The organism is Streptomyces sp. NPDC025784, from assembly GCF_055558435.1.
Genome location: NZ_JBVHMN010000014.1, coordinates 180,849 through 271,977, shown reverse-complemented (window position 1 = coordinate 271,977; position 91,129 = coordinate 180,849). Strand labels below are relative to the sequence as shown.

At 71.8% G+C, this 91,129-nt stretch carries 82 protein-coding genes and 1 riboswitch (1 of these 83 running past the window's edge); of the genes, 48 read left to right on the top strand and 34 right to left on the bottom strand.

Annotated features, from left to right (window positions below):
• The first annotated feature begins 580 nt into the window (after positions 1–580).
• The 4 genes from ACZ4IF_RS29525 (at position 581) to ACZ4IF_RS29510 (ending at position 4,830) form a co-directional block, all read left to right on the top strand.
• Entirely contained in the window at positions 581–1,570 is a 990-nt protein-coding gene (locus ACZ4IF_RS29525) for a malate dehydrogenase (RefSeq protein ID WP_345656284.1), read from the top strand.
• 204 nt (positions 1,571–1,774) lie between these two features.
• Positions 1,775–3,451: a hypothetical protein gene (locus ACZ4IF_RS29520; protein WP_467568131.1), complete on the top strand. Its 1,677-nt coding sequence runs from the start codon at positions 1,775–1,777 to the stop codon at positions 3,449–3,451.
• Complete coding sequence (locus tag ACZ4IF_RS29515) at positions 3,451–3,813, top strand: hypothetical protein (RefSeq protein WP_467568129.1); 363 nt, start codon at positions 3,451–3,453, stop codon at positions 3,811–3,813. Before ACZ4IF_RS29520 ends, ACZ4IF_RS29515 begins: the two co-directional genes overlap by 1 nt.
• Positions 3,814–3,846: 33 nt before the next feature.
• Entirely contained in the window at positions 3,847–4,830 is a 984-nt protein-coding gene (locus ACZ4IF_RS29510) for a hypothetical protein (protein ID WP_467568127.1), read from the top strand.
• Here ACZ4IF_RS29510 and ACZ4IF_RS29505 read toward each other — a convergent pair.
• Positions 4,827–5,753, bottom strand: a complete 927-nt coding sequence (locus ACZ4IF_RS29505) for a bifunctional helix-turn-helix transcriptional regulator/GNAT family N-acetyltransferase (protein WP_467568125.1) — start codon at positions 5,751–5,753, stop codon at positions 4,827–4,829. The two genes, ACZ4IF_RS29510 and ACZ4IF_RS29505, sit on opposite strands and share 4 nt — an antisense overlap.
• A gap of 298 nt (positions 5,754–6,051) precedes the next feature.
• Between ACZ4IF_RS29505 and ACZ4IF_RS29500 the strand changes: the two genes are divergently transcribed.
• From ACZ4IF_RS29500 to ACZ4IF_RS29480, 5 genes are all read left to right on the top strand, one after another.
• Positions 6,052–7,563 carry an aldehyde dehydrogenase family protein gene (locus tag ACZ4IF_RS29500; protein WP_467568161.1) on the top strand — a complete coding sequence of 504 codons (1,512 nt, stop codon included), beginning with the start codon at positions 6,052–6,054 and terminating at the stop codon, positions 7,561–7,563.
• Between the two features lie 76 nt (positions 7,564–7,639).
• A complete protein-coding gene (locus tag ACZ4IF_RS29495) occupies positions 7,640–9,163 on the top strand; it encodes a GMC family oxidoreductase (RefSeq protein ID WP_467568123.1) in 1,524 nt (507 codons plus the stop codon).
• A complete protein-coding gene (locus tag ACZ4IF_RS29490; RefSeq protein ID WP_467568120.1) occupies positions 9,163–10,356 on the top strand; it encodes a quaternary amine ABC transporter ATP-binding protein in 1,194 nt (397 codons plus the stop codon). The genes ACZ4IF_RS29495 and ACZ4IF_RS29490 overlap by 1 nt, the downstream gene beginning before the upstream one ends.
• A complete protein-coding gene (locus ACZ4IF_RS29485) occupies positions 10,356–12,299 on the top strand; it encodes an ABC transporter permease (protein ID WP_467568118.1) in 1,944 nt (647 codons plus the stop codon). Before ACZ4IF_RS29490 ends, ACZ4IF_RS29485 begins: the two co-directional genes overlap by 1 nt.
• A gap of 1 nt (position 12,300) precedes the next feature.
• Positions 12,301–13,257, top strand: a complete 957-nt coding sequence (locus ACZ4IF_RS29480) for an ABC transporter substrate-binding protein (RefSeq protein ID WP_359494065.1) — start codon at positions 12,301–12,303, stop codon at positions 13,255–13,257.
• A gap of 90 nt (positions 13,258–13,347) precedes the next feature.
• Here the strand turns inward: ACZ4IF_RS29480 and ACZ4IF_RS29475 are convergent, their stop codons facing one another.
• The 3 genes from ACZ4IF_RS29475 to ACZ4IF_RS29465 are packed head-to-tail and all read right to left on the bottom strand — an operon-like array spanning position 13,348 to position 15,061.
• Positions 13,348–14,088, bottom strand: coding sequence for an isocitrate lyase/PEP mutase family protein (locus tag ACZ4IF_RS29475; RefSeq protein ID WP_467568115.1), 741 nt, complete (start codon positions 14,086–14,088; stop codon positions 13,348–13,350).
• The gene (locus ACZ4IF_RS29470) at positions 14,085–14,486 is read right to left on the bottom strand and encodes a carboxymuconolactone decarboxylase family protein (RefSeq protein ID WP_359494343.1); all 402 of its coding nucleotides are present in this window, start codon (positions 14,484–14,486) and stop codon (positions 14,085–14,087) included. Before ACZ4IF_RS29470 ends, ACZ4IF_RS29475 begins: the two co-directional genes overlap by 4 nt.
• Positions 14,487–14,542: 56 nt before the next feature.
• Positions 14,543–15,061 carry a carboxymuconolactone decarboxylase family protein gene (locus tag ACZ4IF_RS29465; protein WP_467568113.1) on the bottom strand — a complete coding sequence of 173 codons (519 nt, stop codon included), beginning with the start codon at positions 15,059–15,061 and terminating at the stop codon, positions 14,543–14,545.
• A 48-nt stretch (positions 15,062–15,109) separates the two neighbouring features.
• Here ACZ4IF_RS29465 and pdxR point away from each other — a divergent pair, with 48 nt between their 5' ends.
• Positions 15,110–16,510 carry a MocR-like pyridoxine biosynthesis transcription factor PdxR gene (gene pdxR / locus ACZ4IF_RS29460; protein WP_467568111.1) on the top strand — a complete coding sequence of 467 codons (1,401 nt, stop codon included), beginning with the start codon at positions 15,110–15,112 and terminating at the stop codon, positions 16,508–16,510.
• A 128-nt stretch (positions 16,511–16,638) separates the two neighbouring features.
• Here the strand turns inward: pdxR and ACZ4IF_RS29455 are convergent, their stop codons facing one another.
• Complete coding sequence (locus ACZ4IF_RS29455) at positions 16,639–17,466, bottom strand: DMT family protein (RefSeq protein WP_467568158.1); 828 nt, start codon at positions 17,464–17,466, stop codon at positions 16,639–16,641.
• Positions 17,467–17,618: 152 nt separating this feature from the next.
• On the opposite strand from ACZ4IF_RS29455, the gene ACZ4IF_RS29450 reads away from it, so the two are divergent.
• Positions 17,619–17,963, top strand: coding sequence for a hypothetical protein (locus ACZ4IF_RS29450; RefSeq protein ID WP_028802906.1), 345 nt, complete (start codon positions 17,619–17,621; stop codon positions 17,961–17,963).
• A gap of 16 nt (positions 17,964–17,979) precedes the next feature.
• Positions 17,980–19,167, top strand: coding sequence for a glutathionylspermidine synthase family protein (locus ACZ4IF_RS29445; protein ID WP_467568108.1), 1,188 nt, complete (start codon positions 17,980–17,982; stop codon positions 19,165–19,167).
• A 188-nt stretch (positions 19,168–19,355) separates the two neighbouring features.
• Here ACZ4IF_RS29445 and rocD read toward each other — a convergent pair whose 3' ends face one another.
• Positions 19,356–20,570, bottom strand: a complete 1,215-nt coding sequence (gene rocD / locus ACZ4IF_RS29440; protein WP_467568106.1) for an ornithine--oxo-acid transaminase — start codon at positions 20,568–20,570, stop codon at positions 19,356–19,358.
• A gap of 247 nt (positions 20,571–20,817) precedes the next feature.
• Positions 20,818–20,905: riboswitch (ZMP/ZTP riboswitch) on the top strand.
• Between the two features lie 31 nt (positions 20,906–20,936).
• Between rocD and ACZ4IF_RS29435 the strand changes: the two genes are divergently transcribed.
• Positions 20,937–22,382 carry a glycine hydroxymethyltransferase gene (locus ACZ4IF_RS29435; protein WP_359494050.1) on the top strand — a complete coding sequence of 482 codons (1,446 nt, stop codon included), beginning with the start codon at positions 20,937–20,939 and terminating at the stop codon, positions 22,380–22,382.
• 15 nt (positions 22,383–22,397) lie between these two features.
• Here the strand turns inward: ACZ4IF_RS29435 and ACZ4IF_RS29430 are convergent, their stop codons facing one another.
• The 4 genes from ACZ4IF_RS29430 to ACZ4IF_RS29415 all read right to left on the bottom strand — a co-directional run bounded on the left by ACZ4IF_RS29430 (position 22,398) and on the right by ACZ4IF_RS29415 (position 25,785).
• Positions 22,398–23,096, bottom strand: coding sequence for a hypothetical protein (locus ACZ4IF_RS29430; RefSeq protein ID WP_467568104.1), 699 nt, complete (start codon positions 23,094–23,096; stop codon positions 22,398–22,400).
• A 376-nt stretch (positions 23,097–23,472) separates the two neighbouring features.
• Entirely contained in the window at positions 23,473–24,177 is a 705-nt protein-coding gene (locus ACZ4IF_RS29425; RefSeq protein WP_467568102.1) for a hypothetical protein, read from the bottom strand.
• 140 nt (positions 24,178–24,317) lie between these two features.
• Positions 24,318–25,181 (bottom strand): hypothetical protein, encoded by an 864-nt coding sequence (locus tag ACZ4IF_RS29420; RefSeq protein ID WP_467568100.1) that lies wholly within the window; start codon positions 25,179–25,181, stop codon positions 24,318–24,320.
• The gene (locus ACZ4IF_RS29415; protein WP_467568098.1) at positions 25,174–25,785 is read right to left on the bottom strand and encodes an RNA polymerase sigma factor; all 612 of its coding nucleotides are present in this window, start codon (positions 25,783–25,785) and stop codon (positions 25,174–25,176) included. The genes ACZ4IF_RS29420 and ACZ4IF_RS29415 overlap by 8 nt, the downstream gene beginning before the upstream one ends.
• A 78-nt stretch (positions 25,786–25,863) precedes the next feature.
• On the opposite strand from ACZ4IF_RS29415, the gene trpS reads away from it, so the two are divergent.
• Positions 25,864–26,877 carry a tryptophan--tRNA ligase gene (gene trpS, locus ACZ4IF_RS29410; protein WP_028802914.1) on the top strand — a complete coding sequence of 338 codons (1,014 nt, stop codon included), beginning with the start codon at positions 25,864–25,866 and terminating at the stop codon, positions 26,875–26,877.
• A 197-nt stretch (positions 26,878–27,074) separates the two neighbouring features.
• Positions 27,075–27,656 carry a 2'-5' RNA ligase family protein gene (locus ACZ4IF_RS29405; RefSeq protein ID WP_467568095.1) on the top strand — a complete coding sequence of 194 codons (582 nt, stop codon included), beginning with the start codon at positions 27,075–27,077 and terminating at the stop codon, positions 27,654–27,656.
• 157 nt (positions 27,657–27,813) lie between these two features.
• Here ACZ4IF_RS29405 and ACZ4IF_RS29400 read toward each other — a convergent pair whose 3' ends face one another.
• Both ACZ4IF_RS29400 and ACZ4IF_RS29395 read right to left on the bottom strand, forming a co-directional pair.
• Positions 27,814–28,569 carry a decaprenylphospho-beta-D-erythro-pentofuranosid-2-ulose 2-reductase gene (locus ACZ4IF_RS29400; protein ID WP_467568093.1) on the bottom strand — a complete coding sequence of 252 codons (756 nt, stop codon included), beginning with the start codon at positions 28,567–28,569 and terminating at the stop codon, positions 27,814–27,816.
• 123 nt (positions 28,570–28,692) lie between these two features.
• The gene (locus ACZ4IF_RS29395; RefSeq protein WP_467568091.1) at positions 28,693–30,042 is read right to left on the bottom strand and encodes an FAD-binding oxidoreductase; all 1,350 of its coding nucleotides are present in this window, start codon (positions 30,040–30,042) and stop codon (positions 28,693–28,695) included.
• 196 nt (positions 30,043–30,238) lie between these two features.
• Here ACZ4IF_RS29395 and ACZ4IF_RS29390 point away from each other — a divergent pair, with 196 nt between their 5' ends.
• The 4 genes from ACZ4IF_RS29390 to ACZ4IF_RS29375 are packed head-to-tail and all read left to right on the top strand — an operon-like array spanning position 30,239 to position 33,114.
• Positions 30,239–30,772 (top strand): phosphatase PAP2 family protein, encoded by a 534-nt coding sequence (locus ACZ4IF_RS29390; RefSeq protein WP_467568156.1) that lies wholly within the window; start codon positions 30,239–30,241, stop codon positions 30,770–30,772.
• Positions 30,765–31,709: a decaprenyl-phosphate phosphoribosyltransferase gene (locus tag ACZ4IF_RS29385; protein ID WP_467568089.1), complete on the top strand. Its 945-nt coding sequence runs from the start codon at positions 30,765–30,767 to the stop codon at positions 31,707–31,709. Before ACZ4IF_RS29390 ends, ACZ4IF_RS29385 begins: the two co-directional genes overlap by 8 nt.
• Positions 31,706–32,143 carry a GtrA family protein gene (locus ACZ4IF_RS29380; RefSeq protein ID WP_467568087.1) on the top strand — a complete coding sequence of 146 codons (438 nt, stop codon included), beginning with the start codon at positions 31,706–31,708 and terminating at the stop codon, positions 32,141–32,143. Before ACZ4IF_RS29385 ends, ACZ4IF_RS29380 begins: the two co-directional genes overlap by 4 nt.
• Positions 32,131–33,114 carry a YihY/virulence factor BrkB family protein gene (locus ACZ4IF_RS29375; protein WP_467568085.1) on the top strand — a complete coding sequence of 328 codons (984 nt, stop codon included), beginning with the start codon at positions 32,131–32,133 and terminating at the stop codon, positions 33,112–33,114. The genes ACZ4IF_RS29380 and ACZ4IF_RS29375 overlap by 13 nt, the downstream gene beginning before the upstream one ends.
• On the opposite strand, the gene ACZ4IF_RS29370 is transcribed toward ACZ4IF_RS29375, so the two are convergent.
• Complete coding sequence (locus ACZ4IF_RS29370; protein WP_467568083.1) at positions 33,068–34,342, bottom strand: D-alanyl-D-alanine carboxypeptidase family protein; 1,275 nt, start codon at positions 34,340–34,342, stop codon at positions 33,068–33,070. The genes ACZ4IF_RS29375 and ACZ4IF_RS29370 overlap by 47 nt on opposite strands.
• A 91-nt stretch (positions 34,343–34,433) precedes the next feature.
• Here ACZ4IF_RS29370 and ACZ4IF_RS29365 point away from each other — a divergent pair, with 91 nt between their 5' ends.
• The 3 genes from ACZ4IF_RS29365 to ACZ4IF_RS29355 all read left to right on the top strand — a co-directional run bounded on the left by ACZ4IF_RS29365 (position 34,434) and on the right by ACZ4IF_RS29355 (position 37,877).
• Entirely contained in the window at positions 34,434–34,676 is a 243-nt protein-coding gene (locus tag ACZ4IF_RS29365; RefSeq protein ID WP_028802923.1) for an SCO4848 family membrane protein, read from the top strand.
• A gap of 16 nt (positions 34,677–34,692) precedes the next feature.
• Positions 34,693–36,105, top strand: a complete 1,413-nt coding sequence (locus ACZ4IF_RS29360; RefSeq protein ID WP_467568081.1) for a metallophosphoesterase — start codon at positions 34,693–34,695, stop codon at positions 36,103–36,105.
• A gap of 215 nt (positions 36,106–36,320) precedes the next feature.
• Positions 36,321–37,877, top strand: a complete 1,557-nt coding sequence (locus ACZ4IF_RS29355) for an ABC transporter substrate-binding protein (RefSeq protein WP_467568079.1) — start codon at positions 36,321–36,323, stop codon at positions 37,875–37,877.
• Positions 37,878–37,943: 66 nt separating this feature from the next.
• On the opposite strand, the gene ACZ4IF_RS29350 is transcribed toward ACZ4IF_RS29355, so the two are convergent.
• The 3 genes from ACZ4IF_RS29350 to ACZ4IF_RS29340 all read right to left on the bottom strand — a co-directional run bounded on the left by ACZ4IF_RS29350 (position 37,944) and on the right by ACZ4IF_RS29340 (position 42,376).
• Positions 37,944–40,058 (bottom strand): sulfatase-like hydrolase/transferase, encoded by a 2,115-nt coding sequence (locus ACZ4IF_RS29350; protein WP_467568077.1) that lies wholly within the window; start codon positions 40,056–40,058, stop codon positions 37,944–37,946.
• Positions 40,059–40,235: 177 nt separating this feature from the next.
• A complete protein-coding gene (locus ACZ4IF_RS29345; protein WP_467568075.1) occupies positions 40,236–41,687 on the bottom strand; it encodes a sensor histidine kinase in 1,452 nt (483 codons plus the stop codon).
• The gene (locus ACZ4IF_RS29340) at positions 41,687–42,376 is read right to left on the bottom strand and encodes a response regulator transcription factor (protein WP_467568073.1); all 690 of its coding nucleotides are present in this window, start codon (positions 42,374–42,376) and stop codon (positions 41,687–41,689) included. The genes ACZ4IF_RS29345 and ACZ4IF_RS29340 overlap by 1 nt, the downstream gene beginning before the upstream one ends.
• 175 nt (positions 42,377–42,551) lie before the next feature.
• Between ACZ4IF_RS29340 and ACZ4IF_RS29335 the strand changes: the two genes are divergently transcribed.
• Complete coding sequence (locus ACZ4IF_RS29335) at positions 42,552–44,963, top strand: MMPL family transporter (protein WP_467568154.1); 2,412 nt, start codon at positions 42,552–42,554, stop codon at positions 44,961–44,963.
• A 61-nt stretch (positions 44,964–45,024) separates the two neighbouring features.
• Here ACZ4IF_RS29335 and ACZ4IF_RS29330 read toward each other — a convergent pair whose 3' ends face one another.
• From ACZ4IF_RS29330 to ACZ4IF_RS29315, 4 genes are all read right to left on the bottom strand, one after another.
• A complete protein-coding gene (locus ACZ4IF_RS29330) occupies positions 45,025–45,786 on the bottom strand; it encodes a TetR/AcrR family transcriptional regulator (protein WP_359503355.1) in 762 nt (253 codons plus the stop codon).
• 10 nt (positions 45,787–45,796) lie between these two features.
• On the bottom strand, positions 45,797–46,363 hold the full coding sequence (locus tag ACZ4IF_RS29325; RefSeq protein WP_467568152.1) for a thiol-disulfide oxidoreductase DCC family protein: 567 nt from the start codon (positions 46,361–46,363) through the stop codon (positions 45,797–45,799).
• A 5-nt stretch (positions 46,364–46,368) separates the two neighbouring features.
• Complete coding sequence (locus tag ACZ4IF_RS29320) at positions 46,369–46,776, bottom strand: hypothetical protein (protein ID WP_359503357.1); 408 nt, start codon at positions 46,774–46,776, stop codon at positions 46,369–46,371.
• Positions 46,777–46,900: 124 nt separating this feature from the next.
• On the bottom strand, positions 46,901–47,317 hold the full coding sequence (locus ACZ4IF_RS29315; RefSeq protein WP_345656312.1) for a VOC family protein: 417 nt from the start codon (positions 47,315–47,317) through the stop codon (positions 46,901–46,903).
• 126 nt (positions 47,318–47,443) lie between these two features.
• Here ACZ4IF_RS29315 and ACZ4IF_RS29310 point away from each other — a divergent pair, with 126 nt between their 5' ends.
• The 3 genes from ACZ4IF_RS29310 to ACZ4IF_RS29300 all read left to right on the top strand — a co-directional run bounded on the left by ACZ4IF_RS29310 (position 47,444) and on the right by ACZ4IF_RS29300 (position 51,312).
• Entirely contained in the window at positions 47,444–47,836 is a 393-nt protein-coding gene (locus ACZ4IF_RS29310) for a hypothetical protein (protein WP_028802932.1), read from the top strand.
• 1 nt (position 47,837) lies between these two features.
• Positions 47,838–50,306: a DUF4132 domain-containing protein gene (locus ACZ4IF_RS29305; RefSeq protein WP_467568070.1), complete on the top strand. Its 2,469-nt coding sequence runs from the start codon at positions 47,838–47,840 to the stop codon at positions 50,304–50,306.
• 76 nt (positions 50,307–50,382) lie between these two features.
• Positions 50,383–51,312, top strand: a complete 930-nt coding sequence (locus tag ACZ4IF_RS29300; RefSeq protein ID WP_467568068.1) for a hypothetical protein — start codon at positions 50,383–50,385, stop codon at positions 51,310–51,312.
• A gap of 3 nt (positions 51,313–51,315) precedes the next feature.
• On the opposite strand, the gene ACZ4IF_RS29295 is transcribed toward ACZ4IF_RS29300, so the two are convergent.
• The 7 genes from ACZ4IF_RS29295 to ACZ4IF_RS29265 form a co-directional block, all read right to left on the bottom strand.
• The gene (locus ACZ4IF_RS29295; RefSeq protein ID WP_467568066.1) at positions 51,316–51,591 is read right to left on the bottom strand and encodes a hypothetical protein; all 276 of its coding nucleotides are present in this window, start codon (positions 51,589–51,591) and stop codon (positions 51,316–51,318) included.
• A gap of 134 nt (positions 51,592–51,725) precedes the next feature.
• Positions 51,726–52,265, bottom strand: coding sequence for a hypothetical protein (locus ACZ4IF_RS29290; RefSeq protein WP_467568064.1), 540 nt, complete (start codon positions 52,263–52,265; stop codon positions 51,726–51,728).
• Positions 52,266–52,433: 168 nt separating this feature from the next.
• Positions 52,434–53,195, bottom strand: a complete 762-nt coding sequence (locus ACZ4IF_RS29285) for a succinate dehydrogenase iron-sulfur subunit (protein ID WP_359503365.1) — start codon at positions 53,193–53,195, stop codon at positions 52,434–52,436.
• The gene (gene sdhA, locus ACZ4IF_RS29280) at positions 53,195–54,949 is read right to left on the bottom strand and encodes a succinate dehydrogenase flavoprotein subunit (RefSeq protein ID WP_467568062.1); all 1,755 of its coding nucleotides are present in this window, start codon (positions 54,947–54,949) and stop codon (positions 53,195–53,197) included. Before sdhA ends, ACZ4IF_RS29285 begins: the two co-directional genes overlap by 1 nt.
• A gap of 23 nt (positions 54,950–54,972) precedes the next feature.
• On the bottom strand, positions 54,973–55,464 hold the full coding sequence (locus tag ACZ4IF_RS29275) for a succinate dehydrogenase hydrophobic membrane anchor subunit (RefSeq protein ID WP_095936184.1): 492 nt from the start codon (positions 55,462–55,464) through the stop codon (positions 54,973–54,975).
• Between the two features lie 5 nt (positions 55,465–55,469).
• Positions 55,470–55,850: a succinate dehydrogenase, cytochrome b556 subunit gene (gene sdhC / locus ACZ4IF_RS29270; protein WP_078629246.1), complete on the bottom strand. Its 381-nt coding sequence runs from the start codon at positions 55,848–55,850 to the stop codon at positions 55,470–55,472.
• A gap of 148 nt (positions 55,851–55,998) precedes the next feature.
• Entirely contained in the window at positions 55,999–56,610 is a 612-nt protein-coding gene (locus ACZ4IF_RS29265) for a 2-oxo-4-hydroxy-4-carboxy-5-ureidoimidazoline decarboxylase (RefSeq protein WP_467568150.1), read from the bottom strand.
• A 445-nt stretch (positions 56,611–57,055) separates the two neighbouring features.
• On the opposite strand from ACZ4IF_RS29265, the gene ACZ4IF_RS29260 reads away from it, so the two are divergent.
• The 5 genes from ACZ4IF_RS29260 (at position 57,056) to ACZ4IF_RS29240 (ending at position 61,520) form a co-directional block, all read left to right on the top strand.
• Positions 57,056–58,684, top strand: a complete 1,629-nt coding sequence (locus tag ACZ4IF_RS29260) for a beta-N-acetylhexosaminidase (protein ID WP_467568060.1) — start codon at positions 57,056–57,058, stop codon at positions 58,682–58,684.
• A gap of 126 nt (positions 58,685–58,810) precedes the next feature.
• Positions 58,811–59,674: a DUF4328 domain-containing protein gene (locus ACZ4IF_RS29255; RefSeq protein ID WP_467568058.1), complete on the top strand. Its 864-nt coding sequence runs from the start codon at positions 58,811–58,813 to the stop codon at positions 59,672–59,674.
• Between the two features lie 67 nt (positions 59,675–59,741).
• Positions 59,742–60,245 carry a hypothetical protein gene (locus tag ACZ4IF_RS29250; RefSeq protein WP_467568056.1) on the top strand — a complete coding sequence of 168 codons (504 nt, stop codon included), beginning with the start codon at positions 59,742–59,744 and terminating at the stop codon, positions 60,243–60,245.
• An 86-nt stretch (positions 60,246–60,331) separates the two neighbouring features.
• On the top strand, positions 60,332–60,895 hold the full coding sequence (locus ACZ4IF_RS29245; protein WP_359503375.1) for a hypothetical protein: 564 nt from the start codon (positions 60,332–60,334) through the stop codon (positions 60,893–60,895).
• Positions 60,896–61,133: 238 nt separating this feature from the next.
• On the top strand, positions 61,134–61,520 hold the full coding sequence (locus ACZ4IF_RS29240; protein WP_078629248.1) for a hypothetical protein: 387 nt from the start codon (positions 61,134–61,136) through the stop codon (positions 61,518–61,520).
• Between the two features lie 120 nt (positions 61,521–61,640).
• Here the strand turns inward: ACZ4IF_RS29240 and ACZ4IF_RS29235 are convergent, their stop codons facing one another.
• Complete coding sequence (locus ACZ4IF_RS29235; protein WP_467568147.1) at positions 61,641–64,268, bottom strand: FG-GAP-like repeat-containing protein; 2,628 nt, start codon at positions 64,266–64,268, stop codon at positions 61,641–61,643.
• Between the two features lie 563 nt (positions 64,269–64,831).
• Here ACZ4IF_RS29235 and ACZ4IF_RS29230 point away from each other — a divergent pair.
• The 7 genes from ACZ4IF_RS29230 to ACZ4IF_RS29200 all read left to right on the top strand — a co-directional run bounded on the left by ACZ4IF_RS29230 (position 64,832) and on the right by ACZ4IF_RS29200 (position 71,797).
• A complete protein-coding gene (locus ACZ4IF_RS29230) occupies positions 64,832–65,779 on the top strand; it encodes a hypothetical protein (protein ID WP_467568054.1) in 948 nt (315 codons plus the stop codon).
• 94 nt (positions 65,780–65,873) lie between these two features.
• A complete protein-coding gene (locus ACZ4IF_RS29225) occupies positions 65,874–67,151 on the top strand; it encodes a DUF4241 domain-containing protein (RefSeq protein ID WP_467568052.1) in 1,278 nt (425 codons plus the stop codon).
• 213 nt (positions 67,152–67,364) lie between these two features.
• Positions 67,365–67,811, top strand: a complete 447-nt coding sequence (locus tag ACZ4IF_RS29220; protein WP_467568050.1) for a hypothetical protein — start codon at positions 67,365–67,367, stop codon at positions 67,809–67,811.
• 175 nt (positions 67,812–67,986) lie between these two features.
• Entirely contained in the window at positions 67,987–68,604 is a 618-nt protein-coding gene (locus tag ACZ4IF_RS29215) for an RNA polymerase sigma factor (protein ID WP_467568048.1), read from the top strand.
• Positions 68,605–68,649: 45 nt separating this feature from the next.
• Positions 68,650–69,405, top strand: coding sequence for a hypothetical protein (locus tag ACZ4IF_RS29210; RefSeq protein ID WP_467568046.1), 756 nt, complete (start codon positions 68,650–68,652; stop codon positions 69,403–69,405).
• Positions 69,406–70,061: 656 nt separating this feature from the next.
• Positions 70,062–70,724 carry an RNA polymerase sigma factor gene (locus ACZ4IF_RS29205; RefSeq protein WP_467568044.1) on the top strand — a complete coding sequence of 221 codons (663 nt, stop codon included), beginning with the start codon at positions 70,062–70,064 and terminating at the stop codon, positions 70,722–70,724.
• On the top strand, positions 70,724–71,797 hold the full coding sequence (locus ACZ4IF_RS29200; RefSeq protein WP_467568042.1) for a hypothetical protein: 1,074 nt from the start codon (positions 70,724–70,726) through the stop codon (positions 71,795–71,797). The genes ACZ4IF_RS29205 and ACZ4IF_RS29200 overlap by 1 nt, the downstream gene beginning before the upstream one ends.
• 286 nt (positions 71,798–72,083) lie before the next feature.
• Here the strand turns inward: ACZ4IF_RS29200 and ACZ4IF_RS29195 are convergent, their stop codons facing one another.
• On the bottom strand, positions 72,084–72,908 hold the full coding sequence (locus ACZ4IF_RS29195; protein ID WP_467568040.1) for a L,D-transpeptidase family protein: 825 nt from the start codon (positions 72,906–72,908) through the stop codon (positions 72,084–72,086).
• Positions 72,909–73,148: 240 nt separating this feature from the next.
• Here ACZ4IF_RS29195 and ACZ4IF_RS29190 point away from each other — a divergent pair, with 240 nt between their 5' ends.
• Positions 73,149–74,729, top strand: coding sequence for an acyl-CoA mutase large subunit family protein (locus ACZ4IF_RS29190; protein ID WP_467568038.1), 1,581 nt, complete (start codon positions 73,149–73,151; stop codon positions 74,727–74,729).
• A gap of 90 nt (positions 74,730–74,819) precedes the next feature.
• Positions 74,820–75,470: a leucine efflux protein LeuE gene (gene leuE / locus ACZ4IF_RS29185; RefSeq protein WP_345656338.1), complete on the top strand. Its 651-nt coding sequence runs from the start codon at positions 74,820–74,822 to the stop codon at positions 75,468–75,470.
• A gap of 31 nt (positions 75,471–75,501) precedes the next feature.
• On the opposite strand, the gene ACZ4IF_RS29180 is transcribed toward leuE, so the two are convergent.
• A complete protein-coding gene (locus ACZ4IF_RS29180) occupies positions 75,502–76,959 on the bottom strand; it encodes an FAD-dependent oxidoreductase (RefSeq protein ID WP_467568036.1) in 1,458 nt (485 codons plus the stop codon).
• A gap of 38 nt (positions 76,960–76,997) precedes the next feature.
• On the opposite strand from ACZ4IF_RS29180, the gene ACZ4IF_RS29175 reads away from it, so the two are divergent.
• A complete protein-coding gene (locus tag ACZ4IF_RS29175) occupies positions 76,998–77,660 on the top strand; it encodes a TetR/AcrR family transcriptional regulator (protein ID WP_467568034.1) in 663 nt (220 codons plus the stop codon).
• Here ACZ4IF_RS29175 and ACZ4IF_RS29170 read toward each other — a convergent pair.
• The 4 genes from ACZ4IF_RS29170 to ACZ4IF_RS29155 all read right to left on the bottom strand — a co-directional run bounded on the left by ACZ4IF_RS29170 (position 77,657) and on the right by ACZ4IF_RS29155 (position 82,227).
• Positions 77,657–78,565, bottom strand: a complete 909-nt coding sequence (locus tag ACZ4IF_RS29170; RefSeq protein WP_467568032.1) for a class I SAM-dependent methyltransferase — start codon at positions 78,563–78,565, stop codon at positions 77,657–77,659. The two genes, ACZ4IF_RS29175 and ACZ4IF_RS29170, sit on opposite strands and share 4 nt — an antisense overlap.
• 187 nt (positions 78,566–78,752) lie before the next feature.
• On the bottom strand, positions 78,753–79,919 hold the full coding sequence (locus tag ACZ4IF_RS29165) for an acyltransferase family protein (protein WP_467568030.1): 1,167 nt from the start codon (positions 79,917–79,919) through the stop codon (positions 78,753–78,755).
• The gene (locus tag ACZ4IF_RS29160; RefSeq protein ID WP_467568028.1) at positions 79,916–81,250 is read right to left on the bottom strand and encodes a polysialyltransferase family glycosyltransferase; all 1,335 of its coding nucleotides are present in this window, start codon (positions 81,248–81,250) and stop codon (positions 79,916–79,918) included. The genes ACZ4IF_RS29165 and ACZ4IF_RS29160 overlap by 4 nt, the downstream gene beginning before the upstream one ends.
• Positions 81,247–82,227, bottom strand: a complete 981-nt coding sequence (locus ACZ4IF_RS29155) for a glycosyltransferase family 2 protein (RefSeq protein WP_467568026.1) — start codon at positions 82,225–82,227, stop codon at positions 81,247–81,249. The genes ACZ4IF_RS29160 and ACZ4IF_RS29155 overlap by 4 nt, the downstream gene beginning before the upstream one ends.
• A gap of 198 nt (positions 82,228–82,425) precedes the next feature.
• On the opposite strand from ACZ4IF_RS29155, the gene ACZ4IF_RS29150 reads away from it, so the two are divergent.
• The 7 genes from ACZ4IF_RS29150 to ACZ4IF_RS29120 all read left to right on the top strand — a co-directional run.
• Entirely contained in the window at positions 82,426–83,751 is a 1,326-nt protein-coding gene (locus ACZ4IF_RS29150; protein WP_345656345.1) for a DUF6716 putative glycosyltransferase, read from the top strand.
• Positions 83,752–83,831: 80 nt separating this feature from the next.
• The gene (locus ACZ4IF_RS29145; protein ID WP_467568024.1) at positions 83,832–85,145 is read left to right on the top strand and encodes a cytidylyltransferase domain-containing protein; all 1,314 of its coding nucleotides are present in this window, start codon (positions 83,832–83,834) and stop codon (positions 85,143–85,145) included.
• Between the two features lie 14 nt (positions 85,146–85,159).
• Positions 85,160–86,098, top strand: a complete 939-nt coding sequence (locus tag ACZ4IF_RS29140; protein WP_359493691.1) for an N-acetylneuraminate synthase family protein — start codon at positions 85,160–85,162, stop codon at positions 86,096–86,098.
• A gap of 29 nt (positions 86,099–86,127) precedes the next feature.
• Complete coding sequence (locus tag ACZ4IF_RS29135) at positions 86,128–87,240, top strand: hypothetical protein (RefSeq protein WP_467568022.1); 1,113 nt, start codon at positions 86,128–86,130, stop codon at positions 87,238–87,240.
• A 349-nt stretch (positions 87,241–87,589) separates the two neighbouring features.
• The gene (locus ACZ4IF_RS29130) at positions 87,590–88,810 is read left to right on the top strand and encodes an amidohydrolase (protein ID WP_467568145.1); all 1,221 of its coding nucleotides are present in this window, start codon (positions 87,590–87,592) and stop codon (positions 88,808–88,810) included.
• 305 nt (positions 88,811–89,115) lie between these two features.
• Entirely contained in the window at positions 89,116–90,171 is a 1,056-nt protein-coding gene (locus ACZ4IF_RS29125) for a BMP family lipoprotein (RefSeq protein ID WP_467568020.1), read from the top strand.
• Positions 90,172–90,469: 298 nt separating this feature from the next.
• Positions 90,470–91,129: the 5' portion of a BMP family lipoprotein gene (locus ACZ4IF_RS29120; protein WP_467568017.1), read on the top strand. 390 nt of this gene lie beyond the right edge of the window; 660 of the gene's 1,050 nt are visible here — the first part of the coding sequence; the start codon lies at positions 90,470–90,472; the stop codon falls past the right edge of the window.

Below are 91,129 nucleotides of genomic sequence, written 5' to 3'. Positions count from 1 at the left end.
CGCCCGTTGCAGCCCTCGTGTGGTCCGGTGTGTCGGTGCGGTGGGTTGGTGGCGTCGTCCGCAACGGGCATGTGATGCACCGGCACGGCCCCTTCGGTGAGAGGGCGACTGCGGGTGCGTCCATCGCGGGTTCCCGCCGGCCTCTGGAGCCGGGGGCACCCTTCAGCCCGTCCGGCGTTCGCGGAAGCCGTTCAGGCCGATCGGGGCCGGGGACGTGTGGAGGGTGCGGGAACGCGGGGGCATGGTCCGAAGGGATGGGGGCAGGCGTCCCGTACCCCACGGGATCCGGCGTCGTCCGGGAGGGGCGACCCTCCCGGACACCGCCCCGGTGACCCCGATGGCGGCCGCCGCGCCCCCTCTCCCGGGCCGGCGGCCGCCACCGCTCGGGCGGTCTGTGGGGTGGGCCACACGAACCCGGACGTCCGGGGTGCTGGAGGCGCGATAGCCTGACGGGCGGATCTCTCTTGACGCCGAGAGATCGATCATCGGAACCTTTGATCGATCATTGCGGTGGTTGCCAGGGACGATCCTGCACCCGGGGCAGGGACGCCCCACCGCCAGCTGTCATACGGAGAACGCCATGACCCGCACTCCCGTGAACGTCACCGTCACCGGCGCGGCCGGCCAGATCGGTTACGCCCTGCTCTTCCGCATCGCCTCCGGCCAGCTGCTCGGCGCGGACGTGCCGGTCAAGCTGCGCCTCCTGGAGATCACGCCGGCGCTGAAGGCCGCCGAGGGCACCGCCATGGAGCTCGACGACTGCGCCTTCCCGCTCCTTCAGGGCATCGACATCACGGACGACCCGAACGTCGCCTTCGACGGCACCAACGTCGGTCTGCTCGTCGGCGCCCGCCCGCGTACCAAGGGCATGGAGCGCGGTGACCTCCTGGAGGCCAACGGCGGCATCTTCAAGCCGCAGGGCAAGGCCATCAACGACCACGCCGCGGACGACGTCAAGATCCTGGTCGTCGGCAACCCGGCGAACACCAACGCGCTCATCGCGCAGGCCGCCGCCCCGGACGTACCGGCCGAGCGCTTCACGGCCATGACCCGCCTGGACCACAACCGCGCGCTGACCCAGCTCGCGAAGAAGACGGGCAGCACGGTCGCCGACATCAAGCGTCTGACCATCTGGGGCAACCACTCCGCCACCCAGTACCCCGACATCTTCCACGCCACGGTCGCCGGCAAGAACGCCGCCGAGGTCGTGGGCGACGAGAAGTGGCTGGCCGAGGACTTCATCCCGACCGTCGCCAAGCGCGGTGCCGCGATCATCGAGGCCCGTGGCGCGTCCTCCGCCGCCTCGGCCGCCAACGCCGCCATCGACCACGTGTACACGTGGGTCAACGGCACCGCGGACGGCGACTGGACCTCCATGGGTATCCCGTCGGACGGTTCCTACGGTGTGCCGGAGGGTCTCATCTCCTCCTTCCCCGTCACCACCAAGGACGGCCAGTACGAGATCGTCCAGGGTCTGGACGTCAACGAGTTCTCCCGCGCCCGCATCGACGCGTCGGTGAAGGAGCTGGAGGAGGAGCGCGAGGCCGTGCGCGCCCTCGGCCTCATCTGAGCCACCCGCACCTGCGTCGGCCCCCGCCCGGGAAGCGATTCCGGGCGGGGGCCGACGCGTGCGTAGGGAAAGTACGTATCGAACATGCGTGCTTTGTCGCCATAAAGAAGGGTGCGACAGGGGCAGACCTCACTATCGTCGTGACGTGCGAGCCGCCCAGGGAACCGGGGGGCGGCCGGGGGAAACACGGCGGGGGTGGTCCCAGTGACGGGATCCGGGCGACGGTACGCGCACAGCGAGGCCACTCGGCTGCTGTGCGCCGGGGCCCATCTGGATTCGGCCTTCCGGGCCAGGGTGATCGACGAACTCGTCGGGCACGAGGAGCGTCCCGCGGCGCCGTCCCTCGGTGTGGACGTCGTCGCCGTGCTCGCCCACGCGTTACGGGCGCGCCGCCGGGAGGCGTCGACGGGGGTCGCGCTGCTCGTGATCTGGGCCTCGTTCCTCGCCGTGGAGACGTCGGTGGCGGATCCCGGGGGCATCGCGATGCTGTCCGGCTCCGTCGCGGTGCTGTACTACGCGTCGGTCTGCGTGCTCCTCTGGCTCGCGCGGGCCGCCTCCGGCTGGGGCACGACGATGTACGCCGTGAGCCGGGACGAGACCGCACGCCTCCACCTGCCGCGGCGGGCCACCGCCTGGGGACTCACCTTCGTGGCACGGTTCCTGGAGCTCGGCTACTGGACCTACGCGCTCGCCAGCCTTCCCGACGACCCCTTCGCGCTGCTCTTCCCGCTCCTGATGGCCTTCGTGGTCGGCGTGCACCGTGCCCGCGTGGCCGAGGTCATGGGCGTCGAACTCGCCCGTGACGCCTTCGCCCGCACCTCGGTCCCGCTGCCCAGGGGGAGCGAGCGCGAGACGCGCATCGCGCGTGCGGTCACCTGGGAGCAGCACGCCGGCGTCGCGCTCTACGACGCGTACCGCCCCTTCGTCGGGGTCGGAAAGCCGTACGAGCCCTGGTCGTTCGCCATGGAGATCACCCCCGCCCGCAAGCCGGGGGACGGTCTGGACGGACTTCTGCCGGATCAGCGCGTCGACGGGTCGGCGAACGGGCAGCGGACCGCGGTGCGGCTGACGAACCGGCAGATCCTCGACCTGGTCGTGCCGAAGCTGGAGGCGCTGCGTGATTCCGCCGCGCGGACCAGCCGGGACCGGCTCAAGGACCTGGAGGCGGAGGAATTCGTCTATCTGCCGTCGGGGGTGGGCCGGTACGAGGGCGTGTACGAGCCGTCCTCCGCCCGGGCGCACCTCGACGGGGCGGTGGACGAGGGCGGCGAGGCCCGCCGCCACTTCCTGCGCATCCGGATCGGCGCGTGGGACGAGCAGGTCGTGGTGTCGGTACTGGTCCGCGTGCACACCCAGGGCGGCATGCTCGTCCTGGAGGTCGTGCCGCACGTCCTCGGGCCGGTCGAGGAGGAGTACCGGCGGGTGGACGCCATCGCCGCCGCCCGGGACGGCGGAACCCGCCGTGAGGTGGTGCGGACCCTGCTGTCCGCCCCCGCGACGGGCGTGGTGGCCGGACTGTCCGGGCTGTTCACGCTCGTCCAGTGCCTGCGCATCTGGCTGTCGCGGCCCGAACAGGCCCCGCCGGACGCGCCGTTGGTGTCCGTGCGGGAGATGGGCAGCACCGATCGCCTGTCCCTCTTCCAGGAGATGGACGTCAGCCGCTACATCAAGACCGTCCAGGACCGCATCGCGAGCGGGGTCCGTGAGGCGCTGCGGCGCAGCGGCTGCGAGACGGGACTCTTCGAGCAGAACATCGTCAACGTCGCCGCGGGCGGCCAGTTCATCGGGCAGATGAGCGGCGGCAACGTGGTGGGCCGGATCAGCAGGAGCGCGGTCGCCATGGGCAGTGGCGGAGCGTCGTACACGGAGGGGGACCAGTGATGAGCGACGGTACGGACGGACGGGTCGGGCGGATCACCCGCAGCGCGGTGAACTTCGGTGACCACGGCAGGGCCGAGTACCACGAGGCGCCGCGCGCGAGCGCCGCCGACGGGACCACGGCGGAGCTCCTGGAGGCGGTGCGCACCCTGCGGGACCATCTGCGACTGCTCACCGCGACGGACGACACGACCGGACTCGACGGCGAACTCGCCGTGGTGCAGGGAGAGATCGAGCGGACGGGCCGGGCGGACCCGGCGCGGCTCGGGCGGCTGCGTATGCGGCTGGAGACCGCCGCGGCGGCGGTCGCGGGGCTGGCCTCGACGGCGGCCGTCGTGCAGGTGATCACACAGCTCGCGGGCTAGCGGCAGCGGTCCGGGAAGAACGGGGGTGACGAGATGACACAGCGGTGGGACGCGGACCGTCAGCGGTGGATCGACGACGACGGCACCGGCGTGCGCGACGGGAGCGGCGCCGCGGGCGGATCCGGTGCCGCGGGGGCGCCGCCGGACGCGCAGGCGCAGTGGTGGGCGTCCGCGCCGACCCAGGCGGGGACCCTGCGCCCGGACGGGTATCCGCCCGCGGTTCCTCCCCCGCCGCCGCAGCTCCCGCAGCAGCCGCCACAGCAGGTGCCGTACCCGTTTCCGCAGCCGCCCGTGCCCGGTCCGGCGCCCGGCGGAGGCCGCCCGCGCGCCGGCGGGACGGACTCGCGTCGGCTGCTCGTGGTGATCGTGGCGGTGGCCGTCCTCGCGGGCGGGGTGGGCGGCGGAGTGTGGGCGCTGACCAGGGACGACAAGGGCGGCCGTACGGACGCCGGGGCGTCGTCGCCGGCGGTGACCGTCACGGCCACGCAGCCGGCGCCCCCGCAGGAGACCGGGCAGGCCTCCGGCAGCGACGACACCTTCGCCGACTCGGCGCAGCCCACCGTCGCGGCACCCGCGCCCGGGTACAGCCGGGCGGTGGACCCGGTCGGCTACACGGTGGACGTGCCGGACGGGTGGGCGCGCAAGGAGGAGCGGGGGAAGCTGGCGCAGGTCGTCACGTACACGTCCCCCGGGGGCGACCGCAGGCTGATGCTGTTCGAGGTCAAGGAGAACTCCCTGGCCGAGTCGATGGACAAGGCCGAGACGATCTGGGGGAAACTGAACGGCTATCAGTTCCTGGGACGGCAGGCGGGCTCCGACTGGATCGAGGTCACCTACCGTTACGACAGCAAGGACCACGGACCCACGCACGTCATCGACCACCGCTTCCGGGCCGCGGACGGCACGTTGTACGCGATCAACGCGAGCGGTCCCGAGGGTGGTGACATGACCGGTGACCTGACGACGGCGGTGAACTCCTTCTGCCCCACCGGCGCCGACTGCGCGAACGGTGCCTAGGGCTTTGCCGTAGGGGACAGCCGCTTCTCGAACCAGTGGGCCGCGTACACGTTGTCGTCGTACCGCGGGATCTCCGTGTACCCGCACGCCCGGTACATGGCCTGCGCCTCGGTGAGCACCGCGTGCGTGTCGAGCCGGACGACGGTGCAGCCGAGTGCGGCGGCCTGCTCCTCGAGGCCGCGCAGGACGCGTCGCGCGAGGCCGAGGCGGCGGGCGTCGGGGTGCACCCACACGTGCCGGATCTCGCCCACCGTCGGTTCGAGGCGGCGCAGTGCCCCGCAGGCCACGGGCCGTCCCTCCTCGTAGGCGACGAGGAAGGCGCCCGAGTCGCCCGACACCTCCTGGGGCCGGACGAGGGCGGCGGGGTCGAATCCCTCGGGGAAGCGGGCGTCGATGTCGGCGGCGTAGGCGGCGAGGCAGTCGCGGGCGTCGCGCGAGGCGCCGTCGACGCGTACGACCGTGATCGAGGCGAGCCGCAGGAGTCGCTGGGCGGCACCGAGGGCGGCGGTCAGTTCGTCCCGCTGCCGTCCGCCGAGTCCGGCGAGCAGTCCTTCCGCCAGTTCGTCGGCCAGCCGGTTCTGCTCGCTCACCTCGGTCCGTCCGGCCGCGGTGAGTTCGGCGACCCGCAGCCGGTTGTCGTCCGGGTGGACCGTCACCCGGACGAGCCCCTGTGTCTCCAGGGCTCGCACCATGCGGCTCAAGTACCCGGCGTCCAGGCCGAGTCGGCTCCTCAGGTCACGCAGCGAGGCGCCCTCGGCGCCGATCTCGAACAGCAGCCGGGCCTCGCCGAGCGGGCGGTCCTGGCCGAGGTAGTGGTCGTCGAGCGCGCCGATGCGGCGGGTGAAGTAGCGGTTGAAGCGGCGCAGCGCACGCACCTGGTCGGTCGACGGGGGCGCTGACGGGTTCGCTGTCACGGGCTCCATATTTCTTTGACTTTAGTCAAGGAAAAGTCGGACGTCCAGGGTGTGGTGGGTCCGGGGGCCCGGTACCCGTGCACGGGGTGTCGGGCTCGCCCGGGGCCGAGCTCCTGACTTCCGGTCACTCTCGGTAGAGGATTTCGGCCGTTCTGGTCCGATTTGATGGGACTTTTCAGTGACCCGGGGCACTTTTGGTGACCGGTTGTGCATGCATCCGGGGCCGGGGGGCAGGTGCTCCCGGTCCCCAAGGGCGACATGCGTGTGACCCAGGGGCATGGAACAGGAACGGAAGGCAACACCGATCATGGCCGGACAGCAGGCAGAACAGACCATCCACGTGGGCGGCGAATGGCGCGACGCCGTCTCCCGCGCCACCCGCGAGATCCTCGATCCCGCCGATGCCAAGCCGTTCACCGTGATCGCGGAGGGTGACGAGCGGGACGCGGACGCGGCCGTCGAGGCGGCCCGCCGCGCCTTCGACGAGGGCCCCTGGCCCCGCACCCCCACCGCCGACCGGGCCGCCCTGCTCCGCCGCGTCGCCGACCTCCTGGTGCGCGACCGCGAGGAGCTCGGGCTGCTCGAGAGCCGTGACGCGGGCAAGACCGTCGAGGAGGGCCGCGTCGACATCGACTGCGTCGCCGACGCCTTCCGCTACTTCGCCGATCTCGTCGTGGGCGAGGGCGGCGGGCGGGTCGTGGACGCCGGAACCGACGAGGTCCACAGCGTCGTCGTGCACGAGCCGGTCGGCGTGTGCGCGATGATCACCCCCTGGAACTACCCGCTGCTCCAGGCCAGTTGGAAGATCGCCCCCGCGCTCGCCGCCGGGAACACCTTCGTCGTCAAGCCGAGCGAGATCACCCCGCTGACGACCGTCGCCCTGATCCGGCTGCTCGCCGAGGCCGGACTCCCGGCCGGCGTCGCCAACATCGTCACCGGGCCCGGCCAGAGCGTCGGCGCTCGCCTCGCCGAGCACCCCGGCGTCGACCTCGTCTCCTTCACCGGCGGGCTCGTCAGCGGGACCAAGGTCGGCCAGGCCGCCGCGGCGGGCGTCAAGAAGGTCGCCCTGGAGCTGGGCGGCAAGAACCCGAACGTCGTCTTCGCCGACGCCTGCGCGACCGAGGAGGGCTTCGACACCGCGGTCGACCAGGCCCTCAACGCCGCCTTCATCCACAGCGGCCAGGTCTGCTCGGCCGGTTCGCGGCTCATCGTCGAGGAATCGGTCCGTGAGCGGTTCGTCGCCGAACTCGCCCGCCGGGCCGCCCGGATCAGGCTCGGCCGCGGCACCGAGGACGGCGTCGAGTGCGGCCCGCTCGTCTCCGAGCAGCAGCGCGAGAAGACGGAGGCATACGTCGCCTCCGCGCTCGCCGAGGGAGCGGTGCTGCGCTCCGGCGGCAAGCGGCCCGAGCCGTCCGACGTGCGGCCCGCCACCGGCTACTTCTACGAGCCGACCGTCCTCGACCAGTGCCACCGCGACATGAAGGTCGTCCGCGAGGAGGTGTTCGGACCCGTCCTGACGGTGGAGACCTTCCGCACCGAGGACGAGGCCGTCGCTCTCGCCAACGACACCGAGTACGGGCTCGCCGGCGCCGTCTGGACCGCCGACGCGGGCCGCGCCCGGCGCGTCGCCGGACGGCTGCGGCACGGCACCGTCTGGATCAACGACTTCCACCCCTACCTCCCGCAGGCGGAGTGGGGCGGTTTCGGAAAGAGCGGTGTGGGGCGCGAACTCGGACCGGCCGGTCTCGCCGAGTACCGCGAGACCAAGCACGTGTACCAGAACCTGGCGCCCAAGCCGGTCCGCTGGTTCGCGGGCTGACACCGGTCCCGCCCGGACCGGCCGCGGTCCGGCCCTCGACGCACCCCCCACCACCCGCACCTTGGAGCACGACCACATGCACGAGAACACGTACGACTACGTCGTCATCGGCGGCGGCACGGCGGGCTCCGTGATCGCCTCCCGCCTCACCGAGAACCCCGACGTCACCGTCGCCGTCATCGAGGGCGGCCCCAGTGACGTGGACCGCGACGACGTCCTCACCCTGCGCCGCTGGATGGGCCTGCTCGGCGGGGAACTCGACTACGACTACCCGACGACCCCGCAGCCGCGCGGCAACTCGCACATCCGGCACAGCCGCGCCCGGGTGCTCGGCGGCTGCTCGTCCCACAACACGCTGATCGCGTTCAAGCCGCTGCCGTCCGACTGGGACGAGTGGGAGGCGTCGGGGGCCGAGGGCTGGGGCGCGGTGCCGATGGAGGCGTACTACGCGCGCCTGCTCAACAACATCGTCCCGGTCGACGAGAAGGACCGGAACGCCATCGCCCGCGACTTCGTCGACGCCGCGCAGACGGCGCTGGGCGTGCCGCGCGTCGAGGGCTTCAACAAGAAGCCGTTCACCGAGGGCGTCGGCTTCTTCGACCTCGCCTACCACCCCGAGAACAACAAGCGGTCCAGCGCGTCCGTGGCGTACCTGCACCCCGTCATGGACCAGCGGCCCAATCTGACGATCCTGCTGGAGACCTGGGCGTACCGGCTGGAGCTGGACGGGACCCGCGCGACCGGCGTGCACGTGCGCACCAAGGACGGCGAGGAGATCCTCGTGAGCGCGCGGAACGAGGTCGTGCTGTGCGCGGGCGCCGTGGACTCGCCGCGGCTGCTGATGCACTCCGGCATCGGGCCGAAGGAGGACCTGGAGCGGCTCGGCATACCCGTCGCCCACGACCTGCCCGGGGTCGGCGAGAACCTGCTCGACCACCCCGAGTCGGTCATCGTGTGGGAGACCGACGGCCCGATCCCCGAGAACTCCGCGATGGACTCCGACGCGGGCCTGTTCGTCCGCCGGGACCCGGAGCACCAGGGGCCCGACCTGATGTTCCACTTCTACCAGGTCCCCTTCACGGACAACCCGGAGCGACTGGGCTACGAACGCCCGGCCCACGGCGTCTCGATGACCCCGAACATCCCCAAGCCGCGCAGCCGCGGCCGGCTGTATCTCACCAGCGCCGACCCGTCCGTCAAGCCCGCCCTGGACTTCCGCTACTTCACGGACGAGGACGACTACGACGGGCGCACCCTCGTCGACGGCATCAAGATCGCCCGTGAGATCGCCAAGTCCGAGCCGCTGGCCGGCTGGCTCAAGCGGGAGGTGTGCCCCGGCCCAGGCATCACGGACGACGAGGAGCTCAGCGCCTACGCCCGCCAGGTCGCGCACACCGTCTACCACCCCGCGGGCACCTGCCGCATGGGTGACCCGGCCGACGAACTCGCCGTCGTGGACCCCGAGCTGCGCATCCGCGGCCTCGACGGGATCCGGATCGCCGACGCGTCCGTCTTCCCGACCATGCCCGCCGTGAACCCGATGATCGGGGTGCTCATGGTCGGGGAGAAGTGCGTCGATCTGATCGGTGGTGGTGAGTGATGAGTACGGCAACCCTCCAGGAGAACAAGGCCGTCGAGCCCGTCTTCTCCGTGCACAACCTGTGGAAGGTGTTCGGCCCGAAGGCCGAGCGCGTCCCCGCGGACCCCGAACTCGCCGCGCTCGCCCCCGCCGAGCTGCGCTCGCGCACCGGCTGCACGGCCGCCGTCCGCGACGTCGGCTTCGACGTCCGCAAGGGCGAGGTCTTCGTCGTCATGGGCCTGTCCGGCTCCGGCAAGTCCACCCTGGTCCGGTGTCTGACGCGGCTCATCGAACCGACGTCCGGCAGCCTCGCCATCGACGGCGAGGACGTCCTCGCCATGGACCGGACCCGGCTGCGCGAACTCCGCCGTCACCGTGCCGCGATGGTCTTCCAGCACTTCGGCCTGCTGCCGCACCGCACGGTCCTCGACAACGTCGCCTACGGCCTGGAGATCCAGGGCGTCGGCAAGGAGGAGCGCCGCACCAGGGCCGCGGAGATCGTCACCAAGGTCGGCCTGGAGGGCCTGGAGCAGCGCAGGCCGGGCCAGCTCTCCGGCGGTCAGCAGCAGCGCGTCGGCCTGGCCCGCGCCCTCGCGGTGGACCCGGAGGTCCTGCTGTTCGACGAGCCGTTCAGCGCGCTCGACCCGCTGATCCGGCGCGACATGCAGGAGGAGGTCGTCCGGCTGCACCGCGAGGAGGGCCGCACGATGGTCTTCATCACCCACGACCTGAACGAGGCCCTGCGCCTGGGCGACCGGATCGCCCTGATGCGCGACGGCAGGATCGTCCAGCTCGGCACCCCCGAGGAGATCGTCGGCTCGCCCGCCGACGACTACGTACGGGAGTTCGTCCGGGACGTCCCGCGCGAGCAGGTCGTGACCGTCCGTAGCGCGATGCGGGCGGCGTCCGCGCACGAGGCGGGCAGCGGTCCGGCCCTGACACCCGACGCGACCGTGTCCCAGGCGATCGAGGCGGTGGCCCGGACCGGCGCCCCCGCCCGGGTCATGGACGGCGGCCGCTGCCTCGGCGTCGTCGACCACGAGCGTCTGCTCGGCGTCGTCGCCGGGACGCGGTCCGGTGCGGGTGACGCGGCGCAGACCGAGTCCGGGCGTACTGACGCGGCCGGGAGCGGGTCCGCTCTCGGCGCGCCCACCGGAAGCGGGTCCGACCTCGGCGCCGCCGCCGGAACGGAGCAGGACGAGGAGGTGGTCTGATGGCCACCGTCACCGCGCCGCTCGCCCCCTCCCGGATCGGCGGACTGCTCAGACACCGGGCCGTCGGCAAGCTCCTGCTGCTCGCCGTCGCCGCGGCCGTCGTCGTACCCGTCCTCGACTCCCGCTGGGCCAGTGGCACCTGGCCGCACGCCCTCACCGTCGACCTCGGCGGGCCGCTCGGCCGTACCAGCGACTGGATCATCGACAACCGCGACAGCCACCCGCTGTTCCTGTACTTCTTCGGGTACGTCAGCAATGCCGTCGTCCTGGCCGTGCGCGCCGTCTACCTGGTACTGCTCGCCGCCGGCTGGGCCGGCGTGACGGCCGTGGCGGCACTCGTCGCCTGGCGGACCGCCGGCGTACGGCTGGCGCTCGGCACGGCCGCGGCGTTCCTCGCCTGCGGCGTGCTCGGCATGTGGGTGCCCACCATGCAGACACTGGCGCTCATGGTGGTCGCCGTCCTCGCGTCCGTCGTCCTGGGCGCACTGCTCGGCCTGGCCGCGGGCCTGTCCGACCGCACGTACCGCGCGCTGCGGCCCGTCCTGGACACCATGCAGGTCCTGCCCGCCTTCGCCTATCTGCTTCCCGTCGTGCTGGTCTTCGGCATCGGCGTCCCCGCGGCCGTGCTCGCCACCGTCGTCTACGCCGCCCCGCCCATGGCCCGCCTCACCGCGCTCGGCCTGCGCGACGCGGACACCGGCGTGATGGAGGCCGTCGCCTCGCTGGGTGCCACCGCCCGTCAGCGGCTGACCACCGCCCGGCTCCCGCTGGCCCGCAAGGAGCTCCTGCTCGGCCTCAACCAGACGATCATGATGGCGCTGTCCATGGCCGTCATCGCGTCCGTGATCGGTGCGGGCGGCCTCGGTGACCGCGTCTACCAGGCCCTCGCCTCCGTCGACGTGGGCGCCGCGCTCGCCGCCGGCATCCCCATCGTGCTGCTCGCCGTCGTCCTGGACCGGGTCACCGCCGCCGCGGGGGAGCGGCTCGGCGAGTCGGAACGCGCCCTCGCGCCCTGGGCGTACGCCGTGGCCGCCGCCGTGGCCGTCGCGGTCGTCGGACGCCTCGCCGGCCGTCTCGACTGGCCCGGATCGTGGGTGGTGGGCATCGCCGAGCCCGTGAACCGGGTCGTCGACTGGATGACGAACCACCTCTACTCCGGCGTCCCCGTCATCGGGGGCACCGCCGACTGGGCGGGCCACTTCACGACCTGGGTCCTCGACCCGCTCCGGGACGGCCTGCTGTGGCTGCCCTGGTGGTCGGTCCTGCTGATCGTCGCCGCTCTGGCCTGGCTGATCGGCACCTGGCGCACCGCGCTCACCGCCGTCCTCGCCATGGCCGCGATCGGCGTGCTGGGCGTGTGGAAGCCGTCCCTGGACACGCTGTCTCAGGTCCTCGCGGCGGTCGCCGTGACCCTGGTGCTGGGCTTCGCCACCGGTATCGCGGCGGCGCGCAGCGAGCGCGTCGAGCGACTGCTGCGGCCCGTGCTGGACGTCTTCCAGACCATGCCGCAGTTCGTCTACCTGATCCCGGTGGTGGCGCTGTTCGGCGTGGGCCGCGCGCCCGCCGTCGCCGCGGCCGTCGTCTACGCCCTGCCCGCCGTGGTCCGCATCACCACCCAGGGGCTGCGCGCGGTGGACCCCGCCGCGCTGGAGTCGGCCCGCTCGATGGGCGCGACCAGCGGGCAGCAGTTGCGCCAGGTCCAACTGCCGCTGGCTCGGCCGGCCCTGCTGCTCGCCGTCAACCAGGGCGTCGTGCTCGTCCTCGCCGTGGTCATCATCGGCGGTCTCGTCGGCGGCGGAGCGCTCGGCTACGACGTCGTCTTCGGTCTGGCGCAGGGCGACCTGGCGACCGGACTGGTCGCCGGCGCCGCGATCGTCTGCCTCGGCCTGATGCTCGACCGGGTGACCCAGCCCACCGAACGCCGCGCGAAGAAGGGAGCGTGACATGCGACTTCGTACCACCGCCGTGGTGGCGGGCGGATCGGCGCTCCTGCTGCTGACCGGCTGCGGCGCCGCCGACATGACCAAGCAGGCCTCGCCGTTCGCGAACGCCCAGGGCGCGAAGACGGTCACCCTGTCCGTGCAGTCCTGGGTGGGCGCGCAGGCCAACGTGGCCGTCGCCCAGTACCTGCTGGAGCACGAGATGGGCTACCGCGTCGACACCGTCCAGGTCGACGAGGTGCCCGCCTGGGACGCGCTCAGCCAGGGCCGCGTCGACGCGATCCTGGAGGACTGGGGCCACCCCGACCAGGAGAAGCGGTACGTCGACGACAAGAAGACGATCACGAAGGGCGGGCAGCTCGGGGTGACCGGGCACATCGGCTGGTACGTCCCGACGTACTTCGCCGAGCAGCACCCGGACGTGACCGACTGGAAGAACCTCGACAAGTACGCCGACCAGTTGCGTACGGCCGAGAGCGGCGGCAAGGGCCAGCTCCTGGACGGCTCCCCGTCCTACGTCACCAACGACAAGGCGCTGGTGAACAATCTGAAGCTGAACTACCAGGTGGTGTTCGCGGGTTCCGAGGCGGCGCAGATCACCCAGATCAAGCAGTTCGCCAAGGAGAAGAAGCCCTTCCTCACCTACTGGTACTCCCCGCAGTGGCTCTTCGAGAAGGTCCCGATGACGGAGGTGAAGCTCCCCGCCTACAAGGAGGGCTGCGACGCCGACGCCGCGAAGGTCGCCTGCGCCTACCCGCACACCCCGCTGCAGAAGTACCTCAACACGGACTTCGCGAAGAGCGGCGGCAAGGCGGCGGACTTCCTGAAGAAGTTCAAGTGGACGACCGAGGACCAGAACGAGGTCTCCTTGATGATCGCCAACGACAAGCTGACGCCCGAGGAGGCGGCGAAGAAGTGGGTGGGCAGCCACGCGTCGACGTGGCGGGCGTGGCTGCCCTGACCCTGCCTGCTTCCGCAGGCCGCCCCGCCGGAGTCCCGCCGGCGGGGGTGCAGCTCACCGCCGGAGTCCCGCCGGCGGTGAGGGTCCTGCCTATCGCCGGAGTTCCGCGGCGATGTCCCCCAGGGCCTGAGCGGCTCGGCGCTGCAGCCCCGGCCCGAACGTGACGCGGGTGGCGCCCCGTTCGCCGAGCTCCGTGAGCTGCTCGTCGAGCGGGGCGTCGCCGGTCCTGGCGAACACGTTGACCGGCCCCTCGATCCCGGCGCGCAGCTGGGGGAGTACGTCGACAGGAGCGCCGATCGGGTACACGCAGTCGGCGCCGGCGGCGACGTACAGCGCGGCCCGCTCGATCGCCCGCTCCGGGTCGGGGTCCCCGCACGCGAACGTGTCGATCCGGGCGTTCACGAACAGCCGGTCGCCGGCGGCGGCCCGTACCTCGGCCAGCCAGTCGGCGTGCCGGGCGGGGTCCTTGAGGACGCCTCCCGCCGAGTCCTCCAGATTGCAGCCGACCGCACCCGTCCCCAGGAGCCGCTCCACCAGCTCCTTGGGCGGGAGCCCGTAGCCGTCCTCGACGTCCGCGGACACGGGCACGTCGACCGCGCGGACGATCCGCGCGACCGCCGCGAACATCTCCTCGGCGGGCGTCGCCCCGTCCTCGTACCCGAGGGAGGCGGCGACCCCGGCGCTGGGCGTGGCGAGCGCCGGGAACCCGGCGTCCACGAACACCCGCGCGCTGGCCGCGTCCCAGGGGCCCGGCAGTACCAGCGGGTCACCCGGCGGGCGGCCCCGGTGCAGTGCCCGGAACGTCCCGGCCCTGTCCGTGCTCTGACTCACCACGCGGTGGCGCCCGGTGCGATGCGCCGGGTCACCATCAGCCGGTTCCAGCTGTTGATGACGGTGATCAGTCCGATGAGATGCGCGAGCCCCGCCTCGTCGAAGTGCGCGGCGGCGCGCTCGTGGACCTCGTCCGGCACGAACCCGTCCGTCAGGACCGTGACCGCGTCGGTCAGCGCGAACGCCGCCCGTTCACGTTCGCTGAACGCCTCCTCGGCCTCCTCCCAGGCGTTGAGGAGCTGGATGCGGTCGTCGTCGACCCCGTGCTTGCGGGCGAGCTTCACGTGCATGTCGAGACAGAACGCGCAGTGGTTGAGCTGCGAGGCGCGGATCATGACCATCTCCGCGAGCGCCGGGTCCCCGAGGCCCTTCTTCGCGGCGGCGCTGAACGCCTGCATCGCGGTCCGCACCTCGGCGTCGAGGTGGCTCGTACGGGTGCTCCCCCCCGCGGCTGTCACTTGTACTGTCCCGCCCGGTAGTGTCCGGCCACCAGCCGGCAGGTCACGCCGAACCGGTTCCAGGCGTTGATCACCGTGATCGCGGCGATCAGCTGGGCCAGTTCGGTCTCCTCGAAGTGCTTCGCGGCCTGCTCGTACACCTCGTCGGGCACGAATCCGTCCGTCAGGACCGTGACCGCCTCGGTCAGTTCGAGCGCCGCGACCTCCTTCTGCGTGTAGAAGTGCTTCGACTCCTCCCACGCGCCGAGCTGGATGATCCGCTCCACGCTCTCACCCGCGGCGATCGCGTCCTTGGTGTGCATGTCCAGGCAGAAGGCGCAGTGGTTGAGCTGCGAGGCGCGGATCTTCACCAGCTCCAGGATCACGGGGTCCAGACCCTTCCGGGCCGCCGCGTCGAGCTTGATCATCGCCTTGTACACGTCGGGGGCGAGCTTGGCCCAGTCCAGGCGCGGGGCGTGCTCGGGAACGTACTCGGTGGTGCGGCCGGTGGTCGTGGTGTCGTCATGCGTCGTCATGTGTCCCGACACTACGGGCGGAGTAGCCCAGGAGTATGGTCCATTTCCATGGCAGAGTCATGGGCCACTTTGGGTGGCGAGGGATTCGACCTCCATGTCGAACCGACCGGGTCCGGGGTGCGCAAAGGGCTGACGGACGCGTTGCGCGAGGCCGTCCGCAGCGGCCGGCTCGCACCCGGCACCCGGCTCCCCTCCTCCCGGTCGCTCGCCGTCGACCTGGGCATCGCCCGCAACACGGTCGCCGACGCGTACGGCGACCTCGTCGCCGAGGGCTGGCTCACCGCACGCCAGGGTTCGGGCACCAGGGTGGCCGAACGGACGGTCGTACCGCCCGCCCCGGAGGCCGCGCCGCGCCGCCGCGAGCAGGGGCGCCCCGTCTACGACCTCGTCCCCGGCAGCCCGGACCTCGCCTCCTTCCCGCGCACCGCATGGCTCAGGGCGGCCCGCCGCGCGCTGACCGCCGCACCGCACGAGGCCCTCGGCTACGGCGATCCGCGCGGCCGCCCCGAACTGCGCACCGCCCTGTCCGGCTATCTCTCCCGCGCCCGCGGAGTGCGGGCCGATCCGGAGCGCATCGTGATCTGCTCCGGCTTCGCCGACGGCCTGACGCTGCTCGGCGCGTTCCTGCGGCAGCGCGGCGTGCGCTCCGTCGCCGTCGAGGCCCATGGGCTCGACCTGCACTGGAACCTTCTGCACCGTTCGGGTCTGCGGACCGTCCCCCTGCCCCTGGACGGACTCGGTGCCCGCACCGACGACCTGGCCGAGGCCGGAGCCGTCCTGCTCACGCCCGCGCACCAGTTCCCCATGGGGGTGCCGCTCCATCCGGACCGCCGTGCCGCCGTCGTGGACTGGGCCCGCCGCACCGGCGGCCTGATCCTGGAGGACGACTACGACGGCGAGTTCCGCTACGACCGCCAGCCCGTCGGCGCGCTCCAGGGACTGGACCCCCAGCACGTCGTCCACATGGGCACCGCGAGCAAGTCCCTGGCCCCCGCGCTGCGTCTGGGCTGGCTGGTCCTGCCGCCGTCGCTCGCGCCCGAGGTCACCGCGTTCAAGGGCGGCGGGGGTTGGTCGACCGGGACGCTGGACCAGCTCACCCTCGCGGAGTTCCTCACCTCCGGCGCCTACGACCGGCACGTCCGGGCGGCCCGGCTGCGCTACCGGCGACGCCGCGACGCACTGGTCGCGGCCCTCGCCGATCGCGCCCCGTCGGTCCACGCCACCGGGATCGCGGCCGGCCTGCACGCCGTCCTCAGGCTTCCCGCGGGCACCGAACAGTCGGTGGTCCGGGCGGCGGCCTGGCAGGGGCTGGCCGTCCACGGCCTGACGCGCTACCGCCACCCCGACGCCGTCACGGAACCGCAGGACGCGCTGGTGGTGGGGTACGGGACACCGCCGGACCACGCGTGGTCGGGGGCGCTCGACGCGCTGTGCCGGGCGCTGCCCTGACCTGGATCCCGGCTCCGGCTCCCGTTTCCCTTTCCCCGGCTCGCGCCCCCGGCTTCCGGTCGCCGCGGAGCCCGAGTGGACTGTCGCGCTCTCTGCTGCGAGGCCTTGCCGACGGGAGCCCGGAGCGGCTACGGGGATTCCTGCACCGGGGCCTCGCCGAAGCGGGCCAGCGCCAGCGCGCCCGCGACCGCGACCGCGAAGCCGAGGACAGCCAGCCAGGCCAGCCCCTCCCGCGTGCGGTCGCCCAGCCACACCACGCCCACCAGGGCGGGCCCGATCGTCTCCCCGATCACCAGTCCGGCGGTCGCGGTCGTCACGGAGCCGCGCTGAAGGGCCGAGGTGAGCAGCAGGAACGCCGCGCCGCCGCCGATGAGCAGCGCGTACGTCGCCGGATCGGCCAGCAGCGCACCGGGGTCGAGGTCGTCGATGAGCCGCACCGACACCTCGACCACACCGAAGCCGAAGCCGGCGCCGAGGCCGAGGACGAGCGGGCGCCCCCGCTCGGGCAGCCGCCCGCTCACGAGGCCCAGCAGCAGCACCCCGACGGCCGTGCCCAGCATCGCGTACGGCAGGGCCGTCGGCCCCGGGCGGTCGCCCTCGGTGCCGGACGCCAGCCCCAGCATCGCGAGCCCCGCGCACACCAGTCCCACCGCGCCCCACTCGACCCGGCTCAGCCGCACCCGCAGCAGCTGTGAGGCCACGACCGCCGTCACGGCGAGGCTCGCGGCGAGTGCCGCCCCCACCGCGTAGATGGGAATCGACCGCAGAGCGGCGATCTGGAGCAGGAACCCGACCCCGTCGAGCGCGAGCCCGGCCAGATAGCGCCATTGCCGCAGCGCGCGCAGCAACAGCGCCGCGTCCCCGCCCGGCCCGGTGCCGGCCGCCGCGCGCGCCGCCATCGCCTGGAGCACCGTCGCGGTACCGAAGCAGACCGACGCACCAAGCGCGCACACCATTCCAAAGAGCACGAAGCGACTGTAGGGGAGCCCGCATCGCAGGGGGCCGTCGCACGCACGTCCTGTGGTGCTCTCTACTCTGATCGCCGAACGTCCAAGAAGAAGCACAAACGAAGCAAAGTCGAACCGAACGAAACAACGGGGGAACGGACATGGCGGACACACGTCGTCAACTGCGCTCGGGCACCGTCGTGCTCGGCGGCATGGGACTCCTCGCCGCCGCACTCACGGCCTGCTCCTCGGAGCCGGACAAGCGCTGCGTCGACCGCGACAGCTACAACCTCGCCAAGGGCTACCGGGTCGTCGCCGACAAGAACTGCAAGTCCACCAAGGTGTCCGTCAACGGCAGTTGGTACTACGGCGGCAAGAAGAAGAGCGGCTGGGTCGACGGCGGCTCCTTCGTCAAGCCCGGCAAGGGTTCCGGCGGCTCCGGCGGCAGCCACAGCGGCGTCGACCGCGGCGGCTTCGGCAGCGGCAAGGGCAGCTCCGGCGGCTGAGCCGGAGAGACGTCCCGTGGAACGCCGCACCATCGCACCCCGCCCCGACTGGCAGCGGACCGTCGAGGAACAGGGCTTGATCTATCCGCTCACCCGCCACCCCGACGAATCCCTGCGCCCCTACTGGGACGAGAGCGCGTACTACGTCTTCTCGCTCCCCGAGGTCGAGGCGCTGGAGGAGGTCGTGGACGAACTGCACCGCATGTGCCTGGCCGCGGCCGAGCACATCGTCCGCACGGACCGCTTCGCCGACCTCGGCATCACCGACCCGAACGTCGTGCGGGCCGTCGCCGAGGCCTGGCGGCGGCGCGCCGAACTCCCCTCCGTCTACGGCCGCTTCGATCTGCGCTACGACGGCACGGGCCCCGCCAAGCTGCTGGAGTACAACGCCGACACGCCGACCTCCCTCGTCGAGGCCGCGAGCCCGCAGTGGTTCTGGATGGAGGACCGCTTCCCCGGCGCCGACCAGTGGAACTCCCTGCACGAACGCCTCGTCGCCGCCTGGAAGAAGCAGGCCCCCCTCCTGCCGCCGGGCAGCCCGCTGCACTTCGCGCACTCCTCCGCCGACGAACTCGGCGAGGACCTGATGACGGTCGCCTACCTCAAGGAGACCGCCGAGCAGGCGGGCCTCGACACCGACTGGATCTCCATGGAGGAGATCGGCTGGGATCCCCTCTCCGGCCGCTTCGTCGACAACTCGCTCCGCTTCATCCGCAGCTGCTTCAAGCTCTATCCATGGGAGTGGCTCACCGCCGACCGCTTCGCCGGACACGTCCTGGACACCCTCGACAACGGCGGCGGCACGGGGACCACGCTGTGGATCGAGCCGGCCTGGAAGATGCTCCTCTCCAACAAGGCCCTCCTCGCGATCCTCTGGGAGCTCTACCCGGACCACCCGAACCTCCTCCCCTCCTACCTCGACGGCCCGCGTGAACTGGCCGCCGACCGCGGCTACGTGGCCAAGCCGCTGCTCGGCCGCGAGGGCGCCGGGGTCACCGTGCACGAACCGGGCGAGGCTCCGGCCGTACGGACCGACGAGCCCTGCGTCTACCAGGAGCTGGCCCCCCTCCCGTCCTTCGACGGCAACCGCGTCGTCCTGGGCGCCTGGGTCGTCGAGGACGAGTCGGCGGGCCTCGGCATCCGTGAGTCGTCCGGCCTGGTCACGGACGAGTACGCCCGCTTCCTGCCGCACGTGATCCTCTGACGGCCCGGCGCGCGCGGACCCCGGCCCCCGGGCGCCCGGCGACACGGGGGGCCGGGGGCCGGATCCCGTGACGCGTCGGGCACCCGCGCGCCCCGCACCCGGCACCGCGCCTCGGTGCCCCCCGGACGGCCCTGCCCCGGGACCCGGGGCATCCCGGAGACGGCGCCGGATGCCGCCGGCTCCCGCCCCTAGGCCCCCAGCACCTCGCGGAGCCGGCCGAGCCCCCAGTCGAGGTCCTCCTCGGAGATGACCAGCGGCGGGGCGATCCGGATCGTGACGCCGTGGGTGTCCTTCACCAGGACGCCGCGGTCCACCAGTTTCTCGGAGATCTCCCGGCCCGTGCCGTACGCCGGGGCGATGTCGACGCCCGCCCACAGCCCGCGCCCGCGGACCTGCGTGACATGACCGGACTCCTTCAACCGGCCCAGCTCCTGGTGCAGATGCGCACCCAGCTCGGCCGCCCGCCGCTGGTACTCGCCCGACCGCAGCATCGCGATCACCTCCAACGCCACCGCGCAGGCCAGCGGATTGCCCCCGAACGTCGAACCGTGCTCCCCGGGCCGGAACACCCCCAGCACGTCGGCGCCCGCCACCACCGCCGACACGGGGACGACCCCGCCCCCGAGCGCCTTGCCCAGCACGTACACGTCCGGCACGACCCCCTCGTGCTCGCACGCGAACGTCCTCCCCGTGCGGCCGAGACCCGACTGGATCTCGTCCGCGACGAACAGCACGTTCCGCTCGCGCGTCAGTTCCCGCACCCCCGGCAGATAGCCCGGGGGCGGCACCAGCACCCCCGCCTCGCCCTGGATCGGCTCCAGCAGCACGGCGACCGTGTTCTCCGTCAGCGCCGCCCGCATCGCGGTCAGGTCCCCGTACGGCACGATCTCGAAGCCCGGCGTGTACGGCCCGAAGTCCGCCCGCGCCTCAGGGTCCGTGGAGAAGCTGATCAGCGTGGTCGTACGGCCGTGGAAGTTGTTCCCCGCGACGACGATCTTCGCCCTCTCCGCGGGCACTCCCTTCACGCGGTACCCCCACTTCCGGGCCGTCTTCACCGCCGTCTCCACCGCCTCCGCGCCCGTGTTCATCGGCAGCACCATCTCCATGCCGCACAGCGCCGCCAGCTCCCGGCAGAAGTCCGCGAACCGGTCGTGGTGGAACGCCCGCGACGTCAGCGTCACCCGCTCCAGCTGCGCCTTCGCCGCCTCGATCAGCCGCCGGTTGCCGTGCCCGAAGTTCAGCGCCGAGTATCCGGCCAGCATGTCGAGGTAACGGCGCCCCTCGACGTCCGTCATCCAGGCCCCGTCCGCCGTCGCCACGACGACCGGCAGCGGGTGGTAGTTGTGCGCGCTGTGCGCGTCGGCCGAGGCGATGAACACCTTCGTCGTCTCCGTAGCGGTCACGCGATCTCCGTTTCTTGGCGTGCGGCACGGGGCGACGCGCGTGCCCGCGCACGGGGCGGCACGTGCCACCCGGACCGGGCGGCTCGCGCTCCCGGACCATGGGCGGATACGTGCTCCCGGGCGGGGGACGGCGTGTCCTCCCGGGCGGGGAGTGGCGCCCGCCGACGGTGGGCCCCGGCCCCCTTCCTACCGTCGCTCGCATGGTGGACCGGGGAACCCGCAGATCCGGCGCGCCCGGTAGGCTGACCGGCGGGGCCGTGACTGGCGCGCTGGGATGGGACCGACCATCGGGGAGCGGCCCCTCGAACTGTGTGCCGTGCGCCTGGGCCGACCCGTGAACGCTGAACACCACGTCCGGAGGCCGTCATGCCAGAGCCCCTTTCCACCGAGTCCACCGCGTTCCGCAGTGCCCTGGACGTGATCCGGGCCGTGGAGCCCCGTGTCGCCGACGCCATCGGCCAGGAGGTCGCCGACCAGCGCGACATGCTCAAGCTGATCGCGTCGGAGAACTACGCCTCCCCGGCCACGCTCCTCGCCATGGGCAACTGGTTCAGCGACAAGTACGCCGAGGGGACCGTCGGCCGTCGCTTCTACGCCGGCTGCCGCAACGTCGACACCGTCGAGGCCCTCGCCGCCGAGCACGCCCGCGAGCTCTTCGGCGCCGAGCACGCCTACGCCCAGCCGCACTCCGGCATCGACGCCAACCTCGTGGCCTTCTGGGCCGTCCTCGCCGCCCGTGTCGAGGCCCCTGCCCTGGAACGCGCCGGCGTCCGCAACGTCAACGACCTCACCGAGGCCGACTGGGCCGAACTGCGCCACGCCTTCGGTAACCAGCGCATGCTCGGCATGTCCCTCGACGCCGGCGGCCACCTCACCCACGGCTTCCGCCCGAACATCTCCGGCAAGATGTTCGACCAGCGCTCCTACGGCACCGACCCCGCCACCGGCCTCATCGACTACGAGGCCCTGCGCACCTCCGCCCGCGAGTTCAAGCCGCTCATCCTCGTCGCCGGCTACTCCGCCTACCCCCGCCTGGTGAACTTCCGGATCATGCGCGAGATCGCCGACGAGGTCGGCGCCACGCTCATGGTCGACATGGCCCACTTCGCGGGCCTCGTCGCCGGCAAGGTGCTCACCGGAGACTTCGACCCCGTCCCGCACGCCCAGATCGTGACCACCACCACGCACAAGTCGCTGCGCGGCCCGCGTGGCGGCATGGTGCTGTGCGACGAGACCCTCGCCGAGCAGGTCGACCGCGGCTGCCCGATGGTCCTCGGCGGCCCCCTCCCGCACGTCATGGCGGCCAAGGCCGTCGCGCTCGCCGAGGCCCGCCGCCCCGAGTTCCGCGACTACGCACAGGCCGTCGTCGACAACTCCCGTGCCCTCGCCGAAGGCCTGATGCGCCGCGGCGCAACGCTGGTCACCGGCGGCACCGACAACCATCTCAACCTGATCGACGTCGCCTCCTCCTACGGCCTCACCGGCCGTCAGGCCGAGTCCGCCCTGCTCGACTCGGGCATCGTCACCAACCGCAACGCCATTCCCGCCGACCCCAACGGCGCCTGGTACACCTCCGGCATCCGTATCGGCACGCCCGCGCTGACCACCCGTGGTCTGGGGACGGCCGAGATGGACGAGATCGCGGGCCTGATCGACCGCGTCCTGACGTCCGCCGAGCCCGGCACCACGGCCAAGGGCAGCCCGTCCAAGGCCCAGCACGTCCTGGACGCGAAGATCTCCGACGAGATCGCCCACCGCGCCACCGACCTGCTCGCCGGTTTCCCGCTCTACCCGGAGATCGACCTCGGCTGACGCGCCTCGCGCGGGCTACAGATCGATCAGCTCCTGTCGTGGTTCCCGCGGCGGTCCGGCAGTCTCACGCCGGGCCGCCGCGCGGCGTATCAGGACGGAGCCCCCCGCGCCGAGGACCAGCCCCGCCGCCAGCCCGGGTACCGCCCACCTCACGCTGTCCGCCGCGTCCGGCTCCGCCACGCGCCCCGAGGTGCTTCCCGAGCCGAACAGGTCCCCCTCCTCGTCCAGTTGGTCGAACACCGAGCGCGGCGCCCGGTGCCAGCGGATGTCGTCGTCCCGGACGTCGGGGGAAGGATCCGTCCGCACCCATGGAGTGCCGTCCGCGGCGACGAACACCTGGTCCTGACGCTCGATGGCGACATCGCCACCCGGTGCCCTGCCGGTCTGCGGCCAGCCCCCCACTCCTGTGAGCCCCCAGATCACGGTGGCCCGCACTGGGGGGAAACGGCCCTCCACCCATGCCTCGGGAACCCGCTCCGTCCCCGTGTACCGCGGGGAGAGCAGCCGCCACAGCCGTACGAAGTCCCGTTCCCCGGAGTGCAACGAGGTCGCCCGTCCCGTGTCACCGGCGACGACCAGCGCCAGGTCGGGAGAGTCGGCCTTCGCCCGCGCCGAGCCGCGCGCCGAATCGTGTGCCGCATCCCGTGCGGCGGCCCGAGCGCCCGGAGAGCCGAGCGCGGCCGACGCCACGACGACCAGCAACAGAAGCCACACCCGCCTCCCCCCGGTCCCCGCCCGCGTCCCACCGGACCAGAGCCTTGCGCCGGCCCTCGCTCGCGTCCCACCGGACCGCAGCCTCGTGCTTTCGGTCCCCGCCCGCGTCCCGCCGCTCCACGACGCAGCCCCGCCGGTCCACGGCCCGCTTCCGTCGACCAGCGACCCCGTCGCGCCGAGCCGCGGCGCCATCCCGCCGGCCGACGGCCTCGTCCGGGCCGGCCGGCGCTCCGACCGGGCGAGGCGCCGTCTCCTCGTGCCGGGTCGCCGCCCCCGCCGGGCGGCCCGGGACCCCTCCTGACCGATCCGGAATCTCATCCGTCCCCCTCTTCCCCATGCGTCCCCCTCACCGGTGTGCCCGCCTCCCCGCGGCTCCTCACATGTCCCGCAACTCCTGGTGAGGTTCACCCCTGCGAGGCCGCCACATCCGGGCCAGCAGCGCCCCGGCCGCCGCTCCGGGCAGAGCCCACCACCAGTCGGTGCCGTCGTCGGTGCCGTCGTCGGAGGCGGCCGCGGCCGGCCTCGTCGTCGTCCCCGCGCGGACCTCCCCGGCCGGGGTCGGCGTCGCCGCGCCGGCGGAGTCGTCCGCCGACTCCCACGCGCCCGGCGGGATTCCCGCCGCCCCCGCGGGCGACGGCTTGCCCAGGACGCCGAGCTTCTTGAACAGCGCCCGCACCTGGGCGGGGTGCGCGGCCCGGTGCCAATAGCCGTTCATGCTGCGGATGTCGGTGGCCGTGTGTATCCAGACCTCCTTGCCGCGCGACGAGTCCGGATAGACGCGGTCGACCCGCCACGGCGACACGTCGTGCGCCAGCCAGGTGACATTGAGCTGACGCCCGCTCGCCGCGCTCAGGCCGGGCGGCTCCTCACGGTCACCCGCGTCGGGCTCTCCCAGCAGGCGCATCAACTCCCCGTACTCCTCGTCCGAGTGGTACAGCGAGGCGGTCTGCGCGCTCTCCGGCGAGACCACCAGCACGCTCGTCGGCCCACCGGCCGTCGCCGAGGGCGCCGCGACCAGCACCACCGCGAGAGCCGCGGCCAACGCCCCCGTCACCGAAAGCAGTTCACGAAGCCTGCGCATCCGGACCCCCAACCAGCCGGTCGCCGCGCGTGCGGCCCGCCCGCACGCGATGTCTCACTCCTGGTACACCGCTCGACCCTCCGGGGTTCCCACTCGGCACCGACGGATTCGCGCGCTGCCTCACCAGTAGGAAACACGTGCTATTTCAGCGACTTGGCGATCGCCACCGCCCGCTCCTTCGACGCCACGCCCTCCAGACGCAGGGTCACCTCACCGCCGGAGTGCAGCCACAGCAGCGTGGGCCCCGCGGTCCGTACGGAGCGGGTGAAGCGCTCGCCGTCGTCGTCGACCAGCCAGAAACTCAGCAGATGCGGCTTCGCGAACCACAGGGCCTGGCGGCCGTAGTCCTCGGGGGCGCCGAGCGCCACCCATTCCGGGGGCTCACGCACCGTCTTGGAGAAGCCGATGTCCAGCTGTGCGGGGTACTCGTCCAGCCGCACCGTACGCCTGTGCTCCTGCCAGCACAGGCTCATCAGCAGGCGCCCCTTCGGCTCACGCGTCACCGTCACCGCGTCGGGCGCGCCGAGGGCACCGGGCACGAGCGGGGCGAAGCCGGCCCGCCGTCCGGCCTGTGCCAGGGTCAGCGAAGGCCCGCACCCCGGCACCCGCGCACCGGGCGAGGGCACCGCCGACGGGTCGTACCGCACCCCGACCCCGCCGAAGCCGAACCAGTCGACGACCGCGGCGCGCACCGGAGGCGTGAGCACAAGAACCGTGAGCAGTCCGCACAGACCCGCCGTCAGCCCGCGCCGGCGCGCCCGCGCCCAGCGCAGCACCGTCCGCATCCGGTCGCGGACGCCCGGCGGCTCGGCCACCGGGACCGGGATGTGCTCGGCGAGCATCTGCTCCAGCACCCGCTCGACCATCGACTCGCCGTCGGCCGCATCCGGCCGGTCCAGCGAACGCCCGAGCGCCCGGAGCTCCTCCGGCAGCCGCGAGACGTCCTCGCGGCCCCGCCGCCTCCGGTCGTCGCGGGACCCGCCCTCACCGCTCCGCTCACTCATGCCCTTCACCCCCTTCCCGGTCCAGGGCCCCGAAGTCCGGCAGCAGCCGGCTCAGCTTGCGCAGGGCGCGGTTGAGCCGTGACTTCACCGTGCCGCGCGGCCAGCCCAGCGCCTGCGCCGTCTCGGGCTCGTCCATCTCCAGCAGATAGCGGTAGGTGACGACGAGGCGGTGCTCCTCGCTCAGCTGCTCCAGGGCGGCCAGCAGCGCCGTCCGGCGCTCCGTCTCCAGCGCCGCGACCGCCGGGTCCGCCGCTTCCGCTATCAGCGGCTCCGCCTCCACGAACGCGGCCTCACGGCCCGCCAGAGTCCGCTGGCGCACCGCCGTCCGCACTGTGTTCCTCGTCTCATTGGCGACGATCGACAGCAGCCATGGCTTGAACGCCGCGCCGTCCCGAAAGCGCCCCAGCGAGCAGTACGCCTTGATGAAGGCCTGCTGCACCACGTCCTCCGCGTCCGCACCCGCCCCCAGCGCCCTGGCCGCCCTGATCGCGATGCCCGTGTGGGCACGCACCAGGTCCGCGTACGCCTCCGGCTCACCGGCGCGTACGCGTGCGATCACCGCGGCCTCGTCGACGACGATGCGGCCCCCCTCCCGCGTCCTCACACTCTTGTTACACCGCCGGAGGCGGATCGGTTCCCACCTGTTCCCGAGCAAGGAGAGTCACCTGAGAGAATGGGCCCCATGGCCTCAGATCGTCCTCGCGTCCTCTCCGGGATCCAGCCCACCGCGGGCTCGTTCCACCTCGGCAACTACCTGGGCGCGGTCCGCCAGTGGGTGGCCCTCCAGGAGTCCCACGACGCGTTCTACATGGTCGTCGACCTGCACGCGATCACCGTGCCGCAGGACCCCGCGGACCTGCGCGCCAACACCCGGCTCGCCGCCGCGCAGCTGCTCGCCGCCGGTCTCGACCCGGAGCGCTGCACGCTGTTCGTCCAGAGCCACGTCCCCGAGCACGCCCAGCTCGCCTGGATCATGAACTGCCTCACCGGCTTCGGCGAGGCGTCCCGCATGACCCAGTTCAAGGACAAGTCCGCCAAGCAGGGTGCCGACCGTGCCTCCGTCGGTCTGTTCACCTACCCGGTCCTCCAGGTCGCGGACATCCTGCTGTACCAGGCCAACGAGGTCCCGGTCGGCGAGGACCAGCGCCAGCACATCGAGCTCACCCGCGACCTCGCCGAGCGTTTCAACGGCCGTTTCGGCCAGACGTTCACGATCCCGAAGCCGTACATCCTCAAGGAGACGGCGAAGATCTTCGACCTCCAGGACCCGACGATCAAGATGAGCAAGTCGGCGTCGACGCCGAAGGGCCTCATCAACCTGCTCGACGACCCGAAGGCGACCGCCAAGAAGGTCAAGAGCGCGGTCACGGACACGGACACCGTCATCAGGTATGACGCGGACCTGAAGCCGGGTATCAGCAACCTGCTGACCATCTACTCGACCCTCACCGGCACCGGTATCGCGGAACTGGAGCAGAAGTACACCGGCAAGGGCTACGGTGCGCTCAAGACGGACCTCGCCGAGGTCATGGTCGACTTCGTGACGCCGTTCCGGGAGCGCACCCAGCAGTATCTGGACGACCCGGAGACGCTCGACTCGATCCTGGCCAAGGGCGCCGAGAAGGCGCGCGTCGTCGCCGCGGAGACGCTCTCCCAGGCGTACGACAGGGTCGGCTTCCTGCCCGCCAAACACTGACGGCCGACACCGCTGCCACGGCAGCGGTGCGACCGCCCCTACCACAGCCCGTTCTGCAGTGCGTACGAGACGAGCGCGACACTCGTACGGCCGCCGCCGACGGGCCGTACCGCCGTACAGTCGACAGCCGGACCGGTCGAGCAGCCACCCCTGCCCGCGCCGGGGCGGCGGACCTCGAAACAACGACAGGAGACGACGTGGGGACCGTAACGATCGGCGTGTCGATCGCGGTCCCGGAGCCTCACGGCAGCCTGCTCCAGGAGCGGCGCCTGAGCTTCGGCGACGCCGCGGCTTCCGGCATCCCCACGCACGTCACCCTGCTGCCGCCGACGGAGGTCGACGACTCGGCGCTGCCCGCGGTCGAGGCGCACCTCACCGGGGTCGCCACCGCCGGGCGCCCCTTCCCGATGCGGCTGTACGGCACGGGCACCTTCCGCCCCCTGTCGCCCGTCGTCTTCGTGCGGGTCGTCGAGGGGGCAGAGGCCTGCACCCGGCTCCAGATGCAGGTCCGGGACGCGTCCGGTCCCGTCGCCCGTGAGCTGCACTTCCCGTATCACCCGCACGTCACCGTGGCGCACGGCATCGACGACGCCGCGATGGACCGGGCCTTCGAGGAGCTGTCCGGGTACGAGGCCCAGTGGCCGTGCGCCGGATTCGCGCTCTACGAGCAGGGCGCCGACGGCATCTGGCGCAAGCTGCGGGAGTTCCCCTTCGGCGGCACGCTGGTGCCGCCGCAGGCGGGGGCACCCGAGGTCGACAGCACGCTGCCGGCGCGGTGAGCGTCGCGGCCCGCTGAGCGTCCCTCGGGACCTTGCCCGGGGTGACCCCATGGGTGCGTCACCGGACGCCCGGCCGCCGCGCGCACCCGGCACCCACGCCCCGCCGGGCCCGTGGCCCGGCGCCTGTCAGGAGCCCGGCCCGGCGCCCGAGCGGGTGTCAGATCGGCAGTCGCCGGAACAGCGGGCGCGGGAGGTGCCGCAGGGCCGCCATCACGAACCGCAGCGCCCCCGGTACCCACACCGTTTCCGAGCGCCGCCGCAGACCCGTCTCGACGGCCGCCGCGACCGCCTCGGGGGTGGTGGCCATCGGTGCCTGCGGCAGCCCCGCCGTCATCTTCGTCCGCACGAATCCGGGCCGTACGACCATCACGTGCACGCCCGTGCCGTACAGCGCGTCGCCCAGGCCCTGCGAGAAGGCGTCGAGGCCCGCCTTGCTGGAGCCGTAGATGAAGTTGGAGCGGCGGGCGCGCTCACCGGCGACCGAGGAGAGCACCACGAGGGAGCCGTGCCCCTGGGACTGGAGCGCCCGCGCCGCGATCAGGCCCGCGGACACCGCGCCCGTGTAGTTGGTCTGCGCGACCCGCGCCGCGGCCAATGGCTCCTTCTCGTCCCGTGCCTGGTCGCCGAGGACGCCGAAGGCGAGCAGCACCAGGTCGATGTCGCCCTCCGCGAAGACCTTGCCGAGCACGGTCTCGTGGGAGGCGCTGTCGAGGGCGTCGAAGGCGACGGTACGGACGTCCGCGCCCATCCCGCGCAGTTGCGCGGCGGCCTGCTCCAGCTCCGGCGACGGGCGTCCGGCCAGCCACACGGTGCGGGTGCGCCGGACGATCAGACGCCGCGCGGTGGCCAGCGCGATCTCGGACGTACCGCCGAGGATCAGCAGGGACTGGGGGATGCCGAAGGCGTCCTTCATGGCAGCTCCTAAGGGCGAGAGAGGGCGGGCGACGGGGGGCGCGGACGACGGGGACGGAGACGGGCCGCGAGGGGCGTGCGGGAGTGGCGGCCGGCGCGCGGGATGCGAGGCCGGAGCGCGGGACTAGAGGTCGAGGCGTCGGGACAGGTCGGAGGTGAAGACCCGCGCGGGGTCCAGTTCCTGCCGCAGGGCGCGGAACGCGGCGATCCGCGGATACATCCCGGCCAGCAGCTCGGGGCGCAGCCGCGCGTCCTTGGCCAGGTACACCCGGCCGCCCGCCGCGGCCACCTCCTCGTCCAGTTCGTCGAGGAAGGCGCCGAGCCCCGTCAGGTTCGCGGGGACGTCCAGGGCGAGGGTCCAGCCGGGCACGGGGAAGGACAGCCAGCCGGGGTCGGCCTCCCCGAAGCGCTTGAGGACGGCGAGGAAGGACGGGCACCGGTGCTCGGAGATACGCCGCACGATCCGGTGCAGGGCCTCCTCCTGCCCGTGTCCGACGACGAACTGGTACTGGACGAAGCCGCCGCGCCCGTACACCCGGTTCCAGTGCGGAACGCCGTCGAGGGGGTGGAAGAAGGTCGAGATCTTCTGCAGTTCACCGGCACGCGCGCGTGGCGCCTTGCGGTACCAGAGCTCGTTGAACAGCCCCACCGTCGTACGCCCCAAAAGGCCCTCCGGCACGAACGACGGGGCGGAGGGGAACTGTGCGGGCCGGAACGCCAGCGGGTGCCGGCGCGCGCGGGGCGGCAGCGCGTCCAGCGGCGCGTGCTCGCCCCGGGTCAGTACCGAGCGTCCCAGGGAGGTGCCTCGGGCGAGCAGGTCGATCCAGGCGACCGAATACCGGTAGCGGTGGTCGGTGGCGGTGAGGCGGGCCATCAAGTCGTCCAGGTCCGCGGCGCGTTCGGTGTCGACGGACATCAGCGCGGTCTCGACGGGCTGGAGCCGGACGGTCGCCGTGAGGATCACACCGGTCAGGCCCATGCCGCCGGCCGTCGCGTCGAAGAGGGGGGTGCCGCGGCCGACCGTACGGATCCGGCCGTCGGCGGTGAGGAGTTCGAAGGAGAGGACATGGCGGGCGAACGAGCCCGACACGTGGTGGTTCTTGCCGTGGATGTCCGCGCCGATCGCGCCGCCGACCGTCACGTAGCGGGTTCCGGGGGTGACCGGCACGAACCAGCCGAGGGGCAGCAGGACTTCCATCAGCCGGTGCAGGGACACCCCCGCGTCGCACAGGACGGTGCCGCCGTCCGCGTCGATCGCGTGGATCCGGTCGAGGCCCGTCATGTCGAGCACGGCTCCGCCCGCGTTCTGCGCGGCGTCCCCGTACGCCCGTCCGAGGCCCCGGGCGATGCTGCCGCGTGCCCCGCACGCCCGGACCGCGGCCGCCGCCTCCTCGTACGTGCGCGGGCGGACCAGACGGGCGGCGGTCGGGGCGGTGCGGCCCCAACCCGTGACGGAGACGGTGTCGGCAGGCATGACCGTGACCGTAGCGCCGACAAGGGTGCATAACATCGGAATCATCCCTTACCTCACGGCTCCTCACCGAAATGGGTGATTAATGGGATGTCGTCCAAGATTGCCGTAATTCTGCGGCCACTCCCTAGAAGAGTGAGATCGCATGGACGACCTTGACGACCGGGACGACCGGGACGACATGGACCGACGGCTCGACATGGACCGTCGGCGTGACGACGCGCACGGGCTCGGCGAGGGCGTGGACCGTCGACTGCTGACCGCGCTCCACGAGTGCGGTACGGAACATCCGCGCGTGGCGGCCGTCGCGCGTGCCCTGTCCTGGAGCGGGGAGCACGGCGCGCTGTGGCTCGCGGCGGGGCTCACCGGGGCCGCCGTCGACCGTGAGCGGCGGGCCGCGTGGCTGCGCGCGACGGCGCTCACCACGATCGCGCACCTCGCCAGCATGGGGGTGAAGCGGATCGTGCGCCGCCCGCGCCCGGCCCACCTGGTGCCGCTGGCGCGCACGGCCGGGCGCCACTCCTTCCCGAGCTCGCACGCCTCCTCGTCGGTGGCCGCGGCGGTCGCCTTCGGCGCACTCGGCGCGCATGTGGCCACGCCGGTCGCCGCCGCGATGTGCCTCTCCCGGCTCGTCGTCGGCGTCCACTACCCCTCGGACGTCGCCGCGGGCGCCGCCCTCGGGGCCCTGACGGCCCGGCTGGGCGCCCGTTGGATCGGGGGCGGCCATGGCTGAGCGCACGGCGCTCCTGGAGCGCACACCGGCCGCCGCGGCACCGGAGCGGGGGCTGGGCGGTCTGGCCCGCGGCCTGCTCAGGACCGCCCGCCCCCGCCAGTGGGTGAAGAACGTGCTCGTCGTGGCCGCCCCGGCCGCCGCGGGACGGCTCTTCTCCGAGCACGCGGTCGTCCAACTCGGTCTCGTCTTCGCGCTGTTCACCGCCTGTGCCGCCGCCGTGTACCTGATCAACGACGCCCGGGACGCCGACGCCGACCGGGCCCACCCGGTCAAGCGGCACCGCCCGGTCGCCGCGGGCCAGGTCCCCGTCCCGGTCGCGTACGCCGTCGGAGGCGCCCTCGCGGTCCTCGCGCCGGCCGCCGCGGCCGTGCTCTGCTCACCGGCCGTCGCCGCGTTGCTGACCGCGTACATCGGCATGCAACTGGCGTACTGCGTCAGCCTGAAGCACGTCCTCGTGGTCGACCTCGTCGTCGTCACGACCGGGTTCCTGATGCGCGCGATGGTCGGCGGGCTCGCCCTGGGCATCCCGCTCTCGCGCTGGTTCCTGATCACCACCGGCTTCGGGGCGCTGTTCATGGTCTCGGCGAAGCGTTACTCCGAGGCCGTGCAGATGGCCGGGAAGGCGGGCGCCACCCGCGCGTTGCTCACCGAGTACACCACCGGCTACCTGCGCTTCGTGTGGCAGCTGGCCGCCGGGGTCTCCGTCCTCGGCTACTGCCTGTGGGCCCTCGAAGAGGGCGGGGTGCCGAGCACCGGCCTGCTCCCGTGGCGGCAGCTGTCGATGGTGGCCTTCATCCTCGCGATCCTGCGCTACGCCGTCTTCGCCGACCGCGGCACCGCGGGTGAGCCCGAGGACGTGGTCCTGCACGACCGTGCCCTCGCGCTCATCGGCCTGGTCTGGCTGGCGATGTACGGGCTCGCGGTGGCGAACTGGTGAGCGTCGCCCAGCGGGGGATCGGCCAGGAGCTCCTCGGCTTCGCCACCGCCGGAATCCTCGCCTACGCCACCGACCTCGGCCTGTTCGTCTGGTTGCGCGGACCCGTGGGGCTGGACCCGCTGACCGCCAAGGCGCTGTCGTTCGTGGGGGGCTGTTCGGTGGCCTACGCGGGCAACGCGCTCGGGACCTACCGGCACGCGGCGGTGCGCGGTATGCGCCAGTACGCGGTCTTCTTCGCGGTGAACATCGCCGGCGCCCTCGTCCAGCTGCTCTGCATCGCCGTCAGCCACTACGGTCTCGGCTTCACCTCGCAGCGCGCGGACACCGTCTCGGGGTCCGGGATCGGCATGGCGATCGCCACTGTCCTGCGTTTTTGGGGTACCCGGACATTGGTTTTCCGAGGTGAGGGCAGAGTCGGATCATGGACTGGCTGAAGAAGCTCCCCGGCGTGGGGCCGTTGGTCACACGCCTGATGGCCACGCACGCGTGGCGCTCGTACGAGCGCCTGGACCGGGTGAAGTGGACGCGGCTCGCCGCGGCCATGACGTTCATCAGCTTCGTGGCGCTGTTCCCGCTGCTGACGGTCGCCGCGGCGATCGCGGCGGCCGCCCTGAGCAGCCAGCAGCAGAAGGACCTCCAGGACAAGCTGGCCGAGCAGGTGCCCGGGATCTCCGACCAGCTGGACATCAGCGGCCTCGTGCAGAACGCCGCCACGATCGGAGTCATCGCCGGCGTCTTCCTGCTGTTCACCGGCATCGGCTGGGTCGGCTCGATGCGGGAGTGCCTGCGGGCCGTCTGGGAGCTGCCGGACAGTGAGGAGAACCCCGTCCTGCGCAAGATCAAGGACGCGGGTGTGCTCGTCGGACTCGGCGGCGCGGCGCTCGTCACCATCGCCGCCTCCACCATCGCGTCCACGACGGTGGGCTGGACGGCCCGGCGGCTGTCCATCGACGAGAGCGGCTGGGGCGAGACGGTGCTCCAGGTGGCAGCGTTCGCCGTCGCCGTGCTCGGCGGGTTCCTGCTCCTGCTGTACCTCCTGACGCTGTTGCCAGGCGTCGAGCCACCGCGCCACCGGCTGGTCGTCGCCGCGCTGATGGGCGCGGCCGGCTTCGAACTGCTCAAGCTGCTGCTCAGCGGCTACATGCGGGGCGTCGCCTCGAAGAGCATGTACGGCGCCTTCGGCGTGCCGATCGCGCTGCTGCTGTGGATCAACTTCACCGCGAAACTACTGCTGTTCTGCGCCGCCTGGACGGCGACGCCGAGCGAGGAGTCCCCGGCGGAGGAGGACGCGCCGCCCCCGCGCGAGCCGGAGGCCCAGGGGGGCGGACCGGCGAGGGACGGCGCGGCGCGTTCGCCGGTCAGCGGCGACGGCGCATCAGGTCGGGCAGCGGCCACCGGCGGTTGACGAGGAACACGCCCGCCGCGAGCAGGACGACGAAGCCGCCCGCCACCGCCAGCGCGATCCCGATGCCGCTCGAACCGCTCCGGGTGCCGGCGGAGGCCGCCACCGGCTTGCCGGACGCGCGGTCGTCCTCCGGTGTCCCGCCCGACGCCTTCGCGCCCGGCTGCGCGGTGGTGTCGACACCCTTCGGCGGGACCAGTTCACCGACCGGCTGGATCTTGCCCGCGGCCTGGAAACCCCAGTCGAACAGCCGCGCGGTCTCCTTGTAGACCTCGTTGTGTTCGTTCTTCTCCGGGTTCATGACGGTGACGAGCAGCACCTTGCCGTCGCGCTCGGCGACACCGGTGAAGGTGGCGCCCGCGTTCGTGGTGTTGCCGTTCTTGACCCCGGCGATGCCCTGGTACGTGGAGATGTCGCTGTCGCCGGTCAGGAGACGGTTGGTGTTCTGGATCTCGAAGGACTCGCGGCTCTTCTTGCCCTTCTTGTTCTTCTTCGTCTCGCCCGGGAAGTCGGCCCGCACCGTCGAGCAGTACTCCCGGAAGTCCTTCTTCTGAAGCCCCGAGCGGGCGAACAGCGTCAGGTCGTACGCCGAGGACACCTGCCCCTTGGCGTCGTAGCCGTCCGGGCTGACCACGTGCGTGTCGAGGGCCTGGAGTTCGGTGGCGTGCGCCTGCATGTCCTTGACCGTCTGGTCGACGCCGTTGTTCATCGCGGACAGCACGTGCACGGCGTCGTTGCCGGAGCGCAGGAAGACGCCGAGCCACAGGTCGTGGACCGTGTAGGTCTCGTCCTCCTTTATCCCCACCATGCTGGAGCCCGAGCCGATGCCCGCCAGGTCGGAGGGGACCACCTTGTGCTCGGTGGACTTCGGGAACTTCGGCAGCAACGTGTCGGCGAACAGCATCTTCATGGTGCTCGCCGGGGGCAGCCGCCAGTGCGCGTTGTGCGCGGCCAGCACGTCACCGGACTCGGCGTCGGCGACGATCCAGGAGCGTGCGGTGAGGTCCTTGGGCAGGACGGGGGCGCCGCTGCCGAGATCCACCTGGGTGCCCGGCCGGCCCAGCCGTTCGCCGCCGACGACCGACATGTCCGCCGGGGGAGTGGCGCTCGGGCTGGTGCTCGGTGAGGGGGATCCGTCGGCGAGGGCCGGAGCGGCCGTCAGCGAGAGGGACAACAGAGTGGCTGAAGTGACCAACAAGGATCGCTTGGCGGTCTTTTTGGTGGCGGGCACGGTCGAGAAAGTACAGGGCCCCGGTCGGGAAGTCCCACCACCCTCCCCACCCCGACACCGGGTACCGGCCGACGGCGGCGATACTGAACCCATGAAGCTCAGCCGCCCCGTGTCCTGGTTCCTGCTCGCCTTCGGGGTGTGGAGCTGGGTCATTTGGGTCACTTTCATCAAGAATCTGTACAAGGACGGCAGCGGGCTCGCGTTCGACGACGCGGGCGATCCGACGGCGTACTTCTGGGTGCACCTGACGCTCGCCGTCGTCTCCTTTGTCTTGGGGACGGTCGTCGGGGTCATCGGGTTGCGCGGGGTACGCGCTTTGCGCCGGACGTCATGACGGGGGATTCCGCGACGTGGTGATCGTGTTCGTACTGGTGGGTCTCGCCGTGCTGGCGGCCTTCGGCGCGCTGCACTGGTACGCCTGGCGGCGCCTCGTGCGGGACACCACGTCCGGTCCGGGGCTCGCGCGCCGTTCGGGCACCGTGCTCTTCGTCGCGGGACCGCTGCTGATGTTCGGCGCGATCGCGAGCGAGCGCGCGGGAGCACCGTTCCGGCTCCAGCAGGTGCTGGCGTGGCCCGGGTTCCTGTGGATGGCGCTGTCCCTCTACCTGTTGCTGGCGCTCCTGGCGGGCGAGGTCCTGCGGCCGCTCGCCCGATGGGGGCTCACCCGGCGGAGCGCCGCGGCCGGGCAGCCGTCCGCCGCCGAGGACAGGGCGGCCGTCGCCGAGGGGGCGGCCGCGGTCGTCACGGGGGCGCGCGACGTCACCGTCGGCTCGGCGCCGGGCCGCGGCGCGTCCGAAGGGGCCGGCGCGGAGCCGGGTGCTCGTGCCACACACCTCGCCGACGCGCCGTCCGCCGAAGCCCGGAGCGACGGCTCGACCCCGTTGGCGGAGTCGGGTGCCGCGGGACGATCCGCCCCGGCCACGGCCGGAGCCACCGGGCCTTCCCGGCGGCTCTTCGTCTCGCGGGTGGTCGGTGGCGCGGCCGCCGCCGCGGCCGTGGGGACGGTCGGATACGGGACGTACGGGGTCCTGCGCGGGCCCGCGGTGAAGCGGGTCACCGTGCCGCTCGCCAAGCTGCCGCGTTCCGCGCACGGCTTCCGGATCGCGGTGGTCAGCGACATCCACCTCGGCCCGGTGCTCGGGCGGGGCTTCGCGCAGAAGGTCGTCGACACGATCAACTCCACACAGCCCGATCTGATCGCCGTGGTCGGCGATCTGGTCGACGGCAGTGTGAAGGACCTCGGACCCGCCGCCGCGCCCCTGGCCGGACTGCGGGCCCGGCACGGTGCCTTCTTCGTCACCGGGAACCACGAGTACTTCTCCGGCGCCGAGCAGTGGGTCAGGCAGGTGCGGGAGCTGGGCATCCACCCGCTGCAGAACGCGCGCACCGAGCTGGCCGGATTCGATCTCGCGGGCGTCAACGACGTGCAGGGCGAGAGCGAGGGCCAGGGACCCGACTTCGGCAGGGCGCTCGGGGACAGGGACACCTCGCGGGCCTGCGTGCTCCTCGCCCATCAGCCCGTACAGATCCACGAGGCCGTGCGCCACGGGGTCGACCTCCAGCTCTCCGGGCACACCCACGGAGGGCAGTTGTGGCCCGGGAACCTCGTCGCGGACGCCGCCAACCCGACACTCGCCGGACTGGAGCGTCACGGGGACACCCAGCTCTACGTCTCCCGCGGCGCGGGAGCCTGGGGGCCGCCGACCCGGGTGGGCGCGCCCTCGGACATCACGGTCGTCGAACTGGCCTCCCGGCAGGCGTGAGAACCGGCTCCGGGACCCCGCGGGAACGGGCTTGGGAGCAGGGCGGGAAGGGGCCCCGGAGAAGTCTGGGAACCAGCTGTGAAACAGGCCTGAAATGAACGTTCGGATCCGCCCGGTCCAGGTTTCACAAAGCCCCTCCCCCGGCCGAAACACCTGTGGTTAGGTGATCCGCGTCACTAGGGGAGTGACGCGCGGTGGGCCTGGGGAGGGCACCGATGCGATCTGTTCGCATGCGGATTCTGGCGATGCTGCTCGTACTGGCGGGCGTGGGTGTGGGCGCCTGGCAGCTGTTGCCGGCGCAGGAGGACGACAACCGGACCATCACGGTCGGGACGACGGACGCCGTCACCTCGCTCGACCCGGCCGGCGCCTACGACGCCGGCTCCTGGGCGCTGTTCAGCAACGTCTTCCAGTCGCTGCTGACGTTCGAGCCGGGCGGTGCCGCCCCCGTCCCGGACGCGGCGAGGACCTGCGGCTTCGTGGGCACCGGCCTGCGGACGTACCGCTGCACGCTGCGCGACGACCTGACCTTCCCGAGCGGACGCAAGGCGACCGCCGAGGACGTCAAGTACTCCTTCGAGCGGGTCAAGCGCATCAACTCCGAGGTGGGCCCCGCCTCGCTCTTCGCCACCCTCGGCACGGTGGACGCGAACGGACGGACCGTCACCTTCCATCTGTCGTCGCCCGACGCCACGTTCCCGTTCAAGGTGGCGACCGCCGCCGGTTCGATCGTCGACCGCGACCGCTACCCGAGGCGCACCTTGCGGACCGACACCGGCGCCGACGGCACCGGACCGTACGTCCTGAAGGCGTATACGAAGAACGAGCGGGCCGTCCTCGGTCCCAACCCCCGCTACCGGGGCGCCGTCGGCGAGACCGGCAGGCCCGTCGTGCTGCGCTACTACGGCACCTCAGAGGCGCTTCAGGACGGCTGGAAGGCGAAGAAGTTCGACGTGGCGGCCCGCCAGCTGCCCCCGGACCTGCTCGCCCGTCTCTCGCCGAGCGATCCCGGGCAGCGTGTCACGGAGGTCGACAGCGCCGAGACCCGCAACCTCGTCCTCGACGTGCGGGCGGGTTCGCCGCTGCACGACCGGCGGGTGCGGCAGGCCATCGCCGCGGTCATCAACCGCGAGGAACTGGTCAGCCGGACGTACAAGGGCACGACCGACGCGCTGTACGGGCTGATCCCGGCGGGCATCACCGGGCACTCGACGTCGTTCTTCGACGCCTACCCCAAGCCGGACCGCAAGAAGGCGCGGGAACTGCTGGAGGAGTCCGGGGTCCCGCTGCCCGTGCGCTTCACCTACGGGTACGGCCGCGGGCGGGGCGCGGCCGGGCCGGAGGCCGCCGAGCTCAAGCGGCAGCTGGAGGCGAGCGGGCTGTTCCAGGTGACCACCCGGGGCTACGAGTGGACCGACTTCCAGAAGCGGTACGCGGAGGGGAAGCTGGACGCCTGGGCGGTCGGCTGGGTCGCCGACTACCCCGACCCGGACACCTTCGGCGCCCAGCTCGTCGGCACCGGCAACAGCATGAAGAACGGCTACAGCAGCAAAGCCGTCGACCAGCTGATCCTGGACACGCAGCAGGCCGCGGACCGCAGCCGCACGACGCGCGACTTCCGGCGGCTGCAGGACGTGGTGGCCGAGGACGTCCCGCTGATTCCGCTGTGGCAGCGCAAGGAGTACGTCCTCAGCAGCGAGGACGTCGGGGGCGGCCAGTACCTGTCGGACGGGACCGGCGTGTTCCGGCTCTGGCGGCTGGGCTGGATCTGACCGCGGCACGGGACACCGCGGGACGGCCCCGCGTCCTGACCGGCTGTGTGGGGTCCGTCGGGGCTGTCAGGGGGAGGGCGTGGAACCGTACGCCGTCAGGAAGCGGTCCCGGAACGAGCTCATCTTCCAGACCGGAGCGTCGTGTTCGGGCTGCAGCCCGTCCGACCAGCCCCAGTCGGCGATCCTGTCGAGGACCTTCGGGTCCTTGGCGACGATCGCGCAGGGGACGTCACGGCTGGCGTGGTTGCCGCTGACGCGGGCGATGGGCTGGTGGTCGCCGAGGAAGACCAGCACGGTGTTCTTGTCGCCGTACTTCACCAGATGGTCGATGAGGCTGGTCACCGAGTACTGGATGGACTTCCCGTACTCCTGCTTCGACTTGGTGGAGTCGGTGATGATGTCCGAGGGCTTCTTGCCCGCCTTCTCGATGGCGTCGTAGACCGAGCCGTCGCCGACCTGGTCCTGCGGGACCGTCTTCGGGATCGGCGCCCACGGCTGGTGGCTGGAGGTCAGGATGATCTCCGACATCAGCGGCTTGTCGTGCTTCTTTCCGTGCACCAGGCGCTCGAACGCGGTCAGGGCGTACTGGTCGGGCATGGTCGACCAGCTGAACTTCGGTCCCTTGTAGCCGAGTTCCCGGGAGTCGTAGACCTTGTCGAGGCCGTAGAACTTGGCTTCCGGCCAGGCCTTCTGGACGCCCGGCATGATGCCGACCGTGTCCCACGCGCCGGTCTTGCGGAAGGCCTTGGTGAGCGTGAGGTGCTCGCCCGCGGTGACGGTGCGGTAGCGCTGCTGGTTGTTGATCCACAGGCCCGAGAGGAAGGTCGAGTGGCCCAGCCAGCTGCTTCCGCCGTACGTCGCCGAGGTGAGCCAGCCGCTCTTCGCCGCGAACCCGGCCTTGCGCAGCTTGTCGTTCTCGGCGGTCAGGGTCGCGTCGACGCCGGGTGCGATGACCGGATCCTCGATGGCGCTGCGGCCGTAGCTCTCGATGAACGTGATCATCATGTCCTTGCCCCGCAGCCCGGTCAGCAGCTGGTCCGGCGGGGTGTCGGCGAAGTCGTCCTTCTTGGCGATCCGGGCGAACGCCGCCTCGTCCCGCAGCGTCTCCCGCACCCGATGGGCACGGTCCTGGACGACCGCGGCCGTGTGGTCGGCGGCGATCGGAACGTCGGCGACCTGCACGCCGAGCGCCGCGCAGGTGATCCAGACGGTTCCGAGCACCAGCGTCGTCCGGGTCGAGGCGACGGTGTGCCGGGCCAGCAGGTTGGCGAGCCGGACCACCGCCAGCGCGGTGAGGGAGAGCACGGCGATCACCAGCGCCACGACGGCGACGACGATGGCGAGCGCGCCCCTGCCGCCCATCGTGTCCCGCAGGTACGCCTCCGCGTCGCCGAACAGGCTCCAGTCGAGGACGACGTTGAAGCCCCGGCCCAGGTACTCGTTGAAGCCGATGTCGAGGAGGTTCAGGACCGTCAGCGCGCCGAGGCCTAGCCCGGCGAGCGCGGCCACGACGATCCGCGGGGTGCGCGGCAGGACGATCAGCACGGCGGCGCCGAAGATCGCCTCCACCGGGATGCGGGTGAACTCGGCGGGCCGGAAGTTGTCCACCTTGCTCGGCATCAGCAGCGCGAACAGTACGAGCGCGGCGGCCAGGAAGGTCAGGGTCCACGCCAGGACACGGGCCGCGACGGGGTGCTTCCGCCGCCAGCCGCGCCCGCGCCGCAGCCGCCATCGGGAGCGGACGGGCGCCGGTGAACCGTCGCAGGCCTCGTCGTCACCGGGGGCGGGGGCGGCGTCGGCCGAGTCGCCGTCGCCCCGGACTTCGTCCCCCGCGTCGCCGTCACCGGAGGTGGCGTCCCCGGAGTCGCCTTCATCGGGTGTGGTGCCGGCCGGGTCGCCGTCACCGCGGGTGGCGTCCGCCGTGGCGGGGCCTTCCGCCGGGGCGGCTCCGGCCGGAGCGGAGCCGTCGTGCTCGGATGTGGCGGGGCATCCGGCGGTGCCACCGTCCTCGGGTGCGGCGACGCCGTCGTCCTCGGTTGAGAGGTCCCCCGCGGTGTCACCGTCCCCCGACGCGGTGGTGTCCCCGGTGGCGGTGTCCGCGGGCGGCTCCGGCGCCGGCCCCGCCTGCGGAGTCTCCTCGTCCGTGTGCGGCAGCTGTCGAGAACTCGTGTTGGACGACAACCCGGCGGTCCTTCCGTGCGAAGCCCGGTGATGGCGCGGCGGACCGGGCTGGAGACGTCAGGGCCGCCTTCACCTGTGTACGGCGTCGTGGCTGCCTGCGTTCAATCGTCCCGGTCAGCTTCTTCCCAAGTCCGTTCTAGCAGGTCACCGCGTCGGCGGCGGGCGTACGCGGGGCTGTCACCGCACCGGCAGTGTCACCGTCACCGCCAGCCCCCGGCCCGGCGCCGTCCGCACCGCCACCTCACCACCGTGCGCCGTCACCACACCCTGCACGATGGCCATGCCGAGCCCGCTGCCCGCCCCGCCCCCGGTCCGGAAGAACCGGTCGAAGATGCGGGCGGCGTCCTCCTCCGGGAGCCCCGGTCCCTCGTCCGCGACACACAGACGGACCACCCCGTCCTCGCGCTCCACACCGAGCCGCACCGGCACGTCGACGGGCGTGTGGGTGCGTACGTTCCCCACGAGGTTGCCGAGCACCTGCCGCAGCCCCGACTCGTCGGCGTGCACGAGCAGCGTTCCGTCCGCGCCCACGGTCACCGGCCGCTCCGGCTGCTGGGCCCGCAGGTCCTCGGCGGCGTCCCGCACCAGCCGGCTCAGATCGATGTTCCGGAAGCGCAGTTCGGGGCGCTGGTCGAGGCGGGCCAGGGTCAGCAGCTCGTCCACCAGCCGTCCCATGCGGTCGACTTCGGCGTTCATCCGGTCCCAGGCCCTGCGGCGCTCGACCGGATCCGTCAGCATCCCTTTGTCGTACAGCTGGAGGTAGCCGCGGATGGCGGCCAGCGGGGTGCGCAGCTCGTGCGAGGCGTCCCCGACGAAGCGGCGCAGCTGCGCCGCGCTGCGCTCGCGCGTCCGGTACGCCGATTCCACCTGCTGGAGCATCGAGTTGAGGGCGATCCGCAGCTGCTCGACCTCCTGTGTCGGATGGTGGCTGGAGGGCACGCGCCGGGTGAGGTCCCCCTCGGCGATCGCCGACGAGGTCTCCACCATGTCCTCCAGCGGCCGCATCCGGCGGCTGACACCGATCATCGTGAGCACCGCGAGGAGCGCCAGCAGCAGGGTGCCGACGGTCAGATCGAGCCGGAGCGCCTTCGCTATGCCCTTGTGCAGGCCCTCCGTCGACGTGGCGAGCAGGACGTACGTGCCGTCGGTGAGCCGGGCGGCGGTCGCCCGGTAGGCGTCCCCGCGCACGGTGACGTCGTGCGGTTCCCCGGCGCGGGCGAGCGCGCCGGGGTCGCCCACGGCGGCCGCGAAGGCCTTCTGGGTGTCGGTCGGTTCGAAGCCGCCGAGGGAGACCGCGTCGCCGTTCCCGTCGACCCAGGCGAAGACCGAGTCCGGTTTCGGGGACTGCTCGGTCGCGGGGACGAGCCGGTCGCGGATGAAGGCGAGGGTGCTCAGCGAGTCGATCTCCCGCATGCTGAGCCGGGCGCTGCTCAGCGACTTCCGTGTCTGGTCGAGCTCCGCGTCGACCTGGTCGAGCAGATAGTGCCGCATGCCCATCAGGCTCACGGCGGTCGTCACGACGATGCCGAGGGCCAGCAGGGCCACGTTCGCGAGGGTCAGCTTGCCGCGCAGGGAGCGCAGACCGTGCCGGCAGCGGGGGAGCGGGATGTAGGGCGGGAGCCGGATCATCAGGCGAGCCCGTAGCCGACGCCCCGCCGGGTCTGGATCATCGGCGGGCCCAGGGGTTCGAGCTTGCGTCGCAGATAGCTGATGTACGTCTCCACGACGGTGGACTCGGCGGAGTGCTCGTACTGCCATACGTGACGCAGGAGTTGCTCCTTGGGGACGATCCGCCCGCCGTTGCGGACGAGGAAGCGCAGCAGGGCGTACTCGGTGGGGGTGAGTTCGACCGTGCGGCCCGAGCGGTGGACGCGGTACGTCGTCTCGTCCAGCTCCAGGTCGCCGTAGCGCAGCGGCGGACGCTGCGGCAGGACGTCGTCGGAGCGGGTGCGGCGCAGGACGGCGGTGATCCGGGCGACGACCTCGTCGATGTTGAACGGCTTGGTGATGTAGTCGTCGCCGAAGCCGAGCGCGCCCACGATCTCGGCGGGGGCGTCCCGCGCGGTGAGGAACACGATCGCCAGGTCCGGTCGCCGTCCGCGCAGTTCACGGCCGAGCGCCCGGCCGTCGCCGTCCGGCAGCATCACGTCGAGCAGGGCCGCGTCGGGCCGGGTGCGCTCGGCGAGCGCGAGCGCCTCACGGACGGTGCCGGCGGTCATCACCTCGAAGCGGTGGTAGCGCAGGGCGATGGCGAGGACGTCCGCGATGCTCGGCTCGTCCTCGACGACGAGGACGGTGGCTCCCTCGTGAGCGGTCATGCCCCCAGTATCCGTACGCCCGTCGTCCCGCGGGGCGGCTCCCCCTTTGGAGTTCCTTGAGAGTCATGGGCGTGTCGTGTCCCCGCGCGCGCCGCGACACGGAGGGTGGGTGCAGGACCTGGGGGACCGACGGACCGATTCGACCCACGAACAAGGAGCGTTGAGCGTGACGGCATTGGCACGGTGGTGCTATCGGCACCGGCTGGTGGTCCTGTTGCTGTGGCTGGGGGGACTGTTCGGACTGGGCTTCGCGGCATCCACCGCGGGCACGGACTACGCGAATGTCTTCTCCCTTCCGAACACGGACTCCAAGCGCGCGTACGACCTGATGGAGAAGGCCTTCCCGGACAGCGCGGGAGACACCGACACGGTGGTGTGGAAGGTCGACGAGGGGACGGTCCGGGACCAGGACGTCCGGTCCCGGATCCAGCCCGCACTGGACGACATCGGCAGGATGAAGGGCGTCGGAGGGGTCGCGGGGCCGTACTCGGGCGGGCAGGGCGCGGCGCAGATCAGCTCGGACGGGAAGATCGCCTACGCGCAGATCACCTTCGCCGAGCAGGCCAACGCCGTACCCAAGGAGCTCGTGCAGGATGTCCTCGACACCGCGCAGGGCGCCGAACGCGGAGGCCTGCAGGTCGAGTTGGGCGGGCAGGCGATCCAACGGGTGCAGGAGCCGCCCACCGGGCTCGCCGAGATGGTCGGCATCCTGGCCGCGGCCGTCGTGCTGTTCCTCGCGTTCGGCTCGCTGTTCGCGATGCTCCTGCCGATCGGTGTCGCGATCTTCGGCGTCGGCACCGGCCTGTTCTCCACGCAGCTGATCAGCCACGTCACCGACGTGCCCGACCTCGCCCCGCTGCTCGCCACGCTGATCGGGCTCGGTGTCGGCATCGACTACGCGCTGTTCATCGTCACCCGGCACCGGCGCGGCATCCTGCGCGGCGCTGACCCGGAGGAGTCCGCGGTCACCGCCCTCAACACCTCGGGGCGGGCCGTGCTGTTCGCGGGCGGCACGGTCTGCATCGCACTCGCCGGGATGCTCGTCACCAATCTCCGCTTCCTGGACGGTGTCGTCATCGGCACCTCGCTCACCGTCGTCCTCAGCGTGCTCGCCGCGGTCACCCTGCTGCCGGCGCTCCTCGGCGTGCTCGGCACCCGGGTGCTCAGCCGCCGTCAGCGGCGCAGGCTCGCCGCGACGGGACCCGAGCCGGAGCGCACGAGCGGCGCGGCGGCCCGCTGGTCGCAGACCGTGCAGCGGCGCCCCCGTACGATCGCCGTCCTGGCCGTGGCCGTCATGGCCGTGCTCGCGCTGCCGGTCCTCGGCCTGCGGCTCGGCGCGACCGACCAGGGCAACGACGACGCGTCGACGACGACCCGGAAGGCGTACGACCTGCTCGCCGAGGGCTTCGGTCCCGGCTTCAACGGCCCCTTGCAGGTGGTGGCGTCCGGCGGGGACACGGACACGCTGGTCAAGGACATCCGGGCGACCGACGGGGTCGCCCGGGCCGCCGCGCTGCCGTCCGCGAACGGCGTGACGGTGATCCAGGTGGTGCCCAGGACCTCGCCGCAGTCGGAGCGGACCGACGAGCTCATCGACACGCTGCGGGACCGGGTGATCCCACAGGCGGGGGCCCAGGCCCATGTGGGCGGGGTGACGGCCGTCTCCAAGGACTTCGCGACCATCACCGGCGACCGGCTGCCGTACTTCGTGGCCACGATCATCGGCCTCGGCTTCCTGCTCCTGCTGGTCGCCTTCCGCTCCCTCGTGGTGCCGCTGACGGCAGCGCTGATGAACCTGATCGCGGCCGCCGCGTCCTTCGGCGTCCTGGTGGCGATCTTCCAGTGGGGCTGGGGGCTGGAACTGCTCGGCCTCGGCAAGGAGGGACCGATCAACGCCTTCCTGCCGGTCATCATGCTGTCGCTGCTCTTCGGCCTGTCCATGGACTACCAGGTGTTCCTGGTGAGCCGGATGCACGAGGAGTGGGTGCACACCAAGGACAACGCGCGCGCCGTGCGCGTCGGCCTCGCGGAGACCAGCCGGGTCATCAACTCCGCCGCCCTGATCATGGTCTGTGTGTTCCTGGCCTTCGTGCTGAGCGGCGACTCGGGCGCGGCGATGGCGGGGGTGGGCCTGGCCGCGGCCGTCGCCCTCGACGCGTTCATCCTGCGTACGGCGCTGGTGCCGGCGGCGATGCATCTGCTCGGCAACGCCAACTGGTGGCTGCCCGCGGGGCTGGACAGGCGGCTGCCGCACCTAGCGGTGGAGCCGGCGGAGGAGCACCCCGAGCCCACCGCCCCCGAGGCGGCGGGCAGCGCGTCGGTGGTGCACGGCTTCGTCCGTGACGCGGAGGGCGCGGCGGTCGACGGCGCGGTCCTCACGCTGCTGTCCAAGGGCGGACGCCAGCTGGACCGGGTGACGTCACTGGCGGACGGCTCGTACATCGTCTCGGTACCGGCCCCGGGCACGTATCTGCTCTCGGCGACCGCTCCGTCGTACGGGGCGCGGGCGCATCACCTGGTGGTGTCCGACGAACCGCTCGTGCACGACGTGGAGCTGATGCAGGGGGAGGTGGACGCGGTCAACTGAACGGCCGCGGTCCGTGACGGCGACCGGGCCCGTGCCCCTGCTGCGGGCACGGGCCCGGTCGCTAGCCCTTCTTCGACTTCGACGGGTCGGGCAGCGCCTTGGTCATGCCGGGCAGGAAGTCCGTGAACAGCTCGTGCACCTCGTGGACGAGCGGCCGCAGGACGCGGAAGCGGGCCAGGGAGACTCCGCGCGCGGTGAGGCGGGCGCCCCGCTCGGCGAGCCGGTAGCTGCGCTCGCGTCCTTCCGTGCGGTCGAACACCCAGTACAGGACGAGTCCCATCTGGGAGAGCCACAGCAACTCGGGCAGCACGTCCCGCAGATCCTCCGGCACCTTGGTCTTCGCCCCGGCGAGCACTTCCCGGTGGACGCTGATCGCCTCCACGCGCGCGTGCTCCGACTCCGGGGAGAAGGGGCTGAGCGGACTGTCCGGGTCGGCGGCGTTCTTGAAGAACTGCACCGCGAACTCGTGGTACGGGGTCGCGATGTCCAGCCAGGCCTTCAGCACGCCGCCGATCCGGGCCTCCAGGTCCGTCTCGCGGTCCAGCACCTCCCGCACCGCCACCTGGTGCTCGGCCGCGATCCGGTCGTAGAAGCCCTGGATCAGGTGTTCTTTGCCGTCGAAGTAGTAGTACGCGTTCCCGACGGAGACCCCGGCCTCCTTCGCGATGGCCCGCATGGTCGTCTTGTCGTAGCCCCGCTCCTGGAACAGGCGCATCGCCGTCTCCAGGATCAGGGCGCGGGTCTGCTCGCTCTTCGCGGGGCTCTTGGCGGACCCCTTCTCGGCGCTCTCGTCGGGACCGGGGCGGTCTGTTGGTGCTGGCACGGGGACGAGCCTAACGAGTGGGCCCCGTGGAGCAGGACCCGCTGTCGCAGGCGGGTGGCTCGTACGTCCATCCCGAGCCCGGGTCGTACCGCCATCCGTCGCCCCAGTGATAGGCGCCGCCGCCCCACGGCCCGTGGTCGGGGGAGCCGGTCCACTGCCCGTCGCCGGGGGAGCCGGTCCACTGGCCGTTCGCGTGGGCCCCGCGCCACTTCGCGGCGGCGAGGACCGCGCCCTTCGCCAGCCGGGAGCCGGCCGGTGTGCTCAGCCGGTGCGCGAGCGGCCGGTGCTCGCGCAGCGCCCAGAGGGTCACGATCCAGGCCGCGGATCCCTTGTAGACCTGTCCGCCGTCCCCGACGACGGTGATCTCGCCGAGGGTCGCCGCGTGATCGAGTTCCGGGAAGCGCTGCCGGGCCTCGTCCGACGCGGCCGGGACGAACCGGAGGGGGACCAGGCAGGGCTGGCGCGCCAGCCAGTCGCGCAGGAAGCCGCACAGCGGGCACCGCGCGTCGTAGAGGACGGTGAGCCCGAGGACCGGGACGCGCGCGGCGTCCCGGTCCACGGTGGTGGCGCCGGCCATCGGGGTCACGCCCCGGCCGTCGGCGCGACCCAGCCAGTGGGCGCGACGGGCGGCATCTGCTCCCGCTCCATCACGCCGCGGCGCCGGATCTTGTTGAGCACGTAGACGTTCCCCAGGTGCATGACCCCGAGGACGAGCAGGACGACGCCGAGCTTGGTCGACAGTGCCTCGAAGACCTCCCGGGCGTTGCCGATCGTCTCGTCCTGGTTCAGGTAGAGGGCGACGAAGCCCAGGTTGACCAGGTAGAAGCCGACCACCAGCAGGTGGTTGACGGCGTCGGCGAGCTTCTCGTTGCCGTGCAGCACGTCGGCCAGGAAGATCCGTCCGTTGCGGCTCAGGGTGCGTGCCACCCAGACGGTCAGCGCGATGCTGACCAGCAGGTAGATGACGTACGCGACGACTGTGAGGTCCATGTCCCCACCCCTTCTTGAACGCGTTCAAAACGCTGTCGGGAATGAATGTAGACCTCCTTTTGAACATGTTCAAGTCGAGAGGCGGGTGTGCGGCCACCCGCGCGGGACTCCCCTTGCGCCACCGCTACGTCCGTGCGGCGCGGGCCAGTTCGGGCCGCTTGTTGTAGTCCGTGAGGCCCACGACATTGCCCCAGGGGTCGGCGATCTCGACGGTCCATCCGGTGGCCACGGGGAAGGGGGCGTCCAGCGGCCGGATCCCCGCCGCGGCGAGAGCGCTCGCCGCGGCGCGGGCGTCCCGGACCTCCAGCCACACCCGCGGCACGGCCCAGGGCGGCGGCCGGTGGCTCAGCTCCTCGTCCAGTCGCAACAGCACGCCCGGCGTCTCGCCGCCCACCTTCAACGCGGCGATCCCGGCCTCGTCGAGCCGGAACGCCACCGGGAACCCGGCCAGCTCGTAGAAGCGGACCGCCTCGTCGAGGTTCCCGACGGGCAGCAGTACGTTGTCGATTCCGAGCAGTTCGTATGACACGTCATCTGACATGTCATCAGGTTAGGGATCTCGACCGGCGGCAGAGCAGAGCCGACCGCGGGCCCGGCCCGCGATCACCCATTGGGATGAGGACTTCCGGCCCGTCCGTTGTCAGTGGCGTCTCGTACGGTCTTCGGCATGGGAATGGTGACGTTCGTCGACGAGACGACGAGTGGGGGCCGGAGCGCCGGCTGGGGGGTCGAGATCGCCGAGGAGCGGCTCGCGTTGCGCGAGCTGATCCGGCGCAGGGTCTTCCAGGAGGTCGCCGAGTACAACGCGCGTGCGACGGGGGTGTTCCAGGGGCTGGTGCAGCCCGAGGACACCGAGCGCGTGCTGAACGGATACGCGTTGCGCACGCCGCGGCGGATAGACCCGCAGGCGCAGACGGACCTGGCCCTCGCGGCCTTCGCGGGGAACGGCTTCCTGGTGCTCGTCGGGGACCGGCAGCTGACCGACCTCGACGAGGAGATCGACCTCGTCCTCGGCACCGAGGTCACCTTCCTGAAGCTCGTCGCACTGGTGGGGGGCTGACATGACCGGCACGCGGTCCTACGAACAGCGCATCCGCAACCGGATCGCCGAGGACGACATGGGCAAGGTCGCCGACCTGGCCCTCAAGGCCGCCCTGGAGAACAAGGGCTACTGGGGCGGCGGCTGGGCGACGATGCTCGACCTGCTGCGCGAACTGCCCGTCGAGCGGCGGACCGTGCTCGCCGACGCCCTGGTGGCGCGTTACCACTCGGTCGGGGAGGAGTCGGCCGCCAAGGGCAACGCGATGACGCTGATCGGCATCCTCGCCAGAGACCTCCCCGGCGACCGGCTCGTCCCCGAACGCCTCAAGCAGCTCGACGAACTCGGCCGGCAGCACTCCTTCTGGTACGCGGCACGGCTCGACGTCCTGGCCGAGGCGGAGCTGGCCGCCGGACGCCCCCTCGCCCCCGCCGTCGTCGCGGTCTTCCGCCGCACCGCCATGGACGCGTACCGCTCCCACGAGCTGGGCGAGCTGGCGAAGAAGCTCACCGAACCGGTCCTCAACGTCGGGGAGGAGTGGGCCGAGACGGCCATGGAGCACCTCTCCGGGCCCGACGACCCCTGGCACGCGCTGCTCACCCACGCCGCCTCGGCCACCGCCTCCAAGCCCAGCGCCAAATGGGACAGGCGGGCCGCCGAGCTCATCGACACGCTCGGCCCGGACCGCGTCCGCGACACCGCGCTGCCCTGGCTCGCCCTCGCCGGCCGCCCCCGGACCCTCCCGCTGGAGCGCAGGTCGTGGGAGGCGGACATCAACAACGCGTACGACCCCTGGAACGCGAACGCGCTGCGCGGTCTCGCCTGGCTGCTCTCCCTCCTTCCCGCCCACCCCGACACCGTCAGGGCGCTCGGCACGCTCGTCGAGACCTCCCTGAAGAAGGTCGCCGGACTCGGCCCGCGCAACCCGAAGGTCGCCAACGCCGGGGTCGTCGCCCTCGCCCGTATCGACAGCGAGGCCGCGCTCGCCGAACTCGCCCGGCTCGCCACCCGGGTGACGTACAAGAACACGGCGAAGCTGCTCGACGGCGCGCTGGAGGCACGTGCCGTGGCCCTCGGGCTGAGCCGGGAGGAGATCGAGGAACTGGCCGTCCCGGCGTACGGCCTCGACGGGGTCGGCAGGGCCGTGCACCGGTTCGGCGAGGCCACCGCGACGCTCGACGTCCACGGCTCCCGGGCGGTGCTGAGCTGGCGCAACGCGGCGGGCAAGTCCGTGAAGGCGGTGCCCGCGACGGTGCGGCGCGACCACGCCGAGGAGCTCAAGGAGCTGAAGGCGGCGGTCAAGGACATCGACAGGATGCTGTCGGCGCAGGCGGAGCGTCTGGACCGGCAGTTCCTCGCCCGGCGCACCTGGGCGTACGGCGCGTGGCGCGAGCGCTATCTCGACCACCCTCTGGTGGGCACGCTCGCCCGCCGTCTCCTGTGGACCGTCGACGGCACGCCCGCCGGGTTCGCGGACGGCGAGCTGCGCACCCTCGCCGACGAGCCCGTGACCGGGGGCTCCGAAGTCGGACTCTGGCACCCCGTCGGCCGCGAGCCCGCCGAGGTCGTCGCCTGGCGGGACTGGCTGGAGCGGCACGAGATCACCCAGCCCTTCAAGCAGGCCCACCGCGAGGTGTACCTGCTCACGGATGCCGAGCGCGCCACGGGCACCTACTCGAACCGTTTCGCGGCGCACATCCTGCGCCAGCACCAGTTCAACTCCCTCGCCGCGATCAGGGGCTGGCGCAACAGGCTCCGTCTCTGCGTCGACGACGAGGCGCCGCCCGCCTCACGCGACCTGCCCCAGTGGGGCCTGCGCGCCGAGTACTGGATCGAGGGAGACGGCGAGGAGTACGGCGAGGACACCACCGAGTCGGGCAGCTATCTTCGCCTGCGCACCGACCAGGTCCGCTTCTATCCGATCGACGCCCCGGAGAACTCGGCGCACTGCTTCGGCGGCGAGTACCGCATGTGGCTGCGGGACGGGCAGGAGCCGGTGGAACCCGTCCCGCTCACCGACGTCCCGCCCCTCGTCCTGTCCGAAGTCCTGCGCGACGTCGACCTGTTCGTGGGCGTCGGCAGCGTCGGGAACGACCCGACCTGGCAGGACGGCGGCCCCGGCGGACGCTTCCGCGAGTACTGGACGACGTACGGCTTCGGCGAGCTGAACCAGAGCGCCGAGACCCGCCGCGCCCTCCTGGACCGCCTGGTCCCCCGCCTGGCGATAGCCGACCGCTGCGCCCTGGAGGGCCGCTTCCTGCACGTCAGGGGCGAACGCCACACGTACAAGATCCACCTCGGCTCGGGCAACATCCTCATGACCCCGAACGACCAGTACCTGTGCATCGTCCCCAAGTCCGCCCCGGGAGCCCCCCGGACCGGCTACCTCCCCTTCGAGGGCGACCGCATGCTGGGCGTGATCCTCAGCAAGGCGATCCTCCTGGCGGACGACACGGGGATCACGGATCCTTCGATCCTGAGTCAGTTGTAGCCCTCCCCGCACGGAACACGTGCCCCTCCTGTACCCATACTGAGGACGCGAGGGGCGCAAGGGGAGGGCGAGCTGCGTGCGACGGGTGCTGGCGGTCCAGTTCGCACCCTGCGCCCTGTTCGTCACAGGCGTACTCGCACTCGTGCGGGCAGGCAGCTTTTCGGGGCGCAGCGACTGGGGTGCGGTGGTGCCGGAGCGTCCGCTCACCGCGGTCGGCGCGCTCCTCGTGGTCACCGTGTGCGCCTCCCTCCTCGGCCTCCTGCTGCAGCCCTTCCAGGTCAGGGCCGTACGCGTCCTGGAGGGCTACTGGGACCGCTGGGCGCTCACGGCGTTCCTCGCGGGAGCCCTTTCCAGGGTGCAGCACAGACGCTGGGAGGCGCTGCACACTCGGGCCCACGGAGAGCTGGAACGGGACCGGGAGTTGCGTGTGCAAGCCGACGCGCGGCGCCGACTGGCTGCCCGTCCCGCGGCCGACTTCCTGCTGCCCACGGCACTCGGTAATGCCCTGCGCGCCGGGGAATTGAGTGCCGGAGAGCGCTACGGTCTGACCACGTTGACCTCGTGGCCGAGGCTCTACCTTCAGGTCTCCGACCGCATGGCGCAGTTGCTCCGATCCACTCGGGACGCACTCGACACGGCCGTCAACCTGTGCTGGGCATTCCTTGCTCTCGCCGTCACGGCGGCTGTCGCTCTGTTCGACGAGCCCTCCGCCTGGTGGCTGTGCGGAGCCGGTCTGCTGCTGGCAGGGGTGGCGTACAAAGGCGCAGTGACGGCGGCGCAGGCCTACTCCGGCCTGATGCATGTCGCATACGACCTGCACCGCTTCGACCTTCTGGAGGCACTCCACCACCGGTTGCCGTCGGACCGGGACGCGGAGGAGGAGACGTTCCTCCGGCTCTCGCGACTGTTTGCGGGGGACATGCCCGATGATCTGTTGTACGACCACGGAAGGCCGGAGCAGGGCACGGGCCTCGACGAGTCGGACGGGAGGCGAGGGGCCCGGTGAGTCTCAGGGCGTGCCGGGCGGTGGAGGCGTCCACCAAGGCTTCAGCTTCTCCAGCCATTCGTCCACCTCGGCCACGGTGCGGCAATGGGCCAGAAGCCATACGGGAAGATGCTGGACGCTGCAGGGCCGTGTCCCGCGCTCGACCTCCGACTTCACGGTGCCGTGTTTCATCAGGGGGAAGTTGCTCGGGTCCAAGTGAGCCAGGAGTTTCTGAGGCTTGCCTGCGAGGGCCTTCTTGTGCGCCTCGGCGACGGTGGGCCTGCGGAGGAAGGAGCTCACGCTCGGAAACCCGCCGGCTTGCGGCGGGAGGGTCCGCTTGCAGTCCGGGCAAGGTTTCCCCATGGGCGCAGCACCTGGCAGTGCGACGTCTACGACATCGTGCAGCATGCTTCCTCCGGTTCGGTTCGTCGCTGCTAGCGGTACTGCTTGAAGATCCAGATGCCGTCGCCGATCGTGCCGACGGCCACTAGGCCTGCGGCCGCCCAGCGAGCCACGAACTGTTCGCCGCCGTCCGGCGGAGCGAGGGACGCGGCCAGCCCCAGCCCGAGGAGCAGCGTGCCGGCGTTGTAGGCGAGTACGGCTGCATAGTTGCGGTCCGTCCACTGGTCCTGGGCATCGCTGTACTCCTGCCGGATCTGTTCTTCAGGTATGTCGGGACCTGGCAGTGCGGCGTAGTGGTCCTTGAGCTCCTTGTGCGTGAACAAGTAGGCACGTGCTCTGTAGGCGAGCTGCATGCTGAAGATCAAGGTCATGGCGGTGACGACAAGGAGGATGAGTGTTGCTCCTGGCCAGCGGAACGCCGTGTCCGCGCCGCCGACCACTCCGGCGAGGGACAGTGCCGCAGCGGTGAGCAGGGGCGCAGCCACGAAATGCGCTTCCTTGACCGCCATGCCGTAGCCCTGCTCGGGGGCGTAGCCACCGCCCCTCGCCGCCCCTGAGGTCCTCTCGGTCACAAGGTCCCCCCGCTGCCCCGTACCTGACCGTCTCCAGGTCGCAGTGTGGCAGTGGAATATTTCGTTCAGCAGTGCCCGAACCTGACCGAAATCGCCAAAGCGGCGACAAAACCCGAGGGCCCCGCTCATGAATGGAGCGGGGCCCTCGGTGACGAACTGAGAGGAACGTCAGAAACGCCGAGTGATCAGCGCCCTCTTCACTTCCTGGATCGCCTTGGTGACCTCGATGCCGCGCGGGCAGGCGTCCGTGCAGTTGAACGTCGTGCGGCAACGCCACACGCCGTCCTTGTCGTTGAGGATCTCCAGGCGCTGCTCGCCCGCCTCGTCGCGCGAGTCGAAGATGAAGCGGTGGGCGTTCACGATGGCGGCCGGACCGAAGTACTGGCCGTCGTTCCAGAACACCGGGCACGAGGACGTGCACGCCGCGCACAGGATGCACTTGGTCGTGTCGTCGAAGCGCTCGCGCTCCTCGGCGGTCTGGAAACGCTCACGCGTCGGCTCGTTCGTGTCCTTCGTGATGAGGAAGGGCATGACGTCGCGGTACGCCTGGAAGAACGGCTCCATGTCGACGACCAGGTCCTTGAGGACCGTCAGGCCCTTGATGGGCTCGACCGTGATCGGCTTCTCGGGGTTGATGTCCTTGATCAGCGTCTTGCAGGCAAGGCGGTTCTTGCCGTTGATCCGCATGGCGTCCGAGCCGCAGATGCCGTGCGCGCAGGAGCGACGGAAGGTCAGCGTGCCGTCGACGTCCCACTTGATCTTGTGCAGACCGTCGAGGACGCGCTCCTTCGGGTCGATCTCCAGCTGGAAGTCTTCCCAGACCGCCTCCGCCGAGATCTCCGGGTTGAAGCGGCGGATCCGGAAGGTGACGGTGATGTAGGGAGAGGCGGCGGACTCCGCCTCGACCTTGTCCAGAACAGGGGTAGCCATCAGTACTTACGCTCCATCGGCTGGTAGCGGGTCTGGACGACCGGCTTGTAGTCGAGACGGATGGACTCGGTGCCGTCGTCGCCGACCTCGCGGTACGCCATGGTGTGGCGCATGAAGTTGACGTCGTCGCGGTTCGGGTAGTCCTCGCGGTAGTGACCGCCGCGGGACTCCTTGCGGGCGAGGGCGGACACGGCCATGACCTCGGCCAGGTCGAGCAGGTTGCCCAGCTCGATGGCCTCCAGCAGGTCCGTGTTGAACCGCTTGCCCTTGTCCTGGACCGAGACGTTCTTGTACCGCTCACGCAGCTCGGCGATCTTCTCGACCGCGGTCTTGATCGTCTGCTCGGTGCGGAACACCATCACGTTGGCGTCCATGCACTCCTGGAGCTCCCCGCGGATCTCCGCGACCCGCTCGGTGCCGGTGGAGGCACGCAGCTGCTCGACCTGCGAGACGACCTGCTCGGCGGGGTTCTCCGGCAGCTCGACGTAGTCGGCCTTCGCCGAGTACTCGGCGGCGGCGATGCCGGCGCGGCGCCCGAACACGTTGATGTCCAGGAGCGAGTTGGTGCCGAGGCGGTTGGCGCCGTGCACGGAGACGCAGGCGACCTCGCCGGCGGCGTACAGACCCGGGACGACGGTGGTGTTGTCCGACAGGACCTCACCCTCGACGTTCGTCGGGATGCCGCCCATCGCGTAGTGCGCGGTGGGCTGGATCGGGATCGGGTCCGTGTAGGGCTCGATGCCGAGGTAGGTGCGCGCGAACTCCGTGATGTCGGGCAGCTTGGCGTCCAGCTGCTCCGGCGGGAGGTGCGTGAGGTCGAGGTAGACGTGGTCGCCCTCGGGACCGCAGCCGCGGCCCTCGCGGATCTCCGTGTAGATGGAGCGGGAGACGACGTCACGGGACGCGAGGTCCTTCATGACCGGCGCGTACTTCTCCATGAAGCGCTCGCCGTCCTTGTTGCGGAGGATGCCGCCCTCACCGCGGGCGCCCTCCGTCAGCAGGATGCCCATGCGCCAGATGCCGGTCGGGTGGAACTGGAAGAACTCCATGTCCTCCAGCGGCAGCCCGCGGCGGTAGACGGCGGCCTGGCCGTCACCGGTGAGGGTGTGCGCGTTGGAGGTCACCTTGAAGAACTTGCCGGTGCCGCCGGACGCGTAGATCACGGCCTTCGCCTGGAAGACGTGGATCTCGCCGGTCGCGAGCTCGTAGGCGACGACGCCCGCCGAGTGCTTGACCCCGTCGATCTCGGTGATCAGCTGGTCGAGGACGTAGAACTCGTTGAAGAACTCCACGCCCTCCTTCACGCAGTTCTGGTACAGCGTCTGGAGGATCATGTGACCGGTGCGGTCGGCCGCGTAGCAGGAGCGGCGGACCGGGGCCTCGCCGTGGTTGCGGCTGTGGCCGCCGAAGCGGCGCTGGTCGATCGTCCCGTCGGGCGTCCGGTTGAACGGCAGGCCCATCTTCTCCAGGTCGAGGACCGAGTCGATGGCCTCCTTCGCCAGGATCTCGGCGGCGTCCTGGTCGACCAGGTAGTCACCGCCCTTGACCGTGTCGAAGGTGTGCCACTCCCAGTTGTCCTCCTCCACGTTGGCGAGCGCGGCGGCCATGCCGCCCTGCGCGGCGCCCGTGTGGGAGCGGGTCGGGTAGAGCTTCGTCAGCACGGCGGTGCGGCTGCGCTTCGTCGCCTCGATGGCGGCGCGCATGCCGGCGCCACCGGCGCCGACGATGACGGTGTCGTACTTGTGGATCTTCATGAGTGGTTGCCTCAGCCCCGTGCCTAGCGGATGTTCGGGTCGAAGGTGAAGATCACCAGCGTGCCCAGCAGGATCGTGAACACCGTGGCGGTGTACAGCAGGCCCTTCAGCCAGAGGCGCGTGTTGGCGCGCTCCGCGTAGTCGTTGATGACGGTACGCAGGCCGTTGGCGCCGTGCAGCATGGCGAGCCACAGCATCGCGAGGTCCCAGACCTGCCACCACGGGTTGGCCCAGCGGCCGGCCACGAAGGCGAAGCCGACCTTGGAGACGCCGCCGTCGAGGACGAGCTGGATGAGCAGGTGGCCGATGACCAGGACGACCAGGACGATGCCGGACAGGCGCATGAACAGCCAGCCGTACATCTCGAAATTGCCGCGGGTCGACTTCGGGGTCTTCTTGGTGCGCTTGCGGGGGGCCTCGATGACCGGGGCGGGGTTGTCGACGCTGTACGCCGAGAAAGCGCCCGCGCCCTCGACGGGGCCGATGCCGGAAGCGGCGGTGTCAGTAGTGGACATCTGCGTCAGCTCCCGAAGACTTCGCGGAATGCGTGACCGAGGACGGGGTAGAGCGCCCCGGCCATCAGCACGATCCAGATACCGACGACGGACCAGAGCATCTGCTTCTGGTAGCGCGGGCCCTTCGACCAGAAGTCGACGGCGATGACGCGCAGGCCGTTGAGCGCGTGGAAGAGGATGGCGGCGACGAGGCCGTACTCCAGCAGCGCGACGATCGGCGTCTTGTACGTGGACACGACCTTGTCGTAGTCCTCGGGGGAGACACGGACGAGAGCGGTGTCCAGCACGTGTACGAACAGGAAGAAGAAGATGAGGACGCCGGTGACTCGGTGAGCCACCCAGGACCACATTCCTTCCCGGCCGCGGTACAGCGTTCCAGCCGGCACGGAAGAACCCTCCGGGAGCGGGGATTGGGGCCGCGCCGGCTTCTGTGTCGGTCGGGCCCGGCCGGGTACGGTCCACCGGCCCCGGCCATCGTAGCGACGACTTGTCGGAACGCTTACAGCGGCCCCGCTGGTGTGATCAAACAGGCAATCAAACAGGCACGTACGGGCTATCCGGGTGGCCCGAATCCGTCGATTCCGCCGTTTCCGGACGAGATCCCGACGGATCGTCGAACGTACGTACAAGCCGGGAGATGCGTCCCCGGGCGAGTCGCCTGAGCTCCTCGGCCGTCAGGACGCGTTCCTCCTCGGGCTCGTTCGCCAGGCGGGCCCGGATTTCGGCCAGCACCTGGTCGAGGGCCTCCTCCGGTCCGAAGCCGTCCAGGCAGATGACGAACACGTGGCCGAATCGGCTCTCGTATGCGGCGTGCGCGGCGCTCAGTGCGGTGTGCGCGGCGGAGTACGCGCCGTCCGGGAGCAGGGTGAGCGACTCGCAGGCCAGCGCCTCGGCGAGGTCGGCGGGGGTCAGGTCGTACGCCGCCTCGTCGGCCGCGGCGAGCAGCGCGCCCAGGTCCGGGTAGGGCCGGTGGGCGGCCAGACGCTGGGCCCAGCGCAGGCTGCCGCAGCAGGTGAGCAGGGCACGGGTGACCACGTCGGCGGGCGCGGCGTTGAACCGTGCGAGGCGGCCCGGGGACGGAGCCGCGCTCTTCTGCTCGGGGAGGGCGACCTGGCCGGGGAGGCGTGGGTGACGGTGCGACGGCAGCGTAGGTCCTCGGCGGTGGGAGAGAAGGTCCGGGCCGTGACGTCGTGGGCGTCACGCGTGTTTCGGCAGGGGAAGGAGTGAAAGTTGTGCCACTCACGCTATCGAGGTGAGCTGGAAGCCGTCCGATGGATGCCCGAATTTCACCCGCACGGGAGAGTTTCGGAATGTGCGGTGGACGGATGATGCGGGCTCTGGGCTTAGGTTCGCTGTGCAGTGGACCTCGGTGGCGAAGTGAGGGCAGCGTGATGCGGAACGTTCACAGGGGTGCGTGGGGAGCGTCCGGAGGGCCGGAGGTCTCCTCGACACCTCCGCCGCCTGTGCGTCACGCCCGGCGTGATCCGACGGCCCCACCGTTCGCCCGGACGGCGCAAGCCGCACCACGGACCGCCCCGCCAGGGCACGTGGCGGCCCGCCGAGGCGGGGCCGCGGGCACGGGAGGTGCGCTGTGACCGGCCGCAGGCGGCGGGCACCGGAGCGGCGGGGCCGGCGCACCGGCGCCGTCGCGGGCGGCGCGGCCGTGGTCGTGGCGGGCGCCGTCGCCGCGGCCTTCGCGTTCTGGCCCGGAGGCGACGGGGAGCCGACAGGGGCCGGGACGTCCACGGCCGCCCGGTCGGGCACCTCGCCCGGCGCGCAGCCGTCGCCGACCCGGTCGTACCCCCTGTCGCAGGCACCCCGGACCATTCCCGCCGTACGCGAGCACACCCCCGCCCGGGGGCCCGGATGGCGTCCCGCCACCGGGGCCCGCGTGGTGGTGCACGACGACGCACTCGCCGACGAGGGACGGCTGATCGCCGGAGAGCTGAAGCTGACGTACGCGGGGCGGACGGCGGCCGAGGACGGCGACGTGGAGCTCGGCCTCGACCACGGCAGCGCGGGCCCCGAGTCGTACACCCTGACCGTCAAGAACCGCCGGGTCACCATCACCGCCCCCGCCGAGGCCGGAGTCTTCTACGGCACACGCACCCTCAAGCAGGAGGTGCACGGCGGCGGCACCGCGCCGGAGGGGGTCGTGAACGACCGGCCCGCGAAGAAACAGCGCGGGTTCATGCTCGACATCGCCCGCAAGCACTTCACGGCCGACTGGATCGAGGACCGGGTCCGTGAGCTGGGCGACCTGAAGTTCAATCAGCTCGGCCTGCACTTCTCGGACGACCAGGGCTTCCGCATCCAGTCGGACACGCACCCCGAGATCGTCTCGAAGGAGCACCTCAGCAAGGCGGAGGTCCGCAGGATCATCGACCTCGCGGCGAGCCGGCACATCGATGTCGTCCCCGAGATCGACTCGCCGGGCCACCTCGGCGCCGTCATCGCCGCGCACCCCGACCTCCAGCTGCGCAACGTGTCCGGTGTCGCCACGCGGGGTGCCGTCGACATCTCCGACCCCGCCGCGGCGAACCTGGTCGACGACCTGCTCAACGAGTACGCGGACCTCTTCCCCGGCCCGTACTGGCACCTCGGCGGCGACGAGTACCAGGCGCTGACGGTGTCGAACCCGGCGGCGTCCTTCCCGCAGCTGGCCACCGCCGCCCGCACCAAGTACGGGCCCGGCGCGAGCGTCGCCGACCTGGCGACGGGCTGGCTCAACGACCGGGCCGCCGTCGTCCACGGCCACGACCGGACGGCACGGGCGTGGAACGACGGGTTCTTCCGCGGCGGCCAGGTCAAGGCGGACGCCGATCTCCAGGTGGCGTACTGGACGGGCAAGGAGATCGGGGCCCGGCTGCCGGTCGAGTACCTGAGCGAGGGCCGCAAGGTCATCAACTACAACGACGAGTACCTCTACTACGTCCTCGGCGAGCCGCAGACCTTCGTGTACCCGACCGGGCAGCGCATCTACGAGCAGTGGACTCCGCTCGTCCTGCGCGGATCGACGGCGGTGTCCGCGAAGTACGACTCGCAGATCCTCGGCGGGAGCTTCGCCGTCTGGTGCGACCTCTCGGCCGCCCAGACGCAGGACCAGGTCGCCGCGGGCATCCGCATGCCGCTGCGCGCCACGGTCCAGAAGCTGTGGGACCCGCGGAAACCGGCGCTGTCCTGGGCGGACTTCAAGGCACTCGCGAACCGGCTGGACTGAGCACGGGCCCCCGACGAGGTGGACGGCCGGGCACGGCGAACCGTATGTTCCGCATGCCGTGAGCGAGGTCCTGGGGAGGGATCCGCCCGGTCTCCGTCTTCTGAACCCGTGGGGGGTCCCTCAGCCATGCTCTGCACGCATTGCCGGCACTTCGAAGCGACGGCCGGGGACGGCCTGTGCGACATCTGCATCGTCGCGACGGCCGCACCCCACCGGCCGGGCAGCGCGCGGCGGTTCGCCGGCTCCCAGCGGTCGGGCAGCTCGCAGCCGCCCGCCGCGCAGCTGCGCTCGCCCGTCGGTCTCGCCCAGGCCACGGTCGTCATGCTCGCCGTGTCGGCCGCCGCCGGACTCTTCAGCCTCTACTCGGTCCTCTCGGCGTACGGGCTCGTCAGCGACATCGCCGCCGGGGCGTTCGAGGCGGTGGACCAGGACGACCTGGACCTGGCGGACCGGCTCCTCGTCGTCGCGGGCAGGCTCCAGTTCGTACTGGAGATCGCCACCGCCGTCGTGTTCGTCTGCTGGTTCCACCGGGTGCGGGTCAACGCCGAGGTGTTCGGGCCGCAGGAGCACCGGATGAGGCGCGGCTGGGCCGTCTGGGGCTGGTTCGTCCCCGTCGTGAACCTGTGGTTCCCGCGCCGTGTCGCCGCCGACATCTGGGTCGCGAGCGCACCGCTGCCGACACTGTCCCTGGCGGACGGGACGCGGATGCCCTCGTCGTCGCACCTCCTCCTCAACTCCTGGTGGCTCACATGGGTGGCCGCCGCGCTCACCGACCGGCTGTCCGGCCGGTCCGTACGGAGCGCCGACACGCCCGCCGAACTGCGCGAGGCGATGGGCATGCTGGGGGTCGCCGAGGTCCTGTGGGTGGTGGCCGCCGTCCTCGCGGTGCTCTTCGTGCGGCGTCTGACCCGTATGCAGGACGACAAGGCCCGGCGCGGTCCGCTCGCCGCCGCGGTGGCCCGACCCGCACCGAATCATCCCGTTCCGTAGCCAACTGCCCTGCCACTGTGGTGTATTCGGCCCGAGCCGCCGAACCGAGACACCGGGGGGAACCGGCATGGGCTACTGGGGCTACTACGTCGTGGGCAGAAGCGAGGCACCGCTCGCGGAGCTGGACACGCTGGCCGGGGCGCGCGGCATGGTGCTGCGCGGGACGGCGCCGGCAAGCTGGCAGGTGTGGGAGTACCCGGGCGGTGACGGGGACGTCGGGAACATGAACACACTCGCCCGGGAGACCGGCGCGCCCGCTCTGTTCGGATACGTCATGGACAGCGAGTGCGTGGCCGTCGAGGCCGCCGCCCCGGAGAGCGGCGCGTGGACCACCTGCCTGGCGCGGGAGGCGATGGCCGGGTACCTGGGCGGCGGTGAGGGCGAACTCGGCGTCGACGACTACTTCCTGGAACCGGGCGACGCCGCCGCGCGGGCCGTGGCCTGGGCCGCCGAGGCCGGTCACGCCGTCACCGCGGAATCGCTGCTCGACGTTCTGACGGCGGGTCCCGACCCGTTGGCCGAAAACCTCTTCTTCCGGTTCCTCGACCGACTCGGTGTGGTGCCGCTGTGACACTCCCGGACCGTCGCACGCAGTAAGGGGAAGTGCGGGCTCCGTGAGACAGAGGCGCCCTGTCGAGGCATTTCGAGGGAGGCGCGATGAGTCTGGTGGAACTGATCGCTCAGGCCGACGAGCGAGGTCTGGCGGCGAGCGGTCTGGCTTGTTTGGATCGGTGCGTGCCTCTGCTGGGCGGCGACGACGAGATCCTGCGGCCGCTGTGGGCGAGCCTGGCGGACGGGAACGCATGGGGCGACCGGCTGAAGGAGGCGCGCACCAGACTCGACGCGGACGCCCCCGAGCCCGCCGCGGCCGACGAGGACGAGGCCGTCGTGCTCGCCCGCCGCATGCTCGACGCGGCACCCGCCGAGTGCTCCGCCGCCGACCTGCGCCCCTGGGCCGACGCCTGTTCCGTCGCGGCCCTGCAGATCCACCGGCTGCTGGACGCCGCCGAGGACGGCGCGTCATGCGTGACGTCCCGCCGCGAGGGCCGCACGGACGGCATGTCGCCGCTCGTCGCCGCCGAACTGCGCCGCCAGGTCACCGTCCTGGAACTGCTCGCCGAGCACGGCACCGGAGGACTGCGCCCGGCCCTGGACGTGTCCACGGAGGGCCGGCGCGTGCTGCGGGCCGTGGTGTCACGCAGGGCGCGGGGAAGGGCGTAGGCGCGCACGGGCCGGCCGGCACGGACCGGTCCGGGACGGTTCGGGCCGTTCCGGGAAGGTCCGTGAGGGTTCGGGCGCGGGCGACGCCGCGGTGGCCGCGGCGGGTCCAAACCCGTTGGCCTGAGGGGTTCCTGTGACTGTCCGGCGAGGGAGATGGCGGTCCTGAGCCGGTGTCGCGAACACCCGCCGGGCGCGTGACGAATCCGGTCCCGACCACGCTCTTCGGAATGTGAACGCAATGAGTGTGGACTCGACTCGGGCAACGAGGCCCCCCGCGGCGGCGAAGCCCGTGCGCTGGGCGGCCGACACGGTCGCGACGATGCGTGAGGGCGCCCGGCTGCGCCTCGACTATTCGGCCCAGAGCCTGTGGCGCGTGGACCGGCTGATCGAGGAGATACGCCGGGAGGGCGCGCCGTTCGCCGCCGTCGAGACGGCGCTGCGCGGATTCGGCGCGTACGCCGGTGAGGTCGTCGTCAGGTGCACGGGCGGCGAATGGTGGGAGACGGGCGGCGACCACTGGCTGCGCACGCCCGACGGGCGCCTGTGGGACCCGATCGAGGAGGCCCGCCGCTGCTACGCCGGCGACGGCTCACTGCGGCTGCTGTGCCGCGAGGCCGTGGGCTAGCGGGCTTCGGTCGGATCGGCGCGGCGGATTCCGGCGGCGCGGGGAACACGAAGAGGGGGCCGTGCGGCATACGGACGTATGCCGCACGGCCCCTTCGTGGCCTGGCGGGGATCGCTGCCGCTACGGCGTCAGCGTCTGCCCCAGGTGGGCGCCCGCCGGAGTGCCGAGCGTCGTCTTGCTGTACACCGTGGCCTGCGTCAGACCGAGGCCGGTGCTGTTGCTGGGCACGTACAGCAGGATGCCGTCGCCGCCGTCCTCGCCCTCGGTGCCGAGGACCAGGTCGGTGCGGCCGTACCCGGAGAGGTCGGCGAGCGAGACGGCCGAGCCGAGCTTGTCGTCGGTCTCGGTGGAGCCGGGCACCTCGGAGGTGTCCTGGGACACGGCGATCGCGCCGGACCCGGTCAGGCCCGTCGAGGTGCCCTTGAGCAGCAGCGTGGTGCCGGCGTTGGAGCGGTTGACCGACGAGCGCGTGATGTCCTCGTTCGGTGCGCCGGCGAGGACGTCCGCGTAACCGTCGAGGTTGTAGTCGCCGACGGACACGGACGAACCGAGCGCGTCCCCCGACTCGTTGGCGCCCGGCACACCCGCGGTGTCCTGCTGGACGGTCGTCATGCCGGTGGTGGTGAAGCCGGTGGAGGTACCGGGGACCATGGTGACCTGGCCGCCGGAGACGGCGCCGGACTCCGAGGTGTAGGGCTGGCCGATGACGATGTCGTCGTAGCCGTTGCCGTTCACGTCACCGGCGGCGATCGAACGGCCGCCCTTCACGCTGAGCGTGGACACCTTCGTCAGACCCGACGCGCCGCCCTTGAACCAGGTGACCCGGCCGATGCCGCCCGCGTCGCGGTAGTTGAGGGCCACGTCCGTATAGCCGTCCCGGTTGAAGTCGCCGGCGGCGGCGTCCGCGTACGCGATCGCGCTCGTCGACGTGGTGAGGGTGCCGGTCCGGGTGGCGCCGCCGGTGAGGCGGGCGTTCCAGTTGCCGCCCTTGCCGGTGCCCGCGGAGAACACGTCCGCCTTGCCGTTCGCGTCGAAGTCGCCGACCGCGACGGCCGAACCGAGCTTGGCGCCGGCGGCGGTCACGCCGGAGGTGGCGTACGAGAAGCCGGTGTTCAGGGCGGGACCGTAGAGCACGGTGACCGAGCCGCGGTCCGCGTTGCCGCTCGTGTCGTCCTCGCCGGGCGCGCCGACCGCGAGGTCCGCGTGGCCGTCGCCGTTCACGTCGCCCCACGCGGTGGCGGCACCCCAGCTGTCGCCCGCCTCGGAGGAGCCGGGGACACCCGCGCTGCTCTGCGTGAGCGTCACCTTCGACGCCGGGACCGGGCCGTTGAGTCCGCCGGGCACCACGGTGACGCTGCCGACGCCGCCCGACGCCTTGGGCGTACCGGCGACGAGGTCGTTGACGCCGTCGCGGTTGTAGTCGGACGTCGGGATCGCGGAGTTCCGGCCGGCGCTCGCGGCGAACCTGCGGATCTCGGCGAGCTTCGGGTAGAGGTTGGCGCCGGGGCACGCGGTGGCGTTGGTGTCACGGTGTCCGAAGACCGTCGGCAGCGTGATCGACGTGCCCTTGTCGACGAGGTTGCCGTCCTGGCCCTTGGGGCTGCCGGAGACCAGCGTCACCTTGCCGTTGGGGTCGACGCCGTACATGCCGAACTTCCAGGCGACGATGCGGGAGACGGCCTCCAGGCCCGCGCGGGTCGGCTTCGCGTTCTCGTAGTTGCCTATGTACGAGATGCCGACCGTGTTGGTGTTGAAGCCGATGTCGTGCGCGCCGATGACGGGCAGGTCCATGCCGCCGCTGCGGCCCTCGAAGATCTGACCGCACTTGTCGACGACGAAGTTGTAGCCGATGTCGAAGTAGCCGCGCGAGAAGTGCTCCTGCTGGATGGTGCGCATCCGGGCGCGGGACTCGCCGCAGGAGAGCTTGTTGTCGCTGTCCACACCGGTGTGGTGGACCACGGCCGCCTTGATCTCGGTGCCGTACGCGGGCGTTCCGTCGTAGTCGGTCGACGCGCCCCACTCCGCCTGGGTGATGACCGGCGGCTTGACCACCGTCGACGGGCGGGGCGCGGGGACGGTGTCGGTGGGCGACGGTGTCGGCGAGGCGGTGTCGGTCGACGACGGGCTCGGCGGCTCGGTGGTCGGCGAGACGGTGTCGGTGGGGGAGGCGGTGTCCGTCGGGGTCGCGGGATCCGTGGTCGTCGGCACCGGGTCGGCCGGGGTCGGCGAGTCGGTCGTCGCGGGCGTGGTCTCCTCCACCGGGAGCGTGTACGCCGCGGGCTCCGTGCTCCGCTTCGGATCGGTGCCCGGGTCGAGCAGCCGTACGTCCATGCCGGCCGGCTGGCCCGCGGCCTCCGTGCCGTCGGCGCCGACCACGCGGACCTCGACGCCGTCCGCGTCGCCGGTCCACACGGACGCCGTGCCGCCGCGCTGCGCGGCCTTCCTGCCTTCCTCGCCGTCGGCCGAGAAGGGGTCGTCGGGCAGCTTCTGCCACCCCGACCACTTGCCGGACTCCCGCTCCCGGTACCGCACCTCGGGCGTGCCCTTCGGCTTCGCGTCCGGGTCGCTCCAGGTCAGCAGTACGGCGCTGAAGCGATCGGTGTCCTGCTTGCCGAGGCCCTTGCGGCCGGCCCCCTTGTCCTTCAGCTTGACCGTGTGCACGGCGGGCTTGCGTGCTCCGGCAGGGTCGTCCGGCTGTGCGGACGGGTTTGCTACGGCATAGGTGACGGCGCCCGCCCCGCCCAGCACCACGGCCCCGATCGTCAGCCACGCTCTCCGCTTCAGAGTCAGCGGTTTGTACGCATGGCCAGTCCTGCGACTCAACTGCCCCACCCCTGGAAAAGGTCTCTCGGAAACAAGTCCTCAAAAACACCACCCGTCACACGGGTGGTCCGATGAGTCACAGCGCACAGCGATCGCAAAGCGTCACCACAGGCGATGCGACCTGCGTCACCCCACCGCCCGGAGGGCACGGCAGGATCGAGCGGATCGTCCCGCTGCGGCCGGTGTCCGTGGCGGACGGAAGCGGCCGGTGACCTTCCTGACCGAGCCCGAGCGGCGGCGTCTGCCGAAGGCGGGGCCGGATCCCTGGACCGGCGAGCCGGATCCCTGCGCCGGCATGTTCGGCCGACCGGCGGCACGCCGTCGGCACCAGGGCTTCGCCCGTCGTCTCCCGGCGGTGCCCGTCGCACCGGATTCGGCGGCCGTGATGGCGATGTGTGCCGTTATGCCCGGACGTTCGCGGTCGCGTCGGCGGCTGTTGTATAACCGGGCCGCAAGCGAGCTCTCCCTCCCTGCCGAAGGGTTACTCCGTGCTGCCCGGAACACGTCTTCGCCCAGGAAAGCGGCGCGCGGTCGCCGCGCTGGCGGTGGCCGCCGCGACCGCGGTCGCCGTCTCCGGATGCGCGCCGCACGGCGGCGGCAAGCGGAAGTCGGCGGGCGAGCGCACCGCCTCCTCGCGCACGACGCGGGCCGAGGACGGGCCGACGGCCACGTCACGCCCCGGTGCCGGGCGCGGGCCGGCGCCGAAGCCGAGGACGGCGGAACAGTTCACCGCCAGGGCCCGGCAGGCCATGGCGGCCGAGAAGGGGTGGACGTTCGCCCTGCGCGGCAGCGAGACGCTCCTCATGCAGGGGCAGCGGCCCTCCACCGCCACGTACGCGGCGACGTCCGACCGCACCACGGCCCCCGCCGCGCTCCGGCAGAACGGCCTGATCACCACCAGCAAGGAAGTGCGCAAGCCCGAGCTGGTCTACGTCGTCGGCCGCACCGGCTACGTCAAGGAAGGCGCCGAGGCGTGGAAGCACGGGCCGCTGTCCGACCCCGACATCGCCAACGACGTCGAGGATCCCGTGGCCGAGCTGGAGGCGTTCGGCGCGTACGCCAAGAGCGCGAAGGTGCAGCGTACGGGCGCCGGCGGTCGTGACGTGCGCCTCCAGGTCTCCGCCGCCGGCTGGTCGTTGCCGGCCGCCCGCAGCCGTCCCGCGCTGAAGCGGGCGGTCCGGGAGATGGAGCCCGCGCTGGCCCAACTACGGGACGCCGGGGTGACGGCGTCCGACGGCAGCGTCACGCTCAAGAGCTTCACCGAGACATGGAACCTGGACGCGGCGCACGGATACCGGCTCGTCTCGCACCGCTACGCCTACACGTTCCTCGTCCCGTACCGCGGCGGAGACATCTCGGTGAGCCAGGAGGTACGGGCCGACAACCACGGCGTGTTCACGGGCAGGGTGACGCTGCCCGCCGACGTCGGCCGATGACTTTCCCCCGGAGCCCCGGGCGCCGGGGGAGCGGCGCCGAGGACTGCGGATCCTGTGTCCGACCGTGTGAGACAGCGTGGAGGGGAGCGGCCCGATGAACGGCACGGAGATCATCGATGTCGTGTACGGCGAGGGGTGGGACTTCGGGCGCGGGGCCGTGCTCGGGCCGATCGGTGCCGAGGCCGCCGCGGCCCGTGACGCCGCGGGGGAACCGTACGCGGTGGTGCTGAGGCAGGCCGACAGTCTCGGGGCGATCGTCGCGCACGTGGACTGGTCGCACCACTACCTCGGCCTCTGGGTGTCCGACCTGCACGGGCGGCGGTTCATGGAGGTGGACCTGCGGCGGCTCACGGCGGACCGGCTCTTCCTCACCTGTCGGCGCGGTTGGGCGTACCCCGACGAGGGGAGCCCGGAATTCGCGGCGGACGCGGGGCGGGTGACGATCGAGCTGCGGCCGGACGGGCGGGGGACCCAGATCGTCGAACCGCAGGGCGACAGGGGCGGCTCGCGATACACGACCGCGGACGTCCCCGAGGAGCAACGATGGTTCCCCGTACCCCAGTTCGGGCAGTGGAAGGGGCTGCTCGCGCCGCTCGGCAGCGATCACGCGCCCGGCCTCGAGCTGCGGGAGACCGTGGCGGTCGCCCGGACCGGCGAGTCCGGTGGTCCGAACTGGCGGGCGCCGCGGGGGATGCGGCCCGGGCACCTGGACGAACTGTTCACGCCCGGCGCCCGCTTCTCGACGGACCGGCAGGAGTACACCGTCTGGGACCCGATCCCGGCCGGGACGCTGCGACTGCCCAGCGGTCGGCTGGTGGCCCGCGACCCCACGTACGCGGAGTGCGAGCAGGACGCCGGGTTCACGGTCACGGTGGCGCCCGGCGACTATCCGGTGCAGCTCGCCTCCGCGGGGTACACGGCCGAGCACGAGGGACGGACGCTGATCCTCGACGAATACACCGCGGCCCGCGTCCTCGTGTCCGAACGCCCGGCGGTGCGATGGGAGTTGGCGCTGCTCCCCGGACAGGACGAACGGCTCCTGCGGGACGGGCAGTTCTACGGCTTCGGCGTGGACGCCGGAACCGGCGCCTTCGCCGACGCGAGCACGGCCGCGGACCTCGGCCGCAGGTTCTGGGACGGCCAGGTGTCGGGCGTGCTGACGGAGGACGACCACGGCATCGCGGTCGTGGACGACGCGGCCACCGGCACCAACCTGATCGCCTACCCGAGCGGCCGGGGCGACGGCGCCTATCCGGTGTGGATCGGCCGGGACACCGGCGGCGAGGTCGCCTGCTTCGTGGCGGACATGCTGATCCTGAGCGGGGCTGAGCCGCTGCCGGGGGAGGCGGGAGAGGACCGGTCCACGGGATAGCCGGGCACGGCCCGCGGGAGGTCCGGCCCGGGAGGTCCGCCGGAGCGAGGGCTTCGGACGCTTGAGCCGACCGAATAGTTGTATGAGGACGGGATTTTCCTCGCATGACCTTTGTCACTGTCGCCGCACGTGATGTTCGCGGCGTGCCTTCCGCTTGGTCTGGTGACCGGGGGAGTCGCGCGCTCGTGCGCGGTGGAGTGAGGAGCGGGAGCCATGGAGGAGCGGGGGCCGGCCGAGTCGCGGATGCGTCGGCACGCGGAGCTGTTCGTGCGACAGGTCACGGCGCGGAACCGGCTGCCGCTGGACTACTCCGTCAACAGCCTGCGCGTCATCGACTTCATCCTGGACGGACTGCGCAAGGGCGGGTCCGACCGGGCCGCGGTCCAGCAGGTGCTGTTCGGGATCGGCGCCTACACCGGCGAGGTCCTGGTGCGGCGGGCCGGGGCACGCTGGGTCGAACTCGACGCCGGGCAGCGCGAGCTGTTCGGCCAGCCCTGCGGTGTGCGGATGCCCGACGGAAGGGTCTGGAATCCGCTGGGGAAGGTCGTCAAGCGGTTCGAGTTCGGGGAACGGGAGTCCGTGCGGACCTTCTATCTCCAGCTGCACGGACGAGTGCCGCAGGTCAGGGCCGCGGCCGGCAGTGGCAGGCGGTCCGGTTGAAGGGGGCGTGCCCACCGTGCAGGAGTGGCCCGAGGGGGACGTGGGACGTGTGAGGTCTCTGACAGGCTGTGACATTTCTGTGCCGCCTGACGCAGAGGAGCGTGGAAGCGTGCACGCGGCCGACCGTGTCGCACGGCGTGAATCCGGACGATCTCGGTACAAAACGAGGACTGTGTTGGGTCAAGGAGGGGAACCCCGCCGCGTGCAGGCACGCGACGCGGAGCTGGGCGTGGCCGTCGCGCGGGCGCAGGAGGGGGACGAGGCCGCCTTCGCGGCGGCCTACCGGATCGTGCAGCCCGGACTGCTCGGGTACCTGCGCGGGATCGTCGGCGACGACGCGGAGGACGTGGCGTCCGACGCCTGGCTGGAGATCGCGCGGGACCTCGGACGCTTCCGGGGCGACGGGGCGGGCTTCCGCGGCTGGACCGCGACCATCGCCCGGCACCGCGCACTGGACCATCTGCGCCGGCTCAAGGTGCGGCCGCGGGCGACCGCCCTCGAACAGGACCTGCTCGAACTGCCCGGCGCGCACAACACCTACGACCAGGCGCTGGAGTCCCTCTCCACACAGGACGCCCTGCGTCTGGTGGCAGGACTGCCGCGCGACCAGGCGGAGGCGGTCCTCCTGCGCGTGGTCGTCGGACTCGACGGGCCGGCCGCCGCGCGGGTCCTGGGCAAGCGGCCCGGCGCGGTGCGCACCGCGGCCCACCGCGGCCTCAAACGCCTGGCCCAGCAGCTCGGCGTCGGCGGTGTGACGGATGAAGGCCCCAGAACGCTGGGGGAGTCGAGATGAACGGCAAGAAGTCCAAGAAGGTGTCGGGCAGGGATGGATCCGGACATGGGTGAACGACACGGTCACGGCGGCTCGTCCGACCGTCGGGTCGCGCACCCGGGCGAAGCGGGCCGGCCCGGCCTCGGTGAGCTCCTCGCCTCCGCCGTGCGGGCGGAGACCGTCGACGCCGAGGGCGAGGCCCGTGCCGTCGCCGCCTTCCGCACCGCCCGGGACGAAGGCGCGCTCGCCGCGCGGACCCGGCGCCGCGACGACTGGCGGCCGCGGGAGCAGCGGCGGGCGATCCGTTCGCTGAAGGCCATGTGTGCCGTACTGCTGGCCAGTCTGACGCTGGGCGGGGTCGCGGTCGCGGCGATCGGCTCGGCGTCCGACGAGGACGGCGACGACCAGGGCAGGGCCACGGCGCGGCCGTCGAGGAGTGTTCCGGACCGTCCCGCCGCCGAGTCCGTCCCGCAGGCGTCGCCCACCGCCGCCGCCCCGGACGCTGCCGGGCGGGGCCGGGCGTCCGCCCACCCGACGCAGGCCCAGGACACCGTCGCCCATTGCCGCGCCTACGACTCGGTGAAGGGTCGGGGCAAGGCCCTGAACTCGACGGCCTGGCAGCGTCTCGTCACCGCTGCCGGCGGCGAGGACAAGGTCGCGGCGTACTGCGCCGAGCAGTTGGCCGACGCGCCCAGGACCGGAGCCGGGAACGGGGTCGGGACCGGGGCCGGGAACACCAAGCAGCCGGGGGCCACGCAGGGGCCGGATGCGCCCACGACCGCGTCGCCGCCGAAACCGGCGAAGTCCAACGGCAAGCCGTAGCACCGTTCGCGAGCGTCCCCTTCAGGCCTGAGCGGTCCGCGGAGCCGGATTGCTCACAAGGCCCACGCGTCCCGCGAAGTCCAGGTGGCTGACGCGATTCACCGTTCACGCCGCGCGCCGGGCGCGCGCGGCGCAACCGAGGCCCGGGTACCCGTCGCGGGCCGGCGACCGACACGGCCCGAGGGCGTGATCCGGCCATGCGCCGCGGGCGCGGACCGGCGTTCCGCAGGCACGGACGGACCCTCCGATGACCTGGACGGACCCGGCGGGAGCGTGAACGGGCGTGCCCCGAAGACGAAAAGAGGCGCCCCGTGACCTCGGAGGCGCCTTGGCCGATGGCAACGGCCGGGGCCGCCACCCCCCACAGGAGAGGCCCCGGCCGTCGCGCGGCACGGGCCGCGCGGCGGCCCGTACTCTCTACAGCGCCGCGGCTGCGTTTTGTGTCACACCTCTCTGCGTCACGACTTAGTTGCATGCTGTACGAACATGGACGAGCAGCGGTTTCACGCCGTAACGTGCCTTTCGCGCCGGAGTGCGGGGGACGACAGGCCGCCGCAGCCGACCGCGGTCCTGGAGCCGCGGCCGACGAACGACGACCACGACGGCGAGAACCCGGTCCGCGAGAGCGGCGCCGGCTCAAGCGCAAGAGAGGCGCGGTGCTGGGGGACGACGCGGAGCTGACCGCCGCGGTGCTTGCTGCACAGGACGGGGACGAGACCGCGTTCCGGACTGTGTACCGCACGGTGCACCCACGGCTGCTCGGATATGTACGGACGCTGGTCGGCGAGGCGGACGCGGAAGACGTCACGTCCGAGGCCTGGTTGCAGATCGCGCGCGACCTGGAGCGGTTCAGCGGCGACGCCGACCGGTTCCGCGGGTGGGCCGCCCGTATCGCCCGCAACCGGGCGCTCGACCACGTACGGATGCGCGGGCGGCGACCCGCGATAGGCGGCGACGAGACCGAACTGACCGGCAGGGCCGCCGAGTCCGACACCGCGGGCGAGGCCATCGAGGCCCTCGCCACCGACAGCACCCTCTCGCTGATAGCCCAGCTCCCGCAGGACCAGGCGGAGGCCGTCGTGCTGCGTGTCGTCGTCGGCCTGGACGCCAAGTCCGCCGCGGAGACCCTCGGCAAGCGCCCGGGCGCGGTCCGCACGGCGGCCCACCGCGGCCTGAAGCGGCTCGCGGAGCTGCTCGGCGGCGACGCGGACACCGGCGGCGGACTCGGTGCCGTTCCCCCACAAAGAGGATCGCGCGCACGCGCGGTGACGTCCGCGGGTGTGACGCATACGCGTTCGCGGACGCAGAAGGACATGTGATGGCCGACGAGCAGTACAGGTGGCTGGACCGCGAAGCGGCGGAGCGATTGCTGCGCGGTGAGCCGCTGGAAGCCGTCGACGCCGACTCCCGGGCCCAGGCGGAACGGCTCGCCGACGCGCTCGGAGCGCTGTCCGCGGGATCCATGCCGAACGGCAGTGAACTCCCGGGCGAGGAAGCCGCGTTGGCCGCCTTCCGCAAGGCGCGTACCAGCGGAGACGGTGCGGCCGTGCAGCTCGGCCGCCGTGCACTCGCCCGTCCCGGGGCCCATGCGGCGGACGCCGGACTCGTACGGATCGGGCGGCCCGGGGTGGGCCGCCGCGGGGTTCGCTGGGGCCGTCCCGTGCGGGTCGGGCTCGCCGCGGCGCTGGCCGCGGGGATGATCGGCGGGGTCGCCGTGGCGGCCGGGACCGGCGTCCTGCCGACTCCGTTCCGTGACGACAAGCCCGCTCCGGCCGCCTCGGTCACCGCGGCCCGCACACCGGAACAGCCGCTCGTCTCGCCGTCGCCGGCGACTCCCGGCGGCTCCGTGACGCCGACGCCCGACGGCACCACGAACGGCCCCTCCGGACGCGGACCGGCCTCGCCGGACGACCGGACGGACGACGGCGCCACTCCGGGAACCCGGCCGGGCTCCCGGGGCAAAGAGGACTCCGACCGCACACGCGAGTGGTGGAGGCGTACGCGGCTGTCCTGCCGCGACATCCTGGCCGGCAAGGACCTCGACGCGGGCCGCAGGCGCGGCCTGGAGGACGCGGCGGGCGGCAGTGGACGGGTGAAGACCTACTGCGCCGGCCTGCTGAACCGGCTCGACGACCGCTCCGACCGCGACGAGGGCGACGGCAAGGGCCCCGGCCGTGACGACCGGGGAGACCAGGGGGACCAGGGTGACCAGGGCGGTGACGGCGACAGCCACCACATACTGCCCGGCGACGGCCACCACAGCGGCGTCATCGGCACGCCGTCACCCTCGTACTCCGCGCTGAGCCCCCTGCTGCCGCGGACGTCCCTGCCGTCGTCGCCGTCACCGACGGCGACGCGGAGCGTCCTCGCGTCGCTCCTCACCGCCCACTGAGGGCGCCGTGCGCACCCCGCCGCGGTGCGCGGATCCTCGGGGCGTCGCCGCTCCCGGCGCAGGGGCACCGCCTCTGACCTGCGGTTTCGTACTTCTTTCAACTTTCTTCGGTCCGGGTGTGACGTTTTCGGCCGCCGCGACGCAGTAATGGGTGAGCCGACTGGTCATCGGCCGTAGCACGGAGCCGGGGTTCCCCCCGTACCCACGGCTCTGTGCACCTGGCGCGGGCGGGACACGTTCCCCCGGTCCCGCCCGCGCCCCACACCCTCTCCCGCGCCCCCGGCGCTCACCAGTACACGACGACCTTGTCGCCGTTGCGGACCTGGGCGAACAGGGCGGCGATCTTCCCCTCGTCCCGGACGTTGACGCAGCCGTGCGAAGCGCCGTAGTAGCCGCGGGCCGCGAAGTCCGAGGAGTAGTGGACCGCCTGGCCCCCGCTGAAGAACATCGCGTACGGCATGGACGTGTGGTAGATCGTCGACACGTGGTACCGCGACTTGAAATAGACGCTGAACACACCCTCGCGGGTCGGCGTGTACTGCGAACCGAACCGCACGTCCATCGACGAGACGGTCTTCCCGTCGACCATCCAGCGCAGCGTCCGGCTCGTCTTGCTGATGCACAGCACCCGGCCCGTCATGCAGCGCGGATCCGGCTTCGCGGCCGGCTGACCGCCGTACGGGTACAGCTCCCAGGACGCCGGCTCGTGCGTCATCCTCCGCAGCCGCTGCCAGGTGACCGTGTCCAGCTCACCGGTGCGCGGCAGACCCCGCTTGCCCTGGAAGCCCTTGACGGCCTTCACCGTCGGGGAGTCGTACTTCCCCGTCGGCGGGGTGATGAGCCAGGCGACCTGGTGCAGCCGGGCCTGGAGCTCGCGGACGTCGCGGCCCTTGTCACCCCGGGACCACAGGACCTTCGGGGCGGTGGTGGCCGGCTCGCCGCCGGGCTTCCCGCTCTCCTTGCCGTCCCCGGACGCCGACGGGCCGCGGCTGTCGCCGCGCACGGGCGGCGGCTGCTTCCCGTGGGCGTCCACGGCCTGCGCCGTGCAGCCGCTCAGCAGGATGAGGGCCGTGAGGCCGGCCAGCGATCTCCCCATGCCCGTCGTACGCATTCGGACCCCCCGTTTCGCCGTTGTGTCACCTGAGATGCTCCCCGCGCGTGACCGGTTGCGAACTAGACGGCATGGTGGAGAGCGAGAAGTCGAAACGAAACGAACCGCGGAACAGGTCCGTGAACCGGTCTGTGAGGAAGGTCCCAGCGTGGGGCACTGCACCGGGCGCACGGCCGCGGCTACAGTCCGTCGCGAGGGTCGGGTCCTACTAGTAAGTAGCTTCAGCGGGAGGCACAGCACATGGCGCGCGAATCCGAGTCCGGTCTGCCCATCGAGCCGGTGTACGGGCCGGAGACTCTGGAGGGTTGGGACCCGTCCGAGAAGCTGGGCGCGCCGGGTTCGTACCCCTTCACCCGCGGTGTGTATCCGTCGATGTACACCGGCCGCCCGTGGACGATGCGGCAGTACGCCGGCTTCGGCACGGCCGTGGAGTCCAACGCCCGCTACAAGCAGCTGATCGCCAACGGCACCATGGGCCTGTCGGTCGCCTTCGACCTGCCCACCCAGATGGGCCACGACTCGGACGCGGCCATCGCGCACGGTGAGGTCGGCAAGGTCGGCGTCGCCATCGACTCGATCGACGACATGCGCGTGCTGTTCGGCGGGATCCCGCTGGACAAGGTCTCCACGTCGATGACCATCAACGCGCCCGCTTCCCTGCTCCTGCTGATGTACCAGCTGGTCGGCGAGGAGCAGGGCGTGCCGGCCGACCAGCTGACGGGCACGATCCAGAACGACGTGCTCAAGGAGTACATCGCGCGGGGCACGTACATCTTCCCGCCGAAGCCCTCGCTGCGTCTGATCGCGGACATCTTCAAGTACTGCAAGGCCGAGATCCCGAAGTGGAACACCATCTCGATCTCGGGCTACCACATGGCGGAGGCGGGTGCCTCGCCCGCGCAGGAGATCGCGTTCACGCTCGCGGACGGCATCGAGTACGTCCGCACGGCGGTCGCCGCCGGCATGGACGTGGACGACTTCGCCCCCCGTCTCTCCTTCTTCTTCGTCGCCCGCACGACGATCCTCGAAGAGGTCGCCAAGTTCCGTGCCGCGCGCAGGATCTGGGCCCGGGTCATGCGGGACGAGTTCGGCGCCGAGAACCCGAAGTCCCTCATGCTGCGCTTCCACACGCAGACCGCCGGTGTGCAGCTGACCGCGCAGCAGCCGGAGGTGAACCTGGTCCGCGTCGCCGTCCAGGGGCTGGCCGCCGTCCTCGGCGGCACGCAGTCCCTGCACACCAACTCCTTCGACGAGGCGATCGCGCTCCCCACCGACAAGTCCGCGCGCCTGGCGCTGCGCACCCAGCAGGTGCTGGCGTACGAGACGGACGTCACCGCCACCGTGGACCCCTTCGCGGGCTCGTACGTCATCGAGAAGATGACCGACGAGGTCGAGGCGGCGGCCGTCGAACTCATGGGCAAGGTCGAGGACCTGGGCGGCGCGGTCAACGCCATCGAGCACGGCTTCCAGAAGAACGAGATCGAGCGCTCGGCGTACCGGATCGCGCAGGAGACCGACTCGGGCGAGCGGGTCGTCGTCGGCGTCAACCGCTACACGATCGACGTCGAGGAGCCCTACGAGCCGCTCCGCGTCGACCCGGCGATCGAGGCCCAGCAGGCCGAGCGCCTCGCCAAGCTGCGCGCCGAGCGCGACCAGGCCGCGGTGGACGCCGCTCTCGCCGACCTCAAGAAGGCGGCCGAGGGCACGGACAACGTCCTCTACCCGATGAAGGACGCCCTCCGTGCCCGTGCCACGGTCGGCGAGGTCTGCAACGCGCTGCGCGAGGTCTGGGGCACGTACGTGCCGTCCGACGCCTTCTGAGCCGGCCCGCGGTCCACGCCCGGACCGACCCCGTCTCACCGGGCGAAACCCGTGAGTGGAGTGTCGTGCGCGCGTGCGACACTCCACCTCATGCTTGGTGTCATTGATCTGCCCACCTATCTGGCGGGCCTCGTGCTGATCGTGCTGCTGCCCGGTCCGAACTCGCTGTACGTGCTCTCGGTCGCGGCCCGCCGGGGCGTCCGCGCCGGTTACACCGCCGCCGCGGGCGTGTGGTGCGGGGACACCGTGCTGATGACGCTGTCGGCGGCGGGCGTCGCGTCGCTGCTGCAGGCGAACGCCGTGCTGTTCGGGATTGTGAAGTACGCGGGCGCCGGCTATCTCACGTGGCTGGCGGTCGGGATGCTGCGGGCCGCCCGGGGGATGTGGCGGACCCGGCGGGAGCGGGTCGTGGAGTCCGGTGAGGCCGTGGAGGCCGCCGGGGAACGGCCGTACCGGCGCGCGCTCGTGATCAGCCTGTTCAACCCGAAGGCGATCCTGTTCTTCGTCGCCTTCTTCGTACAGTTCGTGGACCCGGGGTACGCCTACCCCGCCCTGTCGTTCGTGGTCCTCGGTGCTTTCGCGCAGCTCGCCAGCTTCCTCTACCTCACGGCGCTGATCTTCAGCGGCACCCGGCTGGCGTCGGCCTTCCGCAGGCGCAAGCGGCTGTCCGCGGGTGCCACGACGGCCGCGGGCGCCCTCTTCCTCGGCTTCGCCGTGAAGCTCACGCTCGCCAGCGCCTGACGCTCCGCCGGGCGCCCGGCCGGCGGTCGGCTCACCGCAGGCCCACGCCGGCCGCGTACGGCGCGAGGCCGTCCGCCGAGGTGCCCGCCCAGCCGACGTAGCCGTCCGGGCGGACGAGGAACAGGCCGCGCCCGTAGGCGTCGTGGTCCGCGATCCGGACGGTGCGGACATCGCAGAGGCGCGGCAGGTCCGCGTCCGTGCCGACCGCCAGCAGCGTCCACCGCGGTCCCTGGAAGGCGTCGAAGAGGCGTACGCCGTCGCGGATGCCGTCGGGGGCGCGGTCGCCCGCGTGCAGCGCGTCCTCGGAGAGGCCCGTGCGGGTCTCCACCGCGAGCGTGCGGTCGCGGTAGCCGAGCCCGAGCTGCTGGGTGGCCGCCCCGCGCCGGACCTCACCGCGGTGGACCCGCGTGGACAGGCCGAGCATGTCGGCGGCGTTGGGCAGCCGTTCCTCCTCGTACGAGTCGAGGAGCGCGTCGGGCGCCGCGTCGCGCAGCACCGCGCCGAGCTTCCAGCCCAGGTTGTACGCGTCCTGGATGCTGGTGTTGAGGCCCTGGCCGCCGGCGGGTGAGTGGATGTGCGCGGCGTCCCCGGCGAGGAACACGCGGCCCGCGCGGAAGCGTTCGGCGAGACCCGTGCGCGGGCGGAAGTCCGAGGCCCAGCGGACCTCGGTCACCGCGTCGGGCGCCAGGTGCGTGCGGGCGGCGACGACCTTGCGGATGGCGTCGGGTGACAGATCGACGTCCGTGCCCTCGGGGAACTGGGCCGTGAGCTGGAAGTCGTCGGTGCCCGCGAGCGGGCAGAGCGCGAGGAGTCCCCCGCCCTCCGCGGCCGGCGGGAAGACGTGCCAGTTGTCGCGGTCGAGCCCGCTGACGCGGACGTCGGCCACCAGCGTCGGGCTCGGGTCCACGGTCTCGCCCGTCATGCCGATCCCGAGCGCGCGCCGCACCGCGGAACGGCCTCCGTCGGCGGCGACCGCGTACCGCGCACGGACGGGCGGGCCGGCGGCGAAGCGGGCGGTCACGCCGTCCGCGTCCTGGGTGAGCGAGACGAGCTCCCGTCCGAAGGCGACCTCGCCGCCCAGTTCCTCCAGCCGCGCGAAGAGGATCTCCTGCGTGCGCCACTGGGGCACCATCCACGGCGTGCCGTACGGCGCGGTCTCGCTCGCGGGGCTCTCGTCGAACATCCGGTGCTCGGCCTGCCGTTCGCCGTCGCGCCAGATCATCCCGACCGGATAGGGGCCGCCCGCCCGCTGGATCGCGTCGTGCACGCCGAGGTCGTCGAGGACCTCCAGGGTGCGGGGCTGGAGTCCCTTGCCGCGCGAGCCCGGGAAGAGCGCGGCGGAGCGCTCCACCACGCGTGCCGGGACGCCGCGCCGGGCGAGGTCGACGGCGAGGGCGAGTCCGGTGGGGCCGGCCCCCACGACGAGTACGTCCGTGCCGACGCGTGCGTCCTTGTCCACGACCCTCTCCTTAACGCTGTTAAGTTCCATGGCGGCAGCATGCGCTTAACGGCGTTAAACTGTCAAGCGTGGTCACCCAGAGATCCCCCAAGCTGGACAAGAAGCAGGTCGTCGCCACCGCGCTGCGGCTGCTGAACGAGGCCGGTCTCGACGGCCTCACCCTCCGCGCCATCGCCAAGGAGCTGAACGTCCAGGCACCGGCCCTGTACTGGCACTTCAAGAACAAGCAGGAACTGCTCGACGAGATGGCGACGGAGATGTACCGGCGCATGGTCGACGACGCCCGGGACACGTCCGACACCACCTGGCAGCAGCGCCTCCTGACCGCCAACCGAGGACTGCGCACGGCGCTGCTGAGCTACCGCGACGGCGCCAAGGTCTTCAGCGGCTCACGCTTCACCGGCACCCTGCACGCGGTCGAGATGGAGCGGACCCTGCGGCTGTTCACCGGGGCCGGCCACACCCTCGCCCAGGCGGTCCGCGCGACCACGACGGCGTTCCTCTACACGATCGGCTACGTCACGGAGGAACAGGGCGTCCAGCCCCTGCCGGGGGAGCGCCGCGAGGGGTACGACGTCGAAGAACGCGCCCGCCTGATGGCCGACTTCCCCCTGTCGGCCGCGGCGGGCGCGGAGATCTTCGAGGACTACGACCAGCACTTCGAGGAAGGGCTGGCCCTGGTGATCGCGGGCATCGAGGCCCGCTACGGCGCGGGAGGAGGATCCCGCTAGCCCCGGCCCGTACGGGCGTTGCGGATCGCCCGGGCGACGACGGGCGGCAGCAGGTCGGCGGCCAGACGGCGACCGCGCCCGCGGCGCCGAGCCGGGACCGGGGCCGGCGTGGCGGAGGCGGGCGCGTCGCCCGGCCCGGAGGACGGTGCGAACCGCGCGGTCGGGAACTGCGGTGCCCTCATGCCGTCCGACTTGAGCCGGACGATGCGGTGGCCGGCCGCCTCCTGGACGCTGAGCCGGCAGTCCCCGCGCCCGCGTGCCATCGCCAGCAGCTCCTCCTGCACGGGGCCGGGATCGCCCCAGGTGCCGTACAGCTTCTGCGTGCTCAGACAGATCGGGCGCAGGCCCCGGTTGAGCACGGCCTCCCACACAGCGATCGAGACGCCCGGCGTGTGCTCCGAGCGGAAGTCGTCCAGGACCACCACCCCGCCGGGCAGCAGCACGTCGCGGGCGGCGCCGATGTCGCCGTGCACATGCTCGTACAAGTGCGAGGCGTCGATGTGGACGAACCGGCAGGAGCCGGGAGCGACCTCGGCGGGGACGAGGGAACTGGGGCCCTGGAGGACGCGGGGCAGGGTCTCGTGGAAGGAGCGATAGTTCTCCTCGAAGGCGCGCCGGGTGAGCGTGCGGTACGACTTCGTCGACTCCGCCTCGTTGGCGTCGTCGGGCGCGTCGCCCTCGAAGAGGTCGCACACGGTGTAGCGCTCGTCCTCCCGCGGGCGGCGCCCCAGGAAGATGGCGCTCTTGCCCAGGTAGACCCCGACCTCCAGCAGGTCGCCCCGGACACCGGCGCCCTCCTGCCGGTCGAGGAACCAGTCGAAGAGCACCTGGTCGAGCACGGGGAACCAGCCGGGGACGTCGTCGAGCGTGCGGGGCGGCCGGGTCGTGCCGGGTACGGCTGTCATGAGGAGAGATCACTCCCTGGCGGAGCTGGCGGGGTACGGGGACTGCCGTACGCCTGCCCGGCGACACACCCCCAAACGGCCGCCGAGATGAACGGCGGGCCAACTTGCCCGGACATCCACGCCGTCGAGCGTCGGACCGGCCGGCGTCGGCCGGCCCGGCGCTCGACGGGCTGCTAGGAACGGGCTGCTAGGAGCGGGGGCGCGACAGGGCCGTGCGGATCCTCGGGGTGAGCCACTCCTCGACGTAGCGGTTGAGCAGCCAGGCCAGCAGCAGCATCGTGGCGACCGTCAGCAGGAACGTGCCGTAGGACGGGATGTGCAGCGTGCGGTGATAGGCCTGGATGGCCACCCAGCCCAGGTGCTCGTGGACCAGGTAGAAGGGGTACGTCAGCGCACCGGCGACGCTCAGCCAGCGCCAGTTCGCCCAGTTCAGCCGGCCGAGCGCGATCGCGGCCACGGCCACGTAGCCGAGTGTGACGACGAGGACGATGCCGAACGAGGTGCGGTACGAGAAGAAGTCCGGGTCGGGAGCGTGCCACAGCCGCTGGACGGCGTAGTGCTGGCCGATCAGCCAGCTCACCCCGACGATTCCCCAGGCGTACGCGTCCCGCCGGTCGCGGTGCACGAGGTAGAGGCCGACGCCGCCGATGAAGAACGGCGCGTACTCCGGCATCAGGACGAGGTCGAGGAGCGGCTCGTGCGCGGCCTGCGCGATCGCCGCGGCCAGCGTCCAGCCGGCGCAGAAGAGGATCACCCGCTGCCGGCTCGCGCCGGGCAGCACGATGCACAGCGCGAACAGGGCGTAGAAGCGGACCTCCGCCCACAGCGTCCAGCACACGCCGAGCACCCGGTCGACGCCCAGGGGCTGCTGGAGCATCGTCAGGTTCACCAGCGCGTCGCTCGGCGAGACCGCCTTGTACGCGACCACGGGCAGCGCGAACACCGCCGTCACGATGACGATCGCCGCCCAGTAGGCGGGCAGCAGGCGGGAGGCACGGGAGGCGAAGAACGCGCGCAGGGTGCGGCCCCAGCCGCTCATGCAGATCACGAACCCGCTGATGACGAAGAAGACCTGGACGCCCAGACATCCGTAGGCGAAGTACGAGTGCAGCAGGGGGAATTGATGCTGGGGCGAACTGCCCCACGCCTGTGTCACCTCGCCGTCGCGTCCCCCGTAGTGGTACCCGGCGACCATCAGCGCGGCGACGAGCCGCAGTCCGTCGAGCGCGCGAAGGCGCGGAGCGTGCGCCCGGGCCGGTATCCGGGGCGGGACACCGTCGGCCCCGGTGCCCGGCGTGGATTTCGTGGGCGTGTCCAGGGGTGCGGCGGCGGGCCCGGCGGCCGAGGCGGTCATCCGAGCGTCGCCCGCTTGAGCGACCGGGCGCGGCGCGCCACCCGGCGGACCGTCGCGTTGCGCGGGATGAAGGCGAGCTGCGCCGGGACCGCGCCGGGCAGCGCCAGCGAGGTGAGTCTGCGGCGCTTGAAGTACCGCCAGGTGCTGTCGTTCAGATGACGCGTCAGGTAGCTCTCGGCGGTCCCGCGCAGATCCGGGTAGATCTTCGGCTGCATCGCGAACCCGACGGCCTGCACGAGCGCGGTGAGCGCCGTGACGTCCATCGCGCGCCGCTGCTCGGCGACCGCCGCCTTGTCCGTGAGCTCCGGCAGCAGGGCGTCCACGACGGTGACGGGGATGCGGTTGCTGTTCTCGTACGGGGTGAGGCGGTCCAGCAGCGACCCGGTGCCGATGCGGGCGACGGGCAGGCCGTACAGCGCGGACGCGGTGAGCAGCGCGGTGGAGAAGCAGCCGACGACCAGGGCGGGCCGCATCCGCTGGTAGAGCACCTCGGCGAGGACCGGTGTGTCCAGCACGGTGAGGTCGGCGCCGAGTCGCTCGGCCTCCTTCTCCAGGGTGCGCGACCAGCGGGCGGGAGCCGTCGGATGCGGTTTGAACACCACGCGGGTGTGACCGAGCGCGATCGCGCCCTTCAGCATCCGTACGTGCAGGTCCTCCTCCTCCTCGGCGGTGAGGATGCCGAGCGCGGAGAGGTACTGGCCGAGGAGCAGCGCGGGCTCGTCCATCGCGGGCAACGCGTCGCCGGTGTCGACGAGTTCGCCGAGCACCTTGACGAACGCGTCCGTCGGCACGATCTCCGGCCGCACGTCGAACTCGGTGAGCAGCAGCGGGACCAGACCGGGGACGAGGTCCAGGTGGAGCAGCCGGGTCACCCGGGTGCCGACCAACGGGTCGATCTTGTTGCGGGTGGGGCCGTAGCTCATCAGGCCGTCGGCGTACACGGTGACGGGTGCGCCGGTGAAGATCTGCGCGACGCCCAGCGCCGGGTTCACCTGGATCGACTCGACGGCCAGCTCGACGTCGTCGTCGCCGAGGTCCCAGGCGAGCCGCAGGTGCCGCTCCCACAGGGGCACGTCGTCGAGGCGCGGGGCCCAGCCGCCGGGGTGGAAGGGCGAGATGGTCTCGTTCCACGAGATCACGTCGTCGAACCGGCCGCGCAGCCGCTCGAAGCCCGGCATCTCGTCCACGCCGGGCGTCGTCTCGGGCGTCGCCGCGTTGTTGGAGACGAGCAGGATGCGCCGGTCGGCGGGGGCGAAGCAGTCGGTGTCCAGGGCGGCGGCGAGGGTGGCCGTGCCGTACAGCGTGGACGCCATGAAGATCTGCGTGGTCACGCGGCCACCCCCGTGCCGGGAGCGGGCCGGCGGCGCAGCCGGCGCAGCCGGGTGGCGCGCTGGACGTCCATCGAGTCGAGGGCGTCGTCGAGCACGTCCTGCGGCATGCGCCGCAGGGCGACCGCGCTCATCGACTTGAGTTTCCGCGCCACGGGTGGCTCGAACCTTTCGATGGATCCAAGGTGATGGGAAATGATCGCGCAATACGTGCGCACGGCTTTGGGCAGGAGTTTTTCCGCGTCACGGTCCTCGGCGGTTTCCGCCACGACCTGATCGAACGCCCGAATGAAATCCAGCTGACGTACGTCGCCGATCTGGGTCAGTGAGGAGGCCACGCCACGCCGGTAGAACACGCCGAGCAGTCCCACCGTGGCGAAGGATTCGGCCTCCCGGTGCAGCTTCCAGATCCACGGCCGGTCCTCGGCCGTACGCAGCCCGTCGGTGAAGTGCAGCAGGCCGCGGTCGACCAGACGGCGGTGGTAGATGCCCGCCCAGGCGTACGCGTAGTCGACGGACGTGGACCGGTCGGCGGGCAGGATCGCGTCGCGCGGATTCATCACCACACCGCGCCGGCCGTGCGGGACCCGGTTGACGGTCCGGGCCCGCGCGGTGCACTGGACATGGTCCGTGCGTACGAAGTCGCAGCCCAACTCCTCTATGGAGGACAGGAGTTGCTCGTAGTAGCCGGGGGCGAGCCAGTCGTCCCCGTCGAGGAACGTGAGGTATTCGCCGCGCGCGGTGTCGATGCCCGTGTTCCGCGCGGTGGCCAGCCCTCCGTTCTTCTCGTGTCTGACATACACCGCACCCGGGAGCTCGCGCTCCGCGCGCGCGAGAATGTCAGGTGTCTCGTCGCGCGAGCAGTCGTCGACGAGAATGAATTCGAAGTCCTCGCGTGTGTTCGCACGCAGGCTCTTCAGGGTGTCGGGCGCATATTGCTGCACGTTGTAGAACGGCACGATGACGGAGAGCTTGACCACCCACGTGACGTTAGGCGGCGGCCCGGCATTCGTCTTGACCGTTGGTGAGATGTCAGGTGAACGACGCGTGGCGAAGCCGTGAACCCAGCTGATTTCCGTGCGCGGCGCGGCCCGATTCGCCATTCGTCGATGTGCTGTTAACCGTTTGTTGCATTCGGGTTGGGCCGCACCTCGAAATGGCTTCCTAGCGTCTTCGACGTGCCAGCAAGTACCACGAAGTCCCTGCGGGTGGCCGTCCTCGCGGATTCCGATACCCGGTGGAAATGGGGCTCGCTCACCGCGAACCGCCTTTCCCCCGCCGAATCGGACATGCGCCTCGACGGCTTCCTCCTGCGCGGCCGTGCCACTCCCACCGCCCGCCAGCTCGAAGAGGTCGGCGTCCGCGCGGATTCCCTCCGCGAGGTCACCGCCGTCGAATTCCTGCGCGAGATGGCGAAGGAGCCGTACGACGTCCTGGTCCTCGCGCTGGTCGGCGGCGCCGTCCAGGCGATGCTGCACGGCCTCGCCCACGCCTGGGACGGGCGCACGCGGCGGCCCGTGGTCGTCACCGGCTACGTCGGCGTCGTCTACGAGAAGCTCGCCGACGGCCTGCTCCTGCGGCACGGCGCGGACCTGGTTCTCGCCAACTCCCGCCAGGACGCGGACCGGTTCCGGGCCGTGTACGAAGGAGTGGGCGCCGACGCCTCCTCGGTGACCGAGGTCGCGCTGCCCTTCCTCGGCGGTGCGGACTACACCGGGAACGACCCGTACACGGTCGTCTTCGCCGCGCAGCCCTCGGTGCCGGAGAGCCGCAAGGACCGCACGTACCTGCTCGACCGGCTGATCGGGCACGCCCGCCTGCACCCGGAGCGCGAGGTGCTGCTCAAACTGCGCTCCAAGCCGGGCGAGCACACCACGCACATCGAGGAACTGCCCTACCAGAAGCTGGCGCAGAAGACCGACCTGCCGCCCAACTTCCGCCTCGTGTACGGGCACATGGGCGAGGTCCTGGACCGTACCGACCTGCTGGTCACGGTCAGCTCCACCGCGGCCCTGGAGTCGCTGCACCGGCGCATCCCCACCGTCGTCCTGACCGACCTCGGGGTGCGCGAGGCGCTCGGCAACCACCACTTCGTCGGCTCCGGCTGCCTCGCCTCCTGGGACCAGCTCGACGACGGACACCGGCCCACGCCCGACGCGGCCTGGGTGGCCCGGCAGGGCGTCGTCGCCGGGGGCCCCTCCTCCCGGCACGGCTCCTACGAGACGGCCTTCGACGGGGCGCGCCTGCGCATCGGCGAACTGCTGGAGGCCGGGAGCCTGCCGCCGCTCGCGCCCTACTACACGCCCGTCACCGCGCCCGGATACCTGCCCGGCATCCTCGCCCGCCACCACCTCGGCCCGGACGGCAGCCCGCTGCCCGGCGCGCCCGCGGCGGACAAGGAGCCCAGCCCCGTACGGCAGATCGTGCGCCGGGCGGCCCGCGGCGCCTACCGCCACGGCGTCCAGCGCGTGGCACCGGTGATCCGGCGGATGGGTGAGCTGTGAGCGCCGCCGGCCGGCGCGACGCGCCCGGAAACCTCCGCCCCCCACGCCTCTCTCGCCTCCCTCGTCAAGGAGAACAGCGCATGACCCATCAGGAAGCGGACCAAGCGGCGCCGATGCGCCGGGTGCTCGCGGTGATCCCCGCGCGCGGCGGCTCCAAGGGCGTGCCCGCGAAGAACCTCCTCCCGGTCGGCGGTGTGCCGCTGGTGGCCCGCGCGGTGCGCGAGTGCCGCGCGACCCGCCTCGTCACGGACGTCGTGGTCTCCACGGACGACCAGGCGATCGCGGCGGCGGCCCGGCAGGCCGGCGCCGAGGTCGTGCTGCGTCCCGCCGCCATCGCCGGCGACACCGCGACCTCCGAGGCCGCCGTCCTGCACGCCATGGACGCCCACGAGGCGCTGCACGGCTCGGTCGTCGACGTGGTCCTCCTCGTCCAGTGCACCAGCCCGTTCATCGTCCGCGAGGACATCGACGGCGTCGCCGCGGCGGTCGTCGAGAACGGCGCGGACACCGCCCTGACCGTGGCCCCGTTCCACGGGTTCATCTGGCGGGACGCGGCCGACGACCCCGCCGTCGTGGACACCGCGCACACCGCCGAGGCGAGCGCGGCCGGCGCGGGAGGCACCACCAAGGTCGCCAACTCCACCGGCACGGGGGGCGGCTACGGCGTCAACCACGACAAGTCCTTCCGTCCCCGGCGCCAGGACCGCCCCCAGGACCTCCTGGAGACCGGCGCGGCCTACGCGATGGACGCGACGGGACTGCGCGAGCACAAGCACCGCTTCTTCGGCCGCACCGAGCCGGTGCGCACCGACCCCGCGCGGGTCCTGGAGATCGACGACCCGCACGACCTCGCCCGCGCCCGTGCCCTCGCGCCCCTCTTCGACGCCGACCGTCCCGGCTCCCTCCCGACCGCCGACGACATCGACGCGGTCGTCCTCGACTTCGACGGCACCCAGACCGACGACAGGGTGCTGATCGACTCCGACGGACGGGAGATCGTCTCCGTGCACCGCGGGGACGGCCTCGGTATCGCGGCCCTCCGCAGGAGCGGCCTGACGATGCTCATCCTGTCCACGGAGAAGAACCCGGTCGTCGCCGCACGCGCACGCAAGCTCCAGATCCCCGCGCTGCACGGCATCGACCGGAAAGACCTCGCACTGAAGCAGTGGTGCGAGGAGCAGGGCATCGCGCCTGAGCGCGTGCTCTACGTCGGCAACGACGTCAACGACCTCCCGTGCTTCGCCCTCGTCGGCTGGCCCGTGGCGGTCGCGAGCGCCCACGACGTCGTGCGCGGCGCCGCACGCGCGGTCACCACCGTCCCCGGCGGTGACGGCGCGATCCGAGAGATCGCCAGCTGGATCCTCGGCCCCTCTCTCGATTCCCTCGACAAGTAAGGAACTTCTCCACCATGAGCACCAACTCCCGTCTGCGCAGCTTCGGTTCGAAGACCGCCGGCCCGGGTCACCCCGTGTACGTCGTCGGCGAGATCGGCATCAACCACAACGGCGAGCTCGAGAACGCCTTCAAGCTGATCGACGCCGCCGCCGAGGCCGGCTGCGACGCCGTGAAGTTCCAGAAGCGCACGCCGGAGATCTGCACCCCGCGCGACCAGTGGGACATCGAGCGTGACACCCCCTGGGGCCGCATGACCTACATCGACTACCGCCACCGCGTGGAGTTCGGTGAGGACGAGTACCGCCAGATCGACGAGTACTCCAAGGAGAAGGGCATCGCCTGGTTCGCCTCCCCGTGGGACACCGAGGCCGTCGCCTTCCTGGAGAAGTTCGACGTCCCGGCCCACAAGGTCGCGTCCGCGTCCCTGACCGACGACGAACTGCTGCGTTCGCTGCGCGCCACCGGCCGCACGGTCATCCTGTCCACCGGCATGTCGACCCCGAAGCAGATCCGCCACGCGGTCGAGGTCCTCGGCTCGGACAACATCCTGCTGTGCCACGCCACGTCGACCTACCCGGCCAAGGCCGAGGAGCTCAACCTGCGCGTCATCAACACCCTGCAGGCCGAGTACCCGAACGTCCCGATCGGCTACTCGGGCCACGAGACCGGCCTGCAGACCACGCTCGCCGCGGTCGCCCTGGGCGCCACCTTCGTCGAGCGCCACATCACCCTCGACCGCGCCATGTGGGGCTCCGACCAGGCGGCCTCCGTCGAGCCGCAGGGCCTGACCCGCCTCGTCCGCGACATCCGCACCATCGAGGCCTCCCTCGGTGACGGCGTCAAGAAGGTCTACGAGTCCGAGCTCGGCCCCATGAAGAAGCTGCGTCGTGTCGCGGGCGTCGTCGCCGAGGCGGAGATCGCCGCCGCCGCGGGCGAGCCGGTCGCGGTCTGAGCGCCTTACGACGGGACGGTCGTACACCGATGAGCCCCCGCGCCGGTTCCGCCGGCAGCCACACCCTCGCCTTCGTCGAGAGTCCGGTACAGCTCCTGAACGTGCTGGAGTGGGCGCACACGCACGCCCACAGTGCCCCGGCGGCGGCCGACGCGGGGCTCACCCGTGTGACGGCGCCCGGCGCGGAGCTCACGCTCGTCGTCCTGTCCCCGAACGACCCGATGACCCGCGGCCAGTTGCGCCGCATGGCCGAGCTGGCCCGCGACGAGGGCCACGAGGTCCGCTGGGAGGAGGCACGCGGCGGCACCACCGCCCCCTTCCACACCATCGGGGGACTGGCCCCGCTGCTCCGCCGGGCCCGGCGCATCGTCATGGGGGACCCCTTCTCCCGGTACGTGCAGCTGCTGCTGACCATCACCCGGGCCCAGGACCTGGTCGTGGTCGACGACGGCACGGCGACGATGGAGTTCGTCGCCCAGCTCGCCCGCGGTGAGCGCCTGGTGCGCTGGCACCGGCGCGGTGGCCGCCCCGGCCCGCGCGACGTGCTCTTCGCCCCGGTCTCCGCCGCGGCCCGCCGCCGTCTCACCCCGACCGAGCACCGCACGGTCGAGGTCTTCTCCTCCATGCCGATCGAATCGGCGCCGGACGGCGTCCGCGTCACCGCCAACGACTTCTCCTGGACCCGCGCCCGCTTCGGGCCACCCCGTATCACCAAGGGCGCCGACCTCGTCGGCACCTCCCTCGTCGAGACCGGGGTCGTCGACCCGGACCGCTACCTGGAAGCGGTGCGCTCCCTCGCCGCCGCCCACGGCGCGACCCGCTACTTCGCGCACCGCCGTGAGAGCACCGACAAGCTGCACCGGCTGGCCGCCGAGACCGGGCTGGAGATCGTCCGCCCCGACCTGCCCCTCGAACTGATCGCCCGCCGGGGCCCCATCGGCCGTACGATCCTGAGCTTCCCGTCGACGGTCGTCCACACCCTCCCGCTCGCCCTCGTGGGCACCGAGGTCCGCGTGGCCGTCTGCGACATCGACCCCGCCTGGCTGACGGAGAACGCCTCGCCGCGCGCGCAGGGCTTCCTGTCGGGGGTCACGGGCACCGCACGCGACGTCCACCGGCTCTCGGCGGTGAGCACGGCCTGACGCCCCGACACCCCGAGGCGCACGCCCCGTGTTGGAACAATGGCGCTCACATGAGCGTCCGGCGGCGGGTGAAGGGCGCGGACGTGGTATGCGTGGGGTACGGGAATGGCCTCGGGAACCCCGAGCGTTCCCCGGACGGGTTCCGCGCGCCCTCGCGGACCGGAATCGAGGGCCGGTCACCACATCGGCCCAAGATCCAATCGCCCGGAAAGCCGGGCGAGTTTACCCATCCCCGCCAATAGCTATGCGGTGCGCGGCCGATTTTTCTTCCCCTAACGGGCTGAAGTTTTGTTGATCGTGGGTCGGTCGGCCGCCCGATCGCCCTACCCTTCAAAGGGTGAACCAACTGATGTCCCGAGAGTCCGAGGCCGATCTCCCCGGGGAACCGCTGCTCCCCGGCGCGCTGCCCGAGGCACTGCGCGCCGAACTCGTTGCGTTCCGCCGAGACCTGCACATGCACCCCGAGCTCGGCAACCAGGAGTTCCGCACCACAGCGGCGCTCAAGGCGCGCCTGGAGCAGGCCGGCCTGCAGCCGCGAGTGCTCGCCATCGGCACCGGACTCATCTGCGACATCGGCGACCTGGACGGCGTACGGCCCATGCTCGCGCTGCGCGCCGACATCGACGCGCTGCCCATCCCGGACACCAAGACCGACTGCGCGTACCGGTCCACCGTGCCCGACCGTGCCCATGCCTGCGGCCATGACATCCACACGACGGTCGTGCTCGGCGCCGGGCTGGTCCTCGCCGAGCTGCACCGCGAGGGGCGGCTGCCCCACCCCGTGCGGCTGATCTTCCAGCCCGCGGAGGAGGTGCTGCCCGGCGGCGCCCCGGACGCGATCGACTCGGGCGTCCTGGACGGCGTGGGGCGCATCATCGGCGTGCACTGCGACCCGAGGGTGGACGCGGGGCGCATCGGGCTGCGGCACGGCGCCATCACCTCGGCGTGCGACCGGCTCGAGGTCTCACTCGACGGCGCGGGCGGGCACACCGCGCGCCCGCACCTCACCACCGACCTCGTCACCGCGGCCGCCCGTGTCGTCACCGACGTGCCGGCCCTCGTCGCCCGGCGCGTCGACGCCCGCAGCGGGCTCGCCGTGACCTGGGGCCGTATCGAGTCGGGCCACGCCTGCAACGTCATCCCGCAGCACGCCGAGCTCTCCGGGACGGTGCGCTGCCTGGACCTGGAGGCCTGGCGGGCCGCGCCCGACCTGCTGCACGCAGCGATCGACGAGATCGCGAACCTCTACCGCGCCAAGTCCGAGATCAACTACATCCGCGGCGTCCCCCCGGTCGTCAACGACCCGGCCGTCTCGGAGCTCCTGCGCCACGCGATGACCGCACGGCGCGGAGCGCACTCCATCGAGGACACCGAACAGAGCCTCGGTGGCGAGGACTTCTCCTGGTACCTGGAGCATGTGCCGGGTGCGATGGCCCGCCTCGGGGTACGCACCCCGGGCGACCGCACCACCCGAGACCTGCACCGCGGCGACTTCGACGCGGACGAGTCGGCCATCACCGTCGGCGTCGAGCTGTTCACGGCGGCGGCACTGCTGGACGCCGGGGCGTGACGAGGACGGGCGCGTCCGGCGACTCGGTCGCGCCCTTCACCGTCGCGCAGTAGCGTGGGCCGAGCCATCCGTGGCCACGGGCCTCGTCACGTGGGCCGCTCCTTGCGGACGCGAAGGGTGATGCCGGTGGCGGGTGTTGTGCGCCCCCATGCTCCTTTCGGCCCCGTGGTTCACAAGGACGTAACCGGCCATCGGCACGAATGGATAACGGCCACGCGGTACCCCGTTCCCTGGACGGTCTACGCGCGTTAATCTGCGCCGAACTCAGCACCCACTGCGGGGCTTTGGAGAATGGGGAACTTCAGATGCGTCGGATATCCAGCCTGACCCGCGTCGCGGTGGGGGTCGCGTCGCTCGCACTCGCCGCCACGGCCTGCGGCGGCACCAGCAATGACAGCGACAAGAGCAGCGGCGACAGCAGCAAGACCGGCAAGGGTCTCGCCATCGCCTACGACGTCGGCGGCAAGGGCGACCAGTCCTTCAACGACGCCGCGTACGAGGGCCTGAAGAAGGCGAAGGCGGAGTTCAAGTACGCCACCGCCGACATCGAGCCCACCGACGGCGAGACCGACGCCGACAAGGAGCAGCGCCTCGCGTCGCTGGCCAAGCAGGGCTACAACCCGGTCATCGGCATCGGCTTCGCCTACGGTCCCGCCCTGGAGGCGGTGGCCAAGAAGTACCCGAAGACCAGCTTCGGCATCGTCGACTCGGTCGTCGAGGGCGACAACGTGGCGTCCCTGGTCTTCGCCGAGCAGGAGTCCTCCTACCTCGCCGGCGTCGCGGCCGCCAAGGCCACCAAGTCCAACACGGTCGGCTTCGTGGGCGGCGTGGACATCCCGCTGATCCACAAGTTCGAGGCGGGCTACAAGCAGGGTGTCCAGGACACCAAGCCGGGCGTCAAGGTCCTCTCCCAGTACCTGACGCAGACCGCCGAGGAGGGTGGCTTCTCCAGCCCCGACAAGGGCAAGGCCGCCGCCGAGGGCCAGATCGAGAAGAAGGCCGACGTCGTCTACCAGGCGGCCGGCCTGTCCGGTCAGGGTGTGATCGAGGCCGCCGCCAAGGCGAAGGTGTGGGCGATCGGCGTCGACTCCGACCAGTACCAGCAGGAGGCGCTCGCCAAGTACAAGGACTACATCCTGACCTCCGCGCTCAAGGACGTCGGCGGTGCCGTGTACTCGCTCGCCAAGTCCGTCAAGGACGGCAAGCCGCTGACCGGCACGCAGACCTTCGACCTGAAGGTGAACGGCGTCGGCCTCGCCGACAGCAACCCGAAGATGGCGGAGATCTCCGGCCTCACCGACGCCGTGGCCAAGGCCAAGGAGGGCATCGTCGGCGGCTCCATCAAGGTCAAGACCGAGTAGTGACCGCACGGGCGCGCTGAGGCTCGCCTGAGCCGGAACCGGCGAATGTGGTCGAAGTTACACAGAGCGGGCGGGCACCCATGGTGCCCGCCCGCTCTCGTGCGTCCCGCGCAGGTCACCCACCGCCACAGCGCCTTTGCGTTCGGCAAGTCTCCGCACGGCGCGCGCGTGGTGTCGGGCACAGCCGGATAACAAGGTGGACAGAAGGGGTTTTCTAGTTGGTCTACGCGCGTTAATCTGCGGCGAAGCCAGCGCCGAAGCTGAACCGTCAGGCGCTTGTACGACAGGAGCACAACACATGCGCCGGGTTACCCGCATCGCGCTCGCAGGTACTGCGACCGCCTCTCTCGCCCTCGCTCTCTCCGCCTGTGGCGGCACCTCGACCTCCAGCTCGTCCTCGGACAGCAAGGGCGACAAGGGCCTCGCCATCGCGTACGACGTCGGCGGCAAGGGCGACCAGTCCTTCAACGACGCCGCGTACGAGGGCCTGAAGAAGGCGAAGGCGGAGTTCAAGTACGCCACCGCCGACGTCGAGCCCACCGACGGCGAGACGGACGCGGACAAGACGCAGCGCCTGGTCTCGCTGGCCAAGCAGGGCTACAACCCGGTCATCGGCATCGGCTACGCCTACGGCCCGGCCATCAAGGCCGCCGCGGAGAAGTACCCCGACACCACCTTCGGCATCGTCGACGACTCCACCGTCACGTCGAAGAACGTCGCGGACCTGGTCTTCTCCGAGCAGGAGGCCTCCTACCTCGCCGGTGTCGCGGCCGCCAAGGCCACCAAGTCCGACACGGTCGGCTTCGTGGGCGGCGTGGACGTTCCGCTGATCCACAAGTTCGAGGCGGGCTTCGAGCAGGGCGTCAAGGACACCAAGCCGGGCGTCAAGGTCCTCTCCCAGTACCTGACGCAGACCGCCGAGGAGGGCGGCTTCTCCAGCCCCGACAAGGGCAAGACG

Bases quoted from the DNA above. Each gene is read 5' to 3' on its own strand.
- sdhA (WP_467568062.1), bottom strand. From the start codon at position 54,949: ATGAAGATCCACAAGTACGACACCGTCATCGTCGGCGCCGGTGGCGCC.
- ACZ4IF_RS29480 (WP_359494065.1), top strand. From the start codon at position 12,301: ATGCGACTTCGTACCACCGCCGTGGTGGCGGGCGGATCGGCGCTCCTG.
- ACZ4IF_RS29200 (WP_467568042.1), top strand. From the start codon at position 70,724: ATGGCCGACGAGCAGTACAGGTGGCTGGACCGCGAAGCGGCGGAGCGA.
- ACZ4IF_RS29285 (WP_359503365.1), bottom strand. From the start codon at position 53,195: ATGGCTACCCCTGTTCTGGACAAGGTCGAGGCGGAGTCCGCCGCCTCT.
- ACZ4IF_RS29125 (WP_467568020.1), top strand. From the start codon at position 89,116: ATGCGTCGGATATCCAGCCTGACCCGCGTCGCGGTGGGGGTCGCGTCG.
- ACZ4IF_RS29165 (WP_467568030.1), bottom strand. From the start codon at position 79,919: ATGACCGCCTCGGCCGCCGGGCCCGCCGCCGCACCCCTGGACACGCCC.
- ACZ4IF_RS29315 (WP_345656312.1), bottom strand. From the start codon at position 47,317: ATGTCAGATGACGTGTCATACGAACTGCTCGGAATCGACAACGTACTG.
- ACZ4IF_RS29400 (WP_467568093.1), bottom strand. From the start codon at position 28,569: ATGAAGGACGCCTTCGGCATCCCCCAGTCCCTGCTGATCCTCGGCGGT.
- ACZ4IF_RS29190 (WP_467568038.1), top strand. From the start codon at position 73,149: ATGGCGCGCGAATCCGAGTCCGGTCTGCCCATCGAGCCGGTGTACGGG.
- ACZ4IF_RS29225 (WP_467568052.1), top strand. From the start codon at position 65,874: ATGAACGGCACGGAGATCATCGATGTCGTGTACGGCGAGGGGTGGGAC.
- ACZ4IF_RS29470 (WP_359494343.1), bottom strand. From the start codon at position 14,486: ATGCAGGCGTTCAGCGCCGCCGCGAAGAAGGGCCTCGGGGACCCGGCG.
- ACZ4IF_RS29305 (WP_467568070.1), top strand. From the start codon at position 47,838: ATGACCGGCACGCGGTCCTACGAACAGCGCATCCGCAACCGGATCGCC.
- ACZ4IF_RS29515 (WP_467568129.1), top strand. From the start codon at position 3,451: ATGAGCGACGGTACGGACGGACGGGTCGGGCGGATCACCCGCAGCGCG.
- ACZ4IF_RS29365 (WP_028802923.1), top strand. From the start codon at position 34,434: ATGAAGCTCAGCCGCCCCGTGTCCTGGTTCCTGCTCGCCTTCGGGGTG.
- ACZ4IF_RS29170 (WP_467568032.1), bottom strand. From the start codon at position 78,565: ATGACAGCCGTACCCGGCACGACCCGGCCGCCCCGCACGCTCGACGAC.
- ACZ4IF_RS29355 (WP_467568079.1), top strand. From the start codon at position 36,321: ATGCGATCTGTTCGCATGCGGATTCTGGCGATGCTGCTCGTACTGGCG.
- ACZ4IF_RS29140 (WP_359493691.1), top strand. From the start codon at position 85,160: ATGAGCACCAACTCCCGTCTGCGCAGCTTCGGTTCGAAGACCGCCGGC.
- ACZ4IF_RS29220 (WP_467568050.1), top strand. From the start codon at position 67,365: ATGGAGGAGCGGGGGCCGGCCGAGTCGCGGATGCGTCGGCACGCGGAG.
- ACZ4IF_RS29240 (WP_078629248.1), top strand. From the start codon at position 61,134: ATGAGTGTGGACTCGACTCGGGCAACGAGGCCCCCCGCGGCGGCGAAG.
- ACZ4IF_RS29250 (WP_467568056.1), top strand. From the start codon at position 59,742: ATGGGCTACTGGGGCTACTACGTCGTGGGCAGAAGCGAGGCACCGCTC.
- ACZ4IF_RS29435 (WP_359494050.1), top strand. From the start codon at position 20,937: ATGCCAGAGCCCCTTTCCACCGAGTCCACCGCGTTCCGCAGTGCCCTG.
- ACZ4IF_RS29485 (WP_467568118.1), top strand. From the start codon at position 10,356: ATGGCCACCGTCACCGCGCCGCTCGCCCCCTCCCGGATCGGCGGACTG.
- pdxR (WP_467568111.1), top strand. From the start codon at position 15,110: ATGGCAGAGTCATGGGCCACTTTGGGTGGCGAGGGATTCGACCTCCAT.
- ACZ4IF_RS29310 (WP_028802932.1), top strand. From the start codon at position 47,444: ATGGGAATGGTGACGTTCGTCGACGAGACGACGAGTGGGGGCCGGAGC.
- ACZ4IF_RS29510 (WP_467568127.1), top strand. From the start codon at position 3,847: ATGACACAGCGGTGGGACGCGGACCGTCAGCGGTGGATCGACGACGAC.
- ACZ4IF_RS29255 (WP_467568058.1), top strand. From the start codon at position 58,811: ATGCTCTGCACGCATTGCCGGCACTTCGAAGCGACGGCCGGGGACGGC.
- ACZ4IF_RS29340 (WP_467568073.1), bottom strand. From the start codon at position 42,376: ATGACCGCTCACGAGGGAGCCACCGTCCTCGTCGTCGAGGACGAGCCG.
- ACZ4IF_RS29390 (WP_467568156.1), top strand. From the start codon at position 30,239: ATGGACCGTCGGCGTGACGACGCGCACGGGCTCGGCGAGGGCGTGGAC.
- ACZ4IF_RS29525 (WP_345656284.1), top strand. From the start codon at position 581: ATGACCCGCACTCCCGTGAACGTCACCGTCACCGGCGCGGCCGGCCAG.
- ACZ4IF_RS29450 (WP_028802906.1), top strand. From the start codon at position 17,619: ATGGCGGACACACGTCGTCAACTGCGCTCGGGCACCGTCGTGCTCGGC.
- ACZ4IF_RS29495 (WP_467568123.1), top strand. From the start codon at position 7,640: ATGCACGAGAACACGTACGACTACGTCGTCATCGGCGGCGGCACGGCG.
- ACZ4IF_RS29195 (WP_467568040.1), bottom strand. From the start codon at position 72,908: ATGCGTACGACGGGCATGGGGAGATCGCTGGCCGGCCTCACGGCCCTC.
- ACZ4IF_RS29180 (WP_467568036.1), bottom strand. From the start codon at position 76,959: ATGGAACTTAACAGCGTTAAGGAGAGGGTCGTGGACAAGGACGCACGC.
- ACZ4IF_RS29385 (WP_467568089.1), top strand. From the start codon at position 30,765: ATGGCTGAGCGCACGGCGCTCCTGGAGCGCACACCGGCCGCCGCGGCA.
- ACZ4IF_RS29500 (WP_467568161.1), top strand. From the start codon at position 6,052: ATGGCCGGACAGCAGGCAGAACAGACCATCCACGTGGGCGGCGAATGG.
- ACZ4IF_RS29505 (WP_467568125.1), bottom strand. From the start codon at position 5,753: ATGGAGCCCGTGACAGCGAACCCGTCAGCGCCCCCGTCGACCGACCAG.
- ACZ4IF_RS29320 (WP_359503357.1), bottom strand. From the start codon at position 46,776: ATGGACCTCACAGTCGTCGCGTACGTCATCTACCTGCTGGTCAGCATC.
- ACZ4IF_RS29275 (WP_095936184.1), bottom strand. From the start codon at position 55,464: ATGTCCACTACTGACACCGCCGCTTCCGGCATCGGCCCCGTCGAGGGC.
- ACZ4IF_RS29425 (WP_467568102.1), bottom strand. From the start codon at position 24,177: ATGCGCAGGCTTCGTGAACTGCTTTCGGTGACGGGGGCGTTGGCCGCG.
- trpS (WP_028802914.1), top strand. From the start codon at position 25,864: ATGGCCTCAGATCGTCCTCGCGTCCTCTCCGGGATCCAGCCCACCGCG.
- ACZ4IF_RS29375 (WP_467568085.1), top strand. From the start codon at position 32,131: ATGGACTGGCTGAAGAAGCTCCCCGGCGTGGGGCCGTTGGTCACACGC.
- ACZ4IF_RS29135 (WP_467568022.1), top strand. From the start codon at position 86,128: ATGAGCCCCCGCGCCGGTTCCGCCGGCAGCCACACCCTCGCCTTCGTC.
- ACZ4IF_RS29465 (WP_467568113.1), bottom strand. From the start codon at position 15,061: ATGACGACGCATGACGACACCACGACCACCGGCCGCACCACCGAGTAC.
- ACZ4IF_RS29455 (WP_467568158.1), bottom strand. From the start codon at position 17,466: ATGGTGTGCGCGCTTGGTGCGTCGGTCTGCTTCGGTACCGCGACGGTG.
- ACZ4IF_RS29420 (WP_467568100.1), bottom strand. From the start codon at position 25,181: ATGAGTGAGCGGAGCGGTGAGGGCGGGTCCCGCGACGACCGGAGGCGG.
- leuE (WP_345656338.1), top strand. From the start codon at position 74,820: ATGCTTGGTGTCATTGATCTGCCCACCTATCTGGCGGGCCTCGTGCTG.
- ACZ4IF_RS29345 (WP_467568075.1), bottom strand. From the start codon at position 41,687: ATGATCCGGCTCCCGCCCTACATCCCGCTCCCCCGCTGCCGGCACGGT.
- ACZ4IF_RS29145 (WP_467568024.1), top strand. From the start codon at position 83,832: ATGACCCATCAGGAAGCGGACCAAGCGGCGCCGATGCGCCGGGTGCTC.
- ACZ4IF_RS29325 (WP_467568152.1), bottom strand. From the start codon at position 46,363: ATGGCCGGCGCCACCACCGTGGACCGGGACGCCGCGCGCGTCCCGGTC.
- ACZ4IF_RS29130 (WP_467568145.1), top strand. From the start codon at position 87,590: ATGTCCCGAGAGTCCGAGGCCGATCTCCCCGGGGAACCGCTGCTCCCC.
- ACZ4IF_RS29245 (WP_359503375.1), top strand. From the start codon at position 60,332: ATGAGTCTGGTGGAACTGATCGCTCAGGCCGACGAGCGAGGTCTGGCG.
- ACZ4IF_RS29490 (WP_467568120.1), top strand. From the start codon at position 9,163: ATGAGTACGGCAACCCTCCAGGAGAACAAGGCCGTCGAGCCCGTCTTC.
- ACZ4IF_RS29395 (WP_467568091.1), bottom strand. From the start codon at position 30,042: ATGCCTGCCGACACCGTCTCCGTCACGGGTTGGGGCCGCACCGCCCCG.
- ACZ4IF_RS29210 (WP_467568046.1), top strand. From the start codon at position 68,650: ATGGGTGAACGACACGGTCACGGCGGCTCGTCCGACCGTCGGGTCGCG.